The 114,889-nt window shown below is 72.5% G+C and carries 101 protein-coding genes and 1 pseudogene (2 of these 102 only partly in view); 76 read left to right on the top strand and 26 right to left on the bottom strand.

The features are described 5' to 3' along the window. Window positions 1–572 carry the 5' portion of an IclR family transcriptional regulator NdgR gene (ndgR, locus tag Srubr_RS23995; protein ID WP_189997642.1) on the bottom strand. Its footprint begins 145 nt before the window's first position, so the window shows 572 of its 717 coding nt (coding positions 1–572); the start codon lies at window positions 570–572; its stop codon lies beyond the left edge, outside the window. Between the two features lie 207 nt (window positions 573–779). On the opposite strand from ndgR, the gene leuC reads away from it, so the two are divergent. From leuC to Srubr_RS23975, 4 genes are all read left to right on the top strand, one after another. Continuing rightward, on the top strand, window positions 780–2,204 hold the full coding sequence (gene leuC, locus Srubr_RS23990) for a 3-isopropylmalate dehydratase large subunit (protein WP_189997641.1): 1,425 nt from the start codon (window positions 780–782) through the stop codon (window positions 2,202–2,204). A 5-nt stretch (window positions 2,205–2,209) separates the two neighbouring features. Beyond that, window positions 2,210–2,803 carry a 3-isopropylmalate dehydratase small subunit gene (gene leuD, locus Srubr_RS23985; protein ID WP_189997640.1) on the top strand — a complete coding sequence of 198 codons (594 nt, stop codon included), beginning with the start codon at window positions 2,210–2,212 and terminating at the stop codon, window positions 2,801–2,803. A gap of 275 nt (window positions 2,804–3,078) precedes the next feature. Then, the gene (locus tag Srubr_RS23980; protein ID WP_189997639.1) at window positions 3,079–3,309 is read left to right on the top strand and encodes an SCO5555 family protein; all 231 of its coding nucleotides are present in this window, start codon (window positions 3,079–3,081) and stop codon (window positions 3,307–3,309) included. Window positions 3,310–3,446: 137 nt separating this feature from the next. Continuing rightward, window positions 3,447–4,094 (top strand): HU family DNA-binding protein, encoded by a 648-nt coding sequence (locus tag Srubr_RS23975; protein ID WP_189997638.1) that lies wholly within the window; start codon window positions 3,447–3,449, stop codon window positions 4,092–4,094. Between the two features lie 70 nt (window positions 4,095–4,164). Here the strand turns inward: Srubr_RS23975 and Srubr_RS23970 are convergent, their stop codons facing one another. Both Srubr_RS23970 and cofC read right to left on the bottom strand, forming a co-directional pair. Next, on the bottom strand, window positions 4,165–4,368 hold the full coding sequence (locus Srubr_RS23970; RefSeq protein ID WP_189997637.1) for a hypothetical protein: 204 nt from the start codon (window positions 4,366–4,368) through the stop codon (window positions 4,165–4,167). A 10-nt stretch (window positions 4,369–4,378) separates the two neighbouring features. Continuing rightward, window positions 4,379–5,029, bottom strand: coding sequence for a 2-phospho-L-lactate guanylyltransferase (cofC, locus tag Srubr_RS23965; protein ID WP_189997636.1), 651 nt, complete (start codon window positions 5,027–5,029; stop codon window positions 4,379–4,381). Window positions 5,030–5,182: 153 nt separating this feature from the next. Between cofC and Srubr_RS23960 the strand changes: the two genes are divergently transcribed. The 3 genes from Srubr_RS23960 to Srubr_RS23950 all read left to right on the top strand — a co-directional run bounded on the left by Srubr_RS23960 (window position 5,183) and on the right by Srubr_RS23950 (window position 8,248). Then, the gene (locus tag Srubr_RS23960; protein WP_189997635.1) at window positions 5,183–5,959 is read left to right on the top strand and encodes a lysophospholipid acyltransferase family protein; all 777 of its coding nucleotides are present in this window, start codon (window positions 5,183–5,185) and stop codon (window positions 5,957–5,959) included. Continuing rightward, window positions 5,956–6,966 (top strand): NAD(P)H-dependent glycerol-3-phosphate dehydrogenase, encoded by a 1,011-nt coding sequence (locus Srubr_RS23955; protein ID WP_189997634.1) that lies wholly within the window; start codon window positions 5,956–5,958, stop codon window positions 6,964–6,966. The genes Srubr_RS23960 and Srubr_RS23955 overlap by 4 nt, the downstream gene beginning before the upstream one ends. A gap of 124 nt (window positions 6,967–7,090) precedes the next feature. Beyond that, window positions 7,091–8,248: a D-alanine--D-alanine ligase family protein gene (locus Srubr_RS23950; RefSeq protein ID WP_189997633.1), complete on the top strand. Its 1,158-nt coding sequence runs from the start codon at window positions 7,091–7,093 to the stop codon at window positions 8,246–8,248. 14 nt (window positions 8,249–8,262) lie between these two features. Here the strand turns inward: Srubr_RS23950 and Srubr_RS23945 are convergent, their stop codons facing one another. After that, on the bottom strand, window positions 8,263–8,784 hold the full coding sequence (locus Srubr_RS23945) for a DUF3515 domain-containing protein (RefSeq protein ID WP_189997632.1): 522 nt from the start codon (window positions 8,782–8,784) through the stop codon (window positions 8,263–8,265). A gap of 20 nt (window positions 8,785–8,804) precedes the next feature. Then, window positions 8,805–9,038: an Lrp/AsnC family transcriptional regulator gene (locus Srubr_RS23940; RefSeq protein WP_030612688.1), complete on the bottom strand. Its 234-nt coding sequence runs from the start codon at window positions 9,036–9,038 to the stop codon at window positions 8,805–8,807. A gap of 269 nt (window positions 9,039–9,307) precedes the next feature. Between Srubr_RS23940 and Srubr_RS23935 the strand changes: the two genes are divergently transcribed. Then, window positions 9,308–10,273, top strand: coding sequence for a thiamine-phosphate kinase (locus tag Srubr_RS23935; protein ID WP_030612691.1), 966 nt, complete (start codon window positions 9,308–9,310; stop codon window positions 10,271–10,273). After that, window positions 10,270–11,055, top strand: coding sequence for a bifunctional hydroxymethylpyrimidine kinase/phosphomethylpyrimidine kinase (gene thiD, locus Srubr_RS23930; protein ID WP_189997631.1), 786 nt, complete (start codon window positions 10,270–10,272; stop codon window positions 11,053–11,055). Before Srubr_RS23935 ends, thiD begins: the two co-directional genes overlap by 4 nt. A gap of 105 nt (window positions 11,056–11,160) precedes the next feature. Here the strand turns inward: thiD and rpmB are convergent, their stop codons facing one another. Further along, window positions 11,161–11,346 (bottom strand): 50S ribosomal protein L28, encoded by a 186-nt coding sequence (gene rpmB, locus Srubr_RS23925; RefSeq protein WP_003993230.1) that lies wholly within the window; start codon window positions 11,344–11,346, stop codon window positions 11,161–11,163. Between the two features lie 258 nt (window positions 11,347–11,604). Here rpmB and Srubr_RS23920 point away from each other — a divergent pair, with 258 nt between their 5' ends. After that, window positions 11,605–13,299: a DAK2 domain-containing protein gene (locus Srubr_RS23920; protein ID WP_189997630.1), complete on the top strand. Its 1,695-nt coding sequence runs from the start codon at window positions 11,605–11,607 to the stop codon at window positions 13,297–13,299. Window positions 13,300–13,343: 44 nt separating this feature from the next. Here the strand turns inward: Srubr_RS23920 and Srubr_RS41005 are convergent, their stop codons facing one another. Further along, window positions 13,344–16,880 carry a tetratricopeptide repeat protein gene (locus Srubr_RS41005; protein WP_229926840.1) on the bottom strand — a complete coding sequence of 1,179 codons (3,537 nt, stop codon included), beginning with the start codon at window positions 16,878–16,880 and terminating at the stop codon, window positions 13,344–13,346. Window positions 16,881–17,480: 600 nt separating this feature from the next. Between Srubr_RS41005 and recG the strand changes: the two genes are divergently transcribed. The 10 genes from recG to mutM all read left to right on the top strand — a co-directional run bounded on the left by recG (window position 17,481) and on the right by mutM (window position 27,811). Continuing rightward, window positions 17,481–19,682, top strand: coding sequence for an ATP-dependent DNA helicase RecG (gene recG, locus Srubr_RS23910; protein ID WP_189997660.1), 2,202 nt, complete (start codon window positions 17,481–17,483; stop codon window positions 19,680–19,682). 41 nt (window positions 19,683–19,723) lie between these two features. Then, entirely contained in the window at window positions 19,724–20,311 is a 588-nt protein-coding gene (gene rsmD / locus Srubr_RS23905; RefSeq protein ID WP_189997629.1) for a 16S rRNA (guanine(966)-N(2))-methyltransferase RsmD, read from the top strand. A 26-nt stretch (window positions 20,312–20,337) separates the two neighbouring features. Beyond that, a complete protein-coding gene (gene coaD / locus Srubr_RS23900; protein ID WP_229926844.1) occupies window positions 20,338–20,817 on the top strand; it encodes a pantetheine-phosphate adenylyltransferase in 480 nt (159 codons plus the stop codon). 57 nt (window positions 20,818–20,874) lie between these two features. Continuing rightward, window positions 20,875–21,975, top strand: a complete 1,101-nt coding sequence (locus Srubr_RS23895; protein ID WP_189997627.1) for a cell division initiation protein — start codon at window positions 20,875–20,877, stop codon at window positions 21,973–21,975. Between the two features lie 131 nt (window positions 21,976–22,106). Continuing rightward, the gene (locus Srubr_RS23890) at window positions 22,107–22,751 is read left to right on the top strand and encodes a YceD family protein (RefSeq protein WP_189997626.1); all 645 of its coding nucleotides are present in this window, start codon (window positions 22,107–22,109) and stop codon (window positions 22,749–22,751) included. Window positions 22,752–22,753: 2 nt separating this feature from the next. Then, window positions 22,754–22,927, top strand: coding sequence for a 50S ribosomal protein L32 (gene rpmF / locus Srubr_RS23885; RefSeq protein WP_003951102.1), 174 nt, complete (start codon window positions 22,754–22,756; stop codon window positions 22,925–22,927). Window positions 22,928–22,946: 19 nt separating this feature from the next. Then, window positions 22,947–23,846, top strand: coding sequence for a ribonuclease III (gene rnc / locus Srubr_RS23880; RefSeq protein ID WP_189997625.1), 900 nt, complete (start codon window positions 22,947–22,949; stop codon window positions 23,844–23,846). Window positions 23,847–23,933: 87 nt separating this feature from the next. Continuing rightward, on the top strand, window positions 23,934–24,392 hold the full coding sequence (locus Srubr_RS23875) for a hypothetical protein (RefSeq protein ID WP_229926839.1): 459 nt from the start codon (window positions 23,934–23,936) through the stop codon (window positions 24,390–24,392). Window positions 24,393–24,405: 13 nt separating this feature from the next. Next, complete coding sequence (locus Srubr_RS23870; protein WP_189997624.1) at window positions 24,406–26,895, top strand: tetratricopeptide repeat protein; 2,490 nt, start codon at window positions 24,406–24,408, stop codon at window positions 26,893–26,895. 55 nt (window positions 26,896–26,950) lie between these two features. Next, entirely contained in the window at window positions 26,951–27,811 is an 861-nt protein-coding gene (mutM, locus tag Srubr_RS23865; protein ID WP_189997623.1) for a bifunctional DNA-formamidopyrimidine glycosylase/DNA-(apurinic or apyrimidinic site) lyase, read from the top strand. Here mutM and Srubr_RS23860 read toward each other — a convergent pair. Both Srubr_RS23860 and Srubr_RS23855 read right to left on the bottom strand, forming a co-directional pair. After that, on the bottom strand, window positions 27,784–28,179 hold the full coding sequence (locus Srubr_RS23860; protein ID WP_189997622.1) for a winged helix-turn-helix transcriptional regulator: 396 nt from the start codon (window positions 28,177–28,179) through the stop codon (window positions 27,784–27,786). The two genes, mutM and Srubr_RS23860, sit on opposite strands and share 28 nt — an antisense overlap. Before the next feature lie 61 nt (window positions 28,180–28,240). After that, the gene (locus Srubr_RS23855; protein WP_229926838.1) at window positions 28,241–29,419 is read right to left on the bottom strand and encodes a CAP domain-containing protein; all 1,179 of its coding nucleotides are present in this window, start codon (window positions 29,417–29,419) and stop codon (window positions 28,241–28,243) included. A gap of 240 nt (window positions 29,420–29,659) precedes the next feature. Between Srubr_RS23855 and Srubr_RS23850 the strand changes: the two genes are divergently transcribed. The 4 genes from Srubr_RS23850 (at window position 29,660) to Srubr_RS23835 (ending at window position 36,261) form a co-directional block, all read left to right on the top strand. Further along, window positions 29,660–29,941 (top strand): acylphosphatase, encoded by a 282-nt coding sequence (locus Srubr_RS23850; RefSeq protein WP_189997620.1) that lies wholly within the window; start codon window positions 29,660–29,662, stop codon window positions 29,939–29,941. Window positions 29,942–30,320: 379 nt separating this feature from the next. Next, a complete protein-coding gene (locus Srubr_RS23845) occupies window positions 30,321–30,524 on the top strand; it encodes a hypothetical protein (RefSeq protein ID WP_030612740.1) in 204 nt (67 codons plus the stop codon). Between the two features lie 245 nt (window positions 30,525–30,769). After that, the gene (locus Srubr_RS23840; RefSeq protein ID WP_189997619.1) at window positions 30,770–34,591 is read left to right on the top strand and encodes an AAA family ATPase; all 3,822 of its coding nucleotides are present in this window, start codon (window positions 30,770–30,772) and stop codon (window positions 34,589–34,591) included. A 251-nt stretch (window positions 34,592–34,842) separates the two neighbouring features. Continuing rightward, the gene (locus tag Srubr_RS23835) at window positions 34,843–36,261 is read left to right on the top strand and encodes a sugar porter family MFS transporter (RefSeq protein WP_189997618.1); all 1,419 of its coding nucleotides are present in this window, start codon (window positions 34,843–34,845) and stop codon (window positions 36,259–36,261) included. 136 nt (window positions 36,262–36,397) lie between these two features. Here Srubr_RS23835 and Srubr_RS23830 read toward each other — a convergent pair whose 3' ends face one another. Both Srubr_RS23830 and Srubr_RS23825 read right to left on the bottom strand, forming a co-directional pair. Next, a complete protein-coding gene (locus Srubr_RS23830) occupies window positions 36,398–37,369 on the bottom strand; it encodes an LLM class flavin-dependent oxidoreductase (RefSeq protein WP_189997617.1) in 972 nt (323 codons plus the stop codon). 80 nt (window positions 37,370–37,449) lie between these two features. Next, on the bottom strand, window positions 37,450–38,901 hold the full coding sequence (locus Srubr_RS23825; protein ID WP_189997616.1) for a cytosine permease: 1,452 nt from the start codon (window positions 38,899–38,901) through the stop codon (window positions 37,450–37,452). A 170-nt stretch (window positions 38,902–39,071) separates the two neighbouring features. On the opposite strand from Srubr_RS23825, the gene ftsY reads away from it, so the two are divergent. Next, window positions 39,072–40,280: a signal recognition particle-docking protein FtsY gene (ftsY, locus tag Srubr_RS23820; protein WP_189997615.1), complete on the top strand. Its 1,209-nt coding sequence runs from the start codon at window positions 39,072–39,074 to the stop codon at window positions 40,278–40,280. Window positions 40,281–40,375: 95 nt separating this feature from the next. Here ftsY and Srubr_RS23815 read toward each other — a convergent pair whose 3' ends face one another. Beyond that, the gene (locus Srubr_RS23815; RefSeq protein ID WP_189997614.1) at window positions 40,376–41,032 is read right to left on the bottom strand and encodes a bifunctional DNA primase/polymerase; all 657 of its coding nucleotides are present in this window, start codon (window positions 41,030–41,032) and stop codon (window positions 40,376–40,378) included. 458 nt (window positions 41,033–41,490) lie between these two features. On the opposite strand from Srubr_RS23815, the gene nsdA reads away from it, so the two are divergent. From nsdA to ftsH, 6 genes are all read left to right on the top strand, one after another. Then, entirely contained in the window at window positions 41,491–42,969 is a 1,479-nt protein-coding gene (gene nsdA / locus Srubr_RS23810; protein WP_189997613.1) for a transcriptional repressor NsdA, read from the top strand. 341 nt (window positions 42,970–43,310) lie between these two features. After that, a complete protein-coding gene (locus tag Srubr_RS23805; RefSeq protein ID WP_189997612.1) occupies window positions 43,311–44,648 on the top strand; it encodes an ammonium transporter in 1,338 nt (445 codons plus the stop codon). Next, window positions 44,645–44,983 (top strand): P-II family nitrogen regulator, encoded by a 339-nt coding sequence (locus Srubr_RS23800; RefSeq protein ID WP_030612756.1) that lies wholly within the window; start codon window positions 44,645–44,647, stop codon window positions 44,981–44,983. The genes Srubr_RS23805 and Srubr_RS23800 overlap by 4 nt, the downstream gene beginning before the upstream one ends. Before the next feature lie 28 nt (window positions 44,984–45,011). Next, window positions 45,012–47,471: a [protein-PII] uridylyltransferase gene (locus tag Srubr_RS23795; RefSeq protein WP_189997611.1), complete on the top strand. Its 2,460-nt coding sequence runs from the start codon at window positions 45,012–45,014 to the stop codon at window positions 47,469–47,471. Window positions 47,472–47,555: 84 nt separating this feature from the next. After that, entirely contained in the window at window positions 47,556–49,109 is a 1,554-nt protein-coding gene (gene ffh, locus Srubr_RS23790) for a signal recognition particle protein (RefSeq protein WP_189997610.1), read from the top strand. A gap of 171 nt (window positions 49,110–49,280) precedes the next feature. Next, window positions 49,281–51,221, top strand: coding sequence for an ATP-dependent zinc metalloprotease FtsH (ftsH, locus tag Srubr_RS23785; RefSeq protein ID WP_189997609.1), 1,941 nt, complete (start codon window positions 49,281–49,283; stop codon window positions 51,219–51,221). Here the strand turns inward: ftsH and Srubr_RS23780 are convergent. Next, complete coding sequence (locus tag Srubr_RS23780; protein WP_189997608.1) at window positions 51,218–52,060, bottom strand: SAM-dependent methyltransferase; 843 nt, start codon at window positions 52,058–52,060, stop codon at window positions 51,218–51,220. The genes ftsH and Srubr_RS23780 overlap by 4 nt on opposite strands. 538 nt (window positions 52,061–52,598) lie before the next feature. On the opposite strand from Srubr_RS23780, the gene Srubr_RS23775 reads away from it, so the two are divergent. The 17 genes from Srubr_RS23775 to Srubr_RS23695 all read left to right on the top strand — a co-directional run bounded on the left by Srubr_RS23775 (window position 52,599) and on the right by Srubr_RS23695 (window position 65,660). After that, window positions 52,599–53,201, top strand: coding sequence for a hypothetical protein (locus Srubr_RS23775; protein WP_189756183.1), 603 nt, complete (start codon window positions 52,599–52,601; stop codon window positions 53,199–53,201). A gap of 308 nt (window positions 53,202–53,509) precedes the next feature. Further along, window positions 53,510–53,929, top strand: coding sequence for a 30S ribosomal protein S16 (rpsP, locus tag Srubr_RS23770; protein WP_030785131.1), 420 nt, complete (start codon window positions 53,510–53,512; stop codon window positions 53,927–53,929). A 5-nt stretch (window positions 53,930–53,934) separates the two neighbouring features. Beyond that, on the top strand, window positions 53,935–54,174 hold the full coding sequence (locus tag Srubr_RS23765) for an RNA-binding protein (RefSeq protein WP_030612780.1): 240 nt from the start codon (window positions 53,935–53,937) through the stop codon (window positions 54,172–54,174). Window positions 54,175–54,256: 82 nt separating this feature from the next. Beyond that, entirely contained in the window at window positions 54,257–54,802 is a 546-nt protein-coding gene (gene rimM / locus Srubr_RS23760) for a ribosome maturation factor RimM (RefSeq protein ID WP_189997607.1), read from the top strand. Then, window positions 54,799–55,632, top strand: coding sequence for a tRNA (guanosine(37)-N1)-methyltransferase TrmD (trmD, locus tag Srubr_RS23755; RefSeq protein ID WP_189997606.1), 834 nt, complete (start codon window positions 54,799–54,801; stop codon window positions 55,630–55,632). The genes rimM and trmD overlap by 4 nt, the downstream gene beginning before the upstream one ends. 136 nt (window positions 55,633–55,768) lie before the next feature. Further along, a complete protein-coding gene (gene rplS / locus Srubr_RS23750) occupies window positions 55,769–56,119 on the top strand; it encodes a 50S ribosomal protein L19 (protein ID WP_030785125.1) in 351 nt (116 codons plus the stop codon). Between the two features lie 44 nt (window positions 56,120–56,163). Further along, the gene (lepB, locus tag Srubr_RS23745; protein WP_189997605.1) at window positions 56,164–56,865 is read left to right on the top strand and encodes a signal peptidase I; all 702 of its coding nucleotides are present in this window, start codon (window positions 56,164–56,166) and stop codon (window positions 56,863–56,865) included. Beyond that, window positions 56,858–57,946, top strand: coding sequence for a signal peptidase I (lepB, locus tag Srubr_RS23740; protein WP_189997604.1), 1,089 nt, complete (start codon window positions 56,858–56,860; stop codon window positions 57,944–57,946). The genes lepB (Srubr_RS23745) and lepB (Srubr_RS23740) overlap by 8 nt, the downstream gene beginning before the upstream one ends. Beyond that, entirely contained in the window at window positions 57,837–58,844 is a 1,008-nt protein-coding gene (gene lepB, locus Srubr_RS23735) for a signal peptidase I (RefSeq protein WP_189997603.1), read from the top strand. The genes lepB (Srubr_RS23740) and lepB (Srubr_RS23735) overlap by 110 nt, the downstream gene beginning before the upstream one ends. Window positions 58,845–58,917: 73 nt before the next feature. Then, window positions 58,918–59,700: a signal peptidase I gene (gene lepB, locus Srubr_RS23730; RefSeq protein WP_189997602.1), complete on the top strand. Its 783-nt coding sequence runs from the start codon at window positions 58,918–58,920 to the stop codon at window positions 59,698–59,700. A 37-nt stretch (window positions 59,701–59,737) separates the two neighbouring features. Further along, window positions 59,738–60,238 carry an NUDIX hydrolase gene (locus Srubr_RS23725; protein WP_189997658.1) on the top strand — a complete coding sequence of 167 codons (501 nt, stop codon included), beginning with the start codon at window positions 59,738–59,740 and terminating at the stop codon, window positions 60,236–60,238. A 56-nt stretch (window positions 60,239–60,294) separates the two neighbouring features. After that, window positions 60,295–60,603 carry a DUF2469 domain-containing protein gene (locus Srubr_RS23720; RefSeq protein ID WP_014675276.1) on the top strand — a complete coding sequence of 103 codons (309 nt, stop codon included), beginning with the start codon at window positions 60,295–60,297 and terminating at the stop codon, window positions 60,601–60,603. Window positions 60,604–60,730: 127 nt separating this feature from the next. Next, complete coding sequence (locus Srubr_RS23715) at window positions 60,731–61,093, top strand: YraN family protein (protein ID WP_189997601.1); 363 nt, start codon at window positions 60,731–60,733, stop codon at window positions 61,091–61,093. Further along, a complete protein-coding gene (locus Srubr_RS23710) occupies window positions 61,094–62,719 on the top strand; it encodes a YifB family Mg chelatase-like AAA ATPase (protein WP_189997600.1) in 1,626 nt (541 codons plus the stop codon). Further along, complete coding sequence (dprA, locus tag Srubr_RS23705; protein WP_189997599.1) at window positions 62,716–63,876, top strand: DNA-processing protein DprA; 1,161 nt, start codon at window positions 62,716–62,718, stop codon at window positions 63,874–63,876. The genes Srubr_RS23710 and dprA overlap by 4 nt, the downstream gene beginning before the upstream one ends. 320 nt (window positions 63,877–64,196) lie before the next feature. Continuing rightward, window positions 64,197–65,039 (top strand): RNA polymerase sigma factor WhiG, encoded by an 843-nt coding sequence (whiG, locus tag Srubr_RS23700; RefSeq protein ID WP_030785101.1) that lies wholly within the window; start codon window positions 64,197–64,199, stop codon window positions 65,037–65,039. Between the two features lie 63 nt (window positions 65,040–65,102). Further along, entirely contained in the window at window positions 65,103–65,660 is a 558-nt protein-coding gene (locus Srubr_RS23695; RefSeq protein ID WP_189997657.1) for a TetR/AcrR family transcriptional regulator, read from the top strand. A 43-nt stretch (window positions 65,661–65,703) separates the two neighbouring features. Here the strand turns inward: Srubr_RS23695 and Srubr_RS23690 are convergent, their stop codons facing one another. Next, complete coding sequence (locus Srubr_RS23690) at window positions 65,704–66,264, bottom strand: M23 family metallopeptidase (RefSeq protein WP_189997598.1); 561 nt, start codon at window positions 66,262–66,264, stop codon at window positions 65,704–65,706. 275 nt (window positions 66,265–66,539) lie between these two features. Between Srubr_RS23690 and rpsB the strand changes: the two genes are divergently transcribed. The 11 genes from rpsB to Srubr_RS23635 all read left to right on the top strand — a co-directional run bounded on the left by rpsB (window position 66,540) and on the right by Srubr_RS23635 (window position 78,774). Continuing rightward, complete coding sequence (gene rpsB, locus Srubr_RS23685; RefSeq protein WP_189997597.1) at window positions 66,540–67,412, top strand: 30S ribosomal protein S2; 873 nt, start codon at window positions 66,540–66,542, stop codon at window positions 67,410–67,412. 165 nt (window positions 67,413–67,577) lie between these two features. Beyond that, window positions 67,578–68,414 carry a translation elongation factor Ts gene (gene tsf / locus Srubr_RS23680; protein ID WP_189997596.1) on the top strand — a complete coding sequence of 279 codons (837 nt, stop codon included), beginning with the start codon at window positions 67,578–67,580 and terminating at the stop codon, window positions 68,412–68,414. Window positions 68,415–68,631: 217 nt separating this feature from the next. Next, window positions 68,632–69,390: a UMP kinase gene (gene pyrH, locus Srubr_RS23675; RefSeq protein WP_030785074.1), complete on the top strand. Its 759-nt coding sequence runs from the start codon at window positions 68,632–68,634 to the stop codon at window positions 69,388–69,390. A 175-nt stretch (window positions 69,391–69,565) separates the two neighbouring features. Then, window positions 69,566–70,123, top strand: a complete 558-nt coding sequence (gene frr / locus Srubr_RS23670; protein WP_030785071.1) for a ribosome recycling factor — start codon at window positions 69,566–69,568, stop codon at window positions 70,121–70,123. Then, window positions 70,123–71,262 carry a phosphatidate cytidylyltransferase gene (locus Srubr_RS23665; protein ID WP_189997595.1) on the top strand — a complete coding sequence of 380 codons (1,140 nt, stop codon included), beginning with the start codon at window positions 70,123–70,125 and terminating at the stop codon, window positions 71,260–71,262. Before frr ends, Srubr_RS23665 begins: the two co-directional genes overlap by 1 nt. A gap of 406 nt (window positions 71,263–71,668) precedes the next feature. Further along, window positions 71,669–72,841, top strand: coding sequence for a cytochrome P450 (locus Srubr_RS23660; protein ID WP_308439927.1), 1,173 nt, complete (start codon window positions 71,669–71,671; stop codon window positions 72,839–72,841). Between the two features lie 49 nt (window positions 72,842–72,890). Then, window positions 72,891–73,997 (top strand): dual-specificity RNA methyltransferase RlmN, encoded by a 1,107-nt coding sequence (rlmN, locus tag Srubr_RS23655; protein ID WP_189997593.1) that lies wholly within the window; start codon window positions 72,891–72,893, stop codon window positions 73,995–73,997. 214 nt (window positions 73,998–74,211) lie between these two features. Beyond that, entirely contained in the window at window positions 74,212–75,285 is a 1,074-nt protein-coding gene (locus tag Srubr_RS23650) for a thiamine ABC transporter substrate-binding protein (RefSeq protein WP_189997592.1), read from the top strand. 47 nt (window positions 75,286–75,332) lie between these two features. Continuing rightward, complete coding sequence (locus Srubr_RS23645; RefSeq protein WP_189997656.1) at window positions 75,333–76,934, top strand: ABC transporter permease; 1,602 nt, start codon at window positions 75,333–75,335, stop codon at window positions 76,932–76,934. Next, complete coding sequence (locus Srubr_RS23640) at window positions 76,935–77,954, top strand: ABC transporter ATP-binding protein (protein WP_189997591.1); 1,020 nt, start codon at window positions 76,935–76,937, stop codon at window positions 77,952–77,954. Window positions 77,955–77,976: 22 nt separating this feature from the next. Then, the gene (locus tag Srubr_RS23635) at window positions 77,977–78,774 is read left to right on the top strand and encodes a maleylpyruvate isomerase family mycothiol-dependent enzyme (RefSeq protein WP_189997590.1); all 798 of its coding nucleotides are present in this window, start codon (window positions 77,977–77,979) and stop codon (window positions 78,772–78,774) included. A gap of 75 nt (window positions 78,775–78,849) precedes the next feature. Here the strand turns inward: Srubr_RS23635 and Srubr_RS23630 are convergent, their stop codons facing one another. The 4 genes from Srubr_RS23630 to Srubr_RS23615 all read right to left on the bottom strand — a co-directional run bounded on the left by Srubr_RS23630 (window position 78,850) and on the right by Srubr_RS23615 (window position 83,044). Continuing rightward, window positions 78,850–80,226, bottom strand: a complete 1,377-nt coding sequence (locus tag Srubr_RS23630) for a hypothetical protein (protein WP_189997589.1) — start codon at window positions 80,224–80,226, stop codon at window positions 78,850–78,852. Then, complete coding sequence (locus Srubr_RS23625; protein WP_189997588.1) at window positions 80,208–80,948, bottom strand: ABC transporter ATP-binding protein; 741 nt, start codon at window positions 80,946–80,948, stop codon at window positions 80,208–80,210. Before Srubr_RS23625 ends, Srubr_RS23630 begins: the two co-directional genes overlap by 19 nt. Before the next feature lie 190 nt (window positions 80,949–81,138). After that, window positions 81,139–82,503: an aspartate aminotransferase family protein gene (locus Srubr_RS23620; protein ID WP_189997587.1), complete on the bottom strand. Its 1,365-nt coding sequence runs from the start codon at window positions 82,501–82,503 to the stop codon at window positions 81,139–81,141. Between the two features lie 19 nt (window positions 82,504–82,522). After that, window positions 82,523–83,044 (bottom strand): Lrp/AsnC family transcriptional regulator, encoded by a 522-nt coding sequence (locus tag Srubr_RS23615; protein ID WP_030785039.1) that lies wholly within the window; start codon window positions 83,042–83,044, stop codon window positions 82,523–82,525. A 170-nt stretch (window positions 83,045–83,214) separates the two neighbouring features. On the opposite strand from Srubr_RS23615, the gene Srubr_RS23610 reads away from it, so the two are divergent. From Srubr_RS23610 to Srubr_RS23600, 3 genes are all read left to right on the top strand, one after another. Then, window positions 83,215–84,654 carry a gamma-aminobutyraldehyde dehydrogenase gene (locus Srubr_RS23610; protein ID WP_189997586.1) on the top strand — a complete coding sequence of 480 codons (1,440 nt, stop codon included), beginning with the start codon at window positions 83,215–83,217 and terminating at the stop codon, window positions 84,652–84,654. Between the two features lie 162 nt (window positions 84,655–84,816). Next, on the top strand, window positions 84,817–86,010 hold the full coding sequence (locus Srubr_RS23605) for a polyamine ABC transporter substrate-binding protein (RefSeq protein ID WP_229926837.1): 1,194 nt from the start codon (window positions 84,817–84,819) through the stop codon (window positions 86,008–86,010). A gap of 35 nt (window positions 86,011–86,045) precedes the next feature. Beyond that, window positions 86,046–86,534, top strand: coding sequence for a hypothetical protein (locus Srubr_RS23600; protein ID WP_189997585.1), 489 nt, complete (start codon window positions 86,046–86,048; stop codon window positions 86,532–86,534). A 19-nt stretch (window positions 86,535–86,553) separates the two neighbouring features. Here the strand turns inward: Srubr_RS23600 and Srubr_RS23595 are convergent, their stop codons facing one another. Beyond that, the gene (locus tag Srubr_RS23595; RefSeq protein ID WP_189997584.1) at window positions 86,554–87,234 is read right to left on the bottom strand and encodes an IclR family transcriptional regulator; all 681 of its coding nucleotides are present in this window, start codon (window positions 87,232–87,234) and stop codon (window positions 86,554–86,556) included. A gap of 85 nt (window positions 87,235–87,319) precedes the next feature. On the opposite strand from Srubr_RS23595, the gene Srubr_RS23590 reads away from it, so the two are divergent. Continuing rightward, window positions 87,320–87,964, top strand: a complete 645-nt coding sequence (locus Srubr_RS23590; protein WP_189997583.1) for a nitroreductase family protein — start codon at window positions 87,320–87,322, stop codon at window positions 87,962–87,964. 130 nt (window positions 87,965–88,094) lie between these two features. Here the strand turns inward: Srubr_RS23590 and Srubr_RS23585 are convergent, their stop codons facing one another. The 3 genes from Srubr_RS23585 to Srubr_RS23575 all read right to left on the bottom strand — a co-directional run bounded on the left by Srubr_RS23585 (window position 88,095) and on the right by Srubr_RS23575 (window position 91,388). Beyond that, window positions 88,095–89,276, bottom strand: coding sequence for a serine hydrolase domain-containing protein (locus Srubr_RS23585; protein ID WP_189997582.1), 1,182 nt, complete (start codon window positions 89,274–89,276; stop codon window positions 88,095–88,097). A gap of 148 nt (window positions 89,277–89,424) precedes the next feature. After that, window positions 89,425–90,135, bottom strand: coding sequence for a glycerophosphodiester phosphodiesterase (locus Srubr_RS23580; RefSeq protein WP_189997581.1), 711 nt, complete (start codon window positions 90,133–90,135; stop codon window positions 89,425–89,427). A gap of 185 nt (window positions 90,136–90,320) precedes the next feature. Next, window positions 90,321–91,388 carry an adenosine deaminase gene (locus tag Srubr_RS23575; RefSeq protein WP_289969867.1) on the bottom strand — a complete coding sequence of 356 codons (1,068 nt, stop codon included), beginning with the start codon at window positions 91,386–91,388 and terminating at the stop codon, window positions 90,321–90,323. Window positions 91,389–91,546: 158 nt separating this feature from the next. Here Srubr_RS23575 and Srubr_RS40995 point away from each other — a divergent pair, with 158 nt between their 5' ends. Next, the gene (locus Srubr_RS40995) at window positions 91,547–92,425 is read left to right on the top strand and encodes a DUF4190 domain-containing protein (RefSeq protein WP_229926836.1); all 879 of its coding nucleotides are present in this window, start codon (window positions 91,547–91,549) and stop codon (window positions 92,423–92,425) included. Window positions 92,426–92,539: 114 nt separating this feature from the next. Here the strand turns inward: Srubr_RS40995 and Srubr_RS23565 are convergent, their stop codons facing one another. Next, window positions 92,540–93,103 carry an NADAR family protein gene (locus Srubr_RS23565; RefSeq protein ID WP_189997580.1) on the bottom strand — a complete coding sequence of 188 codons (564 nt, stop codon included), beginning with the start codon at window positions 93,101–93,103 and terminating at the stop codon, window positions 92,540–92,542. A gap of 207 nt (window positions 93,104–93,310) precedes the next feature. On the opposite strand from Srubr_RS23565, the gene Srubr_RS23560 reads away from it, so the two are divergent. From Srubr_RS23560 to Srubr_RS23525, 8 genes and pseudogenes are all read left to right on the top strand, one after another. Further along, complete coding sequence (locus Srubr_RS23560) at window positions 93,311–94,846, top strand: gamma-aminobutyraldehyde dehydrogenase (protein WP_189997579.1); 1,536 nt, start codon at window positions 93,311–93,313, stop codon at window positions 94,844–94,846. 53 nt (window positions 94,847–94,899) lie between these two features. After that, window positions 94,900–96,147, top strand: a complete 1,248-nt coding sequence (locus Srubr_RS23555; protein WP_189997578.1) for a polyamine ABC transporter substrate-binding protein — start codon at window positions 94,900–94,902, stop codon at window positions 96,145–96,147. An 8-nt stretch (window positions 96,148–96,155) separates the two neighbouring features. Next, window positions 96,156–97,307, top strand: a complete 1,152-nt coding sequence (locus Srubr_RS23550) for an ABC transporter ATP-binding protein (RefSeq protein WP_189997577.1) — start codon at window positions 96,156–96,158, stop codon at window positions 97,305–97,307. Beyond that, complete coding sequence (locus tag Srubr_RS23545) at window positions 97,307–98,236, top strand: ABC transporter permease (RefSeq protein WP_189997576.1); 930 nt, start codon at window positions 97,307–97,309, stop codon at window positions 98,234–98,236. The genes Srubr_RS23550 and Srubr_RS23545 overlap by 1 nt, the downstream gene beginning before the upstream one ends. Then, on the top strand, window positions 98,237–99,037 hold the full coding sequence (locus tag Srubr_RS23540) for an ABC transporter permease (RefSeq protein WP_189997575.1): 801 nt from the start codon (window positions 98,237–98,239) through the stop codon (window positions 99,035–99,037). It abuts the gene before it with no gap. Between the two features lie 46 nt (window positions 99,038–99,083). Continuing rightward, window positions 99,084–100,514: an NAD(P)/FAD-dependent oxidoreductase gene (locus tag Srubr_RS23535; protein WP_189997574.1), complete on the top strand. Its 1,431-nt coding sequence runs from the start codon at window positions 99,084–99,086 to the stop codon at window positions 100,512–100,514. A gap of 111 nt (window positions 100,515–100,625) precedes the next feature. Continuing rightward, a pseudogene (locus tag Srubr_RS23530) lies at window positions 100,626–101,072 on the top strand (hypothetical protein); the annotation flags it as partial. Window positions 101,073–101,169: 97 nt separating this feature from the next. Then, window positions 101,170–102,981 carry a chitinase gene (locus Srubr_RS23525; RefSeq protein WP_189997572.1) on the top strand — a complete coding sequence of 604 codons (1,812 nt, stop codon included), beginning with the start codon at window positions 101,170–101,172 and terminating at the stop codon, window positions 102,979–102,981. Here the strand turns inward: Srubr_RS23525 and Srubr_RS23520 are convergent. Both Srubr_RS23520 and gabT read right to left on the bottom strand, forming a co-directional pair. Next, the gene (locus Srubr_RS23520; RefSeq protein ID WP_189997571.1) at window positions 102,969–103,577 is read right to left on the bottom strand and encodes a phosphatase PAP2 family protein; all 609 of its coding nucleotides are present in this window, start codon (window positions 103,575–103,577) and stop codon (window positions 102,969–102,971) included. The genes Srubr_RS23525 and Srubr_RS23520 overlap by 13 nt on opposite strands. 418 nt (window positions 103,578–103,995) lie before the next feature. After that, window positions 103,996–105,330, bottom strand: a complete 1,335-nt coding sequence (gene gabT, locus Srubr_RS23515; protein WP_189997570.1) for a 4-aminobutyrate--2-oxoglutarate transaminase — start codon at window positions 105,328–105,330, stop codon at window positions 103,996–103,998. Window positions 105,331–105,608: 278 nt separating this feature from the next. On the opposite strand from gabT, the gene Srubr_RS23510 reads away from it, so the two are divergent. The 3 genes from Srubr_RS23510 to Srubr_RS23500 all read left to right on the top strand — a co-directional run bounded on the left by Srubr_RS23510 (window position 105,609) and on the right by Srubr_RS23500 (window position 111,392). Continuing rightward, entirely contained in the window at window positions 105,609–108,071 is a 2,463-nt protein-coding gene (locus tag Srubr_RS23510) for a type IV secretory system conjugative DNA transfer family protein (RefSeq protein WP_189997569.1), read from the top strand. An 85-nt stretch (window positions 108,072–108,156) separates the two neighbouring features. Then, window positions 108,157–109,734 (top strand): PucR family transcriptional regulator, encoded by a 1,578-nt coding sequence (locus tag Srubr_RS23505; protein ID WP_189997568.1) that lies wholly within the window; start codon window positions 108,157–108,159, stop codon window positions 109,732–109,734. Window positions 109,735–109,946: 212 nt separating this feature from the next. Continuing rightward, window positions 109,947–111,392 carry an aldehyde dehydrogenase family protein gene (locus Srubr_RS23500; protein ID WP_189997567.1) on the top strand — a complete coding sequence of 482 codons (1,446 nt, stop codon included), beginning with the start codon at window positions 109,947–109,949 and terminating at the stop codon, window positions 111,390–111,392. Window positions 111,393–111,591: 199 nt separating this feature from the next. On the opposite strand, the gene Srubr_RS23495 is transcribed toward Srubr_RS23500, so the two are convergent. Next, a complete protein-coding gene (locus tag Srubr_RS23495) occupies window positions 111,592–114,531 on the bottom strand; it encodes a glycoside hydrolase family 3 C-terminal domain-containing protein (RefSeq protein WP_373313592.1) in 2,940 nt (979 codons plus the stop codon). A 229-nt stretch (window positions 114,532–114,760) separates the two neighbouring features. Between Srubr_RS23495 and Srubr_RS23490 the strand changes: the two genes are divergently transcribed. After that, window positions 114,761–114,889, top strand: partial view of an extracellular solute-binding protein gene (locus tag Srubr_RS23490; RefSeq protein WP_189997565.1) — the 5' end (the start) only. The gene runs 1,554 nt beyond the window's last position; the window shows 129 of its 1,683 coding nt (coding positions 1–129); its start codon is at window positions 114,761–114,763; the stop codon falls past the right edge of the window.

Raw genomic sequence — 114,889 nt, 5'->3', positions numbered from 1 at the left:
ACGGGAGCCGAGACGGAGGCGACGCCCGGCTCGCGCTCGCCGATGGACTGGGCCCAGCCGCGCCGCCGTACGCCGGACAGGGCCGTCGCCGTGAAGCGGGCGCCCTGCAGGCCCCGGTGCAGCCGCTCCGGCTCCTCCCAGGCGAGCAGGATCTGCGCCGAGGAGCCCGCCTTCATGGTGAGCGTGGAGCCGACCGGGACCGTGTCCCGCAGGCCGGAGAGACGTTCCGCCGCGGCCACACAGATCCGCATGTCACCCTGGCGCCGGTAGAGCTGGGCGCTCTCGCCGGTGACATCACGGAGGTGGGTGAGCACGGGGCCCGCCGTGGCCAGCAGGCGGTCCTCGCCCGCCGCCGCCGCGAGCTCGGCCAGGCGCGGGCCGAGGATGAACCGGCCCTGCATGTCGCGTGCCACCAGGCGGTGGTGTTCCAGGGCCACGGCCAGGCGGTGGGCCGTGGGTCGTGCCAGTCCGGTGGCCCCGACCAGACCCGCGAGGGTGGCCGGACCGGACTCCAGAGCGCTCAGGACGAGGGCCGCCTTGTCCAGAACGCCGACGCCGCTACTGTTGTCCATGCAACGATACTCGCGTCTCACTCTGTGAAACGCAAGTTCAATTTTCCGTGGAACGCGCCACCCTGGAACCACACGGCGGCCCGAGGACCAACGGGCCTGGCGGTGGACGCCCGGAATCACGACGTTCAGGGGCCCGGTACAGGGCAGCCACCGCCCCTCAAGATCTCTAGTTGGGTCGGTGGACGCTTGCCGGCCGGAGGGAAAGCGATGGGTAGGACACTCGCGGAGAAGGTCTGGGACGACCACGTCGTCCGGCGCGCCGAGGGCGAGCCCGACCTCCTCTACATCGATCTGCACCTGCTGCACGAGGTGACCAGCCCCCAGGCCTTCGACGGTCTGCGCAAGAGCGGCCGGAAGGTCCGCCGCCTCGACCTCACCATCGCGACCGAGGATCACAACACCCCGACCCTCGACATCGACAAGCCGATCGCCGACCCGGTCTCCCGCGCCCAGCTGGAGACCCTGCGCAAGAACTGCGCCGAGTTCGGCGTGCGGCTGCACCCGCTGGGCGACGTCGAACAGGGCGTCGTCCACGTCGTCGGCCCGCAGCTGGGCCTGACCCAGCCCGGCACCACGGTCGTCTGCGGCGACTCGCACACCTCCACGCACGGAGCCTTCGGCGCGCTGGCGTTCGGCATCGGCACCTCGCAGGTCGAGCACGTGCTGGCCACCCAGACGCTGCCCATGGCCCGCCCGAAGACCATGGCCATCACCGTCGAGGGCGAGCTGCCCGACGGTGTCACCGCCAAGGACCTGATCCTGGCGATCATCGCGAGGATCGGCACCGGCGGCGGCCAGGGCTACGTCCTGGAGTACCGCGGCCCCGCCATCGAGAAGCTCTCGATGGAGGCCCGGATGACCATCTGCAACATGTCGATCGAGGCCGGTGCCCGGGCCGGCATGATCGCCCCGGACGAGACCACCTTCGAGTACCTCAAGGGCCGCCCGCACGCCCCCGAGGGCGCCGACTGGGACGCGGCCGTGGCGTACTGGAAGACCCTGCGCACCGACGACGACGCCGTCTTCGACGCCGAGGTGGTCATCGACGCCGCCGAGCTGTCGCCGTTCGTCACCTGGGGCACCAACCCCGGCCAGGGCGCGCCGCTTTCGGCGTCCGTCCCCGACCCGGCTTCGTACGAAGACGCTTCGGAGCGCCTGGCCGCCGAAAAGGCCCTGGAATACATGGGGTTGGCGGCCGGCCAGCCGCTGCGCTCCATCAGCGTGGACACCGTCTTCGTAGGCTCGTGCACCAACGGCCGCATCGAGGACCTGCGCGCCGCCGCCGGCATCCTGCGCGGCCGCAAAGTCGCCGACGGCGTACGGATGCTGGTCGTGCCCGGCTCCGCGCGGGTCGGTCTGCAGGCCGTCTCCGAGGGCCTGGACGTGGTCTTCAAGGAGGCCGGCGCCGAATGGCGGCACGCGGGCTGCTCGATGTGCCTCGGCATGAACCCCGACCAGCTGGCCCCGGGCGAGCGCTCCGCCTCCACCTCCAACCGCAACTTCGAGGGCCGGCAGGGCAAGGGCGGCCGTACGCACCTGGTGTCCCCGCAGGTCGCGGCGGCCACCGCCGTCCTGGGCCACCTGGCCTCGCCCGCCGACCTGACCGACGCCCCCGCGCCCGCTGGAGTCTGAGAATCATGGAAGCCTTCACCACCCACACCGGCCGGGCCGTCCCGCTGCGCCGCAGCAACGTCGACACCGACCAGATCATCCCCGCCCACTGGCTCAAGAAGGTCACCCGCGACGGCTTCGAGGACGGACTGTTCGAGGCCTGGCGCAAGGACCCCGAGTTCGTGCTCAACCGGCCCGAGCGGCAGGGCGCCACGGTCCTGGTCGCCGGCCCCGACTTCGGCACCGGCTCCTCGCGCGAGCACGCCGTGTGGGCGCTGCAGAACTACGGCTTCAAGGCCGTGATCTCCTCCCGCTTCGCCGACATCTTCCGCGGCAACTCGCTGAAGAACGGCCTGCTCACGGTGGTCCTGGACCAGAAGATCGTGGACGCCCTGTGGGAGCTGACGGAAGCCGACCCGACCGCCGAGGTCACGGTGGACCTCCAGGCGCGTGAGGTGCGCGCCGAGGGCATCACCGCCTCCTTCGAGCTGGACGAGAACTCCCGCTGGCGGCTGCTGAACGGCCTGGACGACATCTCCATCACGCTGCGGAACGAGTCCGACATCGCCGCCTACGAGGCCGGGCGGCCCGCCTACAAGCCGCGCACGCTCCAGGTCTGATCCGGCGGCCGGCCAGACCCTCTCAGGGTCGGATTTCGGCCACCTCGACACCCCGTCTGTACCCCCGATCGCCTCGATCGGGGGTACAGCCATGTCTGCTCCCGGCCGCACCGGCGGCACCCTGCGGATTCTCTCAACTTCCCGTGTTATGAAGGTCGTTGATGGGGTACGTGAGTGCTGTGTTCGGCTCCTTCGCAAGTGCCTGGAAGGCCAATTGAGGCGGTAGTTGCCCCCCTGCGCAGGCGACAACTCGCCCCAGATGGCACAATCTGTGCATGGAACACGACGGCCAACTCCAGCTCTATACGGCGGTCGCGAACCAACTCAAGGAAGCGCACGCAAGGGTGCGCGCACTGCAAGTCCCGGAGGGCGTACGGGTGGCGCTGACCCGGAAGCTGCTGGTCATTACGGCCGCGGCCAAGCACGACCTCGCCGACGCGGCAAGGCGGCTCGATCGGTTCACGGCGGATCTCGACGCGGGTCGGATCCCCGAAGCGGACCGTTGAAACCGTCCGAGACGGCCGAGTCCGTTGCGGCACAAGGGTGATAAGCCCGTTTCGTGTTTGATTTGCGGTATATATCTGCCTAACGTGCGAAAAAGCTTGAACACTTTCGTTCTGGCGATGTCTCCGAAGGGGAAGACGTGAACAAGGCGCAGCTCGTAGAAGCGATTGCCGACAAGTTGGGTGGCCGCCAGCAGGCCGCCGATGCTGTCGATCATGTCCTGGACGCCATCGTCCGCGCGGTCGTCGCGGGCGAGCGGGTCTCGGTCACCGGCTTCGGGTCCTTCGAGAAGGTGGACCGCCCCGCCCGTTACGCCCGCAACCCTCAGACGGGCGAGCGGGTTCGGGTCAAGAAGACCTCCGTGCCGCGTTTCCGCGCCGGTCAGGGCTTCAAGGACCTGGTGAGCGGCTCGAAGAAGCTCCCGCGTGGTGGCGAGGTGGCTGTCAAGAAGGCGCCGAAGGGCAGCCTGTCCGGCCCGCCGCCCACCATCGCCAAGGCCGCCGGCAAGAAGGCCGCCGCCAAGAAGACGACGGGTGCGGCGAAGAAGACCACGGCGAAGAAGGCGACGCCGGCGAAGAAGACGACGACGGCCGCCGCGAAGAAGACCACGGCGAAGAAGGCGCCCGCCAAGAAGACCACGGCGACCGCCAAGACCACCGCGGCGAAGAAGACCACCGCCAAGAAGGCCCCGGCGAAGAAGGTCACCGCGAAGAAGGCCCCGGCCAAGAAGTCGACGGCCCGCAAGACCACCGCCAAGAAGACGACCGCCCGCAAGGCGACGTCGTAAGGCCGCCAGGGCACTCACGCGCCGGGCCGGACTCCCTCGGGAGCCCGGCCCGCGGCGTGTGTAAGGGGGGTTACAGGGTCTGGAGGGTTACGAGGGTGATCCGCACCGCGTCCCCCTCGCCCTCCGTCTCGATCCGCACCCGCTGCCCGGGGCGGAGCAGCAGCAGGCCGCCGGCGTCGAACGCGGCGGCGTCGAAGGGCACGGGTGTGCCGTCGTCGAGGAGCACCTGTCCGCTGCGGGTCTGCGGGTCGTAGGTGTACGCGGTGGCCTGCATGGCCGTCAGCCTAGTGGGAGTCCCCGGAGCCCGGGATCAGCAGCCCCGCCGCCACCACCGCCGTGAACCGGCCCACCCCCAGCGCCAGTGCCGCGCGCAGGTCCGCGCCGGTGTCCACGTCCTGCCGTACCGAATCGACGCCCGCCGGCGCCAGTTCCGCGGCGCCGGAGGCCCGGTGGCGGGCGCGGGAATCCACGCCGAACGCCGGACGCAATTCCCGGCCGCGGCTTGCCGCCAGCAAAGTCGTGCCCACCCCGGCCGCATCCGGCAGAAATGCCCGGGGGAATTCCGCGGCGGCGGCCAGCACCCGGGACAGTTCCGCGGGGCGCAGGGCCGGCAGATCGGCGTTCAGGGCCGCGACCGCGGCACCGGGACGGTGCCGCCGTACGACCGCCGCGCCATGGGCCAGCGCGGCGTTCAGACCGCCGCCTGGGACGTCCGGGACGATCCGCGCGCCGAGCGCCGCCAGTTCCCGGCCGGCCAGCTCGTCGTCCGTGACGACCGCCACATCCGGCACCTCCGCGCAGGCCAGCGCCGCACCCACCGTGTCCTGTGCGAACGCCAGCGCCAGCCCCGGGCGCACCCCGTCACCGGCGGTGTCCGCGAGCCTGCTCTTGGCCCGGGCCAGGGGCTTCAACGGGATGACCAAGGTCCACTGCACCGACGTACCGTCCCTCCCTCGTCCCGTTCATTGTCACCTGGGCTCGCCGGTGTACCGGGAGGCGGGGCGTACGGTGTTCTCGACAGACCGGCGGCCCGGGGCCACACTTGTGCGACCCCCGCCGGGGTGGCAGTCCTAGAGGAAGGTGTCCTTGTGCCCCGCCGCAGAATCGGCTTCTGGTACCGCTTCGCCGCGGTGATCTGCAAACCGCCGCTGGTGGTTCTGATCAAGCGGGACTGGCGTGGAATGGAGCACATTCCGGCCGAGGGCGGATTTATCACCGTGGTGAACCACAATTCCCACGTGGACCCCTTCGCATACGCGCACTATCAGTACAACACCGGACGGGTTCCGCGATTCCTGGCGAAGAGCGGCCTTTTCAAGAAGGGATTGGTCGGTGCCGCCATGCGCGGCACCGGACAGATCCCCGTCTACCGCGAGTCCACGGACGCGCTCAGCGCCTTCCGGGCCGCCATCGACGCCGTCGAGCGCGGCGAGTGCGTCGCCTTCTACCCCGAGGGCACCCTCACCCGCGACCCGGACGGCTGGCCCATGACCGGCAAGACCGGCGCCGCCCGGGTCGCCCTGCAGACCAGGTGCCCGGTCATCCCGGTCGCCCAGTGGGGCGCCAACGAACTGCTGCCGCCCTACGCCAAGAAGCCGAACCTCTTCCCGCGCAAGACGCACCACGTCCTGGCGGGCCCGCCCGTGGACCTCTCCCGTTTCTACGGCAAGGAGATGACCCCGGACGTACTGAAGGAGGCCACCGAGGTCATCATGGCGGCCATCACCCGGCTGCTGGAGGACATCCGCGGCGAGAAGGCGCCCGAGACGCCGTACGACCCGCGCCGCGAGCGGATCGAGCAGCGGCGCCGCACCCAGGCGCAGGCTCAGGCGCGGGCCAGGCAGACGGAAGGGCAGACCAAGTGAGCAAGCCTGTGCGGGCGGCCGTCATGGGCACCGGTTCGTGGGGCACCGCCTTCGGCATGGTGCTCGCCGACGCCGGCTGTGACGTGACCCTGTGGGCCCGCCGGCCAGGGCTGGCCGAGGCGGTCAACTCCACCCGGACCAACCCCGACTACCTGCCCGGCGTGGAACTCCCGCGGAACCTGCGCGCCACCGCCGACGCCGCCGAGGCGCTCGCCGGCGCGGACTTCACCGTGCTCGCGATCCCCTCCCAGACGCTGCGCGAGAACCTCGCCGACTGGTCGCCGCGGCTGGCGCCGGACACCGTCCTCGTCTCCCTGATGAAGGGCGTCGAACTCGGCTCCACCATGCGGATGAGCGAGGTCGTCGAGGACGTCGCCAAGGTCGGCGCGGACCGGATCGCGGTCGTCACCGGACCCAACCTGGCCCGCGAGATCGCCGCCCGCATGCCCGCCCTGGCCGTGGTGGCCTGCACCGACGAGCGGGTCGCCCAGCGGCTCCAGGCCGCCTGCCACACGCCGTACTTCCGGCCGTACACCAACACCGACGTGGTCGGCTGCGAACTCGCCGGCGCGGTGAAGAACGTCATCGGCCTCGCGGTCGGCATCGCCGACGGCATGGGACTCGGCGACAACGCCAAGGGCTCGCTCATCACCCGCGGCCTCGCCGAGACCACCCGGCTCGGCCTGGCGATGGGCGCCGACCCGCTGACCTTCTCCGGACTCGCGGGCCTGGGCGACCTGGTGGCCACCTGCTCCTCGCCGCTGTCCCGCAACCACACCTTCGGCACCAACCTCGGCAAGGGCATGACCCTCCAGGAGACCATCGCCGTCACCAAGCAGACCGCCGAGGGCGTCAAGTCCTGCGAGTCCGTGCTGGATCTGGCCCGCCGGCACGGCGTCGACATGCCCATCACCGAGACGGTCGTGGAGATCGTGCACGAGGGCAAGTCGCCGGTCGCCGCGCTCAAGGAGCTCATGGCGCGCAGCGCCAAGCCCGAACGGCGCTGAAACCGGCCCGCCACGCCCCCCGCCGGGCCGTCCGCGACGCTCCGCGACCATCCGTGCGACGCTGAGCGACGGCCCGGGAGCGCGCGCTGACTTGCCGTCTACCTCCAGGTACTCTCAACGCGATATGAGCACCGAGAACCTTCCCCAGAGCCCCGAGCAGCCGGAGCGCAAGCCGCGCGTGGCCGTCGTGTTCGGCGGGCGCAGCTCCGAACACGGGATCTCCATGGTCACCGCCGGCGCGGTCCTCAGGGCCATCGACCGGACGAAGTACGACGTCCTGCCGATCGGCATCACGCGGGAGGGCCGTTGGGTGCTCACCGCCGACGAACCGGACCGGATGGCCATCGCCGACCGCCGCACCCCCGAGGTCGCCGACCTCGCGGAGGAGCACGAGGGCGGCGTGGTGCTCCCCGTCGACCCCACCAGCCGCGAGGTCGTCTACAGCGAGCCCGGCTCCGTGCCCAAGGCGCTCGGCGAGGTCGACGTCGTCTTCCCGGTGCTGCACGGCCCCTACGGCGAGGACGGCACCCTCCAGGGCCTGCTGGAGCTGTCCGGGGTGCCCTACGTCGGCTCGGGCGTGCTCGCCTCGGCCGTCGGCCAGGACAAGGAGTACATGAAGCGGATCCTCGCCTCCTACGGGCTCAAGGTCGGCCCGTACCTGGTGATCCGCCCCCGCGAGTGGGCCCTGGACGAGTCCGCCGCCCGCAAGCGGATCGTCGACTTCGCCGGCGAGCACGGCTGGCCGCTGTTCGTGAAGCCGGCGCGCGCGGGCTCCTCCATCGGCATCACCAAGGTCGACGGCCTGGCCGGGCTGGACGAGGCCATCGCCGAAGCGCAGCGCCACGACCCGAAGATCCTGGTCGAGGCCGCCGTACGGGGCCGTGAGATCGAGTGCGGCGTTTTGGAGTTCGAGGACGGCCCGCGCGCCTCCGTCCCGGCCGAGATCCCGCCGCCGGACGCGCACGCGTACTACGACTTCGAGGCCAAGTACATCGACTCCACGCCCGGCGTCGTCCCGGCCCCGCTCACCGAGGAGCAGACCGCCGAGGTGCGGCGGCTCGCGGTCGAGGCGTTCGAGGCGACCTCCTGCGAGGGCCTGGTCCGCGCGGACTTCTTCCTCACCGAGGACGGCGAGTTCGTGATCAACGAGATCAACACCATGCCCGGTTTCACGCCGATCTCGATGTACCCGCAGATGTGGGAGGCGACGGGCGTGAGCTACCCGGAGCTGGTCGACCGCCTGGTGCGGGCGGCGCTGCGCCGCCCGACCGGACTGCGCTGAGCCCAGCGCCCGGATCAGTGCCGCATGGAGGCGATCCCCTCCGGGATCGCCTTCTTCACGGCCGCCGCCAGGTCCGTCAGCACCTGCGCGCTGTGGTCCGGCCCGGACAACTCCTTCGGCAGGGTCACCTGCACATAGGCGCGCCGCTCGGACGTGGTGAACCGCCACGTCCCGTCGTCCTGCTTCTCCATCAGCCAGTCGACGCCGTCGACCCCGCCGCCGATCGCGTTCGGATCCTGCCCGAGGGCCACCTTCGGATCGACCATCTTGGGCGGCCGGGGAATGCCGCAGCGCAGTATGATCGCCGGGCTTCCCCAGGCCGCCGTGTAGGCGGACGGGGGCTCCGGGTCCCGGCGGGGCTGTCCGTCCACCTTCCGTGGCAGCGCCTTGTCCAGGTCCCGGCAGAGCGGGGCGGTCCGCGCGTCCGGGGTGGGCACCGCCACGGTGCCGCTGTCGTCCGTCGCGGAGCAGCCCGCGACCGCGACGAGCAGGGCCACTGCGAGCAGGCCGGGAGGCCGGTGACGGAAGATGTTCACCGGCCAAGCGTAGACGGGGGCTACAGATGTACGACCGGGCAGGTCAGGGTGCGCGTGATGCCGTCCACTTGCTGGACTTTCGCGACCACCATGCGGCCGAGTTCGTCGACCGTGTCGGCCTGGGCGCGCACGATCACGTCGTACGGACCCGTCACGTCCTCGGCCTGGATCACTCCAGGGAGCTTGCTGATCGTCTCGGCGACGGTCGACGCCTTGCCGACCTCCGTCTGGATCAGGATGTACGCCTGTACCACGGAACCTCCAGGGCGGCCACGAGGATCATGTGGGGAAAAGGAACGCCACGGTATCGCGTCGCCGCGCCCCGCGGGGAGACCTCCGGGACGCGGGCTTGCGCGGTGAGGCGCGGCCATGGCGGACGTTGACGGTCACCTGGACCGTACGGACGGTCACCGCGGCCGCGTCGGCGGCCGGGGCGACCGCGCCGACGGACACCTCGACCGTATCGGGGACACTGAAGACGCGCGACCGGGCACGGCATGGGAGAGAAGGGGAGCCAAGGGACATGAAGGGCACTGTTGGTGAGCTCGGGGAGTTCGGGCTCATCAGGGAGCTCACCTCCCGTCTCACCAGTACGCCGGCGGTCCGGGTCGGGCCCGGCGACGACGCCGCGGTGGTCGCCGCGCCCGACCGCCGGGTGGTGGCGAGCACCGACATCCTGCTGGAGGGCCGGCACTTCCGCCGTGACTGGTCCACCGCCTACGACGTGGGCCGCAAGGCCGCCGCGCAGAACCTCGCCGACATCGCCGCGATGGGCGCCGTCCCCACCGCGCTGCTGCTCGGCCTGGTCGTCCCCGCGGAACTGCCGGTCACCTGGCCCACCGAGCTGATGGACGGCCTGCGCGACGAGTGCCAGGTCGCCGGCGCCTCCGTGGTCGGCGGGGACGTCGTACGCGGCGACACCATCATGGTGTCCATCACCGCACTCGGCGACCTGCGCAACCACGAGCCCGTCACCCGGGCCGGCGCCCAGCCCGGCGACCTGGTCGCCGTCACCGGCTGGCTGGGCTGGTCCGCGGCCGGGTACGCGGTGCTCGCCCGCGGCTTCCGCTCCCCGCGCGCCTTCGTGGAGGCGCACCGGCGCCCCGAGCCGCCGTACCACGCGGGCCCGGCCGCCGCAGGGCTCGGCGCCACCGCGATGTGCGACGTGAGCGACGGCCTGATCGCCGACCTCGGGCACATCGCCGAGGCCAGCAAGGTCCGCATCGACATCCGCTCCGGCGCGATCGACATCCCCACGCAGATGCACGACATCGGCCAGGCCGTCGGCGTGGACCCGCTGCAATGGGTGCTGACCGGGGGAGAGGATCACGCGATCGTGGCCACCTTCCCGCCGGACGTCAAGCTCCCGGCCCGCTGGAAGGTCATCGGCGAGGTCCTCAACCCCTCCGCGCTGCCCCAGGTGACGGTCGACGGGGCGCCCTGGACCAGCAAGGGCGGCTGGGACCACTTCGGGGACATCGAGTCATGATCACCAGGGTGCTCACGGTGGCGGGCTCCGACTCCGGCGGCGGGGCGGGGATCCAGGCCGACCTGAAGACGATGATGGCGCACGGCGTGCACGGCATGAGCGTGCTCACCGCCGTGACCGCGCAGAACTCGCTCGGCGTCCAGGGCGCCTGGGAACTGCCCGCGGCGGCGGTCCGGGCCCAGTACCGCAGCGTCGTGGACGACATCGGCGTCCAGGCCGTGAAGACCGGCATGCTGGCCTCCGCGGAACTGGTCGAGACGGTCGCCGAGCTGATCTCCGGCACGGACGCGCCGGCCGTGGTGGACCCGGTGGGCGTCTCCAAGCACGGCGACCCGCTGCTCGCCGCCTCCGCGCTGGACGCCGTCCGCACCAAGCTGCTGCCCGCGGCGACCGTGGCCACGCCCAACCTGGACGAGGTGGCGCAACTCACCGGGGTACGGGTGGAGTCCGAGACGGATCTGCGCCGGGCCGCGGCCGCCGTGCTGGCCCACGGGCCGCGCTGGGTGCTGATCAAGGGCGGGCACCTGTCCGGGGACGCCGTGGACCTGCTCACCGACGGCTCGGAGGAGCACCTGCTGCGCGCCCCCCGGCACGACAACCGGCACACCCACGGCACCGGCTGCACGCTCGCCTCCGCGATCGCCTGCGGGCTGGCCCTGGGGAAGTCCGTACCGGAGGCGGTCACCGCGGCCAAGGAGTACGTCACCGGGGCGATCGCCGCCGGGTTCGCCCTCGGCGCCGGGATCGGGCCGGTGGATCACGGGTGGCGGTTCAGGAGTTGAGCTCGCACACGGGCAGTGCGCGGGTACGGCAAAAAGCCGGTCCACCGTGAGGTGGACCGGCTTCGTGCAGCGAACCAGGCAGTGGCCGCGCGCTCAGCTGTAGCGTCAGCGCGAGACCTTGCCGGCCTTGATGCACGAGGTGCAAGCGTTCACGCGCTTCGGCGTCCCGCCGACCACGGTACGCACACGCTGGATGTTCGGGTTCCAGCGGCGGGACGTACGGCGGTGCGAGTGCGAGATGTTGTTGCCGAAGCCCGGCCCCTTGCCGCAGACGTCGCAGTTGGCAGCCACGGGTCACTCCAAAGACTTCAGATGCACTTACGGTTGATCCCGGCATGCCGGGATCTAGATCCTAGGATCTGCGATCTGAGTGGCGTTGCCAGGGGAATGGCCCGATCGGGATCGGGCAACCGGAGCAGCATACAACGGCTGCGCCAGTACAACGAAACTACCATGGCTGATCAGGCCCCCGCTCCCGGCCCGCTTCCGGAGGACACCCCTCCGGGGTCTACGCTGCGTCCGACGTACGGCCGGGTCAGGGAGGCGCAGGTGGCGCAGGTGCCGCAGACATTCTTCGATGCTCTCGCGGTGCGTACCTGGTGTTCCCTGGCGCTGCGGGCGCTGGGCCGGGCCCGGGAGGAGATCGACGCGATCAACGTCTACCCGGTGGCCGACGGCGACACCGGGACCAATCTGTACCTCACCCTGGAGTCGGCGGCCACGGCCGTGGAGGCGGTGTTCGCCGGGTACGAGACCGGCCGCGCGGAGCCGTCCCTCGGCGACGCGGCCCGCGCGATGGCCCACGGCGCGCTGATCGGGGCCCGGGGCAACTCCGGCACGATCCTGGCGCAGCTGCTGCGGGGCATGGCCCAGGTGCTCGCCGGTGCCGGTGAGACCTCCGCCGCCGCCCGCGCCGACGGCCCGGCGCTGCGGCTGGCCCTGCGCCGGGCCGCCGACTCCGCCCGGCAGGCCGTGGCGCACCCCGTCGAGGGCACGGTGCTGACGGTCGCCTCGGCCGCCGCCGACGCCGCCGAGGAGGCCGGGGACGACTGCCGGACGGTCGCGCGCGCCGCCTACGAGGGCGCGCGGGCGGCTCTCGCGGCGACCCCGGAACAGCTGGGCGTGCTGCGGCGGGCCGGGGTGGTCGACGCGGGCGGCCGGGGCCTGGTGACGGTGCTGGGGGCGCTGGTGGAGGCGGTCACCGGGGAGGCGGTACGGGAGCCCGCGGGCAGTGCGGGGAGCGTTTCCGGCGCCGGACCCGCCGGCCGCGGCACGGAACCGGCCTGCCAGGGGGAGTCCGGGGACGACCGGGGCGAGGCCGGGGGGCCCGCCTTCGAGGTGATCTACCTGCTGGAGGCCGACGACGCGGCCGTGGCCCGGCTGCGCGCGCGGCTCGACGCCCTCGGGGACTCCCTGGTCGTGGTCGGCGGCGACGGACTGTGGAACGTCCATGTGCACGTCGACGACGCCGGCGCCGCCGTGGAGGCCGGCGTCGAGGCCGGGCGGCCCTACCGGATCCGGATCACGCACTTCGGGCACGGCGAGCCGCACCCCGGCCGGGAACGCCCGTCCGGCGCACCCGCCCAGCGGGCCGTCGTCGCCGTCGTGCCCGGCGAGGGGCTGGCCGGGCTGTACGGCGAGGCCGGCGCGACCACCGTCCTCGCGCGCCCCGGGGAGCCGCCCGCCAGCGGGGAGCTGGTGCAGGCGCTGCGGCGGGCCCACGCGCACGAGGTCGTCCTGCTGCCCAACGACGCCGAGCTGCGCCACACGGCCGGCGCCGCGGCCGAGCAGGCCCGTACCGAGGGCATCCGGGTGGCCCTGATCCCGACCCGCTCGGCGGTCCAGGGCATCGCCGCGCTCGCCGTGCACGAGCCGCGGCGCCGGTTCGACGAGGACGTGGTCCAGATGACCGCGGCGGCGGGCGCCACCCGGTACGCCGAGGTCGTCGTCGCCGAGCGCCAGTCCTGGACCACGGCCGGGATCTGCCAGGCCGGGGACGTGCTCGGCCTCATCGACGGCGACGTCGCGGTGATCGGCACGGACGTCACCGCCACCGCCCGCACCGTCCTGGACCGCATGCTCCAGTCCGGCGGCGAACTGGTCACCCTGGTCGTCGGCGACGAGGCCCCGGAAACCGTCGCCGCGCACCTGGAGGCGCGGGTACGGGAGTCCTACCTGGCCGTGGACACGGTGGTGTACCGCGGCGGCCGGCAGGGGGCGCTGCTGCTCATCGGCGTGGAGTGACGCGGAGCGAGCGGTGGCCGTCGGCGCGGAGCGGGTGGTGCGGCTCAATCCGTGACCGGTCCCTGGCGTCCTGCCTGTCCTTCCTGTCCCTCCCGTGCCGCCTGGAGCATCTGGGCCGCCTCCGCACGCCGTTCCCGGACCGTCTCGTCCCCGTCGTCGGCGCCCTCGTAGACCGCGAGCACCGCACGCGCGCGGGCCTCCGCCCGCTGTGGACGGCCGAGGTCGGCCTCCAGCCAGCCCGCGCCCAGTTCGGCGCCGGTACGGCCGTGCAGCCCGGCGGCACCGAGCGTGGTGAACACCGCCACGGCCCGGGTCATCTGCTCCAGCGCCGCCTCGAACGCGGCCCGGATCGCCGCGTCCTCGGCCTCCTCGGACGCCGAGCGGGCCAGCAGCTCGGCGAACTGCCGGTAGGTGCCGCCGAGTTCCGCGGCCAGCTCCGTCCGGTCCGCGCCCCGGGCCGCCGCCAGCGCCGTCTCGCACTCGCGCACCGCCTCCGTCATCAGCGCCCGGGCCGGTGCCGCCCCGGCCTCCCCGCCCAGCGCCAGCCAGGCGCGGGCGCGCAGCGAGCGGACCAGGAACGGGGCGTTGCCGAGCGCGCGCCACAGCTCGCCCGCGCGCGCGTAGGCCCGGTCCGCCTCCGCCGCGAGCCCGGCGCTGCCCAGCGACTCGGCGGCGAGGTGCGCGAGCGTCGCGTGGTCCTGCTGATCGGGCCAGTGCCGGGCCAGCCCGGCGGCCCCGAGCCACTCCTCGGCGGCGGCCCGGTGCTCGCCCAGCTCGCCCAGGCAGTCCCCGAGCCACCAGCGGGCCTGGACCACCGCCTCGTCGCCGTGCGTGCCGGGGCTCAGGTCGGCCAGCGCGGACCGAAGCACCTCGGCGGCCTCGGCGTACCGGCCCCGGCGCAGCAGGAACCCGCCCAGCTGCTGCCGGGCCCAGGCGCCCAGGGTGGCGCCCTCGCCCGCCTCGTCGGCCCAGTAAGCGGACTCCAGCGCGTGCCCGGCGGCCTCGGCGGGCGCGTCCAGGGCGCCGAGCACCTCGGCGAGCTGGAGGTGCAGCTGGGCCCGCCCGACCGGCTCCACGTACGGGCCGCCGTGCTCCAGCGCCGCCCGCAGCGCGCGTTCGGCCCCGGTGAGGTCACCGGCCTGGTGGGCGAGGGCGGCGACCTGGACCTCGTACTCCACGGCGAACCACGGCAGCCCGGCGGCCACGTACTCGTCGGCGGACCGCCGGAACAGCTCCGCCGCCCGCCGCGCGTCCCCGGTCATCCCGGCCAGCTCGGCGAGCATCCCCCGCGCCTCGGCGGCCCGCGCCGCCAGCCGTACATCGCCGTCGTCGTGCCCCTCGACGAGGGCCAGCACCTCCCGCACGGCCGCCTCGGCACCGGCGACCGCCGGCGCGAGGTCCGTACGGGGCCGACGGACACCGGCGCCGGCGCCACGACCGTCCGCACCGCCCGTCCACGGGCCGGCCCCGCCCTCCGCACCGTCACCGGGCATCCAGGCTTCCGCCGCCTCCTGCCCGTGGTCCGTGCCGGGGGTCCGGGCGTCTGCGGTGTGTTGCCCGTGGTCCGTGGCGGGGGTCCGGGCGTCTGCGGTGTCCTGCCCGTGGTCCGTGCCGGGGGTCCGGGCGTCTGCGGTGTCCTGCCCGCCGTCCGTGCCGGGGGTCCGGGCGTCTGCGGTGTCCTGCCCGCCGTCCGTGCCGGGGGTCCGGGCGTCTGCGGTGTCCTGCCCGCCGTCCGTCCCGGGCGTCCGGGCGCTCGCGGCTTTCTGCCTGCCGTCCACGCCCGGCCCCCGGGCACCCGCCGCTCCCTGCCCGCCGTCCGCGCCGGTCTCCACGGCGCCCAGGGCGGGCCCGCCGGTGTTCCCCTCGGCACCCTCGGCGGTCCCTGCACCCTCGGCGGCCCCGGCACCCTCGGCGTCCCGGGGGCCTCCGGTGCCCCCGTCATCCCAGGCACCCCCCGCGTCCCCGAGGTCCAAGCCCCCGGTGCCCCCCTCGGCCGCCGCGTGGACCCGGCGCATCAGGACGCGGGCCCGGCTCATCGCCACCGACGCCGTCTGCCGTACTCCCGTGCGCTCGTCGGCGTACAGGGCGAGTACCTCGTCGTACAGCCGGGTCACCGTGGTCAGGGCCGGCTCGACCTCACCCGCGAGGGCGCGGACGTACGCCGCACGCGCGCGTGCCGCCAGGGCCTCCCCGGGGTCCCCCGCCTCCGCGTACAGCCGTGCCGCGCGCTCGAAGAGGGGGAGCCCCTCGGGGCCGCGGGCCATCGCCTCGTGGTCGGCGATCTCCGCGCGGTCACGCGGCTCCAGCTCGGCGTCCCGGGCGGCCCGGGCGACCGCCGCCCACGCCCGGAGCGCGTGCGGGCGCAGGGTCCCCGACTGCCGCCGCGCCTCGGCGAGCAGCGCGGGCAGCGAGGGCTCCTCGGTGGCCTCGGGCGCCGGGGGCGCGGCCGGTGGCGCCACGGCGGGCCGTACCGTGCGCACGCCCAGCGGCAGCCGGTCCACCAGCGGGCGCTGGTCCATCCGGGCCCGGACCCGGTCGCCGACGGCGAACGTGCCGTTGCGGCGGTCGAACCGCGCGGCGAGCTCCGTCGCCTCCACGCGCGCGTGCGCGGCGAGTTCCCGCGCGGTCCAGCTCCGCCCGGCCGGCCCCGGCACCCGCTGCCCGCCCAGCCCCCGCTCGGTCAGCCGGTCCATCAGCAGCGCCACCACGGCCAGGAAGTCGAGCCTGCTGCGCGGATGCCCGCTGTCGGTGAAGTACGCCGGCCGCCCGGCCAGCAGCTCCAGGCCGCGCGCCTCGTTCCCGCTCAGCGCGCAGAACTCGACGTGGTCGGCGTACGCGCCACGCATGCTCTCCATCGGGCGCACCAGCCGGAAACCGCGCAGATGGTGGGCCCGGGCCTCGTCCACCCGGCCGAGCCGCAGCAGCGGGGCCAGCGAGGAGGCCAGCACGGAGTGCGGCTCGTGCGCGCAGGCGAACTCGCCCTCCAGCACCGGCCGCCACAGCCGCAGCGCCTCGGCGTCCCGGCCGCACCGGACCTGCCAGACGCCCTGCGCGTGCAGCTCGCAGGCGGGGCAGTCGGCCATCCGGTCCCGGTCGGCGGCCAGCCACGCGGCGTACGCCCGCCGTGCGCGCGGGATGTCACCGATGTGCGCGGCCACGCCGAACTCGGCGCCGCGCACGGCCCGCTCCGAGTGCCCGGCGAGCCGGTAGCGGCGCTCCATCTCGCCGAGCCACTTCTCGATCGAGGCGAGCGGGATGTGCGGCTGGTCCAGCATGCCCGCCGACATCCACTTGAAGGCCCAGTGCAGCGAGTGCGTCTCGTGCTCGTCGAAGTCCTCGGGCCGTTCGTCCCACATGCGCAGCAGCCGCGCGAACGGGACGAACATCTTGTCCTTCTCGGAGCTGTGGTTGCAGACCTTCAGCTGGTGTCCGAGCGCCTCGATCACGGCGAGCGGGACGTCCAGCCGCTCCGCCTCGGCGAGCAGCTCCTCCGCGCGCGCGTTGCGGGCCGGACCCTCCGGCTGACCGGCGTTCTCCGCCAGCGCCTGACGCAGCGCGTCGATGTCCGTGATCTCACTCATCGTCCGTCCCCCTCCCCGTGGGTCGCCCGTGCGAGCAGCCCGATGAACGCCCGGCCGGGCAGCGCCGGGCCGGCCGCAGCGGGCGCCGCGCCCTCGGCGGTGCCTGCCCGTACAGCGCCCCGGTCCCGGTGCCGATCGGCTCCGGGCCGCCGGGCGAACCGATTTTGCGTACCAGCGGGTTCAGCCGGTTCAGTACCGGACGCGCGCGGGGCGCTGCCGCGCGGTGAGTCCAGGATGCCCGCCCGCAGGCCGTCGGCGCGCTCCCCGGCCGCGCACGGCCGCACCCGGGCCGGGGCGTCCGGCCCGGCGGCCCGCCGGGCGATGGCGGCGCCCACGGCGTTCGGCCGGGGTCCGCGGGGCGGCTGGGGTGCTTGGGATGCCTGTGGGCTGTGGGAATCCATCGTCACTGCGCCGCGAGGGGCCTGCGGGGCGGCGCTGGGTCGGGCGGTCCCGGCGGGGCGGTGACCGCGAAGGATGGCCTTGAGCGCGCCATCCTAGGCCCCGGCAGCGCGCCTGACCAGGAGTTTCCCTGATGTTTACGACATCCCGGCCGGGTGGCGCGGGGCGTGGTCTACGGCATTGTCAGTGCCGTGGTGTGCAATTGATGACGTGCCCGCACTGGAAGAACCGCTCAAGAAGGTGCTCGGCCCCGCCACCGCGAAGGTGATGGCCGAGCACCTCGGCCTGCACACCGTCGGCGATCTGCTGCACCACTACCCGCGCAGATACGAGGAGCGCGGCCAGCTCACCCATCTCGCCGACCTCCCCATGGACGAGCACGTCACGGTGGTCGCCCAGGTCGCCGACGCCCGGCTGCACAGCTTCGCCTCGGCCAAGGCCCCCCGGGGCAAGGGCCAGCGCCTGGAAGTCACGATCACGGACGGCAGCGGCCGGCTCCAGCTCGTCTTCTTCGGCAACGGCGTGCACAAGCCCCACAAGGAACTGCTGCCGGGCACCCGCGCGATGTTCGCCGGCAAGGTCTCCGTCTTCAACCGCCGCCTCCAGCTCGCCCATCCGGCCTACGAGTTGCTGCGTGGCGACGGTGACGAGGCCGTCGAGTCCTGGGCCGGCGCCCTGATCCCGATCTACCCCGCGACCGCCAAACTGGAGTCCTGGAAGATCGGCAAGGCGGTCCAGACGGTGCTGCCCAGCGCCCAGGAGGCCCTCGACCCGCTCCCCGACTCCCTGCGGGCCGGCCGCGGCCTGCTCCCGCTCCCCGAGGCCCTGCTCAAGATCCACCGGCCGCACACCAAGGCCGACATCGCCGACGCCCGCGCCCGCCTGAAGTGGGACGAGGCATTCGTCCTCCAGGTCGCCCTGGCCCGCCGCCGGCACGCCGAGACCCACCTGCCCGCCGTGCCCCGCGTCGCCGGTCCGGACGGCCTCCTCGCGGCCTTCGACGACCGCCTGCCCTTCACCCTCACCGAGGGCCAGCGCAAGGTCTCCCGCGAGATCTTCGACGACCTCGCCACCCCCCACCCCATGCACCGCCTGCTCCAGGGCGAGGTCGGCTCGGGAAAGACATTGGTGGCCCTGCGCGCCATGCTCGCCGTCGTCGACGCGGGCGGGCAGGCGGCCATGCTCGCGCCCACCGAGGTGCTCGCCCAGCAGCACCACCGCTCCGTCACCGAGATGATGGGCGAACTGGCCGAAGGGGGAATGCTCGGCGGCGCCGAAAACGCCACCAAAGTGGTGCTGCTCACCGGCTCGATGGGCACGGCGGCCCGCCGCCGCGCCCTGCTCGACCTCGCCACCGGCGAGGCCGGCATCGTCATCGGCACCCACGCCCTGATCGAGGACAAGGTGCAGTTCCACGACCTCGGCCTGGTGGTGGTGGACGAGCAGCACCGCTTCGGCGTGGAGCAGCGCGACGCCCTGCGCGGCAAGGGCAAACAGCCCCCGCACCTGCTCGTCATGACGGCCACCCCCATCCCGCGCACGGTCGCCATGACGGTCTTCGGCGACCTGGAGACCTCGGTGCTGGACCAGCTCCCGGCCGGCCGTTCCCCGATCGCCAGCCATGTCGTCCCGGCCGCCGACAAGCCGCACTTCCTCGCCCGCGCCTGGGAGCGGGTCCGCGAGGAGGCCGAGGCCGGCCACCAGGCGTACGTGGTCTGTCCGCGCATCGGCGACGAGGAGGACGACCCGAAGAAGGCCGGCAAGGAGCCCGCCGAGGGCGAGGAGAAGCGGCCCCCGCTGGCCGTGCTCGACGTGGCCGAGCAGCTCGGCCGCGGCCCCCTGAAGGGCCTCAAGGTGGAGGTCCTGCACGGGCGTATGCACCCGGACGACAAGGACGCCGTGATGCGCCGCTTCGCGGCCGGCGAGACCGACGTCCTGGTGGCCACCACCGTCATCGAGGTCGGCGTCAACGTCCCGAACGCCACGGCCATGGTCATCATGGACGCCGACCGCTTCGGCGTCTCCCAGCTCCACCAGCTGCGCGGCCGGGTCGGCCGCGGCTCCGCCCCCGGCCTGTGCCTGCTGGTCACCGAGATGCCCGAGGCGAGCCCGGCCCGCCAGCGGCTGAACGCGGTCGCCGCCACCCTCGACGGCTTCGAGCTGTCCCGCATCGACCTCGAACAGCGCCGCGAGGGCGACGTCCTGGGCCAGGCCCAGTCCGGCGCCCGCTCCAGCCTGCGGGTCCTTGCGGTCATCGAGGACGAGGAGGTCATCGCGGAGGCGAGGGCGGAGGCGGCGGCGGTCGTGGCGGCCGACCCGGAACTGGAGCGCCTCCCGGGCCTGCGCACGGCCTTGGACGCCCTGCTGGACGACGAGCGGGAGCAGTACCTGGAAAAGGGGTGAGCCACACTGGACCTGAACCGACCCACGACCAAGGACCGAAGATGACCCGCGTGATCGCCGGCGCAGCCGGCGGACGTCGCCTCGCGGTGCCCCCGGGCACCGGCACCCGCCCCACCTCCGACCGCGCCCGCGAAGGTCTCTTCTCCACCTGGCAGTCCCTGCTCGGCGGCCCCCTGGACGGCGAGCGCGTCCTCGACCTCTACGCCGGTTCGGGCGCCGTGGGCCTGGAGGCCCTCTCGCGGGGCGCGGGCCACACCCTCCTGGTCGAAGCCGACGCCCGCGCGGCGCGGATCGTCCGCGAGAACGTGCGGAACCTGGGCCTGCCCGGCGCCGAGGTGCGGGCGGGCAAAGCGGAACAAGTCATCCGCACCGCACCCCCCGCCGAGCCGTACGACCTCGTCTTCCTCGACCCGCCGTACGCCGTCACGGATCACGATCTTCGGGAGATTCTGCTCACACTCCACTCGGAGGGCTGGCTCGCCGAGGAAGCGCTCGTCACCGTGGAGCGCAGCACCAGAGGCGGCGAATTCCACTGGCCGGACGGCTTCGAGGCGATCCGGTCCCGTCGCTACGGCGAGGGAACGTTTTGGTACGGTCGCGCCGCCTCTACGTGCGAAGACGCACGATGACCGGACCGGAGAGCGAGGGATCACAAGTGCGCCGCGCCGTCTGTCCCGGGTCGTTCGACCCGATCACCAACGGACATCTCGACATCATCGCCCGAGCCTCCCGTCTGTACGACGAGGTGTACGTCGCGGTGATGATCAACAAGTCCAAGAAGGGCCTGTTCGAGATCGACCAGCGGATCCAGCTGATCCGCGAGGTCACCTCCGAATACGCCAACGTCCGCGTCGAGTCCTTCCACGGCCTCCTCGTGGACTTCTGCAAGCAGCGCGACATCCCCGCCATCGTCAAGGGGCTGCGCGCCGTCAGCGACTTCGACTACGAACTCCAGATGGCCCAGATGAACAACGGCCTCACCGGCGTCGAGACGCTGTTCGTGCCCACCAACCCCACCTACAGCTTCCTGTCCTCCTCCCTCGTCAAGGAGGTCGCGGCCTGGGGCGGGGACGTCTCCCACCTGGTGCCCCCGCAGGTGGTGGAGGCGCTGAACGAGCGCCTCGCCAGGGACTGATGGGGCTACAGTCGTCCCGTCCGTCTCCGAACCGGCTGTAGAGAGTGGCGAGCACAGGTGGACGTGCAGAAGAAGCTCGACGAGATCGTCTCCACGGTCTCCGGCGCCCGGTCCATGCCCATGTCGGCGTCCTGCGTGGTCAACCGCGCCGAGCTGCTCGCGCTGCTCGAAGAGGTGCGTCAGGCGCTGCCCGGCTCCCTCGCCCAGGCGCGGGAACTGATCGGCGACCGGGAGCAGATGGTCGAGCAGGCCCGGCAGGAGGCCGAGCGGATCATCGAGAGCGCGCACGCCGAGCGCGGCTCGCTCGTCTCCGGGACCGAGATCGCCCGCCGCGCCCAGGCCGAGGCCGACCGGATCCTGGCCGAGGCCCGCAAGGAGGCCGAGGAGATCCGCGCCGAGGCCGACGACTACGTGGACTCCAAGCTCGCCAACTTCGAGGTCGTCCTCACCAAGACCCTCGGCTCGGTCGGCCGGGGCCGCGAGAAGCTCCTCGGCACCGGTCCCGGCCTGGACGAGCAGGGCTACGCCGACGAGGACGCCCCCGAGCGCAGCCACGACCCGGAGACCCTGCGCCGCGACGCCGACGCCTACGTGGACGCCAAGCTCGGCGCCTTCGAGGCGGTCCTCGCCAAGACCCTGGAGGCCGTCGGCCGGGGCCGGCAGAAGCTGCACGGCCGCATCGCCACCGACGACCTCGGCGCGCTCGCCGACGACACCACGACCTTCCAGCACTCCAGCGACGCCGACTACCTCGCCGACCTCGCGGCCCTCGCGGACGACGACCGCGCGGACCGCAGGCAGCCCGCGCCGGCCCGCCCCGCCTACGATCCCCGGCCCGCCTACGCCCCCGCCGCCGGCTACGGCCCGGCGGACGGCGCCCCCGTCGAGCAGCCGGACCCGTACGCGGGCTTCCCGCAGCAGCCGGAGTACCCGCCGGCCCAGGACCCGTACGGCTACGGGCAGACCGATCCCTACGGCTACCAGGGCTACGGCACCCACCAGCCCCAGCAGTCCCACCAGCCCGCGCACCAGCCGCAGACCCAGCCCCAGCAGGCCCAGCCCCAGCAGGGTTACGCCCTGGACGAGACCAGCCTCTTCGACACCAGCATGATCAGCGCGGAGCAGCTGCGGGCGTACGAGCAGGGCCGGGGTCTGTAGCCGGGGGACCGGATTGGGCGCTGAGCGAAAGGTCCAGTATCCTGGCTGTTCGGTCGCGCATGCCCGCGATCAACGCTGCCCGGGGACACCGCCGGGCCGCGTCCCTCCGAGTTCGCAGATCGAAAGCAGGAATGGCTCCCAACGCCCGCCTCGACCACCGCAACCCCCTCGTGATCGACACGCACGAGCTGGGCCGGCGTCCTGGCGCGCTGCAGCGCCTGACCCGCGAGATCGACGCTCCCCGGGATCTCGGCATCCAGGGAGTCATCGGAGTGCCGGAAGGCAGCCCGGTGGAACTCGACCTCCGCCTGGAGTCGGTCATGGAAGGGGTGCTTGTCACAGGCACCGCCCGTGCAACGGCCGAGGGGGAGTGCGTAAGGTGTCTGGAGCCGGTCGGGCTGGAGCTCGAAGCGGACTTCCAGGAGATGTTCTCGTACCCTGACGCCGACGACCGGGGCCGTGTGATCGCGGAACCGGGCGACGACGCCGAGGACGACGAGGACAGGCTCTTCATCGAGGACGGTCTGATCGACCTCGAACCTCTGCTGCGCGATGCGGTGGTGCTCGCACTGCCGATGCAGCCGGTGTGCCAGGACGACTGCCCGGGCCTGTGCTCCGAGTGTGGAGCGCGGCTCGCGGACGACCCGGACCACCACCATGACGCCGTCGACATCCGTTGGGCGGCTTTGCAGGGACTCGCCGACACCATGACGGACGGCGAGAAGGACGAGATGAGCGGCGCCGAAGCGGGCGTCGACGAGAAGCAGGAGAAGTAGCCGTGGCTGTTCCGAAGCGGAAGATGTCGCGCAGCAACACGCGCCACCGCCGGTCGCAGTGGAAGGCTGCGGTCCCCACCCTGGTTGCGTGCGAGCGCTGCCACGAGCCCAAGCAGCAGCACATCGCGTGCCCGTCTTGCGGCACCTACAACAAGCGCCAGGTCCTCGAAGTCTGAGCGGCTGGTGAGAGGCCCGATGACTGACGCGAAAGCAGCTAGTCCCCGCCAGCGCGGGGGTAGTCCGCAGGCCTCGTCCCACACGCTTCTGGAAGGGCGGCTCGGCTACCAGGTCGAGTCCGCCCTTCTGGTGCGTGCGCTGACCCACCGTTCCTACGCGTACGAGAACGGCGGTCTGCCGACGAACGAGCGGCTGGAGTTCCTCGGGGACTCCGTGCTCGGCCTCGTCGTCACGGACACGCTGTACCGCACCCACCCCGACCTGCCCGAAGGCCAGCTGGCCAAGTTGCGGGCCGCGGTGGTCAACTCGCGTGCGCTGGCGGAGGTCGGCCGCGGCCTGGACCTGGGCGCCTTCATCCGGCTCGGCCGGGGTGAAGAGGGCACGGGCGGCCGGGACAAGGCGTCCATCCTCGCCGACACCCTTGAAGCGGTGATCGGCGCGGTCTATCTCGACCAGGGCCTCGACGCGGCCTCCGAACTGGTGCACCGCCTGTTCGACCCGCTGATCGAGAAGTCCTCCAACCTCGGAGCCGGCCTGGACTGGAAGACCTCCCTCCAGGAGCTGACCGCGATCGAGGGGCTCGGCGTGCCCGAGTACCTGGTCACGGAGACCGGCCCCGACCACGAGAAGACCTTCACTGCTGCCGCCCGCGTCGGGGGCGTCTCGTACGGCACCGGCACCGGCCGCAGCAAGAAGGAGGCGGAGCAGCAGGCCGCCGAGTCCGCCTGGCGGTCCATCCGGGCCGCCGCGGACGAACGCGCCAAGGCGGCCGAGGAAGCGGCCGAGGAGCCCGTCCGCGAGACGGCCGACGAAGCCGGCGAGCCGACCGGGGAACCGGTCCGCGAGACGGCCGACGCGGCCGTGAAGGCGGCCGAGGAGTCCATCAAGGACACCGACCCGTCCTCCGCCACCGCCTGACCGGAAGCAGCACAACCCGAGCGCCCGTCCCGCCCTGCGGAGGCGGGCGCTCGGTCCATCCACGGAGGAACGGGGAGGACCACGCACATGGTCGGCGACGGCGCGTACATGGTGGGGGACATCGCGCAGGTGGCGGGCGAGATCGCCCCGTACATCACCGCCGCCGCGGGCGCTTACGGCCTCGCCGTGCTGGATCGCACCCAGGAGCAGGCCGCCGATGCCACGGTCGCCATGGGACGGCGGCTCGCCCAACGGATCTTCGGGGTCCGCGCAGCGGACGAGGCGTTGCCCGAAGCGCTCGCCGACGTCGTCGCGGAACCGGACGACGCGGACAGCGCGGCGGCACTGCGCAAAGCCGTCCGCAAGGCCCTCCTCGCCGACGAGGAACTGGCCGCCGACGTCCGTGCCCTGCTCCTGCGGACACCCTCCGACGTACATGCAGGCGAAGGCTCCCAGACAGTCGTCGGCAGTGTGATCGGCGGGGACAGCGTGCAGATCGGGGTCGTCCGCGGAGACGTGCACATCGGCTCCTCCCCGCGCGCCTGACGGGGCGGTACACATGGGGCGGGAAACGGACGGGAACCGGGTGGAGAACTCGGTCGTCGCCGGGGACAGCTTCCAGATCGGAGCGGTTCACGGCACTGTCAACGTGTTCGCCGGTGCGAGTCGCCCGAGCGGCGTGCCGGAGGGGTTCTGGACCGCCGCGGACTCCGTGGCACCGGCGGGCCTCGGGCTGGTACGGGTACGGGACGCCGACCCACTGCACCTCGGCGTGCACCGGCCCATCCGGGGAACAGGCACCGAACCGTCGGCGCTCCCCCCGTATGTGCCCCGCGATATGGATATCCGCGACGGTGACGGGCTGCGCCCGCGAATCGAGGAGGCATCCCGGCGCGGCGGGTTCGTGCTCCTGGTGGGTGATTCCTCGGTCGGCAAGACCCGCTCGCTGTACGAGGCGATCAACGCGCTGCTGCCCGACTGGTGGCTGGTCCATCCCTCCGATGCCGCACAGATCGAGCATCTCGCCGGCCTGTCACCCCGGAGGCTGGTCGTCTGGCTGGACGAACTCCAGAACCATGTGTCCGGTGCGCACCTGCTTACCGCGGCGACCGTACGTACCCTGCTGGCCCCGCCCCACCAAGTGGTGGTCGTGGGCACGCTCTGGCCGCACTATTACGACGCCTGGACCGCACTTCCCGCCAGCGGCCAGGACGAGGACCGCTATCGTGGCGAGCGCGAACTTCTCAAGCTCGCGGAGATCGTGCACGTGGCGGCATCCTTCGGTGCGTCCGAGCGGGAACGGGCGGCCACCCTCGCCACTGCCGACGAGCGGTTGCGCTGCGCCCTGCAAGCCGAGGACTTCGGGCTCACCCAGGTCCTCGCCGGGGCCCCACAACTCGTCCACCGGTGGGAGAACGCAGGTCCCTACGCCCGTGCCCTCATGACCGCGGCTGTCGACGCCACCCTGCTCGGAGTGCAGTCCCCGGTCCCGGAGAGCCTGCTGCGGTCCGCGGTGCCCGGTTACTGCCGTCCGGCGGAACGGGCCGGCGCCCCGGACGACTGGTTCGAGCAGGCGCTGCACTACGCGACCCGGCCGCTGCTCGGCGCCACCTCGGTCCTGGTGCCGGTCAGCGCCGGCCGGGCGATGGGCCGCCCCGACGGTTACCGGGTGGCCGATTACCTTCTGCAGCACACCGGCCGCGCCCAGCGCGCCGTACCCCCGCCGGAGACCTTCTGGGAGGCGTGCGCCGATCACCTCACGGACACCGCCGACCTCGTTCGGACGGGGTCGGCCGCCGCCGCCCGACAGCGTGTCGGCGCCGCCGTACCGCTGCTGCGCAAAGCGGTCGAGGCGGGCTCGGTGTCGGCGATGCAGGAACTGGGCGAGCTGTACCGCAGGACGGGCGACACGGCGGGAGCCGAAGAGATGGCGGACCGCTTGTCGGCCTCCGCGCACCCGGACGCCGCCCTGTACCGGATGCTCCTCGCGGGCTGGGACTTCGAAGAACTGCTGGACCTCGCCGAGGCCGGTAACGAGTACGCCGTGAGCCATCTCATCGAGTACGGGCATCCCCGGCTGGGGATCTCGCTGCTCCTGGAGGAGCTCGACCCGGACGACCTGTGGGCCTGGTACCGGCTCGCCGAGCTCTTCCACGAGGAGGACGAGAACGAACGGGCCATTCCCATCCTGGAGATGCTCCATGAACGGGAGCACGAGGACGCGCTCCCTCTCCTCACGGAGCTGCTCCAGGAAGAAGGCGACACCGAGCGGCTGTACGAGCTCACGGAGGAGGGGTACTTCGCCGCGGCCCGCTGCCTGGCGGAACTTCTCCGGGAGAAGGGCCGTACGGAAGAGGCGCTGGAGGTGCTGTGGGAGTTCGCCGACGAGGGTGACGGCGATGTCGACTACATGCTGGCGCACACGCTCGCGCGTCACGGCGACCTGGACACGCTCCTGGAGCGCGCGGCGCAGGGACACGCCGACGCGGCGAGTGAGGCGGCCAAGCTGCTGCGGGACCGAGGGGACCTCGACCGGGCGGTGGAGGTCCTCACACCGATCGCCGACGCCGGCGGCTATGTGGCCGGGGAGCTGGCCGAGTTGCTGCGCCTCGGCGGCCGGGTGGACGACCTGCGGAAGCGGGTGGCGGCCGGCGACGTTTATGCGGCCGGGGAGCTGGCCAGGCTGGCGATCGAGGAGGGGGATCTGGACGAGGCCGTACGGCTGCACGCCCTGAAGGGCACGGCCTCAGCGGCGTTCCGGCTCACGAACCAGCTGGTCGACGCCCTGGTGGCGCGCGGCGAGGCCGACCGGGCCATCCAGTTGCTCCGTTCCTCCGGGGACTCACCGCCCTTCGGTCTGCGCGAGCTGCTCAAGAAGCTGGGAAGGGTCGAGGAACTGCGCGCGCTGGTCGACCAAGGAGACCCGCACGCGGTGTGGGACCTCGTCGATGTCCTGCGCGGCCAGGGCCGTGCCGACGAGGCCGACGCCTTGCTGAGCCGGGGGCTCACCGCCGACGGGCGGATACCGCCCACCGGCCCGGCCGGCTGAGCGGCCCCCGGGATACCCTTCCTCCAGCTGTTGCGCAGTCGCCCAAAGGAGTGCCGTGCCCGAGTTGCCCGAGGTCGAGGTCGTCCGGCGCGGTCTGGAGCGCTGGGTCGCCCACCGCACCGTCGCCGAGACCGAGGTGCTGCACCCGCGCGCCGTCCGCCGGCACCTCGCCGGCCCCGACGACTTCGCGCACCGGCTCAAGGGCCACCACATCGGCACGCCCCGGCGGCGCGGCAAGTACCTGTGGCTGCCGCTGGAGGAGACCGACCAGTCCGTCCTGGCTCACCTCGGGATGAGCGGGCAGCTGCTGGTGCAGCCCCATGACGCGCCGGACGAGAAGCACCTGCGCATCCGGGTCCGGTTCGCCGACCGGCTCGGCACCGAACTCCGTTTCGTGGACCAGCGCACCTTCGGCGGGCTGTCGCTGCACGACAACACCGCCGACGGCCTGCCCGACGTCATCGCGCACATCGCCCGCGACCCGCTGGACCCGCTCTTCGACGACGATGCCTTCCACCAGGCGCTGCGCCGCAAGCGGACCACCATCAAGCGGGCCCTGCTGGACCAGTCGCTGATCAGCGGCGTCGGCAACATCTACGCGGACGAGGCCCTGTGGCGCGCCCGCGTCCACTACGAACGCCCGACGGCGAACTTCACCCGCCCCGTCACGGCGGAACTCCTCGGCCACGTCCGCGACGTGATGAACGCGGCCCTCGCCGTCGGCGGCACCAGCTTCGACAGCCTGTACGTCAACGTCAACGGCGAGTCCGGCTACTTCGACCGGTCCCTGGACGCGTACGGCCGTGAGGGGCTGCCGTGCAAGCGGTGCGGCACCCCCATGCGGCGCCGCCCCTGGATGAACCGGTCCAGCTACTTCTGCCCCAAGTGTCAGAGGGCGCCGCGCGTCTCGTCGTAGCGCGCGCGGGCCGCGAGGACGTCGTCCATCGCGTCCTCCACACAGTGGATGAGCTCCAGCAGCCGCTCGGCCACCCGGCGGCCCAGCGGCGTCAGTTCGTAGTCCACGCGCGGCGGGTTCGTCGGCTGCGCCTCGCGGTGCACCAGGCCGTCCCGCTCCAGCGCGTGCAGGGTCTGGGAGAGCATCTTCTCGCTCACCCCGTCGACACGCCGGCGCAGCTCGTTGAAGCGCAGCGACCCCTCGTACAGCGCGCCGAGCGTCAGCCCGCCCCAGCGGCCCGTGACGTGCTCCAGCGTGCCGCGCGACGGGCATGCCTTGGCGAAGACGTTGTACGCGAGGTCGTCGTGGTCCTGGGTGGTGGCCGTCATACCCCCAAGGGTACGCGCGCACAGCGCTTACCACTAGGTTGCACTAACTCCTGGTTAGTTCTCAGGTGCCGAACTCCAGCGTCCACCAAGGGCCGCCCGGACCGAGGTGGACACCCGCGCCGACGGCCGTGAAGCCGGGGTTCAGGATGTTGGCGCGATTCTCGGGGCTGTCCATCCAGGCCGCCAGCACGGCAGCCGCGTCCGCCTGACCGCGGCCGATGTTCTCCGCGCCGAGACCGGTGATCCCGGCCCGCGCCGCCCGGTCCCACGGCGTGCTGCCGTCCGGGTCGGTGTGCGCGAAGAAGCCCCGCGCCGCCATGTCGTCGCTGAACGCCTCGGCCAGCCCGGTCAGCGCGGAGTTCGCCGCGAGCGCGCCGAGCCCGGCTTTCGCCCGCTCGTCGTTGACCAGCTTCAGCACCTCCGCCTCGACGGCGGCCTCCCGTGCCACGGTGTCCGCGGGGGAGGAGGGAGCCGGAGCCGGGGCTTCGGGCGTACGAGAGGGAGTCGCCGAAGGAGTTGCCGTGCGGGACGGGGTGGCCTTCGGCCCGGTGGGCTCGGGGTCGGACCCGGGCTTGCCGGGCTTGGGCTCGGGCGCGGGTTCGGCCGGGGTGCCGGACGCGGACGGCTCGGCCGGGCCGGACGTTCCGGCCGACGCGGTCGGCTCGGCGGGCGGCTTGGTCCGCCCGGTCCCCGGCGTCTTGCGGGGACCGGCCTTCGGTGACGGCTTTTCGGTGGCCGTCCGCGCCGGGGCCGGAGCGGAGGGCGCCGGCTTCGAGGCGGAGACGGCGCCGGAGGGGGACGGGCTCGACGACCGGGCGGGCCGATCGCCGTCGCCGGAACCCGCCGTGGCACCGGCACCGGCGCTCCCCGAGGTGCCGCCCTGCCCGCTCGCCGTGTTGCCGGGGGAGGCCACGGCCCCCGTCCGCTCGCCGCCGGTGGTGTGCGTACCGCCGCCGAACCGGTAGTGCTCCAGGCCCGGCACCGCGCCGGAGCCCACCGCGGCCGTGCCGAGGACGACGGCCACGGACACCCCGAGCAGGGCGGCGCGCACCGGTCGTACGGCCTTGGCCCACTGCCGGTCGCCCCCGCTCGCCTTGTCGCCGCCGTCCCCGGAGCCTGCCCCGGACCCGGGGGCGGCCGGCGCCGGCTCGTCGGCCGTGGCGAACAGGTAGGCCTGCGCCTTCGCGGTGGCCTCGGCGTAGGCATCCGGAGCCGGGTACGGCCCGATGTCCGCGGGCACCGGTCGTTCCCCGGAGGGCGGGTGCGCGGGCGAGTGCCGAGGGTCGTCGCTTCCGGCGGCGGAGCGTCGGTGGCGTCCCATGATCCTTGCCCTCTTCCTCGTACGCGTGCCTCGTACGTGTGGCCGGTCCACTCCACTCCTTCGAGTGGGTTTCGGCCACGATTCACCGGGTCCGGACGGTACCTGATGTCGCCGGGGCGCGACGTGTCCCGAGCGGCACCGGCCGGTTAGGTTGCACGCATGAGCGAGGACGTACGACTGGTCGCCTGGGTGCGTGGACACGTGCAGGGCGTGGGATTCCGCTGGTTCACGCGGGCCAGGGCACTGGAGATCGGCGGGTTGAGTGGTTTTGCTCTCAATTTGGCCGACGGCCGGGTCCAGGTGGTCGCGGAGGGGCCGCGCGAGCGCTGCGAGGGGCTGCTGGACTGGCTCCAGGGCGCCGACACGCCCGGGCGCGTGGACGGTGTGACAGAGATCTGGGACACACCGCGCGGCGGCTACGACGGCTTCGCCATCCGCTGATCCGTCCTCGCCGAGCCCCTCGGCCGGGCCGCCGGGGGGCGCCGCCGGCCCCCGTCGGGAGTGAAAACGCCCTGGTGGTTGCCAAGACGGGCGACGCGTGGCAGGCTCCGCAGGTACTGCTGGTCGCCACGCCCTGAGGGCCCTGGAGAGCCGCGGCACCGCCGTGTTCACGGCCGTGCGCCCCGGGTTGCCTTCCAATACAGGGCGTGATCGTGTTGACCGTCAAACTTTTTGGTGAGACGCTGAAAGCCCCGCGCACCTTAGCTGTTTGGCATGGAACAACAGCAGAGCAACACCCGGATGTGCCAAGCACGCGGGTGCGAATCCCTCACGACCCACACCGCATCGGTCGGTCACTCATTGTGGAGGACCATCCATCATGGCAAAGGCGCTTCTCGGTTACGTCGGCGGCTCCGACCCTCGACTCCTCGCCGAGATGCGACGGCTGCAGCAGCGTGTACAGGACCTGGAGTCCGAGCTCGGACGGATCCAGGCCGAGAACGAAGCGCTGACGGCTGCCGCCTCTCAGGAGAGGATCATGGAGAGCATCGACGCACACCAGGCGGAGCCTGCGCTCACCTGATCGCTGCATCAGCTCCACAACAGCAGAGACAGCGATCGGGTTGCCCGTATCAACCGCTCAGTTGATCGGACGGCTGCGATCCAGTCGTCAGAGTTGCAAGGGACGCTTCGGCGTCCCTTCGTTCTTTACCCCCGCATCCTTTCACCTTCTTCAACACCTGGTGTGCCCTGCATGGTCAATGACGAAACCGCGCGGCGGCGGGGGTTCGCCGGCCGGGCCGGGAGCGGCGGGTAGAGTCCAGGGGCGTGCACCTCAAGGCCCTGACCCTGCGCGGGTTCAAGTCGTTCGCCTCGGCGACCACCCTCCGGTTCGAACCGGGGATCACGTGTGTCGTCGGCCCGAACGGCTCGGGCAAGTCCAACGTCGTGGACGCGCTCAGCTGGGTCATGGGCGAACAGGGCGCCAAGTCGCTGCGTGGCGGCAAGATGGAGGACGTCATCTTCGCCGGCACCACCGGCCGCCCGCCGCTCGGCCGCGCCGAGGTGTCCCTGACCATCGACAACTCCGACGGCGCTCTGCCCATCGAGTACGCCGAGGTCACCATCACGCGGACGATGTTCCGCAACGGCGGCAGCGAGTACCAGATCAACGGCGACACCTGCCGCCTGCTGGACATCCAGGAACTCCTCTCCGACTCCGGCATCGGCCGCGAGATGCACGTCATCGTCGGCCAGGGACAGCTCGACTCCGTCCTGCACGCCGACCCCATGGGTCGTCGCGCCTTCATCGAGGAGGCGGCCGGCGTCCTCAAGCACCGCAAGCGCAAGGAGAAGGCGCTCCGCAAGCTGGACGCGATGCGGGCCAACCTCGCGCGCGTGCAGGACCTCACCGACGAACTGCGCCGCCAGCTCAAGCCCCTGGGCCGGCAGGCGGCGGTGGCGCGCCGGGCCGCCGTCATCCAGGCCGACCTCCGCGACGCCCGGCTGCGGCTGCTCGCCGACGACCTGGTACGTCTGCGTGCGGCCCTCCAGGCGGAGATCGCGGACGAGGCGGCGCTGAAGGAACGCAAGGACACCGCCGAGCGGGAACTGAAGAAGGCCCTGCACCGGGAGGTCCTGCTGGAGGACGAGGTACGCCGGCTCACCCCTCGTCTGACGCGGGCCCAGCAGACCTGGTACGAACTGTCCCAGCTCGCCGAACGCGTCCGCGGCACGATCTCCCTGGCCGACGCCCGGGTCAAGAGCGCCACCTCCGCCCCGCCCGAGGAGCGGCGCGGCCGGGACCCCGAGGACCTGGAACGCGAGGCCGCCCGCGTCCGGGAACAGGAGGCCGAGCTGGAGGCCGCCCTCGAAGCGGCACGGCGGGCACTGGACGACACGGTCGCGCACCGCGCCGAGCTGGAACGCGAGCTCGCCGTGGAGGAGCGCCGGCTGAAGGACGTCGCCCGCGCCATCGCGGACCGCCGCGAGGGCCTGGCCCGCCTCTCGGGACAGGTCAACGCGGCCCGCTCGCGCGTCGCCTCCGCCCAGGCCGAGATCGACCGGCTCACCACGGCCCGCGACGAGGCGCGGGACCGGGCGGAGCGCGCGCAGGAGGAGTACGAGGCCCTGCGCGCGGAGGTCGACGGTCTGGACGCGGGTGACGCCGACCTGGCCGAGCGGCACGAGGCCGCGAAGCGGGAGCTGACCGACGCGGAGACGGCCCTGGGCACGGCCCGCGACGCCCTCACCGCCGCCGAGCGCACCCGCGCGGCGACCCAGGCCCGTCACGAGGCGCTGGCGCTGGGCCTGCGCCGCAAGGACGGCACCGGCATCCTGCTCGGCGCGCGCGACCGCCTCACCGGCATCCTCGGCCCCGCGGCGGAACTCCTGAGGATCACCCCGGGCTACGAGATCCCCCTGGCGGCGGCCTTCGGCACGGCGGCCGACGCCCTCGCCGTCACCACCCCCGCGGCAGCGACCGAGGCCCTGACCCTCCTCCGCAAACAGGACGCCGGCCGAGCCACCCTCCTCTTGACGGACGCCCCGGAAGAAGCCCCCCAAAGGGGCGCGGGGAACGGCGCGAGCAACCACGACGCTCCCGCACCCGATCACGTTGGGTCAGCCCCCCAAAGGGGCGCGGGGAACGGCGCGAGCAACCACGACGCTCCCGCACCCGATCACGGTGGGTCAGTGCCCCAAAGGGGCGCGGGGAACGGCGCGAGCAACCACGACGCTCCCGCACCCGATCACGGTGGGTCAGTGCCCCAAAGGGGCGCGGGGAACGGCGCGAGCAACCACGACGCTCCCGCACCCGACAACGGCGACCCGGCCCCCCAAACCGGCGGAATCCTCTTCGCCGCCACCCTCGTCCACGGCCCCGCCGGCCTCATGCCCGCCGTCCGCCGTGTCCTGCGCGACATCGTCGTGGTCGACACCCTGGCCGACGCCGAGAACCTGGTCCGCGCCCACCCCGGCCTGACCGCCGTCACCGCCGAAGGCGACCTCCTCGGCGCCCACATCGCGCACGGCGGCTCCGCGGGCGCCCCCAGCCTGCTGGAGGTACAGGCCTCCGTGGACGAGGCCGCCGCCGAACTGGCCGAGCTGGAGGTCCGCTGCCGGGAGCTGGCCGAGGCGCAGCGCGCGGCGGCCGAGCGCCGTACCCGGGCCGCCTCCCTCGTGGACGAACTCGGTGAGCGGCGCCGTGCCGCCGACCGGGAGAAGTCGGCCGTGGCCCAGCAGCTCGGCCGCCTGGCCGGCCAGGCCCGCGGCGCCGCCGGCGAGGCCGAGCGGTCGGCCGCGGCGGCGGCCCGCGCGCAGGAGGCGCTGGAGGCGGCCGTGCGGGAGGCCGAGGAGCTGGCCGAGCGGCTGGCCGTGGCCGAGGAGACGCCGGCGGAGGAGGAGCCGGACACCTCGGTCCGGGACCGGCTCGCCGCCGACGGGGCCAACGCCCGGCAGACCGAGATGGAGGCCCGCCTCCAGGTCCGTACCCACGAGGAGCGGGTCAAGGGGCTCGCCGGACGCGCCGACGCGCTCGACCGGGCGGCCCGCGCCGAACGTGAGGCACGCGTGCGTGCCGAGCGGCGCCGGGCCCGGCTGCGCCACGAGGCGGCCGTGGCCGGGGCCGTCGCCTCCGGCGCCCGGCAGCTGCTCGCGCACGTGGAGGTGTCCCTCGCCCGCGCCGAGCAGGAGCGCGCCGCCGCCGAGGCCGCCAGGACCCGGGGCGAGCGGGAGCTCGCCGCCGCCCGCACGGCCGGCCGCGAACTCAAGGCCGAACTCGACAAGTTGACGGATTCGGTCCACCGGGGCGAGGTACTCGGTGCCGAGAAGCGGCTGCGCATCGAGCAGCTGGAGGCGAAGGCGCTGGAGGAACTGGGTGTCGAACCGGAGGGACTGGTGGCCGAGTACGGGCCGCACCAGCCGGTGCCGCCCTCGCCCCCCGCCGACGGCGAGCGGCTGCCAGAGGACCCCGGGCACCCGCGCAACCGGCCCCGCCCCTTCGACCGCGCCGAGCAGGAGAAGCGGCTGAGGGCGGCCGAGCGGGCGTACCAGCAGCTGGGCAAGGTCAACCCGCTGGCACTGGAGGAGTTCGCCGCGCTGGAGGAGCGGCACAAGTTCCTCGGCGAGCAGCTGGAGGACCTGAAGAAGACCCGCGCCGACCTGCTCCAGGTGGTGAGGGAGGTCGACGAGCGCGTCGAGCAGGTCTTCACCGAGGCCTTCCGGGACACCGCCCGCGAGTTCGAGGGCGTCTTCGCCCGGCTGTTCCCCGGCGGCGAGGGCCGGCTGGTGCTGACCGACCCCGCGAACATGCTCGCCACGGGCGTGGACGTGGAGGCGCGTCCGCCGGGCAAGAAGGTCAAGCGGCTCTCCCTGCTGTCGGGCGGCGAGCGCTCGCTGACCGCGGTGGCGCTGCTGGTGTCGATCTTCAAGGCCCGGCCGAGCCCGTTCTACGTGATGGACGAGGTCGAGGCCGCGCTGGACGACACCAACCTCCAGCGGCTGATCGGGATCATGCGCGAGCTCCAGGAGAGCTCGCAGCTGATCGTGATCACGCATCAGAAGCGCACGATGGAGGTCGCCGACGCGCTCTACGGCGTGTCCATGCAGGGCGACGGTGTCTCCAAGGTCATCTCCCAGCGGTTGCGCTAGCGCCTTTTCCCGGGTCCACCAGGGAACCCTTTCAAGATCATCTTGCTGAGCGTTCAGTTCTTGAACACAAGATCGTCAGGCATATCTGAAAACTCACAGTCGTTGAACTATTGACTTCGAAACTTGAAGGCATAGTCTCTGCAACGTTGCTTTTACCTTCAGGTGTGAGTGGCCCACCCGTATGCGCCACTGGAGACCTGTAAGGGCTCGCCCCCACCCGGCAGCGTTGCCGTGGCCCGAGGAGTTACACCGTGACCAGCACAGCGCAGGCACCTCAGTCAGGAGCCAGGTCGGCTCACCCCGAACATCTCGGGCACGTCATCTTCATCGCGGCGGCTGCCGCCATGGGCGGCTTCCTCTTCGGCTACGACAGCTCCGTGATCAACGGCGCCGTCGAGGCCATCCGGGACCGCTACGACGTCGGCTCCGCCGCCCTCGCCCAGGTCATCGCGATCGCGCTGATCGGCTGCGCCATCGGTGCCGCCACCGCCGGCCGCATAGCCGACCGCATCGGCCGCATCCGCTGCATGCAGATCGCCGCCGTCCTGTTCACCGTCAGCGCCGTCGGCTCCGCGCTGCCGTTCGCGCTGTGGGACCTCGCCTTCTGGCGCGTCATCGGCGGCTTCGCCATCGGCATGGCCTCCGTGATCGGCCCCGCCTACATCGCCGAGGTCGCCCCGCCCGCCTACCGCGGCCGGCTCGGCTCCTTCCAGCAGGCCGCGATCGTCGTCGGCATCGCCGTCTCGCAGCTGGTCAACTGGGGTCTGCTCAACGCCGCCGGCGGCGACCAGCGCGGCAAGCTGATGGGCCTGGAGGCCTGGCAGGTCATGCTCGGCGTGATGGTCGTCCCGGCCGTCCTCTACGGCCTGCTCTCCTTCGCGATCCCCGAGTCCCCCCGCTTCCTGCTCTCCGTCGGCAAGCGTGAGCGCGCCCGCGAGATCCTCGCCGAGGTCGAGGGCAAGGACGTCGACCTGGACGCCCGCGTCGCCGAGATCGAGCACGCGATGAAGAGCGAGCACAAGTCCTCCTTCAAGGACCTGCTCGGCGGCTCCTTCTTCTTCAAGCCGATCGTCTGGATCGGTATCGGCCTGTCGGTCTTCCAGCAGTTCGTCGGCATCAACGTCGCGTTCTACTACTCCTCGACGCTGTGGCAGTCGGTCGGCGTCGACCCGTCGGACTCGTTCTTCTACTCCTTCACCACCTCGATCATCAACATCGTCGGCACCGTGATCGCGATGATCTTCGTGGACCGCGTCGGCCGCAAGCCGCTCGCCCTCATCGGCTCGGTCGGCATGGTCATCGGCCTGGCGCTGGAGGCCTGGGCGTTCAGCTACCACCTGGTCGACGGCAAGCTGCCGAGCACCCAGGGCTGGGTCGCCCTGATCGCCGCCCACCTGTTCGTCCTCTTCTTCGCCCTCTCCTGGGGCGTGGTGGTCTGGGTCTTCCTCGGCGAGATGTTCCCGAACAAGCTCCGCGCCGCCGCCCTCGGTGTCGCCGCCGCCGCGCAGTGGATCGCCAACTGGGCCATCACCGCGAGCTTCCCGTCGCTGGCCGACTGGAACCTCTCCGGCACCTACGTGATCTACACCATCTTCGCCGCCCTCTCCATCCCGTTCGTCCTGAAGTTCGTCAAGGAGACGAAGGGCAAGTCCCTGGAGGAGATGGGCTGAGCCTCGTAGCGAGGCCCCCGAACTCGGGGAGAAGGGCCAAGACCCCGCTGCCCTCTCCTCGAACCGTCCGCCGCCCCCGGTCCCGGCCACCCGCCAGGACCGGGGGCGGCGGTGTTCCCGCGCCCGGCAGCCCGGCTCAGCCTCCCAGCGCTGGGACGACCCGCTCCGCGAACAGCCGCAGGCTGCGCCAGCCCTCCTCCACCGGCATGCCGCCCGCCAGCGGGTGCAGCACCAGGCTGTCCAGGCCCCGCGCCAGACACTGCTCCGGGGTGAGGATCCGGTACACGCCCTCCGCGCGCAGCTCCGCCACCGTCGTGGCCGCCGACCGCACCGCCGAGCGAATCCCGCCCGACTGCCAGGAGGCGTAGGTCCGGGCCTCGTGCAGCAGGTGCCCGCCGTACTCGGCCCACGCCCGGTCCGGGTCCTCGGCGAGATGGAGCAGCGGCGTCTCGGCGGCCGGCATCATCGTCCAGCCCTCGGTGCCGTACTCGGCGAGCCGCTCCTTGTAGTACGCCGCCAGCTCCGGCAGCCGCGCGCTCGGGAAGAACGGCAGGCCGAACCGGGCGGCCCGGCGCGCGGCCGCCCTGGAGGAGCCGCCGACCAGCAGCGGGGGGTGCGGCCGGGTGTACGGGCGCGGGGTGAGCCGTACCCTGCGGCCCCGGTACGCGAACTCCTCACCGGTCCACGCCGTCAGCAGCGTCTGGAGCAACTCGTCCTGGAGCCGGCCGCGCCGGTCCCAGTCGACGCCGAACATCGCGTACTCCTCCGGCCGGTAGCCGATCCCGGCCACGGTCACCAGCCGGCCGCCGCTCAGCAGGTCCAGCACGGCGATGTCCTCCGCAAGCCGCAGCGGGTCGTGCAGCGGGCCGATCACCGCCGACACCGTCACCGCGATCCGGCGGGTGGCCCCGAGCACCGCGCCCGCGAGGACGAACGGCGACGGCAGCCAGTTGTTCTCCGCGCCGTGATGCTCCTCGGTCTGCACGGTGGCGATCCCGTGCTCGTCCGCGTAGCAGGCCATCTCCACCGCGGCCCGGTAACGGGCGGACAGGGCGTCGGGAGGGGCGCCGGGCGCGACGAGGTTGAAACGTACGACCGTGACGGGCATGCGAAGTCCCCCTCCGGTACTGCTCGGTGGAGGGGGACGTTAGCTGACGGTGTGTCAGTTGGCCAGGGGGCCGGCCGGTGTCAGGCGCCGGTGGGCGCGGGCTGCCCGGCGATCTCCTCGGCCGTGGGCCCGGTGACCGGCGCCGGCTTCGGCAGCACCACGTACAGCACGCCGGAGATCACGATGGTGGCGACCCAGCCGAGGCCGTACTCGCCGATCACGTTGTTCGTCGCCAGCGGGCCGGTGAACCAGTCGGAGGTGGTGAACATCAGACCCGACACCAGGCCGACCGCCCAGGCGGCCACGGCCGCGGGGGAGAAGCCGCCCTTGTACCAGTAGGCGCTGGTGCGGGTGGTGTCGGCCATGGCCCGGCCGTCGTACTCGGTACGGCGCAGCATGTCCGCGCCGAACACGCCGACCCACGCGGAGAAGGCGACCGCCAGCAGCGACAGGAAGGCGATGAAGGAGCCCATGAAGCTGGTCGCCACCAGCATCAGCACCCCGCCGAACACCAGCGAGATCACCGCGTTCACCGAGACCGCCCAGTGTCGCGGCACCTTGATGCCGAGGGTCTGCGCGGTGAAGCCCGCCGAGTACATCGACATCGAGTTGATCAGCAGCATGCCGATCAGCGCGATGAACAGGTACGGCACCGCGATCCACGTCGGCAGGATCTCGCCCAGGAAGGACACCGGGTCGCTGGCCGAGGCCAGGTCCGGGGTGGACACCGCCATCACCGCGCCCATCAGCACCATCGGCAGCACGACGACGCCGGCGCCGCCCACCGCCGTCCCCACGATCGCCTTCGAGGACGCCGTGCGCGGCAGATAGCGGGTGAAGTCCGGGGCCGAGGGAATCCAGCTGACCCCGCCCGCCGCGATCATGCCGACGCCGGTGATCACCGAGGCCGTGGAACCGGCGCTGTGGTCCATCACCTTCGACCAGTCGGTGTCCACCACCAGGTAGCCGAGCACCAGCACCGAGAAGACGCCGAAGAAATAGGTCGCGTACTTGTTGCACTTCTGCACGGCGTTGATGCCGAGCCCGGAGATCGCGAAGGTCGCCACGACGAACGCCAGCAGCATCACCATGTCCAGCACGTTGTTCGCCTTGATGCCGAACAGGATGTCCAGGATGGTGAGCATCGCGTACGCGCCGGTGACCGCGTTGATCGTCTCCCAGCCCCAGCGCGCGACCCAGATCAGCGAACCGGGCAGCAGATTGCCGCGCTGCCCGAAGACCGCGCGCGACAGCGCCATGCCGGGCGCACCGCCCCGCTTGCCCGCGATGCCGATCAGGCCGACCAGGCCGTACGACACGATCGGCGCGGCCACGGCGACGATCAGGGCCTGCCAGAAGTTCAGGTGGTAGGCGACGACGAGGCTCGCGCCCATCGTCAGCAGCAGGACGCTGATGTTCGCGCCGACCCAGGTGGGGAACAGCTGCCGCGGACGCGCCGTGCGCTCGTGGTCGGGGACCTGCTCGATACCGCGGGTTTCGAGAGCGCCTTCGGTCTCGGCGGATTTGCTCATGGAAGAGGTGCCTGACATGGGGGGACAAGGTGACGAGGGGACTCTACGCGCGTGGATAGAGGTGTCACCATCGTACTTTGATCCGAGTCCTCGTGTTAAGTGGCCTTTGTCTCTCGGAGGAAGTCACAAACGGGGTTCTCGCGGACCCCATGGCCGATACTGGTCGGGTTATGGAAATCGTCATCCTTGCTGTAGTCATCGCCGTGGTCGTGCTCGGCGCGCTCGGCGGGCTGATCGTGGGCAGCCGGCGCCGGAAGTCGCTGCCCCCGCCGCCCCCGAAGGCACCCGACATCACCGCGCCCCCGGCCGAGCCGCACGTCGGCGAAGAGGCCGAGACGCCGCGCGACGAACCGCGCCGGACGATCGAGGAGGTGGATCTCCCGGGCGGCCCCGCGCCGGTCGTCGTCGAAGAGCCCCCCGTCGCCGAGGCTCCCGAGATCGAGATCGAGGTCCCGGAGCCCACCGCGGGCCGGCTCGTCCGGCTGCGCGCCCGCCTGTCCCGCTCGCAGAACGCCCTGGGCAAGGGTCTGCTCACCCTGCTCTCCCGCGAGCACCTGGACGAGGACACCTGGGAGGAGATCGAGGACACGCTGCTCACCGCCGACGTCGGCGTGCAGCCCACCCAGGAACTGGTCGAGCGGCTGCGCGAGCGCGTCAAGGTGCTCGGCACCCGCACCCCCGAGGAACTGCGCGGCCTGCTCCGCGAGGAGCTCCTCAAGCTGGTCGGCACCGACCTCGACCGCACGGTGAAGACCGAGCCCGAGGACCGCAAGCCCGGCATCGTGATGGTCGTCGGCGTCAACGGCACCGGAAAGACCACCACCACCGGCAAGCTCGCCCGGGTCCTGGTCGCCGACGGCCGCACCGTCGTGCTCGGTGCCGCAGACACCTTCCGTGCCGCCGCCGCCGACCAGCTCCAGACCTGGGGCGAGCGCGTCGGCGCCCACACCGTGCGCGGCCCCGAGGCCGGCGACCCCGCCTCCGTCGCCTTCGACGCGGTGAAGGAGGGCAAGGAGATGGGCGTCGACGTGGTGCTGATCGACACCGCCGGACGCCTGCACACCAAGACCGGTCTCATGGACGAGCTGGGCAAGGTCAAGCGCGTGGTGGAGAAGCACGCGCCGCTGGACGAGGTGCTGCTCGTCCTGGACGCCACCACCGGCCAGAACGGTCTGGTGCAGGCCCGGGTGTTCGCCGAGGTGGTGGACATCACCGGCATCGTGCTGACCAAGCTGGACGGCACCGCCAAGGGCGGCATCGTGGTCGCCGTCCAGCGCGAGCTGGGCGTGCCGGTGAAGCTGGTCGGGCTCGGCGAGGGCGCGGACGATCTCGCGCCGTTCGAGCCGGAGGCGTTCGTGGACGCGTTGATCGGCGACTGAGCGGTTCCCCGACACAGGAACGTTCCTAGGACGCAGCCCGGAGCGCCCGTCCCCCCAGTGCGGTGGGGGCGGGCGCCGGTCTTTTCCCGGCCGTTCTACCCCCGCGACCGGTGCGCCACATAAGCCAGCGCCCCCAGCAGCAGCCGGGCCGCCGGAGGGCGGGACGCCGAGTCCAGCGCGGGCGGGCGCAGCCAGCGCACCGGGCCGAGGCCGCCCCGGTCTGAGGGGGGCGCGGTGATGTGCGTACCCGGGCCGAGGCCGCGCAGGTCCAGCGCGGCCGGGTCGTCCCAGCCCAGGCGGTACAGCAGTCGGGGCAGGTCGGCGGCGGCGCCGGGGGCGACGAAGAAGTGGGCGCGGCCGTCCGGGGTGGCGGTGACCGGGCCCAGAGGGAGGCCCATCCGCTCCAGGCGGACCAGGGCGAGGCGGCCGGCCGGCTCCGACACCTCCAGGACGTCGAACGCCCGGCCGACCGGCAGCATCACGGAGGCGCCCGGGAACTCGGACCAGGCCTTGCTCACCTCGTCCAGCGTGGCCCCGGCCGGGACCAGGGGCGCGAAGTCCAGCGGATGCGCGCCCGGCGCGGCGCAGTCGGGCCGCCCGCACGAACAGGCGCCCCCGGCGGCCCGCGCTCCCGGCACCACGTCCCAGCCCCACAGCCCGGTGAATTCGGCGACGGTGGTGCACTCCGCGAGGCGCCCGCGCCGACGCGTGCCGGAGCGGATCTCGCGGATGCCGCCGATCGTGAAGCCCATGCCCCCTCCAACGGGTCCTGCGCGCCGGTGGTTACGACACGGAACGAGACGGAAGCGGAACGTAACGTTACGGCTCCGCCTGCCCGCGCGGTGATGGGGCCAATGCGGCGCCTTGAAGCGCGCCGGGTGGCACATCAGGCCCCGTGCGCCCCTGGGTGCATCACTCCGCCGGCGTCCGCCCGTCCCCCGTAAGTACAACGTGCGGAGCCGATCGTGTGCGCATTCGAAGGGGTGGCGAATGGTGGCGTTTCCGGTACGCCCGGGGCTGGAGGGTGAGCGTGAGATTACTCTGAGTGCGCGAGTTCACGGGGGGCGCATGCGCGCGTGGGTATGCCGGAGGCAAGCCGTCAACTCGTTCGAAGGGTGAGAATCGCCAGACGGGAGGCTTTATTTACCGGCATTCTGATAAGGCTTGGCGCACCAGGTGACAAGTGGTCTCAGGAAATGGGGGCATCCCAGTGGGCGGCAACGGCGGTAGCGGTACGAGCGCTGAAAAGCGCCCCAACGAGCTGCTCGGCTCGTGGTTCGTGCGCAGCGGCTGGTCCAAGGGCGAGCTGGCCCGGCAGGTGAACCGCAGGGCACGCCAGTTGGGCGCCAACCACATCTCGACCGACACCTCGCGGGTGCGCCGCTGGCTCGACGGCGAGAACCCCCGGGAACCGATCCCGCGCATCCTGTCCGAGCTGTTCTCCGAACGCTTCGGCTGCGTCGTCTCCGTCGAGGACCTCGGCCTGCGCACCGCGCGGCAGTCGCCCGCCGCCTCCGGGGTCGACCTGCCCTGGACCGGCGCCCAGACGGTCGCCCTGCTCGGCGAGTTCTCCCGCAGCGACCTGATGCTCGCCCGGCGCGGCTTCCTCGGCACCTCCCTCGCCCTGTCCGCCGGCCCCTCCCTGATCGAGCCCATGCAGCGCTGGCTCGTGCCCACCCCCGGCTCCCCGGCCCCCGCCGAGCCCGCCCCCGTGCTCGACTCCCGCCGGCCGGGCCGGCTCTCCCAGCCCGAGCTGGAGCTGCTGGAGTCCACCACCCGCATGTTCCGCAAGTGGGACGCCCAGTGCGGCGGCGGACTGCGCCGCAAGGCGGTCGTCGGCCAGCTGCACGAGGTCACCGACCTGCTCCAGGAACCCCAGCCCGAGGCCACCACCCGCAAGCTGTTCCAGGTCGCCGCCGAACTCTCCCAGCTCGCCGGCTGGATGTCGTACGACGTCGGCCTCCAGCCCACCGCGCAGAAGTACTTCGTGCTCGCCCTGCACGCCGCCAAGGAGGCCGGCGACAAGCCGCTCGGCTCCTACATCCTGTCCAGCATGAGCCGCCAGATGATCCACCTCGGCCGGCCCGACGACGCCCTGGAACTGATCCACCTCGCCCAGTACGGCAGCCGCGACTGCGCCGGCCCGCGTACCCAGGCCATGCTGTATGCGATGGAGGCCCGCGCCTACGCCAACATGGGCCAGCCCGGGAAGACCAAGCGCGCCGTCCGCCTCGCCGAGGACACCTTCGCCGAGATCGACGAGTGGGACGAGCCGGACCCCGACTGGATCCGCTTCTTCTCCGAGGCCGAGCTGTACGCGGAGAACTCCCACTCCTTCCGCGACCTCGCCTACAACGCCGGGCGCAGCCCCAGCTACGCCTCCCTCGCCGAACCGCTCATGCGGCGCGCCGTGGAACTGTTCGCCAAGGACTCCGAGCACCAGCGGTCGTACGCGCTCAACCTCATCGGCATGGCCTCCGTGCAGCTGCTCCAGCGCGAGCCCGAGCGCAGCACCGAGTACGCGGCGAAGGCCCTGGACATCGCCAAGAAGGTCCGTTCCGAACGGGTGAACACCCGCATCCGCAAGACGGTCGGCACGGCCGTGCGCGACTACGGCGAGCTGGCCGCGGTGGTCGACCTCTCCGAGAAACTCGCCGCCGACCTGCCGGAGGCCGCCGAGGCCGGCTGACCCCGGCACCCCCAGCCCCGGCCGCGGCCGGTCCTCGCGAACTGCCCGACTCGGCTCCCCCATGCCAGGTCGTCGAGAGGACCGCCGCGGCCGGTTCGTTCCTCCGCGGGGATCACCCGCCAGAAGGTTGCGCCACGATAACGACCGGCGCGGCCCGGCATCTCCCGCTTCATCGACGCGTAACACACAGGGCGCCTTCGTCACCCCGGCGAAACAACGAGGGGCTTCCACCGAAACCGCGCTGCGCGAGTCTCGTGGCGCACAACCGGCCCACCCCTCACCCGACCGGACCGCTCAGGCACCGCCCGCACGGGGCCGTACCAATCGACGAGGAGACGCCGATGGCACCAGCCATCATGCTTGCGGCGGACGCACCCAGACTGTCGTCCGCCAACACAGGCTTCATGCTCATCTGTTCCGCCCTGGTGATGCTCATGACCCCGGCCCTCGCCTTCTTCTACGGAGGCATGGTCCGCGTCAAGAGCACCCTGAACATGCTGATGATGAGCTTCATCAGCCTCGGGATCGTCACCGTCCTGTGGGTGCTCTACGGCTTCTCCCTCGCCTTCGGCAACGGCAACCGCCTGATCGGCTACAACGCCGACTGGATCGGCCTCAGCGACATCGGCCTCACCGAACTCTGGGACGGCTACACCATCCCGGTCTTCGTCTTCATGGTCTTCCAGCTGATGTTCGCCATCCTCACCCCCGCCCTGATCAGCGGCGCCCTCGCCGACCGGGTCAAGTTCTCCGCCTGGGCACTCTTCGTCGCCCTGTGGGCCACCCTCGTCTACATCCCCGTCGCCCACTGGGTCTGGGCCGCCGACGGCTGGGCCTTCAAGCTGGGCGTGATCGACTTCGCGGGCGGCACGGCGGTCCACATCAACGCCGGTGCGGCGGCGCTCGGTGTCATCCTCGTGATCGGCAAGCGCGTCGGCTTCAAGCGGGACCCCATGCGCCCGCACAGCCTCCCGCTGGTCATGCTCGGCGCCGGTCTGCTCTGGTTCGGCTGGTTCGGCTTCAACGCCGGCTCCTGGCTCGGCAACGACGACGGCGTGGGCGCGCTCATGTTCGTCAACACGCAGGTCGCCACCGCCGCCGCGATGCTGGCCTGGCTCGGCTACGAGAAGATCCGGCACGGCGCCTGCACCACCCTCGGCGCCGCCTCCGGCCTGGTCGCCGGCCTGGTCGCCATCACCCCCTCCGGCGGCGCGGTCTCCCCGCTCGGCGCGATCGCCGTCGGCGCCATCGCCGGCGTCGCCTGCGCCGCGGCCGTCGGCCTGAAGTTCAGGTTCGGTTACGACGACTCCCTCGACGTCGTCGGCGTCCACCTGGTCGGCGGCATCCTCGGCTCCCTGCTCGTCGGCTTCTTCGCCACCGGCAAGGGCCAGTCCACCGCCACCGGCGTCTTCTACGGCGACCACGGCTTCGACCAGCTCTGGAAGCAGTGCGCGGGCGTCTTCGCGGTCCTCGCCTACTCCCTGATCGCCTCCGCCGTCCTCGCCTTCCTCCTCGACAAGACCCTCGGCATGCGGGTCACCGAGGACGCGGAGATCTCCGGCATCGACCAGGCCGAACACGCCGAGACCGCATACGACTTCAGCGGGGCGGGCGGCGGCGTCGCCGGAACCGCCGCCGCTGCCCTGGCCGCCGTGCAGACCCGGAAGGTGGACGCGTGAAGCTCATCACCGCAGTCGTCAAGCCCCATCGGCTCGACGAGATCAAGGAAGCCCTCCAGGCCTTCGGCGTGCACGGACTCACCGTCACCGAGGCCAGCGGCTACGGCCGGCAGCGCGGCCACACCGAGGTCTACCGGGGCGCCGAGTACACCGTCGACCTCGTCCCCAAGGTCCGCGTGGAGGTACTGGCCGAGGACGACGACGCCGAACAGCTGATCGAAGTCATCGTCAAGGCCGCCCGCACCGGCAAGATCGGGGACGGCAAGGTGTGGTCCCTGCCGGTGGAGACCGCCGTCCGCGTCCGCACCGGCGAACGCGGCCCGGACGCGCTCTGACCAGGACCGACAGAAGAGGAGTCGCCGGGTGACGGGCACGGACACGCACACGGACACAGGCACGGAAGACCCGGGGACCGGCGGCTACGCGGCGGCCCGGCTGCGTCTCCTCACCGAGGACGCGCGGTCCGGGCCGCCGCGCCGTTCCGCCCTCGCCGGACTGACCGACGACTGGCTCGCCGGACTGTTCGGCGCGGCGGCCGGCCCGGCCCGGGGCGTCTCCCTCGTCGCCGTCGGCGGCTACGGCCGCGGCGAGCTGTCCCCGCGCAGCGACCTCGACCTCGTCCTGCTGCACGACGGGTCCGATCCCGGCGCCGTCACCGCCCTCGCCGACCGGATCTGGTACCCCGTCTGGGACCTCGGCCTCTCCCTCGACCACTCCGTGCGCACCCCCGCCGAGGCCCGCACCACCGCGGCCGAGGACCTGAAGGTCCAGCTCGGCCTGCTGGACGCCCGCCACCTGGCCGGCGACACCACCCTGACCGCCGGCCTGCGCACCGCCGTCCTCACCGACTGGCGCAACCAGGCCCCGCGGCGCCTGCCCGAACTCCGCGAACTGTGCGCCGAGCGCGCCGCCCGCCAGGGCGAACTGCGCTACCTGCTCGAACCCGACCTCAAGGAGGCCCACGGCGGCCTCCGCGACGCCACCGCGCTGCGCGCCGTGGCCGCCTCCTGGCTCGCCGACGCCCCCCGCGAGGGACTGGCCGACGCCCGCCGCCGCCTGCTCGACGTCCGCGACGCCCTCCACCTGGCCACCGGCCGCGCCACCGACCGGCTCGCCCTCCAGGAACAGGACCAGGTGGCCGCCGGGCTGGGCCTGCTCGACGCCGACACCCTGCTGCGCCAGGTCTACGAAGCCGCCCGCGTTATCGCGTACGCCTCCGATGTCACCTGGCGCGAGGTGGGCCGCGTCCTGCGCGCCCGCGCCGTACGGCCCCGCCTGCGCGCCATGCTGGGCGGCGGCCGGCCGGCCGCCGAACGCTCGCCGCTGGCCGAGGGCGTCGTGGAACAGGACGGCGAAGTGGTGCTCGCCCGCGCCGCCCGCCCCGACCGCGACCCCGTCCTGCCGCTGCGCGCCGCTGCCGCCGCCGCGCAGGCCGGCCTCCCGCTCTCCCCGCACGCCGCCCGGCACATGGCCGCCACCGCGCGCCCGCTGCCCACCCCCTGGCCCGCCGAGGCCCGCGAACAACTGGTCACCCTGCTCGGCTCCGGCCGCCCGACCGTCGAGGTCTGGGAGGCGCTGGAGGCCGAGGGCCTGATCGCCCGCCTGCTGCCCGACTGGGAACGGGTCCGCTGCCGCCCCCAGCGCAACGCCGTCCACGTCTGGACCGTCGACCGGCACCTCATCGAGACCGCCGTGCGCGCCTCCGCCCTCACCCGCCGGGTCGGCCGCCCCGACCTGCTCCTGGTCGCCGCCCTGCTGCACGACATCGGCAAGGGCTGGCCCGGCGACCACTCGGCGGCCGGCGAGATCATCGCCAAGGACGTCGCCACGCGGATCGGCTTCGACCGCGCCGACACCGCCGTGCTGGCCACACTGGTCCGCCACCACCTCCTGCTCATCGAGACCGCCACCCGCCGCGACCTGGACGACCCCGCCACCGTCCGCTCCGTCGCCGACGCGGTCGGCAGCCAGAGCACCCTGGAACTGCTGCACGCCCTCACCGAGGCGGACGCCCTCGCCACCGGCCCGGCCGCCTGGTCCTCCTGGCGCGGCAACCTCGTGACCGACCTGGTCCGACGGGTCTCCGGGGTCCTCGCCGGGGCCGCCCCCGACGAGCCCGAGCCCGCCGCGCCCACCGCCGAGCAGGAGCGCCTCGCCATCGAGGCCTTCCGCACCGGCGGCCCGGTCCTCGCCCTGCGCGCCCAGACCGAACCCGTGCCCGGCGAGCCCTCGCCCGGCGAACCGGAACCTCTCGGCGTCGAACTGCTCATCGCCGTCCCCGACCAGCCCGGCGTCCTGCCCGCGGTCGCCGGGGTCCTCGCCGTGCACCGCCTCACCGTCCGCACGGCGGAACTGCGCGCCCTGCGGCTGCCGGACGACGTGGACGACGACGGCACGATCCTCCTGCTCGACTGGCGGGTCGCCGCCGAGTACGGCTCCCTGCCCCAGGCGGCCCGGCTGCGCACCGACCTCGTCCGCGCCCTGGACGGCACCCTGGACATCGCCGGCCGGCTCGCCGAACGCGACGCCGCCTACCCCCGCCGGCGCGGCTGGACCGCCCCGCCGCCCCGGGTCACCGTGGCCCCGGCCGCCTCCCGCCACGCCACGGTGATCGAGGTCCGCGCCCAGGACGCGCCCGGCCTGCTCCACCGCATCGGCACGGCCCTGGAGAAGGCGGGCGTACGGGTGCGGAGCATGCACGTGTCGACGCTGGGCGCGAACGCCGTGGACGCGTTCTACGTCACGACGGGCACGGGGGCGCCGCTGCCCACGCAGGACGCGGGATCACTGGCGCGGGTGCTGGAGGAGACATTGCGCGCATGACCCTGCCCCGGTGCCCACGGCGCCGGGATACCCTGGAGGGCGATTCCTGTCAGACCGCCACCGACCCCGAGGACCGCGAGCGCCGTGTTCGACACTCTCTCCGATCGCCTGTCAGCGACTTTCAAGAACCTGCGCGGGAAGGGCCGGCTGAGCGAAGCGGACATCGACGCCACGGCGCGAGAGATCCGCATCGCGCTCCTCGAAGCCGACGTGGCCCTCCCCGTCGTCCGCGCGTTCGTCAAGAAGGTCAAGGAGCGGGCGCTCGGGGTCGAGATCTCCAAGGCGCTCAACCCGGCGCAGCAGTTCATCAAGATCGTCAACGACGAGCTGGTGGAGATCCTCGGCGGCGAGACCCGCCGCCTCCGCTTCGCCAAGCAGCCGCCCACCGTGATCATGCTGGCCGGTCTCCAGGGTGCCGGTAAGACCACCCTCGCGGGCAAGCTCGGCCGGTGGCTCAAGGAGCAGGGCCACTCCCCGCTGCTGGTCGCCTGTGACCTCCAGCGCCCGAACGCCGTGAACCAGCTCAGCGTCGTCGCCGAGCGCGCCGGTGTCGCCGTCTACGCGCCGGAGCCGGGCAACGGCGTCGGCGACCCGGTGAAGGTCGCCAAGGACTCCATCGAGTTCGCGAAGTCCCGTGTCCACGACATCGTGATCGTGGACACCGCCGGCCGCCTCGGTATCGACGCCGAGATGATGCAGCAGGCCGCGGACATCAGGGACGCGGTCAGCCCCGACGAGATCCTCTTCGTCGTGGACGCCATGATCGGCCAGGACGCCGTCAACACCGCCGAGGCCTTCCGCGACGGCGTCGGCTTCGACGGCGTGGTGCTCTCCAAGCTCGACGGTGACGCCCGCGGTGGTGCCGCGCTCTCCATCCGGCAGATCACCGGCAAGCCGATCATGTTCGCGTCGAACGGCGAGAAGCTGGACGACTTCGACGCCTTCCACCCGGACCGGATGGCCTCCCGCATCCTCGACATGGGTGACCTGCTCACCCTGATCGAGCAGGCGGAGAAGACCTTCAGCCAGGAAGAGGCCGCCAAGATGGCCTCCAAGCTGGCGTCCAAGAAGGGCCAGGACTTCACCCTGGACGACTTCCTGTCCCAGATGGAGCAGGTCAGGAAGATGGGCAGCATCAGCAAGCTGCTCGGCATGCTCCCGGGCATGGGCCAGATCAAGGACCAGATCGCGAACCTGGACGAGCGGGACGTCGACCGCACCGCCGCGATCATCAAGTCCATGACCCCGGCCGAGCGCCAGGACCCGACCATCATCAACGGCTCCCGCCGCGCCCGTATCGCCAAGGGCTCCGGCGTCGACGTCAGCGCGGTCAAGGGCCTGGTCGAGCGGTTCTTCGAGGCCCGCAAGATGATGTCCCGCATGGCCCAGGGCGGCGGCATGCCGGGCATGCCGGGAATCCCGGGCATGGGCGGCGGTCCGGGCCGGCAGAAGAAGCAGCAGAAGAAGGCCAAGGGCAAGCAGCGCTCCGGCAACCCGATGAAGCGCAAGCAGCAGGAGCTGGAGGCGGCCCAGCGCCGCGAGGCCGCCGCGCAGGCGGGTGGCGCGTTCGGCCTGCCGGGCCAGCAGGGCGGCCAGGACTTCGAGCTGCCGGACGAGTTCAAGAAGTTCATGGGCTGACCGGGCACCGGTCCCGGACCGGCCCGTAGTACGTCGTCGGGGGCGCCCTTCCGCCGGAAGGGCGCCCCTTGCGCATGCCGTGGCGCCCTCGCGCATGCCGTGGGGCCCTCGCCCGTACCGGTGGCGCCCCTTGCGCGTGCCGGTGCCCGGACGGTGTCGTACCGTCCCGGTATGAGCAACCCCGCTCCCTCCCGCAAGTCGCCGGACCAGCCCTGGCGCACCGAGGGCGCCCCGGAGGAGCCGCCGCGGCAGCCTCCCGGCGGGCGCGGGATGCGCGGCGGCTGGTGGCGGCTGATCATCACCGCGCTGGTCGTGTACCTGATCGCCAACCTGGTGCTGTCGTACGTCGACCAGGCGAGAGAGCCGACGATCTCGTACACCGAGTTCAGCAGGCAGGTGAACGCGGGCAACGTCGACAAGATCTACGCCAAGGGCGACTCCATCCAGGGCCAGCTCAAGAAGGAGCGGAAGAACCCGGACGGCGGCGGCGGGTACACCAAGTTCAACACCGAGCGGCCGGCGTTCGCCGACGACGACCTGTGGACGAGCCTGACCCGGCACAAGGTCAATGTCACCGCCGAGCCGGTCGTCCAGCACCGCAGCTTTCTCGCCAACCTGCTGATCTCGCTGGCGCCGATGCTGCTGCTGATCGCCGTGTGGGTGTTCGTCGCACGCCGGATGAGCGCGGGGCTCGGCGGTGCGGGCGGGATGCTCGGCCGCAAGGCGCCGCCGAAGCCGGTGGAGCTGGTGCCGGGGGAGAAGCGGACCACGTTCGCCGACGTGGCCGGCATCGACGAGGTCGAGGCCGAACTGAACGACGTGGTCGACTTCCTGAAGAACCCCGACGCCTACCGCCGGATGGGCGCCAAGATGCCCCGGGGCGTGCTGCTCGCGGGTCCGCCCGGCACCGGCAAGACGCTGCTGGCGCGGGCGGTGGCCGGGGAGGCGGGCGTGCCGTTCTTCTCCGCCTCGGCCTCGGAGTTCATCGAGATGATCGTGGGCGTGGGCGCCTCCCGGGTGCGGGAGCTGTTCGCGGAGGCCCGCAAGGTGGCGCCGTCGATCATCTTCATCGACGAGATCGACACCATCGGGCGGGCCCGCGGCGGGGGTGCGTCGATGGGCGGGCACGACGAGCGCGAGCAGACGCTGAACCAGATCCTCACCGAGATGGACGGCTTCTCCGGCTCGGAGGGCGTGATCGTGGTCGCGGCCACCAACCGCGCCGACATCCTCGACCCGGCCCTGACCCGGCCGGGCCGCTTCGACCGGGTGGTGCAGGTCTCGCCGCCGGACCGGGGCGGACGCGAGGCCATCCTGCGGATCCACACCCGGGACATCCCGCTCGCCGACGACGTCGACCTCGCCCAGGTGGCCCGTACGACACCGGGCATGACGGGCGCGGAGCTGGCGAACCTGGCCAACGAGGCCGCGCTGCTCGCGGTCAAGCGGGGGCAGCGGCAGGTGACCCGCGCCGACCTGTCCGAGGCGCTGGAGAAGGTGCAGCTGGGGGCGGAGCGTTCGCTGGTGATGCCGGAGGAGGAGCGCCGGCGCACCGCGTACCACGAGAGCGGGCACGCGCTGCTGGGCATGCTGCAACCGGGTGCCGACCCGGTCCGCAAGATCACGATCGTGCCGCGCGGCCGGGCGCTGGGCGTCACGCTGTCGACGCCGGAGTCGGACAAGTACGCGTTCACCGAGGAGTACCTGCGCGGCCGGATCATCGGCGCGCTGGGCGGGATGGCGGCCGAGCAGGTGGTCTACGGCGTGATCACCACGGGTTCCGAGAGCGACCTGGAGCAGGTCACCAACATCGCCCGGGGCATGGTGTCGCGCTGGGGCATGAGCGAGCGGGTCGGCAGGCTGTCCGCGCTGCCGAACGACGCCCAGCAGGCCTACGGCCTCGCCGCCGCCCCGCAGACCCTCGACGTGATCGACGCGGAGATGCGGCGGATCGTGGACGAGTGCTACGCGGAGGCGTGCCGCAAGCTCGTCGACCACCGCGGGCGGCTCGACGCGCTCGCGCACGCCCTGCTGGAGAACGAGACGCTGGAGGAGGCGGACGCCTACCGCATCGCCGGCATCACCCGCCTGCGCAAGGACACCGACGCCTAGGGCACCCGGGCGACCAGGTAGCGGAAGACGTTCGGCATCCACACGGTGCCGTCCGGGCGGCGGTAGGGGTGCAGGGCCTCGGTCAGCTCCTTGTCGACCTGCCGGGCGTCGGTCGCGGTGATCGCCGCGTCGAACAGGCCGGTCGACAGCAGCCCGCGTACGGCGCTGTCGAGGTCGGCGTAGCCGAACGGGCAGGCGACCCGGCCGGAGCCGTCGGGCCGCAGCCCGGCCCGGGCGGCGACCTCCTCAAGGTCGTCGCGGCGGGCGGGCCGCCAGCCGCGGGCGCCGGGCAGCGGGTCGGCCAGGCCGGCGGCCGCGCGCAGCACCGCGGAGGTGGCGCAGCGCTCGGGCGGCCCCCAGCCGGCCAGCACCACGGCGGCCCCGCGCGCGGCCAGCGGCAGGGCGGCGGCGAGCAGCTCGCCGAGCCCGTCCCCGTCGCCCGGGTCGAAGACGGTCACCAGGGTGTACGGCGTGCCGCCGGCCGGTTCGGCGGGGGGTTCGCCGAGGAGTCGCGGGGCCGTACGCGCGCGTGCGGCCCGGGGCGGGCCGTCCGGCAGCAGGCGGGCGCGCGCGAGGGCGAGCCGTTCCGGGAAGGCGGAGTCGACGCCGGTGACCGCGGCGCCCCGGGAGGCCGCCAGCAGCAGGGCGAGCCCGGCCCCGCACCGCAGGTCCAGCAGCCGGCTTCCGGGACCCACGTCGAGTCGGTCGTAGACGGCTTCGTAGAGCGGTACGAGCATCCGCTCCTGGATCTCGGACCAGTCACGCGCGCGTGCGCTCAAGTCCACGCGGGGTGCCGGGTCCGCGTGAGCCACGTGCTGCCGCACGAGCGTTGGTGTCATAGAAGCGCCCCAATCCGCCGACGGTTCGTCGCTGTATTCGGTCGCGTGGCCCCCGTGCCGTGCGCGCGCACTTCCCACGTATGCCAGGTAACTCCGGGCCCGCGGTGTCGTCCAGGGGTCGCGGGGTCCGGCTTGGGCCCTGTACGCGGGTGTGGCGAGAATTCACATTCCGGCAACCTGGCGGGTCGTACGGTGGCCGTGCACGGGGGAGCGGCCTGCGCCGGTGGGGGCGGGCCGGTGGCGGGCGGTGCGGCGGCAGGCGGTAACGTCGCGAGGGCGGGGACGCCGGCCGGGACGGCACGGCGGGCCGCGAACGGCCGGATGCTTCTCCCGTCGCCGACGGCCCGTGTCGCCTCCGGGCCCGCCGGCGGTGCGTAGCGCGGACTACGCACCAGCTTGGGCGGAGGTGTGACGCTTCTCCGCAGATCAGCGCACCCGCCCTCGTCAGGACGCATCAGCGGCAACTGACGGGTACGTGCAAATTATTTGGGATGCCCCGGAATAGGAACACAGAGGCACCCCCGCTCGTTGTCATTACGTGAGCACGACACAGACACAGACACCACCTGTTCTCGCCGCAGAGCTGGCGCAGGCGTGGGCCGACATTCAGCGGCACCACCCCGAGCTGCCGGACCTGGCCGCACCGGAGTCCCTGATCGGAGAGTCGTCGTCCGCGTGTGGTCACGAACTCTCCTTCGAGCGACTTCTCCATGAGGCGGTGCACGGCATCGCCGCCGCCCGGGGCGTCCGGGACACCTCCCGGGCCGGCCGCTACCACAACCGTCGTTTCCTCGCGATCGCCGAGGAGCTGGGCCTGGACCACCCCGAGGAGCCGCACCCGAGCAGCGGTTTCTCCCTGGTCACGCTCAACGCCGAGGCGAAGCGGCGCTACCGCCCGACCATCGAGCGGCTGCAGCGCGCCCTGAAGGCCCACCTGGCCGCCACCTCCGCCGACACCTCCCGCACCTTCCGCGGCCCGGCCGCCCGGCACGGCTCCTCCGGCGGCGGCGTCCGGGTCAAGGCGGTGTGCGACTGCGGGCGCAACGTCCGGGTCGTGCCGTCGGTCCTCGCCCAGGCGCCCATCGTCTGCGGCGGCTGCGGCAAGCCGTTCAGAATCCCGGAGGTCATGGGGGCGGCGTAGGCGCCGCGCGCGGACACCGGCATCTCGTGGCTGCCGGGCCGCGGGCGGCGACCCCACAGCACCGGGCAGCGCACCCGACGTGCCCTCACCTCCACGCCGGGTGCCGCTGAACCCTGCCCCGCACCCCGGCTCACCCACCCTCGGCCGGAAGCGGCCCGCAGGGTATGGCAGAATGGCTAGCTGTACTCGACAGCCGCACAGGACCCCTCTCTCCTCCGGCTGACGCGTCCATCGGGCACTCGGGTACCGCAACCCCACGCGGCGTCTCGCCGTGCCCAACCACGTCAATTCCAGGAGAACCCACTCCCGTGGCAGTCAAGATCAAGCTGAAGCGTCTGGGCAAGATCCGTTCGCCTCACTACCGCATCGTCGTCGCCGACTCCCGTACCCGCCGTGACGGCCGGGCCATCGAGGAGATCGGCAAGTACCACCCGACCTACAACCCGTCGGTCATCGAGGTGGACGCCGAGCGTGTGGCGTACTGGCTGGGTGTCGGCGCGCAGCCGACCGAGCCCGTGCTCGCCATTCTGAAGAAGACCGGCGACTGGCAGAAGTTCAAGGGCGAGCCGGCTCCCGCGCCGCTGCTCGTCGCCGAGCCCAAGCCGGCCCGTCCGTCGTTCGAGGCTCTCGGCGGTGACGACGAGGGCAAGGGTGAGGCGATCACCCAGAAGAAGAAGGCTGAGAAGAAGGACGAGGCCGCGGCTGAGTCCGAGTCGACCGAGGCCTGAGCAGCATGCTCGAAGAGGCGCTTGAGCACCTCGTGAAGGGCATCGTCGACAACCCTGACGATGTGCAGGTCGCCTCGCGCAACCTGCGCCGCGGACGCGTGCTGGAGGTCCGGGTCCACCCCGACGACCTCGGCAAGGTGATCGGTCGCAACGGCCGTACCGCGCGCGCCCTGCGTACCGTCGTGGGCGCCATCGGCGGTCGCGGTGTCCGCGTCGACCTGGTCGACGTGGACGACGTCCGCTGACGCTTCATCGCAACCGGCTCGGGCCGGGGAGGGCCACTGGGCCGTCCCCGGCCCGCAGTCGTATGACAGGAGATTTGGACAGGTGCAGCTCGTAGTCGCACGGATCGGCCGTGCCCATGGCATCAAGGGCGAGGTCACCGTCGAGGTACGTACCGACGAGCCGGAACTCAGGCTCGGCCCCGGCGCCGTACTCGCCACGGATCCCCCTTCCGCGGGACCGCTGACCATCGAGACGGGGCGGGTGCACAGCGGCCGCCTCCTGCTGCGCTTCGAGGGCGTCACCGACCGCACCGCGGCCGAGGCGCTGCGCAACACCCTGCTGATCGCCGAGGTGGACCCGGAGGAACTGCCCGAGGGCGAGGACGAGTACTACGACCATCAGCTGATCGACCTGGACGTGGTCACCGAGGACGGCACGGAGGTCGGCCGGATCACCGAGATCTCCCACCTGCCCTCGCAGGACCTGTTCATCGTGGAGCGCCCGGACGGCAGCGAGGTGCTGATCCCGTTCGTGGAGGAGATCGTCACCGACATCGACCTGGCCGAGCAGCGCGCGGTCATCACGCCGCCGCCGGGCCTGATCGACGACCGGGCCGAGATCGCCTCGTCGAGGGACGAGGACGCATGAGGCTCGACGTCGTCACGATCTTCCCCGAGTACCTCGAACCGCTGAACGTCTCCCTCGTCGGCAAGGCACGCGCGCGCGGGCAGCTGAACGTCCACGTGCACGACCTGCGCGACTGGACGTACGACCGGCACAACACGGTGGACGACACCCCGTACGGCGGCGGCCCCGGCATGGTCATGAAGACCGACCCCTGGGGCGAGGCCCTCGACACCGTCCTCGCCGACGGCTACGAGTCCGGCGCCCACGCCCCCGCGCTGATCGTGCCCACGCCCAGCGGCCGTCCCTTCACCCAGGAACTGGCCGTCGAGCTGTCCGAACGCCCCTGGCTGATCTTCACACCGGCCCGCTACGAGGGCATCGACCGGCGCGTCATGGACGAGTACGCCACCCGCCTGCCGGTCTACGAGGTCTCTATCGGCGACTACGTCCTGGCCGGCGGCGAGGCGGCCGTCCTGGTCGTCACGGAGGCCGTCGCCCGGCTGCTGCCCGGTGTCCTCGGCAACGCCGAGTCCCACCGCGACGACTCCTTCGCCCCCGGTGCGATGGCGAACCTCCTCGAAGGCCCCGTCTACACCAAGCCGCCCGTCTGGCGCGGCCGGGACATCCCCGAGGTGCTGCTCAGCGGCCATCACGGGAAGATCGCCCGCTGGCGCCGCGACGAGGCGCTGAAGCGCACGACCGCCAACCGGCCCGACCTGATCGAGCGCTGCGACCCCAAGGCCTTCGACAAGAAGGACCGCGAGATGCTCTCCATCCTGGGCTGGGAACCGGACCCGGACGGGGAGCCGTACGGCCGATTTTGGCGCCGCGCCGAGGGCGTGGAAGAATAGGCCGCTGTTGTGCGTCCGTCCGGCGAGCGCCCCTGCCACAGGGGGACACGACGCCCGCCCCGACCCGCACGGCAGTCCTCCTGGAACCCCTAGTTGCCGTTGATGACCTGTGGCATCAGCGAAGAAAGCAGACGAAATGTCTCACCTGCTCGACTCCGTCGACTCCGCGTCGCTGCGCAGCGACATCCCGGCCTTCCGCCCGGGTGACACCGTCAACGTCCACGTCCGCGTCATCGAGGGCAACCGCTCCCGTGTGCAGCAGTTCAAGGGCGTTGTGATCCGCCGCCAGGGCTCCGGTGTCCGCGAGACCTTCACGGTCCGCAAGGTCTCGTTCTCCGTCGGCGTCGAGCGCACCTTCCCGGTGCACACCCCGATCGTCGAGAAGATCGAGCTGGTCACCAAGGGTGACGTGCGCCGCGCCAAGCTGTACTACCTCCGTGAGCTGCGCGGCAAGGCCGCGAAGATCAAGGAGAAGCGCGAGAACTGAGCGCTCTGACGGTTCACAGCGGGGCCGGATAGCATCTGGCCCCGATGGACACCGAAGCACAGCCGACGCGACGCGACCGCTCCTCCCACCCCGAATCCCCGGGGGCGGAGGGCCGGTCGCGTTTCGCGTGGGCGGCCCGGCTCGCCGACTGGCTCCCTGGCGGCCGGATCACCCTCACCCTCCTCACCGGCCTGGCGTTCCTGCTGCTCCTCAACGCCTTCGTGGTGCAGCCGTTCCAGATCCCGAGCGGATCCATGGAGCAGGGGCTGCGGATCGGGGACCGGGTCCTCGTGAACAAGCTCGCGTACCGTTTCGGTGCCCAGCCGCGCCGCGGTGACGTGATCGTGTTCGACGGAACCGGGTATTTCGGTGACGCCGACTACGTCAAGCGGGTCGTCGGGGTAGGGGGTGACCACGTGGTCTGCTGCGACAAGCAGGGGAGGCTCCAGGTGAACGGCCGGCCGGTCGACGAGACCGCGTTCCTCTACCCGGGGGACAGCGCCTCCAGCGTGCCCTTCGACGTCGCCGTGCCCCCGGGCCGGCTGTTCGTCCTCGGTGACCACCGCAGCGACTCCAGCGACTCCCGCGACCACCTCGGCTCGCCCGGCGGCGGCATGATCCCCGTCGGGGACGTCATCGGCCGGGCCGACTGGATCCTGTGGCCGTACCGCCACTGGACGCACCTGACCCGGCCGTCCGCCTACGCGCGCGTGCCCGACGCCCCGGCGGAGGGCGGCCATGGGTAACCGCGGCAAGCCCCGCCGGGTGCCCGCCGGCCCCGCCGGCGACCCGCTGCCCACCGGGACCCGCCGCACCACCGCGCCCGGCGGCGGCCGCACCCGCGCGGAGCGCCGCAGACTCCAGCGCAAGGTCAAGCGCAAGCGCCGGCGCTCGGCCGTCCGGGAGATCCCCCTCCTGGTGGGCGTCGCCGTCCTCATCGCGCTCGTCCTGAAGACCTTCCTCGTCCAGGCGTTCGTGATCCCGTCCGGTTCCATGGAGGAGACGATCCGGATCGGCGACCGGGTGCTGGTCGACAAGCTCACCCCCTGGTTCGGTGCCGAACCGGAGCGCGGGGACGTCGTCGTCTTCCACGACCCGGGCGGCTGGCTCCAGGACGAGCAGACCGCCAAGAAGAGCGACCCGGTCGTCCTCAAGCAGCTCAAGGAAGGGCTCGGCTTCATCGGCCTGCTGCCCTCCGACAACGAGAAAGACCTGATCAAACGGGTCATCGGGGTCGGCGGCGACCATGTGAAGTGCTGTGACGCACAGGGACGCGTCACCGTCAACGGCGTACCGCTCACCGAGGGCGACTACCTCTATCCGGGGGACCAGCCGTCCGCCACGCCCTTCGACATCACCGTCCCCCAGGGCCGGCTGTGGGTCATGGGTGACCACCGGGGCAACTCCGCGGACTCCCGCTCCCACCAGGACACCCCCTACGGCGGCACGGTCTCCGTGGACTCGGTGGTCGGCCGGGCCATGGTCATCGGCTGGCCGGTCGGCCACTGGACGCGCCTGACGGAACCTAAAACCTTCGCAAGCGTCACCGACTCGGCGTCGGGGACGGCCGCCGCTCCCCAGGTGTCGCATAGGGTTGCCCCGGAGAATCGGAACGGAATGAGACGGCTTGCGACCCCTGCGGAACTCCCGCTCGTTATGGGAGTGGTGGGCCTGCGCAGTGTGTGGGGCAGGCAGCGGCACAGAGTGAGGAGTTGGCGTGGGGGATGTGGCGGTTGGCGCACGGTCGGGGCACGACGGCGAGGAGCACCGCGGGCACCCCGGGGAGCGGGACGTTCCCGCACCGGACGGCGCCATGAACTCCGGTGACGGCCGGGCGGACGGCGACGCGGGTACGCCGGACGGCGAGCCGCGCGCCGGGACCGCGGCGGCGGTCACGGGGGCGCGGCGGCCCGGTCAGTCGCGCTCCTTCTGGAAGGAGCTGCCGATCCTGATCGGCATCGCGCTGGTCCTGGCGCTGCTGATCAAGACGTTCCTGGTGCAGGCGTTCTCGATCCCGTCCGACTCGATGCAGAACACCCTCCAGCAGGGTGACCGCGTCCTGGTCGACAAGCTCACCCCGTGGTTCGGCTCCGAGCCCGAGCGCGGCGAGGTCGTCGTCTTCCACGACCCGGACAACTGGCTGGCGGGCGAGCCCACGCCGACCCCGAACCCGGTGCAGAAGGTCCTCAGCTGGATCGGCCTGATGCCCTCGGCGGAGGAGAAGGACCTCATCAAGCGGGTGATCGGAGTCGGCGGCGACACGGTCGAGTGCAAGAACAGCGGCCCGCTCAAGGTCAACGGCAAGGCGCTGGACGAGCCGTACGTCTACCCGGGCAACACGCCGTGCAGCGTGGACGACCAGGGCGGCCAGTTCAAGGTGAAGGTCCCCGAGGGCTACATCTGGGTGATGGGCGACCACCGCCAGAACTCCCGTGACTCGCGCTACAACCAGTCCGACGCGAACCACGGCATGGTCCCCGTGGACAAGGTCGTCGGCCGCGCGATCGTCAAGGCCTGGCCCATCAACCGCTGGGGCACCCTGCCCGTTCCCGACACCTTCGACCAGCCCGGCCTCGACCGGCAGTCCTCCGCCGCCGCGTCCCTGACGGCGGCCCCGCAGGGCCTGGCCGCGGCCGCCGTGCTGCCGGTGGCGCTGTGGCGCCGCCGGCGGAACGAGCGCGAGGCGGCGGGGACGCGGCGGCCGACGGCGACCGGCGAGCTGTGAGGCCGGGGAGACCGGCCCCGAGCCGTCACGGAGGGCTGCCCCCGCTCGGTACCGCCGGGTAGGGTGCGGGTCCATGGGTGGCGAGAGCATGACGCGTACGGCCCCGTCGGGCGGCACCGGCACGGTACGGGCCGGTGGCGGCCGACTCGGGCAGCGGCTGTCCGGTCTGGCGGTGGCGCTGGGACTGGTGATGTTCCTCGGTGGCTTCGCGTGGGCGGCGCTGGTCTACCGGCCGTACACCGTCCCGACCGGCTCCATGTCGCCCACCATCGCCGTCGGCGACCGGGTGCTGGCCCAGCGGATCGACGGTGACGAGGTGCGCCGCGGTGACGTGGTCGTCTTCGAGGACAAGAACTGGGTCGCCGACTCCAAGGTCGTCAAGCGCGTGGTCGCCGTGGGCGGGGACACCGTCTCCTGCTGCACCGACGGCAGGCTGACCGTCGACGGCAAGCCGGTCGAGGAGCCCTATCTGCCCAAGGGCAGCGCGGCCGAGCTCCAGGGCTTCGGCACGGTCACCGTCCCCGAGGGCCGGCTCTTCCTCCTCGGTGACGAACGCCAGGGTTCCCTGGACTCCACCGCCCACCTCACCGAGGCGGCGCGGGGCACCGTCTCCCGGGACGCGGTCTCGGCCCGCGTGGACGCCGTCGTCTGGCCGTGGAAGGGCATGCTGGAGCGCCCCACCGGCTTCGAGACGCTGGGCGCCCTCTCCGAGCCGGGCCCGCTGCGCACGATCGAGGTGCTGATCGTGGCCGGCGCGGTCCTGGTCCTCGGTGGTGGCGCCTACGGCCCGGTCGCCTCCCGCCTCGGCCGCTCCCGCACCGCCCAGGCCCGTGCGGAGACGGCCGGTGTCCGCTGAGACGACGCGGCCGACGGAGGAGCCGCACGAGGACGACCTGCCGTACGAGGGTGCGGGCGGCCCCCGCAAGGTGGCCCGGGTGGTGCTGCTCGACCCCCAGGACCGCATCCTGCTCCTGCACGGACACGAGCCGGACGACCCGGACGACGACTGGTGGTTCACGCCCGGCGGGGGACTGGAGGGCACCGAGACGCGCGAGGAGGCCGCGCTGCGGGAGCTCGCGGAGGAGACCGGCATCACCGACGTCGAACTGGGCCCGGTGCTCTGGCGGCGGCGCTGCTCGTTCCCCTTCGCGGGCCGCCGCTGGGACCAGGACGAGTGGTACTACCTGGCCCGCACCAGCCAGACGGCCACCGCGGCGACGGGGCTGACGGAGCTGGAGCGGCGCAGTGTCGCCGGAGCGCGCTGGTGGACGTGTGGGGAACTGACCCGGGCGCATGAGACGGTGTATCCGACCAGACTCGCCGAGCTGCTGCGCACGCTGCTCGTCGAAGGTCCCCCCGCCAGGCCCGTGACCCTCGACACGGAAATCGTCTGAGGGACCCTCGGGCTGGCGCACAATGGTGGGATCGCACGGCTGAAGGGGAACATGCCATGAGCGCCGAGGACCTCGAAAAGTACGAGACCGAGATGGAGCTGAAGCTCTACCGGGAGTACCGAGATGTCGTCGGTCTGTTCAAATACGTGATCGAGACCGAGCGGCGTTTCTATCTCACCAACGACTACGAGATGCAGGTGCACTCGGTTCAGGGCGAGGTGTTCTTCGAGGTCACCATGGCCGATGCCTGGGTCTGGGACATGTACCGCCCGGCTCGCTTCGTCAAGCAGGTGCGCGTCCTGACGTTCAAGGATGTGAACATCGAGGAGCTGAACAAGAGCGATCTGGAGCTGCCGGGCGGCTGATGACCTGCGGCTTCCTTGGGACGCCACCCGTACGGGTGACGGAGTTTTCCACAACCGCCGAGTAGTCCCCCAAGATCAACAGCGGGGGCCGGAACGCGTGACGGTTGGCGCCGGAGGAGGTGCCGACATGAACGCACGAGAGGCAATCGGCAAATACGGCGAGGACCTGGCCGCCCGGCGGCTCGGCGAGGCCGGCATGACGATCCTGGCACGCAACTGGCGCAGCGGACGGTCCGGCGAGATCGACATCGTGGCGCGGGACGGGGACGCGCTCGTCGTCTGCGAGGTGAAGACCCGCAGGGGCGGTGCGTACGAGCATCCGATGGCCGCGGTGACCCCCGAGAAGGCGGCCAGGCTGCGGGCCCTCGCCGAACACTGGGTCCAGGCCCACGGAGGCGCCCCGCCGGGCGGCGTCCGCATCGACCTCGTCGGCGTCCTCCTGCCCCGCCGGGGCGCGCCCTCGGTCGAGCACGCGCGGGGGGTGGCCTGAATGGCGTTCGCCCGCACCTGCTCCGTCGCCCTGGTGGGCGTCGAGGGCGTGGTCGTCGAGGTCCAGGCCGACCTGGAACCCGGAGTGGCGGCCTTCACCCTGGTCGGCCTCCCGGACAAGAGCCTGACGGAAAGCCGCGACCGGGTACGCGCGGCGGTGGTGAACTCGGGCGCCGAGTGGCCGCAGAAGAAGCTCACCGTCGGGCTCAGCCCGGCGTCCGTCCCCAAGGCCGGCTCGGGCTTCGACCTGGCCGTGGCCTGCGCGGTGCTCGGCGCCGCCGAACGGATCGATCCCCGTGTCCTCGCCGACATCGTCATGATCGGAGAGCTGGGACTGGACGGCCGGGTGCGACCGGTACGGGGCATCCTGCCGGCCGTCCTCGCGGCGGCCGACGCGGGGTACGAGCAGGTGGTCGTGCCCGAATGCGCCGCCGCCGAGGCCTCACTCGTCCCCGGCGTGTCCGTGCTCGGGGTCCGCAGCCTGCGCCAGCTCATCGCGGTCCTCGCCGAGGAGCCCGTACCCGAGGAGGAACCGGACGGGCCGGGCCGGCCCGACCCCCTGCTGGCCGGGCTGCGCGTGCCCGGCACGGGCGCGGCCACCGGCATGCACAGCGTGGGCGCCGCACAGCACGACCACGATCACGACCTGGCGGACGTCGTGGGGCAAACCGCCGCCCGTACGGCCGTCGAGGTGGCCGCCGCGGGCGGACACCACCTGTTCCTGGAGGGGCCGCCGGGCGCGGGCAAGACCATGCTCGCCGAACGCCTGCCCGCGGTCCTTCCCCGGCTCACCCGGGAGGACTCGCTGGAGGTCACGGCGGTGCACTCGGTCGCCGGCCTGCTGCCACCGGGCAAGCCGCTCATCGACATCGCGCCCTACTGCGCGCCCCACCACTCGGCCACGATGCAGTCACTCGTCGGCGGCGGCCCCGGCATCGCCCGGCCCGGGGCGGTGTCCCTGGCCCACCGAGGCGTGCTCTTCCTGGACGAGGCCCCCGAGTTCCACAGCCAGACTCTGGACGCCTTGCGGCAGCCGCTGGAGTCGGGGCACGTCGTGATCGCGCGCAGCGCCGGTGTGGTCCGGTTCCCGGCGAGGTTCCTGATGGTTCTGGCGGCCAACCCCTGCCCCTGTGGCCGCTTCTCGCTGCGTGACTCGCTGTGCGAGTGCCCGCCGTCGGTGATCCGCCGCTATCAGTCCCGGCTGTCCGGACCGCTGCTGGACCGGGTCGATCTCCGGGTGGAGGTCGACCCGGTCACCCGGGCCCAGCTCACCGAGCCCGGCGCCCGGGGGGAGTCCACGGCGATCGTGGCCGCCCGGGTACGGCAGGCCCGGGAGCGGGCGGCGGCCCGCCTCGTCGGCACGCCGTGGCGCACCAACAGCGAAGTGCCCGGCCGTGAACTGCGCAGCCGGTACCACGCCGCCGCCGGGGCGATGGACGAGGCCGAACGCAGCCTGGAGCGCGGCCTGCTCACCGCCCGCGGCATCGACCGGGTGCTGCGCGTCGCCTGGACGATCGCCGACCTCGTCGGGCACGACCGCCCGGACGCCACCGATGTCACCCTGGCCCTGCAACTGCGCACCGGCGTCCCGCGAGGGGTGCCGATGGCCATCGGGGCGCTCACATGACCGGCGCGGAGGACCCCGGAGACGACCTGCTCGGTCGGGTCTTCCTCGCGCGGGTCATCGAGCCGGGGGACGAGGTCGCGGGGCGGTGGGTGCGGGAGTACGGGGTGGGGGAGGTGGTGCGGCGGCTGCGCCGTGGGGGAGAGGCCCTGCCGGGGGTGACCGCCACCCGGTGGGCGGGGCTGCTCGCGCGGGCCGGGCGGGCCGAGCCGGAGCGGGATCTCGCGCTCGCCCGGGCCGCCGGGGCGCGGTTCGTGCGCCCGGGGGACGGCGAGTGGCCCCGCCAGCTCGACGACCTCGGCGACGGCCGGCCCCTCGGACTGTGGGTGCGCGGCCGGCCCAGCCTGCGGATGTGGGCGCTGCGCTCCGTCGCCGTGGTCGGCGCCCGCGCCTGCACCGAGTACGGCACCCACACGGCGGCCACCCTCGCCGCCGGCCTCGCCGAGCGCGGCTGGGTGGTGGTGTCCGGCGGTGCCTACGGCGTCGACGGCGCCGCCCACCGGGGCGCCCTCGCCGCCCGCGGCGCCACCGTCGCCGTCCTGGCCTGCGGAGTCGACCAGCCCTACCCCCGCGGCCACGCCGCGCTGATCGGCCGGATCGCCCACCAGGGACTGGTGGTGGGCGAGCTGCCACCCGGCGACCACCCGACCCCCAGCCGGTTCATCCTCCGCAACCGCGTCATCGCCGCGCTGACCCGCGGCACCGTCGTCGTGGAGGCCGCCCGCCGCAGCGGCTCGCTGGCCACCGCGCGGGCCGCGCAGCGCCTCGGCCGGTTCACCATGGGCGTGCCCGGCCCGGTCACCAGCGCCCTCTCCGCGGGCGTGCACGACCTGCTGCGCGGCGAGGCCACCCTGGTCACCGACGCCACCGAGATCATCGAACTCGTCGGCGCCATCGGCGAACTCGCGCCCGTCCGGCGCGGCCCGGTGCTCCCGCGCGACCTGCTGGAACCGCACGCCCGTGGAGTGCTCGCCGCCCTGCCCGCGGGCCGCGCCGCGCCCGTGGAGGAGATCGCGCTCGGCGCGCGCACCACCCGGGAGGACGCGATCGCGAGGCTGTACGAGCTCCGGGCGCTTGGCTATGTCGAACGACACGGCGATGGCTGGAAGTTGACACGCCAGGCGGTGATCCCGGTCCGGGACGGTCACCCGCCGTGTTGACCGAGCGTGTTCGGCCGTCCGGGGGAACCCCCGACAGCCTTGGCGTTTCCCGGAGTTGGTGCATCCGGCCGGTCACGGAGAGCGAGCCGTGGCCCGCGGTCATACGCCCGGCGTGAGCCCCCGCGCACGGGTGGAGCCGTCTTGTTCGCACACCGCGACTCCGCAGTCACGCTACGCTCACGAAGGAGCGACGCAGACCGCGTCAACCCGACATCAGACCGACACCTCACCCAGTCAGCCCCCTTCTCCGCACCGACCCCACTTGCTCCCACTTCACGGCACATCACGGCACTTCACGGCAGAACGGCACAAGGCGACGAATGCCCCAGCACACCTCCGGGTCCGACCGGGCGGCGATCCCCCCAGCCGCCCGCGACGGTGGCAGCGCCCGACCGCCCGCACCCTCGACGCTCGACGAGCTGTGGCGGTCGTACAAGGCGACGGGGGACGACCGGCTGCGGGAGCAGCTGATCCTGCACTACTCGCCGCTGGTCAAGTACGTGGCGGGCCGGGTCAGCGTCGGACTGCCGCCCAATGTGGAGCAGGCCGACTTCGTCTCCTCGGGGGTGTTCGGGCTGATCGACGCGATCGAGAAGTTCGACATCGACCGGGAGATCAAGTTCGAGACGTACGCGATCACCCGGATCCGCGGCGCCATGATCGACGAGCTGCGGGCGCTGGACTGGATCCCCCGCTCGGTGAGGCAGAAGGCGCGCAACGTCGAGCGCGCCTACGCCACCTTGGAGGCGCGGCTGCGGCGGACGCCGACGGAGGGTGAGGTCGCCGCCGAGCTGGGCATGGAGGTCGACGAGCTGCACGCCGTGTTCAGTCAGCTGTCGCTGGCCAACGTGGTCGCCCTGGAGGAGCTGCTGCACGTCGGCGGCGAGGGCGGGGACCGGCTCAGCCTGATGGACACGCTGGAGGACACCGCCGCCGACAACCCGGTGGAGGTGGCCGAGGACCGGGAGCTGCGGCGCTTCCTGGCCCGGGCGATCAACACCCTGCCCGAGCGGGAGAAGACCGTCGTCACCCTCTACTACTACGAGGGGCTCACCCTCGCCGAGATCGGCAATGTCCTCGGCGTCACCGAGAGCCGGGTCAGCCAGATCCACACCAAGTCCGTGCTCCAGTTGCGGGCCAAGCTGGCCGCCTTCGGCCGCTGAGCCTCCCGTTCGCCGGGGCGGGTCCGTAAAGTGGTCGGCGTGCCAAGGATTCGAGCGGCCTCCGTGGCCGAACACCGGTCGATGCAGCGTGCCGCCCTGCTGGACGCGGCGCGGACCCTGCTGTCCGAGGGCGGGACGGAGGCGCTGACCTTTCCCGCGCTGGCCGAGCGGACGGGGCTGGCGCGGTCGTCCGTGTACGAGTACTTCCGCTCCCGGGCCGCGGTGGTCGAGGAGCTGTGCGCGGTCGACTTCCCGGTGTGGGCGGCGGAGGTCGAGGCGGCGATGGAGCGGGCCGACTCGGCCGCGGGCAAGGTCGAGGCGTATGTGCGCCGGCAGCTCGCGCTGGTCGGCGACCGGCGGCACCGGGCCGTGGTGGCCATCTCCGCGAGCGAACTGGACGCCGGGGCGCGGGAGAAGATCCGGGCGGCCCACGGGGGCCTGATCGCGATGATCGTCGAGGCGCTCGGGGAGCTGGGGCACGAGCAGCCCCGGCTGGCGGCGATGCTGGTGCAGGGCGTGGTGGACGCGGCCGTGCGGCGCATCGAGCTGGGCGCCGCCGAGGACCCCGCGGTGGTGACGGAGGCGGCCGTGAACATGGCCCTGCGGGGCGTCAAGGGGTGACCCCGGCCGGGCCGGTCGGCCGCGCGGGGGCCGCACAGGTCCGCTAGGCGGCCGACGGGACGGGCAGCAGCCTCGACGGTCCCCCGTTCAGCAGCCACGGGGGCAGCAGTGACAGCGGGTCCAGGTAGGTCCCGCCCCGCAGCAGGCCCCAGTGGACACAGGGTGCCGGGCCGCAGTGGGCGCCCGCCTCCAGCGTCCCGACCACCTCGCCGGCGCCCACCTCGTCGCCCACGCCCACCGAGGCCCGTACCGGCTCGTACGTCGTCCGCAGCCGCGTTCCCCGCAGCTCCAGCGAGACCACGCCCCGGCCCGCCACCCGGCCCGCGAACAGCACCCGGGCGGGGGCCACCGCGCGCACGGGCGAGCCCGGCGGGGCCGCCAGGTCCACTCCCCGGTGCCCGGAGCCGTAGTCCGTCGGCGGCGGCTGCCAGCCGCGCAGCACCGGGGGACGGGTGCCGAGCGGCCAGGCGCGGGCCAGGGCCGGAACCCGGGGCCGGGGGGCCGACGGCGGGGTCGGGGGCGGGGCGCCGGCCCAGGCCGGCGGGGTGAGCAGGGCCGCCGCCAGCACCAGCGGCAGGGCCGTCCACAACGTCACGTAGCGCATGCCGTACACCGTCCCGCACCCCGCCGCTCGCGGCCGGAGCCTGTGGACTACTCGCCGGTTGTGGACAGTGCCGTCACCCGGTGCTCCGTCGGTCCCGTACACTTCTTCTGGCGATCCGGGTCACCGGGTCGACTTCGCACGCCCCGGTACGGCGGCCGGCAACGGTTCCTACCAAGCGCCCCCTCGGTCCTTCGCGGCACGGCGCGTCGCGGGCGTCAGGCGCGACCGCCGTCCGGCGGACGCGGCACAACCGAGAACACCAAGGAGAAACGGCCATGGCCGTCGTCACGATGCGGGAGCTGCTGGAGAGCGGCGTCCACTTCGGTCACCAGACCCGTCGCTGGAACCCGAAGATGAAGCGCTTCATCTTCACCGAGCGCAACGGCATCTACATCATCGACCTGCTCCAGTCGCTGTCGTACATCGACCGCGCCTACGAGTTCGTCAAGGAGACCGTCGCCCACGGCGGCACGGTCATGTTCGTCGGCACGAAGAAGCAGGCGCAGGAGGCCATCGCCGAGCAGGCCACCCGCGTCGGCATGCCCTACGTCAACCAGCGCTGGCTGGGCGGCATGCTCACCAACTTCTCGACCGTCTACAAGCGTCTGCAGCGCCTCAAGGAGCTGGAGCAGATCGACTTCGAGGACGTCGCGGCCTCCGGTCTGACCAAGAAGGAGCTGCTGGTCCTCTCCCGCGAGAAGGCCAAGCTGGAGAAGACCCTCGGCGGTATCCGCGAGATGCAGAAGGTGCCCAGCGCCGTCTGGATCGTGGACACCAAGAAGGAGCACATCGCCGTTGGTGAGGCCCGGAAGCTGAACATCCCGGTCGTCGCGATCCTCGACACCAACTGCGACCCCGACGAGGTCGACTACAAGATCCCGGGCAACGACGACGCGATCCGCTCCGTCACCCTGCTCACCCGTGTGATCGCCGACGCCGTCGCCGAGGGCCTCATCGCCCGTTCCGGCGTGGCCGCCGGTGAGAAGGGCGAGAAGGCCGCGGGCGAGCCGCTCGCCGAGTGGGAGCGCGACCTGCTGGAGGGTGAGAAGAAGGCCGAGGAGGCTCCGGCCGCCGACGCCGCCGCCGAGGCTCCCGCCGCGGAGGCCCCCGCCGCCGAGGCTCCGGCCGCCGAGGGCGAGCAGGCCTGACGCCGGTCCGTCAGCGTTCGACAGCGGGGACGGTAGCGCTTCCGGCGCGTTGAAAACCGCCCCCGCTGTTCACCCGTAGGTCAGCACGACGTACGCGGGCCGCGACTGAATGTGGGTCGCGACCGTGCGGATCTAAACCAGACTTCGAGAAAGACTCACAGACTCATGGCGAACTACACCGCCGCCGACGTCAAGAAGCTCCGTGAGCTGACCGGCGCCGGCATGATGGACTGCAAGAAGGCGCTGGACGAGGCCGAGGGCAACGTCGAGAAGGCCGTCGAGGCGCTGCGCATCAAGGGCCAGAAGGGCGTCGCCAAGCGCGAGGGCCGCTCCGCCGAGAACGGCGCCGTGGTCTCCATCATCGCCGACGACAACTCCTCCGGTGTCCTGGTCGAGCTGAAGTGCGAGACGGACTTCGTCGCCAAGGGCGAGAAGTTCCAGGCCGTGGCCAAGGCCATCGCCGAGCACGTCGCCAAGACGAACCCGGCCGACATCGAGGCCCTGCTGGCCTCCGAGATCGAGCCCGGCAAGACCGTCCAGGCGTTCGTGGACGAGGCCAACGCCAACCTCGGCGAGAAGATCGTCCTGGACCGCTTCGCGCAGTTCTCCGACGGCTACGTCTCCGCCTACATGCACCGCACCATGCCCGACCTGCCCCCGCAGATCGGTGTCCTGGTCGAGTTCGACAAGCCGAACGCCGAGGTCGCCAAGGGCGTCGCGCAGCACATCGCCGCCTTCGCGCCGAAGTACCTGGCCAAGGAGGACGTGCCGGCGGACGTCGTCGAGTCCGAGCGCCGCATCGCCGAGGAGACCACCCGCGCCGAGGGCAAGCCCGAGGCCGCGATCGCCAAGATCGTCGAGGGTCGCCTGAACGGCTTCTTCAAGGACGCCACGCTGCTCGGCCAGCCGTACGCGCTGGACAACAAGAAGTCGGTCCAGAAGGTTCTGGACGAGGCCGGTGTCACCCTGAAGCGCTTCTCGCGCATCAAGGTCGGCATCTGAGTCCGTACCGCGATCGACGCGCGGCCCCCGGCGGAATTCCGTGAGGAAATCCCGATAGGGTCGACCGCAGTCGTCCGTCCTCATCGCCACACCCCGGCGTGCGGCGGACGGCAGCAGATCTGACGAGGAGGCCATTGCCGCGTATGGGAGCGAAAAGCGACCCCATCGGCAATGGCCTTCTTCGTATGTGCAACACGTGAAAGAGGCGGGATCCCCCATGACCACCAAGGCCCAGAAGAGCGACGACGGCAAAGTACGCGGCCGGTTTCTGCTGAAGCTGTCCGGAGAGGCCTTCTCCGGCGGCGGGGGCCTGGGCGTCGACCCGGACGTGGTGCACAAGATCGCCCGTGAGATCGCGGCCGTCGTGCGCGACGGTGCCCAGATCGCGGTCGTCATCGGCGGCGGCAACTTCTTCCGCGGCGCCGAACTCCAGCAGCGCGGCATGGACCGCGCCCGCTCCGACTACATGGGCATGCTCGGCACCGTGATGAACTGCCTCGCCCTCCAGGACTTCCTGGAGAAGGAGGGCATCCAGTCCCGCGTGCAGACCGCCATCACCATGGGCCAGGTCGCCGAGCCGTACATCCCGCTGCGCGCCGTGCGCCACCTGGAGAAGGGCCGCGTGGTCATCTTCGGCGCCGGTATGGGCATGCCCTACTTCTCCACCGACACCACCGCCGCCCAGCGCGCCCTGGAGATCGACGCCGAGGCGCTGCTCATGGGCAAGAACGGCGTGGACGGGGTCTACGACTCCGACCCCAAGACCAACCCCGACGCCGTCAAGTTCGACGCGCTCGGCTACGGCGAGGTCATCACCCGGGATCTGAAGGTCGCCGACGCCACCGCCATCACGCTGTGCCGTGACAACAGGCTCCCGATCCTCGTCTTCGAGCTTCTCGCGGAGGGCAATATCGCCCGCGCGGTCAAGGGTGAGAAGATCGGCACGCTGGTGGGGGACCAGGGCAGCCGGGACTGACCCGGGATCAACCCGGCCGGTGATGTGCGGCCCTGTGAGGGGACCGGACCCCGGCCGGGGGATGGACAATGTCCTGCCGGTCGGGAACCGTGCAGGAAGAAGACGCGACGCAGCCGGCCGCCGACCGACCCAGGAACCGCAGCCGGGCCTTACTCAAGACACGCAGGAGCAAGTGGTGATCGAAGAGACCCTCCTCGAAGCCGAGGAGAAGATGGAGAAGGCCGTCGTGGTCGCCAAGGAGGACTTCGCCGCGATCCGCACCGGCCGTGCGCACCCGGCGATGTTCAACAAGATCGTGGCCGACTACTACGGTGCCCCGACGCCGATCAACCAGCTGGCCTCGTTCTCCGTGCCGGAGCCGCGCATGGCGGTCGTGACCCCGTTCGACAAGAGCGCGCTGCGCAACATCGAGCAGGCGATCCGCGACTCCGACCTGGGCGTCAACCCCAGCAACGACGGCAACATCATCCGGGTGGTGTTCCCCGAGCTGACCGAGGAGCGCCGCCGCGAGTACATCAAGGTCGCCAAGGGCAAGGGCGAGGACGCGAAGGTCTCCATCCGCTCGGTGCGCCGCAAGGCCAAGGACGCCATCGACAAGCTCGTCAAGGACGGCGAGATCGGTGAGGACGAGGGCCGCCGTGCGGAGAAGGACCTCGACGACCTGACGGCGAAGTACGTCGCCCAGGTGGACGAGCTCCTGAAGCACAAGGAAGCGGAGCTGCTCGAAGTCTGATGAGCGACTCTTCCTGGGGGGCGCCGCCACCGGCGGGGCAGACCGGCCACTGGGGGTCCACCGTGGGTGGGCCCCTCCAGGAGGCTGCCCCGGCGGGTCCCACGTACGATGCGCCTGAGGCGCAGCAGACTCGCCCCATGCCCATCGTGCCCGACGGCCCCGCGTACGGCGGAGACCAGGACGACGACCGGGGGGCCGCTCGGCTGAGCGGCCCCCTGTTCCGAGACGAGACGTTCCAGGCCCGGGAGCTCCCGGCCGAGACCCAGAACCCGGAGCCCATGTCCGACGTCCCGCAGCCGCCGCCGGCACCGGCGCCGCAGAAGAAGAGCGCGGGCCGGGACCTGAGCGCGGCCATAGGGGTCGGCGTCGGTCTCGGTGTGGTGATCGTCGCGTCCCTGTTCGTCGTCAAGGCCGTCTTCGTCGGCGTGATAGCGATCGCCGTCGTGGTCGGGCTGTGGGAGCTGACCAGCAGGCTCAAGGAGCGCAAGGAGATCAGGGCGCCGCTCGTGCCGCTCGCGGTGGGCGGCGCGGCCATGGTCGTCGCCGGTTATGTGCGCGGTGCCGAGGGCGCGTGGGTGGCCATGGCCCTCACCGCCCTGGCCACGCTGGTCTGGCGCATGACGGAACGGCCGGAGGGCTACCTCAAGGACGTCACGGCCGGTGTCTTCGCCGCGTTCTACGTGCCCTTCCTGGCCACGTTCGTCGCGCTGATGCTCGCCGCCGACGACGGTCCCTGGCGGGTGCTGACCTTCCTGCTGCTGACGGTGGTCAGCGACACCGGCGCCTACGCGGTCGGCTGGCGCTTCGGCAAGCACAAGCTCGCCCCGCGCATCAGCCCCGGCAAGACCCGCGAGGGCCTGCTGGGCGCGGTGCTGTTCGCGATGGTGGCGGGCGCGCTGTGCATGCAGTTCCTGATCGACGGCGGAGCCTGGTGGCAGGGCCTGCTGCTGGGTCTGGCGGTCGCGGCCAGCGCCACGCTGGGCGACCTCGGCGAATCCATGATCAAGCGCGACCTGGGCATCAAGGACATGGGCACCTTGCTCCCCGGTCACGGAGGCATCATGGACCGCCTGGACTCGCTGCTGCCCACGGCCCCGGTGGTGTGGCTGCTCCTGGTGATCTTCGTCGGTTCGGCGTGACTCCGCTCTTCGCCCGCTCCGCGTGAGCGGTACGGCTTCCCGGCCCCCGTCCTGTGTCGCAGCAGGGCGGGGGCCGTCGGCGTAGCCGCGAGTCCCTGGCCCACCGGGGCCGCCGTCGGTCCGTACCCGGATGCCGCAGCAGGAACGGCGGCCCGGTGCCGGGCCCGGCAGACTCCTCACAGGACGGCGGTCGCGCCGCCGCCCGGCGCCGCAGCAGGGAGTGTGCCCGATGCCCCTCGACCCCGCCCCCGCCTCCGCGTCCGTGTGCCCGGCCCACACGTCCGTGTGCCCGGCCTCCGTCTCCACGTGCCCCTCGTCCGGTTCGGCGTCCTCCGCCACGTCCGTGCCTCTGTCCCCCGCTGCCCCTGAGCCGCCCGCCCCCGCCCCGCCCGTGCGGTTCTGGCCCGTGGACGATCTGCCCGCGCTCGACCCCGATCCGCTGCTGGACGAGTTGCTGCGCGACGAGCCGGTGACCCGGATCAGGCTCCCGTACGGCCAGGGCTGGGCCTGGCTGGTCACCCGGTACGAGGACGTCCGCTTCGTCACCTCCGACCCGCGCTTCTCCCGGGCGCGGGTCGTCGGTCGCGAGGTCACCACCATGCGCCCGGTGCCGGTCGCCTCGCAGACGGCCGGCCTGCAGTACGTCGACCCGCCCCGGCACACCCGGTTGCGCCGGGTCGTCGCCCGCGCGTTCACCGGGCGGAGCATGCGGCGGCTGCGTCCGCTCGCCGAGCGCAGGGCCGCCGAACTGCTCGACGGGATGGCCCGCGCCGGCGCCCCGGCCGACCTCATGGAGCACCTGCACGGCCCGTTCCCGCTCGCCGTGCTCCGCGACTTCCTCGGCGTGGCCGAGGAGGACCGGCAGGACTGGGCAGCGACCGGCGAGGCCCTGCTGTCGGCGGGCGCGGAGTCCGAGGAGCGCGCCCGACAGGCGGCGCGGGAGACCCGGGAACGGATCGCCGCACTGCTCCGGCGCCGCCGCGAGGAACCGCGCGAGGACCTGGCCGGGGTGCTGGCGCGGGCCGCCGCCGAGGGGGAGATCACCGACGACGAGGCAATCTCCCTCGCGATCGCCGTCCAGGTCAGCGGCGGCCACGCGGTCCGCAACAACAGCGGCTCGATGATGTACGCGCTGCTCACCCACCCCGCGCACCTGGACCGGCTGCGCCGCGAGCCGGAGCTGCTGCCCCGGGCCGTGGAGGAGCTGTTCCGCTACGTCCCGCACCGCAACGGCGTCGGCATCCCCCGGATCGCCACCGAGGACGTCGAGGTCGGCGGCCGGCTGATCCGCGCCGGTGACGTGGTCTACAACGCCTACCTGGCCGCCAACCGCGATCCCCGCGTGTTCCCCGGCCCGGACGCCCTCGACTTCGACCGGGACCACCTCGCCCACCTGGCCTTCGGCCACGGCCCGCACCACTGTCTGGCCGCCGTGATGGCCCGCATGGAGGCCGAGGTCATGATCGGCGCCGTCCTCGCCCGCTTCCCCGCCCTCCGGCTGGCCGTACCTCCCGAGGAGGTCGAGTTCCAGCGCCGGGGCCTGATCCGCGGCCCGAGGATCCTGCCGGTGACCTGGTGAGGACGGGCTCTCCGGGCCACTCCAATGGATCTGCGACACTGGATGCACCATGCCCAAGCCCGGAGAACTCACTTTCGTCGCGCCGCGCGGAGCCAAGAAGCCGCCGCGGCATCTCGCCGACCTCACGCCCGCCGAGCGCAAGGAAGCGGTGGCCGGGATCGGTGAGAAGCCGTTCCGTGCCAAGCAGCTCTCGCAGCACTACTTCGCGCGGTACGCGCACGACCCGGAGCAGTGGACCGACATCCCCGCCGGTTCGCGCGCCAAGCTCCGGGAAGCGCTGTTCCCGGAGCTGATGACCGTCGTCCGCCACCTGTCCACCGACGAGGGCGCCACCCGCAAGACGCTGTGGCGGCTGTTCGACGGCACGCTGGTCGAGTCGGTGCTGATGCGCTACCCGGACCGGGTGACCATGTGCATCAGCTCGCAGGCCGGCTGCGGCATGAACTGCCCGTTCTGCGCGACCGGGCAGGCGGGGCTGGACCGGAACCTGTCCACCGCGGAGATCGTCCACCAGATCGTGGACGGCATGCGGGCGCTGCGCGACGGCGAGGTGCCCGGGGGGCCCGCGCGGCTGTCCAACATCGTCTTCATGGGGATGGGCGAGCCGCTCGCCAACTACAACCGGGTCGTCGGGGCCATCCGGGCGCTGACCGACCCCGCCCCGGACGGGCTCGGGCTCTCCCAGCGCGGCATCACCGTCTCCACCGTCGGTCTGGTGCCGGCCATCCACCGGTTCGCCGACGAGGGCTTCAAGTGCCGGCTGGCGATCTCCCTGCACGCCCCCGACGACGAGCTGCGCGACACCCTCGTCCCCGTGAACACGCGGTGGAAGGTGCGCGAGGTGCTGGACGCGGGCTTCGAGTACACCGAGAAGTCGGGCCGCCGGCTGTCCATCGAGTACGCGCTGATCCGGGACATCAACGACCAGGCGTGGCGCGGCGACCGGCTCGGGCGGCTGCTCAAGGGCAAGCCCGTGCACGTCAACCTCATCCCGCTGAACCCCACGCCGGGCTCGAAGTGGACGGCGTCCCGGCCGGAGGACGAGAAGGCGTTCGTGGAGGCCATCGCCGCCCATGGTGTGGCCGTCACCATCCGGGACACCCGTGGTCAGGAGATCGACGGAGCCTGTGGTCAGCTCGCCGCCACCGAGCGGTAATCTGACCAGGTCCACATATCTTCATATTCCGACAGGGGAGCGCCACAGCGCTGAGAGTGCGGCAACCGGGCCGCAGACCCTCTGAACCTCGCCCAGGTCATTCTGGGTAGGAAGTTCGGTCATCACTCAAGCTGTTGCGCCCTGCCCGGGCCGCCCGCGCGGCGCTCCGGGCGGGGCCGCGTCTCTTCCTGGCCAACCCCCAGGAGGACATCCAGTGCACAACAAGACCCTCGTGGCCGTGGCGGCGGGGCTCGGCCTGCTCGCGCTGTCCGCGTGCGGTGCGACGGACTCCGGGGCGTCCTCGGACCCCAAGACCGTCACCCTCGTCAGCCACGACTCGTGGAACGTCTCCAAGAGCGTCGTCAAGGACTTCGAGAAGCGCTCCGGGTACAAGCTCCGGGTCCTCAAGGACGGCGACGCCGGGCAGGCCGTCAACAAGGCGATCCTGACCAAGGACAACCCGCAGGGCGACGTCTTCTTCGGCGTCGACAACACCCTGCTCTCCCGCGCCCTGGACAACGGACTGTTCCAGCCCTACGAACCGAAGGGCGCCGGTTCCGTCCGGCCGGAGAACCGCGTCGACCAGGACAAGCACCGCGTCATCCCCGTCGACACCGGCGACGTCTGCGTCAACTACGACAAGGCCTGGTTCAGCGCGCACAAGCTGACCCCGCCGCGGACCTTCGCCGACCTCGCCAAGCCCGCGTACAAGAACCTCCTCGTCACCGAGAACGCGGCCACCTCCTCGCCGGGCCTCGGCTTCCTGCTCGGCAGCGCCGCGGAGTTCGGCGACCAGGGCTGGCCGGAGTACTGGAAGAAGCTCAAGGCCAACGGCGTCAAGGTCGTCGACGGCTGGGAGCAGGCCTACTACCAGGAGTTCTCCGGCTCCTCGGAGGGCAAGAAGGCCGGCGGCGACCGGCCGCTGGTGGTGTCGTACGCCTCCTCCCCGCCCGCCGAGGTCATCTACGCCAAGAAGCGGCCCGCCACCGCCCCGACCGGGGTGGCGCACGGCACCTGCTTCCGGCAGACCGAGTACGCCGGGCTGCTGAGCAACGCGAAGAACCCCGAGGGCGGCAAGGCGCTCCTCGACTTCCTGCTCACCCGGGAGTTCCAGCAGGACATGCCGCTGAGCATGTTCGTGTACCCGGTCGTGGAGGGGGCCGCCGTGCCCGCCGACTTCACCGAGTACGGTCCGGCCGCCGAGCACCCCGAGACCCTGGCCCCCGACAAGATCGCCGCCAACCGCGACCAGTGGGTCTCCGCGTGGACGTCGCTCGTACTGAAGTGACCGCCAAGGCGCGCGGCCGGCGCGGGAGCGCGGCGCGGCTCGGGCTGATGGCCCTGCCCGTCGCGTTCTTCGCACTGTTCTTCGCCTGGCCCGTCGCCGCGATCGTCACCCGCGGGCTGAAGACGGACGGCGCCTGGCACCTCGGGCGGATCGCGGACGTCGTCACCCGCCCCGACATCCGGCACGTGCTGTGGTTCACCACCTGGCAGGCGCTCGCCTCCACCGCGCTCACCCTGCTGCTCGCCCTGCCCGCCGCCTACGTCTTCGCCCGCCTGGACTTCCCCGGCAGACACGTGCTGCGGGCCGTCGTCACGGTGCCGTTCGTGCTGCCGACCGTCGTCGCCGGCAGCGCCTTCCTGGCCCTGGTGGGGCGGGGCGGCCTGCTGGACGAGCTGTGGGGGGTACGGCTGGACACCACGGTGTGGGCGATCCTGCTCGCCCACGTCTTCTTCAACTACGCGGTCGTCGTCCGCACCGTCGGCGGGCTGTGGGCCCAGCTCGACCCCCGGCAGGAGGAGGCCGCGCGGATGCTGGGCGCCTCGCCGTTCACGGCCTGGCGCCGGGTCACCCTGCCGGCGCTCGGGCCCGCCGTGGCCGCCGCCGCCCTGATGGTCTTCCTGTTCACCTTCACCTCCTTCGGCGTGGTCCAGATCCTCGGCGGCCCCACCTTCTCCACCATCGAGGTGGAGATCTACCGGCAGACCTCCGAGACCTTCGACCTGGGCACGGCCGCCGTCCTCACCCTCGTCCAGTTCGCCGCCGTCGGCGCGATCCTCGCCGTGCACGCCTGGACGGTACGGCGGCGGGAGACCGCGCTGCGCCTGGTCGACGCCTCCGTCACCGCCCGCCGGCCGCGCGGGGCCGGACAGTGGGCGCTGCTCGCCGCCGTCCTCGCCACCGTCGCCCTGCTGCTGGTGCTGCCGCTCGGCGTCCTCGTTAGCCGCTCCCTCGACGCCCCCGGCTTCGGCTACTACCGGGCGCTGACCGACGCGGACGGCGGTACGTTCCTGGTGGCGCCCGTGCAGGCGGTGTGGACCTCGCTCCAGTACGCCGTCGCCGCCACCGTCATCGCCGTGGTGATCGGCGGCCTCGCCGCCGCCGCGCTGGCCCGCCGGGACGCCGGACGGCTGGTACGGGGCTTCGACGCGCTGCTGATGCTGCCGCTCGGCGTGTCCGCCGTCACCGTCGGCTTCGGCTTCCTGATCGCCCTCGACGAACCGCCGCTGAACCTGCGCCAGTCCTGGATCCTGGTGCCGCTCGCCCAGGCCCTCGTCGGCGCCCCTTTCGTCGTCCGCACCATGCTGCCCGTGCTGCGCGCGGTGGACGGACGCCTCAGGGAGGCCGCCGCCGTGCTCGGGGCCTCGCCCTGGCGGGTGTGGCGGGAGGTGGACCTGCCGCTGGTGCGGCGGGCGCTGCTGGTCGCGGCCGGCTTCGCGTTCGCCGTGTCGCTCGGCGAGTTCGGGGCGACCGTGTTCATCGCCCGGCCCGACAACCCCACGCTGCCGGTCGCCGTGGCCCGGCTGCTCGGCCGCCCCGGCGATCTCAACTACGGCCAGGCGATGGCCCTTTCGACCATTCTGATGGTGGTGTGCGCCGTCGCGCTGCTCGTCCTGGAGCGGCTGCGCACCGACCGGACGGGGGAGTTCTAGATGCTGCTGAGCCTGGATGCCGCGACCGTGCGCTTCGGCGGGCGGGCCGTCCTGGACCGGGTCGGCCTGGAGGTCGCCGAGCACGAGGTGGTGTGCGTGCTCGGGCCCAGCGGCAGCGGGAAGTCGACCCTGCTGCGGGTGGTCGCCGGACTGCAACCCCTGGACTCCGGGCGGGTGTCGCTCGACGGCCGGGACCAGAACGGGGTGCCCGCGCACCGGCGTGACGTCGGCCTGATGTTCCAGGACCACCAGCTCTTCCCGCAGCGGGACGTCGGCGCCAACGTGGCCTTCGGGCTGCGCATGCACGGCGTCGCCCGGCGCGAACGGGACGCCGAGGTGGGCCGGTTGCTGGACCTGGTCGGTCTGCCGGGGGCCGCCCGGCGGGCCGTGGCCGCCCTGTCCGGCGGGGAGCAGCAGCGTGTGGCCCTTGCCCGGGCGCTCGCCCCCCGGCCCCGGCTGCTGATGCTGGACGAGCCGCTCGGCCAGCTGGACCGCTCGCTGCGCGAACGCCTCGTGGTGGAACTGCGGGAGCTGTTCGGCCGGCTGGGCACGACCGTGCTCGCCGTGACCCACGACCAGGGCGAGGCGTTCGCGCTGGCCGACCGGGTGGTGGTGATGCGGGACGGGCGGATCGCGCAGTCCGGGACGCCCGTCGAGGTGTGGCAGCGGCCCGCCGACGCGTTCGTGGCCCGCTTCCTCGGCTTCGAGAACGTGGTCCCGGCGACCGTCGCGGGCACGGCCGCCGACAGCCCCTGGGGCAAACTGCCGGTGCCCGACGGCTCGGCGCAGGGCAGCCGTACGGTCCTGGTCCGCCCGGCCGGGGTCCGGCTGGTCCCCGCCGACCAGGGTTTGTCCTGCACGGTGACCGCCCGCACGTTCAAGGGCTCCCACGTGGCCGTCCACCTCCAGCCGGCGGACGGCCCGCGGCTGGAGGCGGCCTGCGCGCTGCGGGACGCGCCCGAGCCCGGCGCCCCGGTCGGCGTGGAGTTCGACGCGGCGGAAATCGTCGTACTGGACTGATCGTCCGCCATAGGGTGAGGCCATGCCCGAACTCACTCATGACCGCTACTGCGACGAAATAGCCGACCAGGTCGGCCGGTTGAGGGCCGTGGTGACCTCCGGCGCCGACCTGTCGGCGACCGTGCCGACCTGCCCCGACTGGTCGCTGGAGGACCTGCTGCGGCACGTGGGCGGCGCCCTGCGCTGGGTGGACGCCCTGGTGCGCGCCCGGGCGCGGGAGAACATCCCGGACGAGCGGGTCCCGCTGTTCGGCGGGCCGGAGCGGCGCGGGGACGCGGCGGCGCTGGACGCCTGGCTCGCGGACGCCGGGGAGCGGGTCGTCGGCGCGCTGCGCGAGGCCGGCCCGGACACCGAGGTGTGGACCTGGGCCTGGGCGCGGACCGTCGGTTTCTGGGCCCGCCGGGTGACGCACGAGATCACCGTGCACCGCGCCGACGCCACGCTCGCCGCCGGACTGCCCTACGAGGTCGCGCCGGACATCGCGGCGGACGCGCTGGACGAGTGGCTGGAGGTGGTGCGGTGGGTGCAGCGCAACGCGGCCGACGAGCGGACGCGCGAGCTGCGCGGGCCCAGCCGCTCCCTCCATCTGCACGCCACCGACGCCGACCCGGCCCTGAACGCCGAATGGCTGATCGAGCTGGGCCCGGACGGTGTGCGCTGGCGGCGCGGGCACGAGAAGGCCACGGTCGCCCTGCGCGGCCCGCTCACCTCCGTGCTGCTCGCCTTCTACCGCCGGCTGCCGCTGGACGGCCCCGGCCTGGAGGTGCTGGGCGACCGGGAGTTGCTGGAGTTCTGGCTGGAGCGGGCCACGTTCGGCTGAGGCCGGGGCCCAGCCGCGCATGCCGGTCCGGACCGCGCCCCCGAACCCTGATGTCCGGGCCCGCAGACGCGGTGGTCAGCGGCTCAGCGGCAGGGCCGACAGCGCGGCGATCGCCAGGACGAGCGGGCCGAACAGGGCCGGCAGGGCGGCGGCGCGCAGCGCGGCGGCCCCGCGCAGCAGGGCGGGGCGCGCGCCCAGGCGGAGCAGCGCGGCGGTGGTGCCCGCGCGGTACTGGCGGGCCTCCACGGCCGCGGTGAGCAGCGTGGCGAGCGTGGAGCCGCCGACGACGAGCGCGCCGAGGGCGGACAGCGGCCCGCGGGCCGGGGCCGGGCCGCCGGACAGCGCGGTCAGCGCGGCCAGGGCACACCCGGCGGACGCCACCGCGCAGACCACTCCGAGGGGACGGCCGATCCGGGCGGCCTCCGCCATCAGGCCCCGGCCGGCCAGCAGCCGCAGCGCGCCCGGCCGCCCGGCCTGGAGGAGCCTGCCGCACAGGTGGGTGAGACCGGGACCGGCCAGCACCAGGCCGGAGCCGGTGAGGAGCCAGCCGAGGAGGACGGCGAGGGCGGGGGCGGACCGGCCGGCGTAGGCCTGCGCGGCCAGCCCGGCGGTGACGAGGGCGATGCCCCAGGGCAGACCGGCGGGGGACCCGGCTTCGGGGTCCGGGACCGGCGGCTCCGGCACGTCGTCCGGCGCCGGACGGTCGCCGTCCGCCTCCAGGAGGGCGGCCGTCGCGGTACGCCCGTCCCCGGCTGCCGCGGTGCGCCCGTCTCCGTCCGTAGCGGTACGCCCGTCCCCGGCCGTCACGCCCTGGCCGGAGCCGGGTGCCGAGGGGAGCCGGGTCCCGAACCTGCCGTACGCCCCGAACGTCTCCCGTCCGGCCGGGCCGCCCAGGGCACCGAACCGGCCGAACCGCCGCGCGGCCCGGGCCGGTGGGAGGGGGTCGCGCGGCCGGAGCGCCACTGCCACCGCCGCCGTCGCCGTGACCGGGAGCAGGGTCAGCAGGGTCACGGCCGCCGGGACCGGGAGGGGGTGCCCGGCGGCCAGGAGGCCGGCCGCCGCGCCGTCGAACGGCAGGCCGGTGAGGTCGCCGCGCAGGTGCAGGAAGAACAGCAGGGCCAGCAGCGAGCCCAGGGAGCAGGACAGGGCCGTCGTCAGCGCCGAGACGGCCATGAGCCGGGCCGGGCCGAGCCCCAGGGCGGACAGGCCGGGGCGCGGCCGGGTGCCGGGGTCGGTGCGGGCCACCGCGAGCGCCAGGTACACCGTGGCGGCGAGCGGCGCCGCGCACCAGGCCAGGCGCAGCGCGGCGGCGCCGGCGGCCTCCGGGTGGGCCACGGCGCGACCGAGGCTGGACAGCAGCAGCAGGCCGGTGCCCGCCGAGGCCGCGGCCACCAGCAGGCGGCGCAGCTGGACGGCGGGCCGGGCGGCGCGGGTCAGGCGGAGAGCGAGCACGCGGCCCGGCCTTCCGCGTCGGGGACGTCCGGCAGGTGCACGGTGTGCACCCGGCGCCCGTCCAGCAGGGCCACCGTGCGGTCGGCGAGGGCGGCGGTGTCGGGGTCCTGGGTGGCGAGGACGACCGTGATGCCGTGCGAGCGGGCGGCCGTGGCCAGGGTGCGCAGCACATGGGTGCGGTCGGCGTGGTGCAGGGGCGCGGTCGGCTCGTCGGCGAACAGCACCTCGGGGCCGGGGGCGAGCGCGCGGGCGATGGCGACGCGCTGGCGCTCGGCGTGCCGCAGCGCGCGCGGGCGGCAGCGGGCCTTGTCGCCGACGTCCAGGCGCTCCAGCCACTCCAGCGCGCAGACCTTGGCCCGGCGGCGGCCGGCACCGCGCAGCATCAGCGGAAGGGCGGCGTTCTCCCAGACGTTCAGCTCGGGGACGAGGACCGGCTCGGGGTCGATCCAGCCGAAGCGTTCCCGGCGCAGCCGCTCGCGGGCGGCGGGGCCGAGGGTGTGCAGGGGGGAGCTGTTGAACCAGACCTCGCCGGAGCACACCGGCACCAGGCCGGACAGACAGCGCAGCAGGGTGGTCTTGCCGCTGCCGCGCGGTCCGCTGACGGCGACGATCTCGCCCTGGCGCACGCCGAGCGAGATCCCGGCCAGGCCGGGGGAGCCGTCGCGGTGCGTGAAGTGGAGGGAGCGTGCCCAGAGCACGTCGTTGTCCGGCGGTGCCTCCATGGCGTACACCTCGGTTCTGATCCGTTTTCCCGTGCCTGTTCCCCCATACGGGGGAACGAAGGCTGGGCCGATCGGTCACTGGCACGCTAGGCAGGTCCCGGACGGGAGCCCGGACAGCACGCGGCCCCGGGCCGCCGTTCTCACTCGAACGGACGGGCACCGGGGCCGGCTCGGTCATCCGGTCGGATGATCAGAGCTTGGTCCACGCCTCCGTGAGGGTGGCCCGCAGGATCTGCTCGATCTCGTCGAAGGTCTCCTGGGTGGAGATCAGCGGCGGGGCGAGCTGGATGACCGGGTCGCCGCGGTCGTCGGCACGGCAGTACAGGCCGTTGTCGAACAGCGCCTTGGAGAGGAAGCCGTACAGGACGCGCTCGGTCTCCTCCTCGTTGAAGGACTCCTTGGTGTTCTTGTCCTTCACCAGCTCGATGCCGTAGAAGAAGCCGTTGCCGCGGACGTCGCCGACGATCGGCAGGTCGTGCAGCTTCTGCAGGGTCTGCAGGAAGGCGCCCTCGTTGTCCAGCACGTGCTGGTTGAGGTTCTCCCGCTCGAACAGGTCGAGGTTGGCCAGGCCCACCGCGGCGGAGACCGGGTGGCCGCCGAAGGTGTAGCCGTGCAGGAAGGTGTTGTCGCCCTTGTAGAACGGCTCGGCGAGGCGGTCGGAGATGATGCAGGCGCCGATCGGGGAGTAGCCCGAGGTCATGCCCTTGGCGCAGGTGATCATGTCCGGGACGTAGCCGAACTTGTCGCAGGCGAACGTCGTGCCGAGGCGGCCGAAGGCGCAGATGACCTCGTCCGACACGAGCAGGACGTCGTACTTGTCGCAGATCTCGCGCACGCGCTGGAAGTAGCCGGGGGGCGGCGGGAAGCAGCCGCCGGCGTTCTGCACCGGCTCCAGGAAGACCGCGGCGACGGTGTCCGGGCCCTCGAAGAGGATCTGCTGCTCGATCTGGTCGGCGGCCCAGCGGCCGAAGGCGACCGGGTCGTCGCCGAACAGCGGCGCGCGGTAGATGTTGGTGTTCGGCACCTTGTGCGCGCCCGGCACCAGCGGCTCGAAGGGGGCCTTCAGGCCCGGCAGGCCGGTGATGGACAGGGCGCCCTGCGGGGTGCCGTGGTAGGCGACCGCGCGGGAGATGACCTTGTGCTTGGTGGGCTTGCCGACCAGCTTGAAGTACTGCTTGGCGAGCTTCCAGGCGGTCTCGACGGCCTCGCCGCCGCCGGTGGTGAAGAAGACCTTGTTCAGGTCGCCGGGGGCTTCGTTGGCCAGACGCTCGGCCAGCTCGACGGCCTTCGGGTGGGCGTAGGACCACACCGGGAAGAAGGCCAGCTCCTGCGCCTGCTTGGCGGCGGTCTCGGCGAGTTCCGTGCGGCCGTGACCGGCCTGGACCACGAACAGACCCGCGAGACCGTCGAGGTAGCGCTTGCCCTTGTCGTCGTAGATGTAGGTGCCCTCACCCCGGACGATGGTCGGGACGGGGGAGTTCTCGTACGAGGACATGCGGGTGAAGTGCATCCACAGGTGGTCGTACGCGGTGCGGCTGAGGTCCTTGGTGCTCACGGTTATCGGGTCCTCACGGTTATCGGGTTCCCCACATGTAGGTCTGCTTCTTGAGCTTCAGGTAGACGAAGCTCTCGGTGGAGCGCACCCCGGGCAGGGCCCGGATGCGTTTGTTGATGACGTCCAGCAGGTGGTCGTCGTCCTCGCAGACGATCTCGGCGAGGATGTCGAACGAGCCCGCGGTCATCACCACGTACTCGACTTCCGACATGTCAGTCAGCGCGTCCGCGATCGACTCGACATCGCCCTCGACGTTGATCCCGACCATCGCCTGCCGGCGGAAGCCCACGGTCAGCGGGTCCGTGACGGCGACGATCTGCATCACGCCCTGGTCCAGCAGCTTCTGCACGCGCTGGCGCACGGCCGCCTCGGACAGGCCGACGGCCTTGCCGATCGCGGCGTACGGCCGGCGGCCGTCCTCCTGGAGCTGCTGGATGATGGCGAGGGAGACGGCGTCCAGCTGGGGACTGTTGCCGTTCCTGGACTCGCGGGACGAGTCCCTCTGGTCTGCGCTTCGACTGGCCACGACCTCACTGTGCACCAGGTCTCGACAGTTTTGCAAGCCCCAATCGATGAAATCCGTTGTTTGAGAGACTAGACCTTGCGGATTTCGCAGATCGAGTGGCGGTGGGGGTGTTGAAAACGTGGGTGTGGCGATTAGGGTGGGTGTCTCAGCGATTGGACAGCCAGAACCAGATCAGGAGGCCGGCAGTGAGCACCGAGCTGCGTCGTCTGCGCAACTACATCGACGGTGAGTTCCGGGACGCCGCCGACGGACGGACCACCGAGGTGGTCAACCCCGCGACGGGCGAGGCGTACGCGACCGCGCCGCTGTCCGGGCAGGCGGACGTCGACGCCGCCATGGAGGCCGCCGCCCGCGCCTTCCCGGCCTGGCGCGACACCACCCCCGCCGAGCGGCAGAAGGCCCTCCTGAAGATCGCCGACGCGTTCGAGGAACGCGCCGAGGAACTGATCGCGGCCGAGGTGGAGAACACGGGCAAGCCCATCGGGCTGACCCGCTCCGAGGAGATCCCGCCGATGGTCGACCAGATCCGCTTCTTCGCGGGCGCGGCCCGGATGCTGGAGGGCCGCTCGGCCGGCGAGTACATGGAGGGGATGACCTCCATCATCCGCCGCGAGCCGGTCGGCGTCTGCGCGCAGGTCGCGCCGTGGAACTACCCGATGATGATGGCCGTGTGGAAGTTCGCCCCGGCCATCGCGGCGGGCAACACGGTCGTGCTGAAGCCCTCGGACACCACCCCCGCCTCCACGGTCCTGATGGCCGAGATCATGGGCTCCGTCCTGCCCAAGGGCGTCTTCAACGTCATCTGCGGCGACCGCGACACCGGCCGGATGATGGTCGAGCACGAGACCCCCGCGATGGCCTCCATCACCGGCTCCGTGCGCGCCGGCATGTCCGTCGCCGAGTCCGCCTCCAAGGACCTCAAGCGGGTCCACCTGGAGCTGGGCGGCAAGGCCCCGGTCGTGGTCTTCGAGGACACCGACATCGCCAAGGCCGCCGAGGACATCTCCATGGCCGGCTTCTTCAACGCCGGCCAGGACTGTACGGCCGCGACCCGCGTCCTCGTCCACGAGTCCATCCACGACGAGTTCGTGGCCGCGCTCGCCAAGGCCGCGACCGAGACCAAGACCGGGCAGCCGGACGACGAGGACGTCCTGTACGGCCCGCTGAACAACCCCAACCAGCTCAAGCAGGTCTCCGGCTTCATCGACCGCCTCCCGGCCCACGCCAAGGTCGAGGCGGGCGGCCAGCGGGTCGGCAACAAGGGCTACTTCTACGCCCCGACCGTCGTCTCCGGCCTCAAGCAGGACGACGAGATCGTCCAGAACGAGGTCTTCGGCCCGGTCATCACCGTCCAGTCCTTCACCGACGAGGACCAGGCCGTCGAGTACGCCAACGGCGTCCAGTACGCCCTCGCGTCCTCGGTGTGGACCAAGGACCACGCCCGCGCGATGCGCATGTCCAAGCGGCTCGACTTCGGCTGCGTGTGGATCAACACCCACATCCCGCTGGTCGCCGAGATGCCCCACGGCGGCTTCAAGAAGTCCGGCTACGGCAAGGATCTGTCCGCGTACGGCTTCGAGGACTACACGCGCATCAAGCACGTGATGACGTCCCTGGACGCGTAAGCACCGCGAACGGCGGCACGGCCCCGGACGGGCCCACCATCCTGTCCGGGGCCGTGCCCTGTTCTTCGGCCGGGACCTGATCGACAAGGTGTCGGACAGGCGCCGGACCGCTCGACGCAGCGTCGATTGTCGCTCCGGGCGACGAAACGGCATGCTTCCGGGGTGCTCCAGACTTCCTCTCCCGTGTCCGCGCCGTCCCGCCGTTCCCTGCTCGCCGCCCTCGGCGCCACCGCCGCGCTCGGTGCGCTGTCCGGGTGCGGGGTGCCCGCCGCGTACGTCAAGCCCGCGGACCGCTCCGCGCCCGACGCGTCGGCTGCCGACAAGAGGCTGACCTGGGCCAACTGGCCGCTGTACATCGACACCGACGACGACAACCCGAACCGGCGGCCCACCCTGGAGGGGTTCGGTAAGCGCACCGGGATCTCCGTCGACTATGTGGAGGAGATCAACGACAACGACGAGTTCTTCGGCAAGATCAGTCCCTCGCTGATGAACCACCAGCCCACCGGCCGGGACCTGATCGTCATCAGCGACTGGATGTGCGCCCGGTACGTCCGGCTGGGCTGGGTCCAGGAGATGGACCGCGCCCGCCAGCCGAACGTGGCGCGCAACCTGGACCCGCTGCTGCGCTCGCCCGCCTTCGACGAGGGCCGCCGGTTCACCGTGCCGTGGCAGTCCGGGATCACCGGCATCGCCTACAACCGGCGCAAGCTCGGCCGGGACATCCGGCACGTGAAGGACCTCTGGGCGCCGGACCTCAAGGGCCGGGTGACCCTGCTGTCCGGTTTGGACGAGGCGTTCGCGCTGCTCATGCAGGGCGACGGCGTGGACATCACCCGCTGGAGCGCGGACGACTTCCACCGGATGTGCGACCGGATCGAGCGAGAGGTGCACCGGGGCCAGATCCGCCGCTTCACCGGCAACGACTACACCAAGGACCTGGTCAGCGGGGACGTGCTGGCCTGCCAGGCGTACTCCGGCGATGTCATCCAGCTCCAGGCGGACAACCCCGACATCCGCTTCGTCGTCCCCGAGGAGGGCGCCGAGCTGTGGTCGGACTCGCTGATGATCCCCAACCGGGCCCGGCACAAGGCCAACGCCGAGCGGCTGATCGACTACTACTACCAGCCGGAGGTCGCCGCGAAGCTCGCCGCCTGGGTCAACTACGTCTGCCCGGTCCCGGCCGCCCGCGAGGTGCTGGCCGCCGACCCGGACAAGGACACCGCGGCCCTCGCCGACAACCCCCTGATCTTCCCGGACCCCGTGATGCGCGAACGCCTGGCCGTCGCCCGCGACATCACCTCCGCACAACGCCCGGAGTTCACCCGGCGGTGGAACGGCATCGTGGGCCTGTGAGCCGCCGGCCCCGGCGCGCGGGGCAGGATGAACCCATGGCCAAGGACACGCACCGGGGTGACACGGCCGAGGATTTCCCGCGCGGCGCCACGGGTTTCCTCGGTCCGGACGATGCCGGCCCGCTCCCCGAGACGGACCCGCGGACGTTCCGCACCGCCCTCTACGAGGCCGCCCGGGTCGCCGGGGGCACGGTGGGCGAGGTGGAGGAACGGACCTATCCCCGCACCTTCCACACCGCGTCCGTCCTCGACCGCGCGGGCGAGACCGTCGTCCTGTGCCACGCCCACCACCCGTGGATCGCGTTCGCCTCACAGCGCCGGAACTGGTACGACGAGGAGTTCCTCGCACCGCCCCCATGGGCCCGCGCCTTCACCGACGCGGGACTCACGGTGCTCGACCGCGAGCGGCTCACCACACCGCTGTCCGCGGTGGACACCTCGGCACTGACCCGGGACGAGTGGCGCGGCATCCGCCTCTACCACCTCACCACGCTGGGCGGAGTCCTCTTCAACGCCTTCGCCTGACGCACCGCGACCGCCGCGCTCACCCCTGCTCGTCCAGCGCGCGGCTCACCGTCGCCGCCGCCCGGCACACGGCCGGGGCGAGACGGGGGGAGCGGGCGGTCGTCGGAGCGGTCAGGGAGACGGCCGCCACGGGGGTGCCGGACCGGAACACCGGCGCCGCGACGGACAGTTCGCCCAGCCGGTGCTCCTCATGGGCCTCGGCCAGGCCGGCCGCCCGGACGCGGGCCAGGTGGGCGGCGAGCCGGCCCGGGGCGGTGAGGGTCCGGGGAGTGTGCCGCTCGGCGGCGGCCGGGGCCGGGAGCAGACCGTGGGCCAGCAGGACCTTCCCCGCGGCCGTGGCGTGCGGGGGCAGCCGTGCGCCGGTGACCAGGCACAGGGCCGTGCCGTCGGCCGGGATCACCACGTCCGCGTGCCCGCCGGTGCGCGCGGTGAGGGCGCGCAGCGCCGGCAGGGCCGTGTCCAGCAGGCCGCGCGGGCAGGGGGCGGCGGCGCCGAGCGTACGGATCCGGGTGCCGAGGCGGTAGGAGCCGTCCGAGCCCCGCTCCAGCCCGCCCCAGGCCACCAGTTCCCGCACCATGCGCAGCGCGGTCGGCACGGGCAGCCCCGTGCGGCGGGCGATCTCCGTCAGGCGCAGCGTGACCGGCGCGTCCACGAACGCGTCCAGCACGGAGAAGACCCGCCCCGCGACACTCTCCGCCATCCGTCCCCCGTCCGCCCCGCCCGCGTTTTCGCCCAGTGAAAGCCGGGCGTTGCCGCCGGCCGGCCCCGCCCGCCAGGGTCAACGCATGAACCTCGATCTCTCTTCCGACCAGTTGCTGTCCACCACCCGCGCCGTCCGCCACCGCCTCGACCTCACCCGTCCGGTGCCGCGCCGGCTGCTGGAGGAGTGTGTGGACCTGGCCGTCCAGGCGCCGAGCGGACGCAACCGGCAGCGCTGGCACTTCGTCGTCGTCACCGACCCCGAGCGGCGGGCCGCCCTGGCCGACGTGTGGCGGGCCGGGGTGACCGCGCCCGGCGCGAGCGAGCCGCTCCCGCAACGGGACGTGCGGCGGGCGTCCGTGGCCCGGATGGACCGGGTGTACTCGGGCACCGCGCACCTGTACGCGCACCTGCACGAGGTCCCGGCGCTCGTCGTGCCGTGCGTGGAAGGCCGTACCGACCACGCCCCGGTCCTGCGCCAGGCCGGCACCTGGGGTTCCATCCTGCCGGCCGTGTGGAGCTTCATGCTCGCCGCCCGCGCCCGTGGCCTGGGCACCTGCTGGACCACCGGAAACCTGGTGGACGAGCGGGAGTCGGCCCGGGTGCTCGGCATCCCGTACGACGACGTGATGCAGGCGGCGCTGATCCCCGTCGCCTACACCCTCGGCACCGACTTCCGGCCCGCTCCCCGCATCCCCAGGGACCGGGTGCTGCACTGGGACCGGTTCTGAGCGCGTTCGATTCCAGCGGGCGCCGACTTCCCGCCGGCGCACGAACCGCGCCCCGTCAGGCAGGGCAGGTGCTCCGGTGCGGGCAGCGCGCGCTACGCGCTGCCGCCCGCGCCCCCGGCCGCCGCGCCCGTCAGCGGTTGAACGCGGGGTACGCGAAGCGTTCGGCGGCGGCCTGCTGGCCGTCGCCCTTGGCGTCCGTGGAGTTCACCGCGTAGACGAGGGTGCGGGACAGGTCCCGGGTCGCGCCGATCCCCGCGGTGAACCCGGGCCGCGAACCGGACTTGCCCCAGACCTCCACGCCGTTCACTTCGAGGCGCTCCAGCGCGGCGCCGTAGTGCGCGCCGGGGAAGGGCGGGGTGAACATCTCCCGCAGCTGCGGCTCGGGCACCACCCGGCCGCGGAACAGTGCGACCAGGAACCGCTCCAGGTCGGCGGGGGTCGAGATGAGGTCGCCGGCCGCGAAACGGTCGGTCACGTCCCAGTCGGTCACATCGACCAGCTCGCCGTCGATCCAGTCGTAGCCCCGGTTGTGCGGCCCGCGGATTCTGGTGTCCCCGGCGGCGGGGAAGTAACTGTGCCGCATGCCGAGCGGCCGGAAGATCCGCACCCGCGCCTGATGGGCGTACGAGTCGCCGGTCACCTTCTCGATGAGCAGGCCGAGCACGGTGTAGTGGATGTTGCCGTAGGTCTGCTTCGTGCCCGGGGCGTACGCCGGCCCCTTGGCGACGGACGCCGCGACGACCTGTCGTGGCGTCAGCGTCTCGAAGCGGTGCGCGTACCCCTCCTCGACCGTGTCACCGAGGGACGCCCCCGGCTTGAGGCCGCTGGTGTAGTTCAGCAACTGCCGTACGGTGACGGGCTCCTTGAAGTCCTCGGTGAGCAGGCCCGGCAGATACCGCTGCACGGAGCCGTCGAGGTCGATCCGGCCCTCCGCGGCCAGTTGCAGCACGATCGCGGCGGTGACCACCTTCGTCACCGAACCGGCCCGGAACCGCGCGTTCTCCAGGGCCGGCGCCCCCGTGCGGACGTCCCGCACGCCCGCCGTGCCCCGCCAGCTGCCGTCTCCGCCGACCCGGACCAGCGCGGCCGTGATGTCGTGGTCGGGCAGCCCGGCGAGCGCGGCGGACAGGGCCTTGGTGTCCGGGCCGGACGTGGCCCTGGCGGACGCGGCCGCGGGGGACGCGGAGGTGGGTGCGGCGAACGCCGGCGCGGCCGCCGCACCGGCGGCCAGCGCGGCGACGAGTCCGGCGGCCACGAGGGCGGTACGGCGGCGGGTACGGCTGGACGTGCTGGTACCGCGGGTACGGCGCATGGCGGGCTCCTCGAGGAGATCGGGTGCGGCTTCCTGATCATCCTCGGACGGCGGCCCGCCGCCCGGATCCTCATCGAGGAGGGGGCGTGCCCCTTGCGCGACCCCGAACAACCGCCGGTGAGCGTGCGGGAGTTGTCAGGGATGGCCCCTACGGGAGGGGGCTGCGGCCCGGTACCGGGTGGGAGCGCAGCGCGTGCAGGACGTCGATCCGGTTCGTCGTGATCGAGTCCACGCCCAGCTCCAGCAGCCTGCTCATGGAGCGGCGGGTGTCCGGGGTCCACACGGACAGCAGGCAGCCGTCGCGGTGCACCCGGGCGGCCAGCTCCCGGTCGAGAAGCGAGAAGCGGTAGTTGAGCCAGCGCGGGCGCACGGCGGCGAGCAGCGCCGGGCGGGGCGGGGCCAGGGTCGTCCAGGTCAGGGCGATCTCGGCGGCAGGGTCGGCGGCCCGCACGGCGAGCATCGCCTCGGCGCCCGCGCTGTAGTAGACGCGGTCCCGCGCGCCGCTCTGCCGGACCACGTTCAGCGTCCGCTCGACCGTACGGCGGCCGACCGGACCGCACAGGTCCACCATCACCCGGCTGTCACCGGTCGCGGCCAGCGCCTGGGCCAGCGTCGGCACCGCGCCCCCCGTCAGCCCGCGCAGCTCCTCCGCGGACAGCGCGCCCAGCGGCCGGTCGACTCCCCACAGCCGGCGCAGCGTCTCGTCGTGCAGCAGCACGGGCACGCCGTCCCGGGTGAGCCGTACGTCGATCTCGACGGCGTCCGCGCCCTGCCCGAGCGCGGAACGCAGCGAGGCGAGGGTGTTCTCACGGAAGCGGTAGGGGTCGCCGCGGTGGGCCACGGCGGTCACGGTCTGCATGCGCCCTATTGTGGCCGCGCGGTGACCGGGAGCCGGGGGCGGGGGCCCGGCTCCCGGGCTCGGAACTGGGCCGCCGGGCGTTGGGTCGCCGGGCGTTGGGGCGTTGGGGCGTTGGGCTTGGGAGGCGTGGGCTCCCGCGCCCGGTGGGTGGGGCGCGGGGGCCGGAGGGATTCGGGCGCGGTGGCTCAGCCGGCGAGCCAGGCGCTGGTGTAGTCGTCGATCTCCCGGGTGATCCGGGCCTTGCCCGCCGGGTCCAGGAAGGAGACCTCGACGGCGTCCTTCGCGAGCGCGGCGAGGCCCCGCTCGTCCAGTTCCAGGAGCCGGGCGGCCACCGCGTACTCGTTGTTCAGGTCGGTGCCGAACATCGGCGGGTCGTCGGAGTTGACCGTCACCAGCACCCCGGCCCGGGTGAACTCCTTGATCGGGTGTTCCTCCAGGGTGCGGACCGCGCGGGTGGCGATGTTGGAGGTGGGACAGACCTCCAGCGGGATGCGGTGCTCGGCGAGGTACGCCAGCAGCTCCGGGTCCCGCGCGGAACTCGTGCCGTGCCCGATGCGCTCGGCGCGCAGGTCGCGCAGCGCGTCCCACACCGTCTCCGGGCCGGTCGTCTCCCCGGCGTGCGGGACGGACCGCAGACCGGCGGCGATGGCCCGGTCGAAGTACGGCTTGAACTGCGGCCGGGGCACGCCGATCTCCGGCCCGCCGAGCCCGAACGACACCAGGCCCTCGGGGCGGATCCGGTCCTCGGTGGCCAGCCGTGTCGTCACCTCGGCCGCCTCCAGACCGGCCTCGCCGGGAATGTCGAAGCACCAGCGCAGCACGGTCCCGAACTCCGCCTCGGCGGCCTTGCGGGCGTCCTCGATCGCGTCCATGAAGGCCCGCTCGTCGATGCCCCGCCGGGTGGAGGAGAAGGGGGTGATGGTCAGCTCCGCGTACCGCACCTGCTGCCGGGCCAGGTCGCGGGCCACCTCGTAGGTGAGCAGCCGGACGTCCTCGGGGGTGCGGATGAGGTCCACGACCGACAGGTAGACCTCGATGAAGTGGGCGAAGTCCGTGAAGGTGAAGTACTCGGCGAGGGCCTCGGGGTCGGCGGGGACCTTGGAGCCGGGGTGGCGGGCGGCCAGCTCCGAGACGATGCGGGGGGAGGCGGAGCCGACGTGGTGGACGTGCAGTTCGGCCTTGGGCAGCCCCGCGATGAAGGCGCGCAGATCGCGGTCGGCGGTGCCGGTGGCGGGTACGGCGGTGTCGGTCAAGGGGTCCTCCCCGGGAACGGCGCCCGTGGACCGCGGCGGGCGGCCCGGGCGCGGTGATCGGCTGATCGGTGGCGCGGGTTCATCGTAGGCCCCGGGGCGGCGGTGTCCCGTGCGGCCCGTAGCATGACGGGACCGTCCAGGAGAGGGGGCCCTTCACCATGTCCGACGAGGCGCCGCAGTCCACGCCCGGGGAGCAGAGCGCGCCCGGTCACGGGCCGACGGAACCGGCTCCCGGGCACGGTCCCTCGACACCCCGGGCCTCCCTGGACGACGCGACACCCCATGTCTCCCTGGACAAGGCGCCGGCCCCCGCCCCGCAGCCCAACCCGTTCGCGCCACCCGTGCCCGCCCCTCGGCCGGAATCCTTCCCGCACCCGGCCCCGGCCCCGAACCCGTTCGCGCCACCCGCCGCCGAACCGACGACCCGGGCCGCCCACCCCTTCCCCCACTCCGGCCCCGCTCCCGCCCCCCACCCCTTCGCACCCCCCACCTCCGGTCCGGCGGCTCAGGCCCACCCCTTCGCACCCCCCACCCCCGGCCCGGCGGCCCAGGCCCACCCCTTCGCACCCTCCACCCCCGGCCCGGCGGCCCAAGCCCACCCCTTCGCCCAGCCCGCGGGACCGGAACCCGTGCCCCCGCCGCCCATCGCCCCCGACGGTCCCGGGCAGGTGCCGTACGGTTACCCGGGCACCCTGTCGGCCTACGGCTACCCGGGCCCGCCGCACGCCCCGTACGCCGCCGTGCCCTACCCCGCCGGCAACGGCTACGGTTGGCCCGGCATGCAGGCGCCCCCGAGCAACGGCATGGGTACGGCCTCCCTCGTGCTCGGCATCCTCTCGGACATCTGCTTCCTGGCGTGGCCGCTCGCCCTGGTGCTGGGCGTCCTGGCGATCATCTTCGGCGCGCTCGGCAGGGGGAAGGCGAAGCGGGGCGAGGCCACGAACCCCGGGGTGGCCCTGGCCGGCCTCATCTGCGGCGCGACGGGCGTCGTCCTGGTGCTGATCTTGTTCGCCGTCTTGATAGCGGTGCTCGGCTGACCCGAGCACCGCCGGCCGCGGGCGCCCGTCCCCGTCAGTGATCGCCCCCGGTCGGTCGGTGGCGTCCCCCTGCGAGCGTCCCGCCCCACGCACCGGGCCGTCAGGCCCCGCCCCTCAGGCCCCAGCCCCCGCCAACCGCTCCCGGGCCTCCATCAGGGCGAAGCCCAGCAGGTTCAGCCCCCGCCACCGCTGCGGGTCCGACGCCGCCTCGTCGTCGGCCGTGAGTCCTATGCCCCAGACGCGGTCCACGGGGCTCGCCTCCACCAGAACCCGGTCCCCGGTGTTCAGCAGGAACTGCCGGAGGCCGTCGTCGGCGGCGAACTTGTGCACGCTGCCCTCGGTCACGATCCGGAACCGCTCCCGCCGCCAGGTCTCCTCGTCGAAGCCCCGGACCAGCCGCCCGGCCTTCTTCGCGGCGGCCGGGTGCTCCGCGGCCAGCACCCGGCGCTCCGCCTCCGCGTCCCCGAACAGCCGGGCCTTGCCGGCCATCATCCAGTGCTCCGCCGTCGCGTACGCCACCCCGTCGACCACGAACGGTGACGGCCACCACTGGCTCAGACAGCTCGCGCCGATCCGCCCGTCCGGCCGCGGCCGGTGACCCCAGAAGTGCAGGTACTTCACCCGGACCCCCGCCCGGACCTCCCTGATCAGGGATTCCACCCCGTCGATCTTCCCCATGCACGCGAGTCTGGCACGCACCACTGACAATCCGTCCGCCGTTTTGCCCCCCGACTCGACATCTGGTCGACAGATTCCGTCGCGTAACCAAAAGGCAACAACGGAATCACTTGTTGGTGCCCTATGGCTCTGTCAGGATCGGCACTCAAATCGAGCTGGAGCTACGCCACCACCCCCGGGACGGGGCGTACGGCGGAGGAGAGCGACATGCACAACCCGGGCACCGCCACCCCGGAACGATTCCCCGCCCAGGACCGGTTCGCGGACGGCGCGCAGTTCATCGCCGGCCGGCCGGCCAAGGGCACCTCGGGCCGCCACCACGCCGTGGTCGACCCCGCCACCGGCCGGGAGGTGTACCGCTACGAACTGGCCGGCCCCGACGACGTGGACGCGGCCGTCGCCGCCGCGCGGGAGGCGTTCCCGGGCTGGGCCGCCGCCACCCCGGGCGAGCGCGCGGAGGCGATGCACCGGTTCGCCGGTGTGCTCGCCGAGCGCGCCGAGGATCTCGCCCGCGCCGAGTCCCTCCAGTGCGGCAAGCCGCTCAAGCTCACCCGTGAGTTCGACGTGCCGGGCACGGTCGACAACACCGCCTTCTTCGCGGGCGCCGCCCGGCACCTCCAGGGACAGTCCGCCGGTGAGTACTCCGGGGACCACACGTCGTACGTCCGGCGCGAGCCCATCGGGGTGGTCGGGTCCATCGCGCCCTGGAACTATCCGCTCCAGATGGCCGCCTGGAAGATCCTCCCGGCGATCGCCGCGGGCAACACCATCGTGCTGAAGCCCGCCGAGACCACCCCGCTGACCTCGCTGATGTTCGCGCGGGCGGCCACGGACGCGGGCATCCCGGCCGGCGTGGTCAACATCGTCACCGGCACCGGGAAGGAGGCCGGCGAGCACCTGGTCGGACACCCGGACGTGGCCATGACCTCCTTCACCGGGTCCACCGCGGTCGGCCGGCGCGTCGCCGAGATCGCCACCGCCACCGTCAAGCGGCTGCACCTGGAGCTGGGCGGCAAGGCGCCGTTCGTCGTCTTCGACGACGCCGACCTGGAAGCCGCCGTGCACGGCGCGGTCGCGGGCGCGCTCATCAACAGCGGCCAGGACTGCACGGCCGCCACGCGCGCGTACGTGCAGCGGCCGCTGTACGAGGCGTTCGTGGAGCGGACGGCGGCGCTGATGGAGACCGTCCGGCTCGGTGACCCGTTCGCGCCCGGCACCGACCTCGGGCCGCTGATTTCGCACGCCCAGCGCGACCGGGTGGCCGCCTTCGTGGACCGGGCGCGCGGCTACGCGCGCGTGGTCACCGGCGGCGAGGCACCCGGGGGAGACCTGAAGGACGGCGCCTACTACCGGCCCACCCTGATCACCGGCGCGGCCCAGGACAGCGAGATCGTCCAGTCGGAGATCTTCGGCCCCGTCCTGGTCGTCCTGCCCTTCGACACCGACGACGAGGGCCTGCGGCTGGCCAACGACACGCCGTACGGCCTGGCCGCCTCGGCGTGGACGGGCGACGTCTACCGCGCGAACCGGGCCACCCGCGAGATCAAGGCGGGCTGCGTCTGGGTCAACGACCACATCCCGATCATCAGCGAGATGCCGCACGGCGGCTACAAGGCATCGGGCTTCGGCAAGGACATGTCGGCGTACTCCTTCGAGGAGTACACGCAGATCAAGCACGTCATGTTCGACAACACCGCGGTGGCGGCCAAGGACTGGCACCGCACCGTCTTCGGGGACCGCTAGAGACCGACCAGGCCACTGACCAGGCCGATCCCTCCCGGAAGGGCACCACGCGCATGGAGCAGTACGAGCCCGAACGCCCGACCCCGCCCCGAGCGGCCGCCCCGCCGCGCGGCCCGCGCGGTGGCAGGGCCGCCCTGGCCCGCCGGTCGCTGCTGCGGGCCGCCACCGGCGGCGCGCTCGCGGCCGGCGGCCTCGGGACGCTCGCCGCCTGCGGGATTCCCGCGGCGGGCAAGAGTCAGGGCGGCACCTCCGCCCAGGACCACTCGGCCACGGAGAAGGTGGTCAACTTCTCCAACTGGACCGAGTACCTCGACGTGGACGACAGCGGCAAGCACCACCCCACCCTGGAGACCTTCCGCAGGCGGACCGGGATCACCGTCGACTACACCGAGGACATCAACGACAACAACGAGTTCTTCGGCAAGATCAAGCCCCAGCTCGCCGCCGGGCAGGACACCGGCCGGGACATCATCGTCCTCACCGACTGGCTGGCCGCCCGGATGATCCGCCTCGGCTGGGTGCAGAAACTGGACCCGTCCAACCTGCCGCACGCCTACACCAACCTCTCGGCCCAGTTCCGCGACCCGGACTGGGACCCCGGGCGGGCGTACTCGTACCCCTGGCAGGGCATCTCCACCGTCATCGCCTTCAACAGGAAGGCGCTGGACGGCATCGAGGTGCGCTCGGTCTCCGACCTGCTGGACAACCCCAAGCTCAAGGGGCGCGTCGGCTTCCTGTCGGAGATGCGCGACAGCGTGGGCATGACGCTGCTCGACATGGGCAAGGACCCGGCGAGGTTCACCGACGACGACTACGACGCGGCGATCGCCCGCCTCCAGAAAGCCGTCGACAAGGGCCAGATCCGCCGCTTCACCGGCAACGACTACACCTCCGACCTGTCCAAGGGCGACTTCGCCGCCTGTATCGCCTGGGCGGGTGACGTCGTTCAGCTCAAGGCGGACAACCCGGACATCGACTTCGTCATCCCCGACAGCGGCTACGTGACGTCGACCGACAACCTGTGCATCCCCAACAAGGCCCGCCACAAGACGAACGCCGAACGGCTGATCGACTTCTACTACGAGCCCGCGCAGGCCGCCGCGCTCGCCGCGTACATCAACTACGTGACACCGGTCGACGGGGTGAAGCCCTACCTTGCGAAGATCGACCAGGACGCGGCGGACAATCCGCTGATCGTCCCCGACCAGGCCATGCAGGCGAAGTCCCATGCCTTCCGCTCCCTGAGCCAGAAGGAAGAGACGGCCTACGAAGGAAAGTTCGCGAAGCTCACAGGGGCGTGACGACGACGATGAAGACGACACCAGACAACAGCGGCGACGTCCGCCTCTCCGGAATCTCCAAGACCTACGGCTCCTTCACCGCCGTACACCCGCTGGACCTGACCGTGCCCGAGGGCTCCTTCTTCGCCCTGCTCGGCGCCTCCGGCTGCGGCAAGACCACCACCCTGCGCATGATCGCCGGTCTGGAGGAGCCCACCACGGGCACGGTCCGGCTCGGTGACCAGGACGTCACCCGCCTGCCGCCGTACAAGCGGCCGGTCAACACGGTCTTCCAGTCCTACGCCCTCTTCCCGCACCTCGACATCTTCGAGAACGTCGCCTTCGGCCTGCGCCGGCGGGGCATCAAGAGCGTGAAGAAGCAGGTCGAGGACATGCTGGAGCTGGTCCAGCTCGGCGAGCAGGCGCGCAAGAAGCCGCACCAGCTCTCCGGCGGCCAGCAGCAGCGGGTCGCCGTGGCCCGCGCCCTGATCAACCATCCCAAGGTGCTGCTGCTGGACGAACCGCTCGGCGCCCTCGACCTGAAGCTGCGCCGCCAGATGCAGCTGGAGCTCAAGCGCATCCAGACCGAGGTCGGCATCACCTTCGTCCACGTCACGCACGACCAGGAGGAGGCCATGACCATGGCCGACACGGTCGCCGTGATGAACGGCGGCCGGGTCGAGCAGCTCGGCGCTCCGGCCGACCTGTACGAGAACCCGCGCACCACCTTCGTCGCGAACTTCCTCGGCACCTCCAACCTGATCGAGGCCGAGGTGGACACCCGCGGCGGCGACGACCTCGTGCTCAAGGCGGGCGACGCCAAGCTGGTGCTGCCCGGCGCCCGGTGTACGGCCCCGACGACGGCCGGCGGCAAGGTGCTGGTCGGTATCCGCCCGGAGAAGATCTCGCTCACGCACGCCGACGACGCGGGGGAGATCCCGGCCGGCCGCAACCGTCTGACCGGGAAGATCGCCGACGCCAGCTTCATCGGCGTCTCCACGCAGTACGTCATCGACAGCCCGGTCTGCGCCGGCCTGTCGGTGTACGTGCAGAACGTCGAGCGCGACGGCCGGCTGGTGCCCGGCGCCGACGTGGTCCTGCACTGGAGCCCGGCCCACACCTTCGGCCTGGACGCGGCCCAGGCCATCGACGCGGGCACCGAGGAAGAGGTCGCCGCCTGATGTCCACGCTCACCGAGGCGCCCCCGCCGCTCAGCCCCGCCGCACCCGAGGAGAAGCCCCCGCGCCGGCGCGGCCGGTTCACCCCGTACTGGCTGCTGCTGCCCGGCATGCTGTGGCTGGTCGTCTTCTTCGCGCTGCCGATGGTCTACCAGGCCTCCACCTCCGTGCAGCAGGGCTCCCTGGAGCAGGGCTACAAGGTCACCTGGCACTTCGCGACCTACTGGGACGCGCTGAACGCCTACTGGCCGCAGTTCCTGCGTTCCGTGTGCTACGCCGCCGCCGCGACCGTGCTGTGCCTGCTCCTCGGCTACCCGCTGGCATACCTCATCGCCTTCCGGGCCGGCCGCTGGCGCAACCTGATCATGATCCTGGTGATCGCGCCGTTCTTCACCAGCTTCCTGATCCGCACCCTGGCCTGGAAGACGATCCTCGCCGACAACGGCCCGGTCGTGCACGCCCTGAACACGCTGCACGTCCTGGACCTGACCGACTGGCTCGGCTGGACGGCCGGCGACCGGGTGCTGGCCACCCCGCTGGCCGTGGTGTGCGGACTGACGTACAACTTCCTGCCGTTCATGATCCTGCCGCTGTACACCTCGCTGGAGCGGATCGACGGGCGGCTGCACGAGGCGGCCGGCGACCTTTACGCCCGGCCCTGGACCACCTTCCGCAAGGTCACCTTCCCGCTGTCCATGCCGGGCGTGGTCTCCGGGACGCTGCTGACCTTCATCCCGGCCGCCGGCGACTACGTCAACGCCGAACTCCTCGGCTCCACCGACACCCGCATGATCGGCAATGTCATCCAGACGCAGTTCCTGCGCGTCCTGGACTATCCGACGGCCGCCGCGCTCTCCTTCATCCTCATGGCCGCCATCCTGGCCATGGTCACCCTCTACATCCGCCGGTCGGGGACGGAGGACCTGGTCTAAATGCCCTTCCTGAACTGGCTCAAGCGGCATCTCGTCGTCATCGCCGGTCTGCTCACGCTCGCCTATCTGCTGCTGCCGAACGTCATCGTCACGGTGTTCTCCTTCAACAAACCGAAGGGCCGCTTCAACTACGAATGGCAGCGCTTCTCCACGGACGCGTGGCAGGACCCGTGCGGGGTCGCCGACATGTGCGGCTCGCTCTCGCTCAGCCTGCGGATCGCCGCCTGCGCGACGGTCGGCGCCACGGTCCTCGGCACGATGATCTCCTTCGCGCTGGTCCGCTACCGCTTCCGCGCGCGCGGCGCCGTCAACTCGATGATCTTCCTGCCGATGGCGATGCCCGAGGTGGTCATGGCCGCCTCGCTGCTCACCCTGTTCCTCAACATGGGCGCGCGGCTGGGCTTCTGGACGATTCTGATCGCCCACATCATGTTCTGCCTGAGTTTCGTCGTCACCGCGGTCAAGGCGCGCGTGATGTCGATGGACCCGCGTCTGGAGGAGGCCGCCCGGGACCTGTACGCCGGTCCCGTGCAGACCTTCTGGCGGGTCACCCTGCCCATCGCGGCACCCGGAATCGCCGCGGGCGCGCTGCTGTCGTTCGCGCTCTCCTTCGACGATTTCATCATCACCAATTTCAACGCCGGCTCGACGGTCACCTTCCCGATGTTCGTGTGGGGCTCGGCGCAGCGTGGAACGCCCGTGCAGATCAATGTGATCGGCACCGCCATGTTCCTCCTCGCCGTCCTGTTCGTCCTGTTCGCGATGGTCCTCGGAAACCGCCGGAACAAGCAGAAGGCATAGGCCGTTCACGGGCCTTGCCGGGAATCCTCTGTAGGGAGTTGAAATCATGGCCCCAAGCGCCATGAGCCGTGGGAAAGACAACTGGATCGCCTCTCTCTCCGAAGCCCAGCCGGTCCCGTACTGGCTGGAAGACCCCGGCAAGCCGGCCGCCGAGCCCGCCCTCACCGCCGCCGAGACCTGCGACCTGCTGGTGGTCGGCGGCGGCTACAGCGGGCTGTGGACGGCGCTGAACGCCAAGGAGCGCGACCCCGGACGCGATGTCGTCCTGCTGGAAGGCCGTGAGGTGGGCTGGGCCGCCTCCGGCCGCAACGGCGGCTTCTGCGCCGCCTCCCTCACGCACGGCCTGCCCAACGGCCTCACCCGCTGGCCCGACGAGATCCACAAGCTTCAGGAGCTGGGCCGGCGCAACCTCGACGAGATCGAGGCCGCGGTCGCCCGGCACGGCATCGACTGCGACTTCGAACGCACCGGTGAGATCGACGTGGCCACCGAGACCTACCAGGCCTGGGAGCTGAAGGACTGGCACCGGGAACTGGAGGAGAAGGGCCTCGCCGACGGCATCGACTTCCTGGACGCCGACGCCGTGCGCGCCGAGGTGGACTCGCCCACCTTCCAGGCGGGCCTGTGGGACCGCCGGGGCGTGGCCATGCTGCACCCGGCCAAGCTCGCCTGGGGCCTGAAGCGGGCCTGCCTCCGGCTCGGGGTGCGGGTGTACGAGCACACGCCCGCCCTCAGCCTGAGGCCCTACGGCGCCGGGATGGCCGTACGCACCCCCTACGGCGCCGTCCGCGCCCGCAAGGTCGCGCTCGGCACCAACATCTTCCCCAGCCTCGTCCGGCGCGTGCGGTCGTACACCGTCCCGGTCTACGACTACGCGCTGATGACCGAGCCGCTGACCGCCGACCAGCTCGCGGCCGTCGGCTGGAAGAACAGGCAGGGGCTGGGGGATTCGGCGAACCAGTTCCACTACTTCCGGCTCTCCGCCGACAACCGCGTGCTGTGGGGCGGCTACGACGCGATCTACCCCTACGGCGGCCGGGTGCGCGCCGAGTACGACGACCGGCCCGAGACGTACGCCAAGCTCGCCGGCCACTTCTTCACCTGCTTCCCGCAGCTGGAGGGCGTCCGCTTCACCCACGCCTGGGGCGGCGCGATCGACACCTGCTCCCGGTTCTCCGCGTTCTTCGGCACCGCCCACCAGGGCCGGGTGGCCTACGCGGCCGGCTACACGGGCCTCGGGGTCGGCGCCACCCGGTTCGGCGCGGACGTGATGCTGGACCTGCTGGACGGGGAGCGCACCGAGCGGACCGAGCTGGAGATGGTCCGCAAGAAGCCGCTGCCGTTCCCGCCGGAGCCGTTCGCCTGGACCGGCATCGCCCTCACCAAGTGGTCCCTGGCCCGCGCCGACGCGCACGGCGGCCGGCGGAACCTGTGGCTGCGGACGATGGACCGGCTGGGGCTGGGCTTCGACAGCTGAGGTGACCCACCTCACCCCGGCGAGCTGTACGAACCCGCGTAATGCTCCGGGACCGCCTCCCTCTCACCTCACGACGCATCCGCGTCCATGACCGAGAGGGAGGCTTTTTCGATGACTGGGGCGAAGACGGCCGTCGCATGGCTGGCATCCGTCGCACCGGACCCCGAGGCCTGTCGCCGCGAGTGGGAGCGCAACCCCCTGGGGGTCGCCCTGCTGCCCGCCGGCAAGGCCTGGGACGTCCTGATCCTGCCGGGTGACCTCGGCCACCCGACCCTGGACGTGCTCACCCGTCTGCTCGACCGGCCCGGCCCGGTGCTCGCGGGCTTCGGTGACAGCCGGCTCGGGTTCCTGGTGCCGGCGGGCACCGCGGCCCGCTGGGTCGGCACCGGCGTCCGCACCGCCGGGGCCGGCACCTGGATCGTCGTGCCGTATCCGGGCCGGGTGACCCGGGGCGTGCGCTGGCTGGTGCCGCCGGACGGCTCCGGCACGCTCACCGACCCGGCGCTGCTGGAGCTGGCGATGCACGAGGCGGCGGCGGAGCGGGCCCGGCGCGGTGATGCGCACCGGTAACGCCCGGACACCTTGACAGCAGGATTGGTCTGGACCAAATTGTGTGCGCTCCGCTCCTCCAACTCCCCCGACCCCGGAGGCCCTTGTGGAACGCACCAGACGTCGCAGAACCGTCCTCGCCGCGCTCACGGCCGCAACCCTGGCCGTGCCCGGTGTCACCGCGCTCTCGTCGGCCGCCCGTGCGGCCGACGCGGACGTCGCCGTCAACGGCGGCTTCGAGTCCGGCCTGACCGGCTGGACCTGCACCGCCGGTACGACGGTGAACTCGCCCGTGCACAGCGGAAGTTCCGCGCTCCAGGCCACCCCGGCCGGCGGCGACAGGGCCCAGTGCTCGCAGACGGTGACCGTCCAGCCGGGCGCCCAGTACACCCTGTCCGGATACGTCCGCGGCTCCTACGTCTACCTCGGCGCGAGCGGCACCGGCACCACCGACGTCTCCGCCTGGACCCAGTCCGCCCCCGACTGGCAGAAGCTGAGCACCACCTTCCGCACCGGGTCCGCCACCACCAAGGTCACGATCTACACCCACGGCTGGTACGGCACCGGCGCCTACCAGGCCGACGACATCACCCTCGTCGGTCCCGGCGGCAGCGGCACCACCCAGCCGCCCGCCGCCCCGGCCGGCCTGAAGACCACCACCGTGACCTCCTCCTCCGTCGGACTGTCCTGGTCGGCGGTGACCGGCGCGACGAGTTACGCGGTCTACCGCGACGGCGTCAAGGTCCAGACGGCGACGGGCACTTCGGCGACCGTCTCCGGACTGGCCGCCGCGACGGCGTACGGCTTCCAGGTCACCGCGGTCAACGAGGCCGGCGAGTCCGCGAAGTCCGCGGTCGTCACCGCCACGACCAGCGCGGGCGACGACGGCGGAGGTTCCTCCCAACTGCCCGCGCACGCCCTGGTCGGCTATCTGCACGCCAGCTTCGCCAACGGCGCCGGCTACACCCGGCTCGCCGACGTCCCCGACAGCTGGGACGTCATCGACCTGGCCTTCGGTGAGCCCACCTCGGTCACCTCCGGGGACATCCGGTTCAACCGCTGCCCGGTCACGGAGTGCCCGAACGTGGAGAGCGACGCCGAGTTCAAGGCGGCCGTCAAGGCCAAGCAGGCGGCCGGCAAGAAGGTGCTGATCTCCATCGGCGGCCAGAACGGCCAGGTGCAGCTCACCACGACCGCGGCCCGCGACACCTTCGTCTCCTCGGTCTCGCACATCATCGACACCTACGGCCTGGACGGCCTCGACATCGACTTCGAGGGCCACTCGCTGTCGCTGAACACGGGCGACACGGACTTCAAGCACCCGACCACACCCGTGATCGTCAACCTGATCTCGGCGCTGAAGACCCTGAAGGCCAAGTACGGCGCCAAGTTCGTCCTCACGATGGCGCCGGAGACGTTCTTCGTGCAGAACGGCTACCAGTTCTACGGCTCCGGCAAGTGGGGCGGCCAGGACCCGCGCTGCGGCGCCTACCTCCCGGTGATCCACGCCCTGCGCGACGACCTGACCCTGCTGCACGTCCAGGACTACAACTCGGGCCCGATCATGGGCCTGGACAACCAGTACCACTCCATGGGCGGCGCCGACTTCCACATCGCCATGACCGACATGCTCCTGACCGGCTTCCTGGTCGCCGGCGACCAGAACAACGTCTTCCCGCCGCTGCGCCCCGACCAGGTCGCCATCGGCATGCCGGCGTCCACGAACGCGGGCAACGGCCATGTCTCCCCGGCCGAGGTCACCAAGGCCCTGGACTGCCTCACGAAGAAGACGAACTGCGGCTCGTACCCCACCCACGGGACCTGGCCCGCCCTGCGCGGCCTGATGACCTGGTCGGTGAACTGGGACCGGTACGCGAACTGGGAGTTCCAGAAGACGTTCGACGCCTACTTCGGCTGACCGCGCCCGCTTCGGCTGGTGACGCGGGCGAGGACGGCCAGCGGCACGGCGCCCAGGCACCAGCCGGCCAGCACGTCCAGCGGCCAGTGGTAACCGTGCCGGACCAGGCCGTAGGAGACCCCGAGGACCAGGACCCCGCAGCCGGCCGCCAGCGCGCGGCGGGCCGCGGGGGAGCGGAGCCAGGGGAGCAGGAGCAGGGCCGCCGAACCGTAGGCCACCACCGCCGTCGCGGTGTGACCGGACGGGAAGTAGCCCGTCGCCGGGGGCACCACCGGTGTCCCCGGCCGGTCGGTCCACTCCTTCAGCGGTACGACGACCGCCGGGACCAGCGCCATCAGCACGGCGGCGGTCAGCGGCGGCAGCCACCAGCGGGGGGCACCCCGGACCCGGCCGAGCCACAGGGCGCCGGCGAGGGCGAGGGCCAGCACCGGGACGGCGACCTGGACGTTGCCGAGGTCGGAGAGGAACTGGGAGAAACCGTCCGGGTGGACCAGTGCCCGGCTCGCCTCGGCGTCCGGCCGCAGCAGTGGTCCGTCGGTGACGACCTGCCAGGTGATCAGGGCGAGGACCAGTACCGGGAGGACCAGGAGCAGCATGGGCCCAGCTTGGCAGGTCGCGTCCGGCCGGGGAGGAAGGAGGTCGGCCGCCCCGGAACAGGGGGGATGGTTCCGAGGCGGCCGTCCGGACCGGGTGCCGCGCGCCCCGGGGGGTTTGGGGCGGCGACCGTCCGATCGGTGAGGAGATCCCGGAGCCGTGAGGCACCGGATGTGTGCGCGAGGGCACGACCGGATCGAAGCTGGGGAGGCCTCGGCCCGGATCCGTCCACGGTTCCCCGTGGGCGGGGTGTATCTCTCATCGGGAGAGAACTTACGGCAGGCCAGGGCTGTTGGGCAGCAGGAATCCCTTCCTCTCATCCACCCCGCACACGTTCTTCACACGGCCTGCCGCAGGCGCCGCCACAGGTACGGGCCTCTCGACCCGGCCTACGGCTCGACGCGCGGTCCGACCCGCGGGTCAGATGCGCGCGAAGCCCTGCTCGATGATGTCGAGACCCTCGTTCAGCAGGTCCTCGCCGATGACCAGCGGGGGCAGGAAACGGAGCACGTTGCCGTAGGTGCCACAGGTCAGGACCAGCAGGCCCTCGGCGTGGCAGGCCTTGGCGAGCGCGGCGGTGGCCTCCGGGTTCGGCTCCTTGGTGGTCCGGTCCTTGACCAGCTCGATGGCGATCATCGCGCCGCGCCCGCGCACGTCACCGATGATGTCGAACTTCTCGGCCATGGCGGTGAGGCGACCCTTCATGATCTCCTCGATGCGCTTGGCCTTGCCGTTGAGGTCCAGCTCCTTCATCGTCTCGATGGCACCGAGCGCACCGGCGCAGGCGACGGGGTTGCCGCCGTAGGTGCCGCCGAGGCCACCGGCGTGCGCGGCGTCCATGATCTCCGCGCGCCCGGTCACGGCGGCGAGCGGCAGACCGCCGGCGATGCCCTTGGCGGTCGTGATCAGGTCCGGGACGATGCCCTCGTCCTCGCACGCGAACCACTGACCGGTCCGGCAGAAACCGCTCTGGATCTCGTCGGCGACGAAGACGATGCCGTTGTCGGCGGCGAACTGGCGGATCGCGGGCAGGAAGCCCTTGGCGGGCTCGATGAAGCCGCCCTCGCCCAGCACCGGCTCGATGATGATCGCGGCGACGTTGTCCGGACCGACCTGCTTGGTGATCTGCTCGATGGCCTGCTTGGCGGCCTCCGGACCGGCGTTCTCCGGGCCGGTCGGCCAGCGGTAGCCGTAAGCGACGGGCACGCGGTACACCTCGGGCGCGAACGGCCCGAACCCGTGCTTGTACGGCATGTTCTTCGCGGTCAGCGCCATGGTCAGGTTGGTCCGGCCGTGGTAACCGTGGTCGAACACGACGACGGCCTGCCGCTTGGTGTAGGCACGCGCGATCTTGACGGCGTTCTCGACGGCCTCGGCGCCGGAGTTGAACAGCGCGGACTTCTTGGCGTGGTCGCCCGGGGTCAGCTCGGCGAGGGCCTCCGCGACCGCCACGTAGCCCTCGTACGGGGTGACCATGAAACAGGTGTGGGTGAAGTCGGCGAGCTGGGCGCTCGCGCGGCGCACCACGGCCTCGGCGGAGGCGCCGACCGAGGTCACGGCGATACCGGAGCCGAAGTCGATGAGGCTGTTGCCGTCCACGTCCTCGATGACACCGCCGCCGGCGCGGGTGACGAAGACCGGCAGCGTGGAACCCACACCCTGGGCGACCACGGCGGTACGGCGGGCCTGAAGCTCCTGCGACTTCGGGCCGGGGATGGCGGTGACGACGCGGCGCTCCTGCGGAAGTGCGGTCATGGGGGCTCCCTGATGATCTTGCGTACCGGGCGGTCCCGGGCGGTTCCGGGCGGTGCGTTTTCGGACGCATACCTTCTTTTCTCGCAGGCTAAGACCGGTTCCGGGGGGTGGGCATGCTCCATGTGGGCGTTGTCGGCGCGTCCCCTTGTCCGCGGTGGACATAGCCCGCCCGGACGGCTGTGGCCCGCTTCGGCCGCGTAAGCGGTGAACTCCCCTTGCCGGGGCGTTAGATTGGCTCGCTGATGGCGGACGGAACGGCTGGTCAGGGGGCAGGGTCGATGGACACCGACGGCACACGGGACGCACCGGAAACGCCTGCGACACCGGCACCGCGCCCTCCGGGGCCCAGGGGGGTGGCTGGGGCACCGCTGGGCACGCCGTCGTCGTACCGGGGCTCCGCTGTGCCGCCACGGCCGATGCGGGCTCCGCACGTGCCCGGGGCGGACAGCCCTCCCCCCTACGCCCCGCCCGCCGCGCCACCCCGCTCACCCGTCGCCGACTGGCTCGACGAGCCGCGCCCCGCGGTCGGGCCCGGCGTCTGGCGTTACGGCTACCGGCGGCCCAAGGCCACGAGCCAGGAGCAGCGCCTGGCCCCCGTCACCATCGTCGGCTTCTTCGTCCCCTTGGCGGCCGGCCTCTTCCTGTGGTCACTGTGGCGGCACGGCAGCATCCCCTACCAGTGGGCCGTCCTGAAGCTCCTCACCCCGGACGACTGGTGGTGGGCAGGGACCACGTCACCGAAGAGCTACCAGGGAGTCGAGGCCGTCACGGTCGCCGACGGTGTGGCCTTCGCCCTCATCGTCTTCGCCATGGCGCGCCTGGGCAGCTGGTCCGACGTCATCCGGCACGTCGTCACCCGCCGTCCTCAGCCCGCGCGCGCTTTGATCGCGGCCTTGGGCGCGCTCATCGCGCTGGCCTTCGTCTTCCCCGGCGCCTTCGGCCTCGGCTGGGACCCGCTGCCCGTTCAGGACCCGCTGTTCTCCCTCATCGTCCTGATCACCGGTGACTACAAGGTGTTCGCGTCGGTGCTGTTCACGGACGCGCTGTACGCGCTCATCACTCTGCTGGTGCTGTGGCCGTTCGCCCGGATCGGCGGCTGGTGGACCTTCGCCCGGCGGGTGATCGCCGCCCGCGCCCGGGCCAAGGATGCCCAGGTTGCCGAGCCCCGCGTCGACCGGCGGCCGTCCCACTGGCCCGAGCTGCGGGAAGCCGGTCAGCACCAGGCCGCGGACGTGCTCACCGCAGAGGTGCACGCCGGCCGGATGAACGACGTGGACTGCGCGAGGATCGGCCAGATGTGGACCGCGGCCCGGGCCCGCGCGCGACTCTCCTCCTTCACCGAAACAGTGCTCCGCGACGGCGCCGCCGCCTGGACTCATCCCTCCGGTGCCCGCGACCTGCCGGGCCGGTCCGCCCGCCACGACCTGCTGACCGGCCAGGTCCGCATCGGGCAGTGGGCCGCCGGAGAACGTGCCCCCAGCGCCTACGGGGGAGCCGGAGCCGCGCTCGGACCCGACACTCTCGGCACCTCGCTGCTGGCCGTGGGACCCTCCGGCTCCGGTAAGACCCGTCATCTGACCCGGCCCGTCGTGGAGTCGCTCGGCCTGCAGGCCCTCGCCGGGCAGTGCTCGGTCGTCGCCGTTTGTGCGGCCGGCACGCCGCTTGGTCCCGATTCCGCCTACGACGTCGTCGTACGCATCGGAGACCCGGCATCCGTGTACGACCTGGATCCCTACGCGGACTCCGACGACCCGGACGAGGCGGCGGCCTTCCTGGCGGAGGGGCTGGCCGGCGACCTGGACGTGGTCAGTGGGCAACGCTCCGTCACCGCCCTGGCCCAGCTCCTCGGCCCCTACCGGGCGGCGTACGGGCGCTTCCCGACGCTGCCGCAACTCCGGGAGCTGCTGGAAGGAGATCCGTCGGCCCTGACCCCGCTGCGCGCTGCGCTCGCGGGGGACGAGCACGCCACGATGCGCCGCGAGCTCGACGCCCGCGCCCGGCAGTTCGGCAGTGCCGGCGATCCCGGCCCGGTTCTGGCCGACCGCCTGGCCCTGCTGGACCGGCCGGCGTTCGCCGGATTCTTCGGCGCCGACCAGGGGGAAGCCCGGCCGTTCTCGCTCCGTGCCGTCGCCCACCATCCGCTGCGGGTACGGATCGACCTGCCCGACCGTGGATACGACGAAGCCTGTCGGCTGATCACGCGGTTGCTGCTGGCGCAGTTCGGCGCCGTTGCGTCGGCGGGTGAACGGCCTCACTTCGCCTGTCTGGTGCTGGACGACGCGACCGGTGCCGTGACGGCCGAGTCGGTCCGCCGCATCCAGCGGCTGCGCTCGCGCAACGCCGGCGTAGTGCTCGCCCTGCGTACCGTCGGGGACGTGCCCGAGGCGCTGCACGGACCGCTGTACGCGGCCGTGGGCTGCCGCATGGCCTTCTCCGGAGTCACCACCTGGGACGGCAGCCGGTTCGCGGAAGCCTGGGGCACCCAGTGGGTGGAGACGCGTGATGTGGCCCAGCACACCGTCTTCGCGGACCAGCCCATGACCCGCGCGATCCATGCCCTGCGCAAGCTGGTGACCGGTAAGGCGGTGACGACGGAGGCCGTCACCGTCCGCCAGGTGGAGCGTGAGCGGTGGTCCGCGTCCGAGTTGGCTCATGGGGTGCCGCCGGGGCACGCGGTGTTGTCGTTGACCACCGTGCGGGGCGAGCACGCGCCGCCGTTGCTGGTCGATCTGCGGGGGTGAGCGGTCGTACGGTGAGGCAGAATCGGGGTGGGCCGTTCATACGCCGCGGCCAAAAGATCACCGGCTCCCTCACCGTGAAGGCCCCATGCCCCCGACTCTCGCCTCGCTCGTCAACCACTCCGCGCTGAAGCTGACCGTGCGCGCGGGCGAGGACCACCTCGACGTGCCCGTCCGCTGGGCGCACGTCAGCGAGCTGGCCGACCCCGTGCCCTACATGGAGGGCGGCGAGCTGCTGCTGATCACCGCGCTCAAGCTGGACGCGGAGGACCGGGAGGCCATGCGGCGCTACGTGCGCCGGCTGGTCGGCGCCGGTGTCGTCGGGCTCGGGTTCGCCGTCGGCGTGAACTACGACGAGACGCCCGAGCCCCTCGTCGAGGCCTGCGCGCAGGAGGGCCTGCCGCTGCTGGAGGTGCCCCGCCGCACCCCGTTCCTCGCCATCAGCAAGGCCGTCTCCGCGGCCATCGCCGCCGACCAGTACCGCGCCGTCACGGCCGGTTTCGCCGCCCAGCGGGAGCTGACCAAGCAGGCCCTCGGCGCCGGCCCCGAGGGCGTCCTCGGCGCGCTCGCCGCCCAGGTCGACGGCTGGGCGGCGCTCTACGACGCCTCGGGCGCCGTCGTCGCCGCCGCCCCGGACTGGGCCGGCCGCCGCGCCGCCCGGCTCACCGCCGAGGTGGAGCGGCTGCGCGAACGCCCCGCCCCCGCCTCCTCGGTGGTCGGCGGACCGGACCACGAGGACCGGGTGGAGCTGCACAGCCTCGGCACCGGCCGCCGCCCCCGCGCCGCGCTCGCCGTCGGCACCGCCGCCGCCCTCGGCACCGCCGAACGGTACGCCGTGCACTCCGCCATCGCCCTGCTCACCCTCACCACCGAGCGCTCCCGCTCCCTGCACGCGGCCGAGCAGCGCGTGGGCACGGCGGTGCTGCGCATGCTGCTCGCCGGGGAACCGGACCACGCCCGGGCCGTCGCCGGCGACCTGTACGGCGCGCTGCTGGACGCCCCGTTCCGGATGATCGTCGCCGAGTCCGCGTCCGGTCCGGCCGGCGAACACCTCGGTGAGCTGGCGGAGACCGTGGAGTCCGCCGCGGCCCGGGCCGGGGAGGCCGTGCTGGTGGTGCCCGAGGGGGAGCGGCTGGTGGTGCTGGCCGCCGACGGGGGCGCGGCGGTGGCCGCGTGCTCCGCCTGCGCCGCCGCGCGCGAGGCCGAGCGGGCGCGGCCCGAGCAGGGGCGGGGGGACGAGGACGGCCTGGTCGTGGGCCTGTCCGCGCCCACCGGGCCCACCGCGGCGTCGGCGGCGTACAAGCAGGCCGAACAGGCGCTGTCGGTGGCGCGGCGGCGGGGCCGGGTGTTCGTGGAGCACGAGCAGCTGGCGGCCGGGTCGGTGCTGCCGCTGCTGGCCGACGACGCGGTGAAGGCGTTCGCCGACGGGCTGTTGCGGGCGCTGCACGAGCACGACGCCACCGGGCGGGGGGACCTGGTCGCGTCGCTGCGGGCGTGGCTGTCCCGGCACGGGCAGTGGGACGCCGCCGCGGCCGACCTGGGGGTGCACCGGCACACCCTGCGGTACCGGATGCGGCGGGTCGAGGAGATCCTCGGGCGCAGCCTGGACGATCCCGACGTCCGCATGGAGCTGTGGCTGGCGCTGAAGGCGACGACGACGGAGTGACCGGGGGCCTCGTCCCTCCGGCTGCCGTCACCGCACCGGTGCCTGTCCTTCCGGCCGCCGCCCCGGCGCCGATCGGCTGCTGACCTCGCCAAACCGGCGTACCCCCCGAACCGACTGCTACGACTCGGACAAACGACCCCCGGCCGCCCCCGCCCTACCGTGGACCTCGCAAGCCAAGCACACCCCCAACGCGGAAGGGCCGGGACTCGTACATGACTTCCACCCATGCCTTCTGGCTCGCCGGCCGCCAGGTCACCGGCGAGGACAGCTTCGACGTCACCTCCCCGTGGGACGGCCGGCTCGTCGGCTCGGTCAGCGTGCCGAGCGAGGCCCAGGTCGAGGAGGCCGTGGCCGCCGCGTACGCCGTACGGGACGAGTTCGCCGCCACCCCGGCGCACGTCCGCGCCGCCGCCCTGGACCACGTCAGCAAGCGGCTGGCCGAGCGCACCGAGGAGATCGCCCAGCTGATCTCCGCCGAGAACGGCAAGCCGATCAAGTGGGCGCGGGGCGAGGTCGGCCGCGCGGTCTCGGTGTTCCGGTTCGCCGCCGAGGAGGCCCGCCGGTTCAACGGCGGCGAGGCCCAGCGGCTGGACACGGACGCCGGCGGCCAGGGCCGGCTCGGGCTCACCCGCCGCTTCCCCAAGGGCGTCGTGCTCGGCATCGCGCCGTTCAACTTCCCGCTGAACCTGTGCGCCCACAAGGTCGCCCCGGCCATCGCCGCCGGTGCCCCGATCATCCTGAAGCCGGCCCCGGCCACCCCGCTGTCCGGCCTGATCCTCGGTGACCTGCTCGCCGAGACCGAGCTGCCGGCCGGTTCCTGGTCGATCCTGCCGGTCCCGAACGACCGCATGCCCGCCCTGGTCCAGGACGAGCGCCTGCCGGTCATCTCCTTCACCGGGTCCGACAAGGTCGGCTACGCGATCATGGACTCGGTGCCGCGCAAGCACTGCACGCTGGAGCTGGGCGGCAACGGCGCCGCGGTCGTCCTCGGCGACTACGCCTCCGACGCCGACCTGGACTGGGCCGCGACCCGCATCGCGACCTTCTCCAACTACCAGGGCGGCCAGTCCTGCATCTCGGTGCAGCGGGTGATCGCCGACGCGTCGGTGTACGACCGGCTGCTGCCGCGCATCGTCGCCGCCGTCGAGGCCCAGGTCACCGGCGACCCGTCCGACCCCAAGACCGATGTCGGCCCGCTGGTCAGCGAGGACGCCGCCAAGCGCGTGGAGTCCTGGGTGGACGAGGCGGTCGCGGCCGGCGCGAGCCTGCTCACCGGCGGCAAGCGGGACGGCGCCTCGTACGCGCCGACCGTCCTCGCCGACGTGCCGGCGGACGTCACGATCGCCTGCGAGGAGGTCTTCGGCCCCGTCCTCACCGTGTGCAAGGTGGACGGCGAGGAGGAGGCGTTCGCCGCGGTCAACGACTCCAAGTTCGGCCTCCAGGCGGGCGTGTTCACCCACGACCTCCAGGTCGCCTTCCGTGCCCACCGCACCCTTGAGGTCGGCGGTGTGGTGATCGGCGACGTCCCGTCCTACCGCGCCGACCAGATGCCGTACGGCGGCGCCAAGCAGTCCGGCGTGGGCCGCGAAGGCGTCCGGTACGCGATGGAGGACTACACCTACGAGCGCGTACTGGTCCTGACCGGTCTCGCGCTCTGACCTGCCACGGACAGGTCAGGAACAGAACGGCCGCAGCCTACTGTGCGGAGGCTGCGGCCGTTCGCATGTCCGGGCGCCGGACTCTGGTTACTGGGAACCGTTTTCAGATAACCTGGTGACGGACCGCCGATCCGAAGGGGCCCGGCGCCGCTGCCTTCCGGTGCCGGGCCCCTTCCTGGTGCCGGGCTTCTGCGGACCCTCAACCGGAGAAGCCGACGTGCGCGAGCCGGACGGGGCCGCGCAGCCCGAGGCGGACGTCGTGGACGCCCTCGGCGATGAGGCCGGCCGAGAGGGTGGTGTAGGCGTACGGGCCCGCCGTGGGAGAGTCCAGGGTGAGCGTCACCGGCGCCGGGCCGCCGTCCAGGGAGATCTCCACCGTGCCCTCGCCCGCCACCCGCACGGACACCTCGCGTATGCCGGTGCCGAAGTCGCAGTCCTGGTAGACCAGTTCGGCCGTCGTGCCGTGCGCCGGGGTCACCGCGTCACCCTCCGTCTTCGTACGGTCCACGATCGCCGCGCCGGACTGCTCGTCGAAGTCCGCGGCCGGCAGGCCGTGTTCGCGCACCGCGCGCGGGGCCGGCGGCTCGCCGTCGAGGTGCACGGTCGTCCGCAGCCGCACGTCCTCGCTGGACGCGCCCAGCAGCAGCTCGTACGGACCCTCCTCCAGCCGCCACGCGCCCCGCCGGACGTCCCAGAACTCCAGGTCCCTCAGCGGGACTTCGAAGGAGACGACGGCCGTCTCGCCGGGGGAGAGCGTGATCCTGCGGTGCGCCAGCAGCTCGCGGCGCGGGCGCGGCACCGACGGCTGGACCGCCCGGCCGTAGAGCTGGACCACCTCGTCCGCCGTCCGGTCCCCGGTGTTGGTGACCGCGCACTCCACCAGCACCGAGTCCGCCGTCACGCGGGCGGCCGGGCCGGCGTAGGCGAAGGACGCGTACGACAGGCCGTGGCCGAAGGGGAAGAGCGGGGTGCCCTCGAAGTACAGGTAGGTCTGGCGGCTGCCGATCACGTCGTAGTCGAGCAGGTCCGGCAGGTCGGCGTCGGCCGCGTACCAGGTCTGGGGCAGCCGGCCGGCCGGGGAGACGTCGCCGGCCAGCACCCGGGCCAGGGCCGTGCCCGCCGCCTGCCCGCCGTGCGCCGTCCAGAGCACGGCCGGCAGCCGGGCCGGGTCCACCGCGTACGGGTACGCCGACACCAGCGCCAGCACCGTGCGCGGGTTGGCGGCGCGGGCCGCGTCCAGCAGCCGCCGCTGGTGCTCCGGCAGCAGCAGCGTCGTACGGTCCTCGGTCTCCCGGCCGTTGATGTGCGGGTCGTTGCCCGCCACCACCACGACGACGTCCGCCCCGGCCGCCACCCGGGCCACGGCCTCCTCGCCACGCTCGGCCGTGACGACCTCGAAGACATCGCCCTCGTCGGCAACCTTCACGCCGTCGGCGGCGACCCGTACCCGGCGGCCCGTACCGAGGTGCTGGAGGAGGTGACCACCGGCGTGTGGTTCCAGGCGGAACGTCTCCTGTACGACCCAGCCGCCGGGCTGGTCGGCGGAGGCGCGCACGAAGCCGTCCTCGGCGACCGAGAGGTAGCGGCCGTCGGGGGCGCGCAGGGTCAGCACCCCCTCGCCCCAGTCGACCAGCGCGAACTCGCTGCCGGTCGCGTCGGTGGTGAGCGGCGGCAGATCGGTGCGCCCGGACAGCAGCGCCGGGTCCAGCGCGCCCTCGGCACCGCGCGCCCGGTCCGGGACGTCCGCCGCCGGCACCGCCAGGAACGCGCCGGACGCCGTCCGCAGCCGGACGCGGTCCACGCCCTCCGCGAACTCCACCCGCCGCGCTCCGAACCGCTCGTAGAGGCCCTCCAGCGGGGTGGAGCGGCGCAGGAGGCTGCCGCTGTACCAGTCGAGCTTGCACTCGTCGGCGAGCGGGCCGACGACCGCGATCCGGGTGTCCGGGGCCAGCGGCAGCAGGTCGCCGTCGTTCTTCAGCAGCACGATCGCCTGCTCGGCGGCCTCCTGGGCGAGCGCCCGGTGCTCCGGGGTGTCGAACGCGCCGGTGGCCGCGTGCGGATCGCGGTCCGGGTCGAACTCGCCGAGCCGGAACCGGACGGAAAGCTGGCGGCGCACGGCGGCGTCGATGTCCGCCTCCGTCAACAGGCCCCGCTCCACGGCCCCCTTGACCCGCGCGGTGATCGGCGCGCCGTCCGTGCCGTGGTCGGTGAAGCTGTCCACGCCGGCCAGCAGGGCGGCCGCGGTGGCCTCCTCGTGGGTGTCGAAGTAGTGCTCGGCGTCGACCAGGTTGGACGGCGCGCCCGCGTCCGAGCAGACCAGCAGCTCCTCGTCGGTCCAGGTGCGCAGGTGCTCGCGCAAGTACGGGGAGACGTGGTTGGGGCGGCCGTTGACCAGGTTGTAGGCGGGCATCACCCCGGCCACCGCGCCCGCCTGCACCGTCTCCCGGAAGGCGCGCAGGTCGTACTCGTGCAGCACCCGCGGGCGCACGGAGGCCGACGAAGTGGCCCGGTCCGTCTCGTTGTTGTGCGCCAGCCAGTGCTTGAGCACGGGCGCGGTACGCCAGTACAGGGGGTGGTCGCCGCGCAGGCCCCGGGTGTACGCCGTGGCGATGGCGCTGGTCAGCTTCGGATCCTCGGCGTAGCCCTCCTCGTTGCGGCCCCACAGCGGGTGGCGCAGCAGGTTGACCGTGGGGGACCAGACGTTCAGGCCGACGCGGTCGTCCCGGGCGCGCATCGCGCGGGCCTCCCTGCCGACCGCCTCGCCGATCCGCCGGACCAGCTCCGGGTTCCAGGTCGCGCCGAGGCCGACGGCCTGCGGGAACACGGTCGCCGGGCCCATCCACGCCACCCCGTGCAGGGCCTCCTGGCCGGTGCGCCAGGCGGCGACGCCGAGGCGCTCCACGGCGGGCGCGAACTGGTGCAGGAAGGAGATCTTCTCGTCCAGGGTGAGCCGCCCCAGCAGGTCGTCGACGCGCTTCGCGAACGGCAGACGCGGATCGCGGAAAGGCGGTGCGGACGGCGAGTCAACGGTCACGAGTGGTTCCCCTTGCGCATGGAGCGGCTGACGCTTTCGAAGCGCTTCGATGCTCAGTGCGGGAAGCCGGGGTGTCAAGGTGCCGGTCCGAAACAGGGTCGCCATCTCTCCGCAGGGCAGGGCGCGGCGCGAACTGCGAGGCCCTCCGGGCGTCCGAGGAAACTTGGGATCGGCCCTTGTGCGCCCCCAGGTGTTCACTTAACCTCGCAGCAACATCGAAGCGCTTCGACGGCTGCCCATGCACCCCGGCGCTTCCGCTCAGCCGATCCACTGAAGACACCGCGACCGACGGCCCGCCGCCGGGTGTCCCGGTGCGCCATGAAGGGTTGACGCAATGACGCCGTACGCCGCCTCCTCCGCCCCCAGCAGGAGAAGCTTCCTCGCCTCCACCGCGGTCGCCACCGCGGCGGTGGCCGGCGGACTCCCGCTGCTCACCGCCTGCGGCGGCGGGCAGGAGGGCCGC

Origin of the sequence: Streptomyces rubradiris (genome assembly GCF_016860525.1) — a bacterium.
GTDB lineage: Bacteria > Actinomycetota > Actinomycetes > Streptomycetales > Streptomycetaceae > Streptomyces > Streptomyces rubradiris.
This window is presented reverse-complemented; position numbering and strand designations above follow the sequence as displayed.

Excerpts from the sequence above, each read along its gene's own strand:
- leuC (WP_189997641.1), top strand. The coding sequence starts at position 780 with ATGGGTAGGACACTCGCGGAGAAGGTCTGGGACGACCACGTCGTCCGG.
- leuD (WP_189997640.1), top strand. The coding sequence starts at position 2,210 with ATGGAAGCCTTCACCACCCACACCGGCCGGGCCGTCCCGCTGCGCCGC.
- Srubr_RS23980 (WP_189997639.1), top strand. The coding sequence starts at position 3,079 with ATGGAACACGACGGCCAACTCCAGCTCTATACGGCGGTCGCGAACCAA.
- Srubr_RS23970 (WP_189997637.1), bottom strand. The coding sequence starts at position 4,368 with ATGCAGGCCACCGCGTACACCTACGACCCGCAGACCCGCAGCGGACAG.
- Srubr_RS23950 (WP_189997633.1), top strand. The coding sequence starts at position 7,091 with ATGAGCACCGAGAACCTTCCCCAGAGCCCCGAGCAGCCGGAGCGCAAG.
- Srubr_RS23935 (WP_030612691.1), top strand. The coding sequence starts at position 9,308 with ATGAAGGGCACTGTTGGTGAGCTCGGGGAGTTCGGGCTCATCAGGGAG.
- thiD (WP_189997631.1), top strand. The coding sequence starts at position 10,270 with ATGATCACCAGGGTGCTCACGGTGGCGGGCTCCGACTCCGGCGGCGGG.
- Srubr_RS41005 (WP_229926840.1), bottom strand. The coding sequence starts at position 16,880 with ATGAGTGAGATCACGGACATCGACGCGCTGCGTCAGGCGCTGGCGGAG.
- rsmD (WP_189997629.1), top strand. The coding sequence starts at position 19,724 with ATGACCCGCGTGATCGCCGGCGCAGCCGGCGGACGTCGCCTCGCGGTG.
- Srubr_RS23890 (WP_189997626.1), top strand. The coding sequence starts at position 22,107 with ATGGCTCCCAACGCCCGCCTCGACCACCGCAACCCCCTCGTGATCGAC.
- rnc (WP_189997625.1), top strand. The coding sequence starts at position 22,947 with ATGACTGACGCGAAAGCAGCTAGTCCCCGCCAGCGCGGGGGTAGTCCG.
- Srubr_RS23875 (WP_229926839.1), top strand. The coding sequence starts at position 23,934 with ATGGTCGGCGACGGCGCGTACATGGTGGGGGACATCGCGCAGGTGGCG.
- Srubr_RS23870 (WP_189997624.1), top strand. The coding sequence starts at position 24,406 with ATGGGGCGGGAAACGGACGGGAACCGGGTGGAGAACTCGGTCGTCGCC.
- Srubr_RS23860 (WP_189997622.1), bottom strand. The coding sequence starts at position 28,179 with ATGACGGCCACCACCCAGGACCACGACGACCTCGCGTACAACGTCTTC.
- Srubr_RS23850 (WP_189997620.1), top strand. The coding sequence starts at position 29,660 with ATGAGCGAGGACGTACGACTGGTCGCCTGGGTGCGTGGACACGTGCAG.
- Srubr_RS23845 (WP_030612740.1), top strand. The coding sequence starts at position 30,321 with ATGGCAAAGGCGCTTCTCGGTTACGTCGGCGGCTCCGACCCTCGACTC.
- Srubr_RS23830 (WP_189997617.1), bottom strand. The coding sequence starts at position 37,369 with ATGCCCGTCACGGTCGTACGTTTCAACCTCGTCGCGCCCGGCGCCCCT.
- Srubr_RS23825 (WP_189997616.1), bottom strand. The coding sequence starts at position 38,901 with ATGAGCAAATCCGCCGAGACCGAAGGCGCTCTCGAAACCCGCGGTATC.
- ftsY (WP_189997615.1), top strand. The coding sequence starts at position 39,072 with ATGGAAATCGTCATCCTTGCTGTAGTCATCGCCGTGGTCGTGCTCGGC.
- Srubr_RS23815 (WP_189997614.1), bottom strand. The coding sequence starts at position 41,032 with ATGGGCTTCACGATCGGCGGCATCCGCGAGATCCGCTCCGGCACGCGT.
- Srubr_RS23805 (WP_189997612.1), top strand. The coding sequence starts at position 43,311 with ATGGCACCAGCCATCATGCTTGCGGCGGACGCACCCAGACTGTCGTCC.
- ftsH (WP_189997609.1), top strand. The coding sequence starts at position 49,281 with ATGAGCAACCCCGCTCCCTCCCGCAAGTCGCCGGACCAGCCCTGGCGC.
- Srubr_RS23780 (WP_189997608.1), bottom strand. The coding sequence starts at position 52,060 with ATGACACCAACGCTCGTGCGGCAGCACGTGGCTCACGCGGACCCGGCA.
- Srubr_RS23765 (WP_030612780.1), top strand. The coding sequence starts at position 53,935 with ATGCTCGAAGAGGCGCTTGAGCACCTCGTGAAGGGCATCGTCGACAAC.
- trmD (WP_189997606.1), top strand. The coding sequence starts at position 54,799 with ATGAGGCTCGACGTCGTCACGATCTTCCCCGAGTACCTCGAACCGCTG.
- rplS (WP_030785125.1), top strand. The coding sequence starts at position 55,769 with ATGTCTCACCTGCTCGACTCCGTCGACTCCGCGTCGCTGCGCAGCGAC.
- lepB (WP_189997605.1), top strand. The coding sequence starts at position 56,164 with ATGGACACCGAAGCACAGCCGACGCGACGCGACCGCTCCTCCCACCCC.
- lepB (WP_189997604.1), top strand. The coding sequence starts at position 56,858 with ATGGGTAACCGCGGCAAGCCCCGCCGGGTGCCCGCCGGCCCCGCCGGC.
- lepB (WP_189997602.1), top strand. The coding sequence starts at position 58,918 with ATGGGTGGCGAGAGCATGACGCGTACGGCCCCGTCGGGCGGCACCGGC.
- Srubr_RS23720 (WP_014675276.1), top strand. The coding sequence starts at position 60,295 with ATGAGCGCCGAGGACCTCGAAAAGTACGAGACCGAGATGGAGCTGAAG.
- Srubr_RS23715 (WP_189997601.1), top strand. The coding sequence starts at position 60,731 with ATGAACGCACGAGAGGCAATCGGCAAATACGGCGAGGACCTGGCCGCC.
- Srubr_RS23710 (WP_189997600.1), top strand. The coding sequence starts at position 61,094 with ATGGCGTTCGCCCGCACCTGCTCCGTCGCCCTGGTGGGCGTCGAGGGC.
- dprA (WP_189997599.1), top strand. The coding sequence starts at position 62,716 with ATGACCGGCGCGGAGGACCCCGGAGACGACCTGCTCGGTCGGGTCTTC.
- whiG (WP_030785101.1), top strand. The coding sequence starts at position 64,197 with ATGCCCCAGCACACCTCCGGGTCCGACCGGGCGGCGATCCCCCCAGCC.
- Srubr_RS23690 (WP_189997598.1), bottom strand. The coding sequence starts at position 66,264 with ATGCGCTACGTGACGTTGTGGACGGCCCTGCCGCTGGTGCTGGCGGCG.
- rpsB (WP_189997597.1), top strand. The coding sequence starts at position 66,540 with ATGGCCGTCGTCACGATGCGGGAGCTGCTGGAGAGCGGCGTCCACTTC.
- tsf (WP_189997596.1), top strand. The coding sequence starts at position 67,578 with ATGGCGAACTACACCGCCGCCGACGTCAAGAAGCTCCGTGAGCTGACC.
- pyrH (WP_030785074.1), top strand. The coding sequence starts at position 68,632 with ATGACCACCAAGGCCCAGAAGAGCGACGACGGCAAAGTACGCGGCCGG.
- Srubr_RS23665 (WP_189997595.1), top strand. The coding sequence starts at position 70,123 with ATGAGCGACTCTTCCTGGGGGGCGCCGCCACCGGCGGGGCAGACCGGC.
- rlmN (WP_189997593.1), top strand. The coding sequence starts at position 72,891 with ATGCCCAAGCCCGGAGAACTCACTTTCGTCGCGCCGCGCGGAGCCAAG.
- Srubr_RS23645 (WP_189997656.1), top strand. The coding sequence starts at position 75,333 with ATGGCCCTGCCCGTCGCGTTCTTCGCACTGTTCTTCGCCTGGCCCGTC.
- Srubr_RS23640 (WP_189997591.1), top strand. The coding sequence starts at position 76,935 with ATGCTGCTGAGCCTGGATGCCGCGACCGTGCGCTTCGGCGGGCGGGCC.
- Srubr_RS23635 (WP_189997590.1), top strand. The coding sequence starts at position 77,977 with ATGCCCGAACTCACTCATGACCGCTACTGCGACGAAATAGCCGACCAG.
- Srubr_RS23625 (WP_189997588.1), bottom strand. The coding sequence starts at position 80,948 with ATGGAGGCACCGCCGGACAACGACGTGCTCTGGGCACGCTCCCTCCAC.
- Srubr_RS23600 (WP_189997585.1), top strand. The coding sequence starts at position 86,046 with ATGGCCAAGGACACGCACCGGGGTGACACGGCCGAGGATTTCCCGCGC.
- Srubr_RS23595 (WP_189997584.1), bottom strand. The coding sequence starts at position 87,234 with ATGGCGGAGAGTGTCGCGGGGCGGGTCTTCTCCGTGCTGGACGCGTTC.
- Srubr_RS23590 (WP_189997583.1), top strand. The coding sequence starts at position 87,320 with ATGAACCTCGATCTCTCTTCCGACCAGTTGCTGTCCACCACCCGCGCC.
- Srubr_RS23585 (WP_189997582.1), bottom strand. The coding sequence starts at position 89,276 with ATGCGCCGTACCCGCGGTACCAGCACGTCCAGCCGTACCCGCCGCCGT.
- Srubr_RS23580 (WP_189997581.1), bottom strand. The coding sequence starts at position 90,135 with ATGCAGACCGTGACCGCCGTGGCCCACCGCGGCGACCCCTACCGCTTC.
- Srubr_RS40995 (WP_229926836.1), top strand. The coding sequence starts at position 91,547 with ATGTCCGACGAGGCGCCGCAGTCCACGCCCGGGGAGCAGAGCGCGCCC.
- Srubr_RS23565 (WP_189997580.1), bottom strand. The coding sequence starts at position 93,103 with ATGGGGAAGATCGACGGGGTGGAATCCCTGATCAGGGAGGTCCGGGCG.
- Srubr_RS23560 (WP_189997579.1), top strand. The coding sequence starts at position 93,311 with ATGCACAACCCGGGCACCGCCACCCCGGAACGATTCCCCGCCCAGGAC.
- Srubr_RS23555 (WP_189997578.1), top strand. The coding sequence starts at position 94,900 with ATGGAGCAGTACGAGCCCGAACGCCCGACCCCGCCCCGAGCGGCCGCC.
- Srubr_RS23550 (WP_189997577.1), top strand. The coding sequence starts at position 96,156 with ATGAAGACGACACCAGACAACAGCGGCGACGTCCGCCTCTCCGGAATC.
- Srubr_RS23545 (WP_189997576.1), top strand. The coding sequence starts at position 97,307 with ATGTCCACGCTCACCGAGGCGCCCCCGCCGCTCAGCCCCGCCGCACCC.
- Srubr_RS23540 (WP_189997575.1), top strand. The coding sequence starts at position 98,237 with ATGCCCTTCCTGAACTGGCTCAAGCGGCATCTCGTCGTCATCGCCGGT.
- Srubr_RS23535 (WP_189997574.1), top strand. The coding sequence starts at position 99,084 with ATGGCCCCAAGCGCCATGAGCCGTGGGAAAGACAACTGGATCGCCTCT.
- Srubr_RS23520 (WP_189997571.1), bottom strand. The coding sequence starts at position 103,577 with ATGCTGCTCCTGGTCCTCCCGGTACTGGTCCTCGCCCTGATCACCTGG.
- gabT (WP_189997570.1), bottom strand. The coding sequence starts at position 105,330 with ATGACCGCACTTCCGCAGGAGCGCCGCGTCGTCACCGCCATCCCCGGC.
- Srubr_RS23510 (WP_189997569.1), top strand. The coding sequence starts at position 105,609 with ATGGACACCGACGGCACACGGGACGCACCGGAAACGCCTGCGACACCG.
- Srubr_RS23505 (WP_189997568.1), top strand. The coding sequence starts at position 108,157 with ATGCCCCCGACTCTCGCCTCGCTCGTCAACCACTCCGCGCTGAAGCTG.
- Srubr_RS23500 (WP_189997567.1), top strand. The coding sequence starts at position 109,947 with ATGACTTCCACCCATGCCTTCTGGCTCGCCGGCCGCCAGGTCACCGGC.
- Srubr_RS23495 (WP_373313592.1), bottom strand. The coding sequence starts at position 114,531 with ATGGCGACCCTGTTTCGGACCGGCACCTTGACACCCCGGCTTCCCGCA.